Genomic DNA, 115,343 nt, shown 5'->3' on the forward strand with positions numbered 1-115,343 from the left:
TACGACACCATTTTGGCCATAAGCAGCACAGCTTACTAGTAGTAATAATACTATTAAGTTCTTCACAACAATGTTTTAGTTGTCAATAATAAATAATGGGCTTAGGAGATATTGGATACGGTGGTAATAAGGATTGATATTGGAGACAGAGTAAGCTACTGCAGAGTAATGGGAAAGTGTGGATAAAGTTAACCATTTAGTTGATAAACCGAAATAGTACGGCGAAAAATAAGTGTTTTTACTATGTTCGGGCCAGGGTCAATGGGTAAAAAAAGAGCTGTAAACCGCGTTTACAGCCCTTTTTATCATGTATTAAATAATCGTTATCCTACAAATTGCCGGCGAATAATATTCAGCGCGGCACCTGCCTTAAACCATTCGATTTGTTGTTCATTGTAGCTATGGTTAGCCAGAATGGTTTCAGAACTTCCATCCGCATGGTGTAAAACCAGTTGCAATGGCTGTCCGGGTGTGAAACTGGTTAACCCGATAATATCAATTGTATCGTTCTCCTGAATTTTATCGTAATCATTCTTGTCTGCAAAGGTCAATCCCAGCATCCCTTGTTTTTTCAGGTTGGTTTCGTGAATTCGGGCAAAACTTTTAACCAGAACGGCACGTACTCCAAGGTGACGGGGTTCCATAGCTGCATGTTCACGGCTGGATCCTTCTCCATAATTTTCATCACCAATAACTATTGTTCCGATGCCAGCGGCTTTATAGGCTCGTTGGGTAGCCGGAACCGGACCGTACTCGCCGGACAACTGATTTTTTACGGTATCGGTTTTTTCATTAAAGAAATTCACCGCACCAATCAGCAGATTATTACTGATATTATCAAGATGGCCGCGGAATTTCAACCATGGTCCTGCCATAGAGATATGATCTGTTGTACATTTTCCTTTTGCTTTGATGAGGAGTTTTAAGCCTTTCAGATCCGTTCCTTCCCAGGCCGGGAATGGATCCAATAACTGAAGACGTTTAGATGCTGGATCAACCAGTACCTGAACCCCGCTTCCATCTGCTGCAGGAGCCTGGTATCCGGCATCTTCCACTGCAAAACCGGTAGGAGGAAGCTCGTATCCTGTAGGCGGATCCAGTTTCACCTGTTCGCCTTTTTCATTGGTAAGCGTATCGGTAAGGGGGTTGAAGGTCAGATCACCTGCAATGGCCAATGCAGTTACCAGCTCCGGAGAAGCTACAAAGGCATACGTGTTGGGGTTCCCATCCGCTCTTTTCGCAAAATTCCGGTTAAAGGAATGAACGATGGTGTTTTTTTCCTGCTTTTCTGCACCCATCCGATCCCACATCCCGATACATGGACCACAGGCATTGGCAAAAACCTTGGCACCAATCTGGTCGAATGTACTCAGAAAACCATCGCGCTCAATCGTATATCGAACCAGTTCTGAACCTGGTGTAATCGTGAATTCTGCTTTGGTTTTCAACCCTTTTTCAGCAACCTGGCGAGCCAGGCTAACAGCGCGACTGATATCTTCATAGGAAGAGTTGGTACAGGAACCGATCAGGCCAACTTCCACTTTTGTGGGCCATCCGTTTTTGGCTGCCTCTTCCTTCATTTTGGAAATCGGTGTAGCCAGATCCGGTGTGAAAGGTCCGTTCAGATGCGGTTCCAATTCGCTCAGATTGATTTCAATTACCTGGTCAAAATATTGTTCGGGATTCGCATATACTTCGGGGTCAGCTGTGAGGTGTTCACGAATTCCGTCTGCCAGTGAAGCAACATCAGCCCGTCCGGTTGATTGCAGATAACGGCTCATGCTTTCATCATAGCCGAAAGTGGAAGTGGTGGCGCCTATTTCAGCACCCATATTACAAATGGTGCCTTTGCCGGTACAACTCATGCTGGTTGCGCCTTCGCCAAAATATTCAACAACAGCACCGGTACCGCCTTTAACGGTCAGAATGCCGGCAACTTTCAGGATTACATCCTTGGGGGCTGCCCATCCATTTAATTTACCGGTCAGTTTTACACCAATCAGTTTGGGCATTTTCAGTTCCCATGCCAGTCCGCTCATCACATCACAGGCATCAGCACCACCCACACCTATGGCAATCATACCAAGTCCACCGGCGTTTACGGTATGCGAGTCTGTTCCGATCATCATGCCACCGGGAAAGGCGTAGTTTTCAAGAACAACCTGATGTATGATACCAGCCCCTGGCTTCCAGAAGCCGATTCCATATTTATTGGAAACCGAAGCGAGAAAATCGTACACTTCCTTACTCTCATTTACAGCCCGTACCAGGTCCGTTTTGGAGTCGTCCTTTGCAACGATAAGGTGGTCACAGTGCACCGTTGAAGGAACAGCCACTTTATCACGGCCGGCCTGCATAAACTGCAGCAGTGCCATCTGAGCGGTGGCATCCTGCATGGCTACGCGGTCAGGTGCAAAGTCTACATAACTGTTTCCTCTTTCGAATGCCTGGGTAGCATCTCCCTGCCAGAGGTGGGCATATAAAATCTTTTCAGTAAGGGTGAGCGGACGACCAACCACCTGACGGGCAGCATTTACCCTGCCAGGAAACTGGGCGTACACTTTTTTAATCATCTCGAGGTCAAAAACCATAACTAAAGTATGTTTGAGGTTTGCTATTTCGGTTTCTCGGTGAAATCACCGCGAAATTACCGATAAAACCGATTTGTTTTTAACCTTTTACGAGTGTATTTGTCAGAATTTGCTAATTTGGTACTATGAAGAACTTCAAACACTTTATAGAATGGCATGTGTTTGGCGTTTGCTCCTATATAGGAGAAAAAATGGGGATCGCCCCTGCCACCATCCGTAAATACTTTATGTATATATCCCTGCTCACCATGGGATCTCCTATCATATTTTATACCATCGCAGCTTTCTGGATGAATATAAAACATTATATATACGACCGGAAACGGAACCCCCTGCGTTATTTCTGAGCTGATTTTCCTGCAAAGCGATAGGAGAGTCCCAGACCCAATTGTGCCATCCGGATAATCGGCAATTCATCGCCATTGGTAATACTAGTCAGGCCGTAAGTATAGGCGGCATCAATGGATAATCCGTTTCTAAACCCATAACCTATTTGGGCCATTGCATCAATATTAATCCGATTGTATTGTGTCATACCAAAACGCAGCGGTGATTTCTGGCCTTCTTTTGTGGTTGAACCTGTGATAGCACCACCAACAGACGGCCCGAAAGACGCAAAAAACCCCTGGTTCTTCTTAGTGAAATCCAGTTGAAGCAGGATCGGGAATTCAATATAATGCAGCCGATATTGAACGGCAGGGTCATTTTTGGAACCCGCTAATTCAAATCCATGTAGGCTGTATTGCACACGTGGACTAAAATACAATTGATTATCAAATTCTACTTTGATTCCTAGGGCCGTGGATAGTCCGTTCAGGTGGTTCGACGGTGATTTTTTGCTGCTTGATTTGTCGATGATTTGGGCTGAGCTGGTATGCCATCCCGTCCTGAAATTCCATTGAACAGGTTGGGCAAAGACAATAGAAGAAGCTAATAGCAAAAGAGCTATGGGTACGATACGAATAACCATAAAATAATTGTTTTAAAAGGGTATTTTATGGTTTCTCTATGGAACTGGACGGAATTGAACAGGATTGGATAAGACAAAATAAGTGGTAATATTTAGTTTATGCAAGTTCATCCGTGTTTTTGCGCCATTTTTTCGTTGAATGAACGCGATTCTCCTTTTGGTATGGAAAGTGACTGCCAATTGGCTTGTTTATACATTTTTGCTATTAATATGATTTGTCCCACATGGGAGGCATGATGGGCGAGCTGTCTGTTGATGGCATCCAGAGCACTGTGTGGTTCGGTTCGGATGGTTACGGTTTTAGTGAGATCATCGGGTTGAAGTGCATCCAGTGTGTTGAAAAGGCAGGTCCAGGCTTCATTCCATAATTGCAGGAGTTGGCTTGGGCGCATGGGCTGGTCCTCCGAAAATTCCTGGTCGCGCTGACGCCAGGGTTTTTCTCCGTCCTCCGTAAGAAAGTTGGTAAAACGACTCAACAGGTTGCCGTGCATATGCCGCACGATTATTGCAATGCTGTTGGAGCCCGGGGCAGGCGCAAGATTGAGTTCTTCTTCGCTTAATTGCGTGAAACAGTTGTCCCCTAAGGATTTGTAATTATTGAATTGTTTGCGGATGCTTTCGAGATAAAGCTGGGCTGCGTTCATGGTAGGTTTTTTGTTGGTTTTTGCTGATGCGATCTCAATATGCGAGTGCGGCATCATCACCACGTTTATCACCCACTGCTTCGAAGCTGCCATCCTCCTTGATCAGGATAAGTTCAGTTCGGCCAATGGGACCTCTTTTGCGAATGGTATAACCAATGTTTTCGAGTTTTTTGATCAGATCTTCAGAAAAACCTGGCTCGGTGTAAATGACATCGGGCAACCATTGCATATGAAATTTGGGTGCATTTACAGTCGTTGGTGCATCGAGATTGAATTCTAATATGTTCAGCAGGGTTTGATAAACCGAAGTTGTAATTGTGGTTCCACCCGGGGTTCCGGTAATGATGTAGGGCTTTCCTTTTTTCAGTACGATAGTGGGCGTCATGGAACTAAGCATTCTTTTGCCGGGCACGATGGCATTGGCTTCTCCGCCAACTGCGCCGTACATATTGGGTACTCCGGGTTTTACACTGAAATCGTCCATTTCATTATTGAGCAGGAAGCCAGCTCCGCCTACTACGGTACTGGATCCATATCCGCCGTTGAGGGTGGTGGTAACTGCTACGGCGTTTCCTTCTTTGTCGTAAACACTGAGATGCGTGGTCTCTTCGGATTCCTTCTGTACGGAGCCTTCTCCAATATCCTTGCTGTTCCCGGCTTTTCCGGGTTGGAACAAACGAAGGCGCTGCTGGATATAGTCCTTGCTCAGCAGTTGATTGACAGGCACTTTGAAATAATCGGGATCACCAAGGTACTTAGCGCGGTCTGCATACGCAAGCCGTTCGATTTCCGTCATGAGTTGAACGGCTTCGAGTGAATGAAATCCATATTGGCTGATTGGAAATTGTTCCGTCATCTGCAACATCATAGGCAACAAAACGCCACCGCTGCTCGGCAACGACATAGTAAGTATTTCAAATTCCTTGTATTTGGTAAAGCTGGGGGTGCGGTTTTTTGCCTGATAGTTTTTGAGGTCTTTTTTGCTGATGATGCCATTGCCGCGTTTCATTTCTGCGACAATAAGTCGGGCTGTTTTGCCTTTATAAAAACCGTTTCGTCCTTTATCACGGATACGGATAAGCGTAGCAGCGAGCTCTTTTTGAATAAGGGTATCGCCCGCTTTCCAGGGTTGGGATCGGATGAAAACGGTAGGTTGGGTATTATTGTTTTGAAAATCCTTTTGATTTGAATTTAGACTGGTAGCTTCTTCTTCTGTGAGTACAAATCCATTTGCCGCGAGTTCGATTGCCGGTTGAACGAGTGTGGGAAAGGGGAGCTTTCCGTATTGATGCGATTGCCATAAGCCGGCTACGGTTCCGGGTACACCGGCTGCCAGGTGCCCCTGTTGGCTCTTGGTAAGATTGGGACTGCCATCTTCATTCAGGTACATATCGCGGTGGGCTTTGGCCGGGGCTTTTTCTCTGTAATCAAGGGTGAGTTGTTGTCCGTTGGCAAGGTGCGCCACAAGGAAACCGCCTCCGCCGAGGTTGCCTGCACCCGGGTAAACGACAGCCAATGCCAGTTGTGTGGCGATGGCGGCATCAATTGCATTGCCCCCTTTTTGCAGGATCGATAGTCCCGCCTGGCTGGCCAGCGGATGCGCTGAAACAACTGCGCCGTTTTTGCCGGTAACTGTTTTCTGAATGCTGTATGAAAAGGGAGTTAAGGTCGTTTGCGCCTGTAGGGTGAGTGTTCCAATACATCCTGCGAAGACGCCTAATAATCTAATCTTCATCACCCGAAAATAGGAAATTCCTGCCACCCGACCGGTGCCACCGGTCGGGTGGCACCGGTCGGGTGAACCTTACTCCAATGAGAAGGCTTTGAACTGATGTGAATAGGATTCTGCTAAAAGCGAATGGTGGTGATTCATATAGTTTAAGCCGCCGAAAAAATCTAACATATAATCTGTTGTTAGAAATCCAGTCTGATTATTCTGATAATGTTTAAAAGAGGAATATGGGTAATCCTGCCAGTTTTCAGTGATTCCATGGTGTAAAGGATTTCTGTGTATATACCAGAATGCCCATGCTAATTGTGCATCATTATCAATTGCTATTCGATTGAATGGGCTTATAAATAAACTTCCTTTTCTAGAGTATTGATAATTGTAACGTTTTGCATGAATACTTTGGAGCTTATTAATTGCAAAACTAAACTGGTTAACTTCCATAGATTCTTTTGTTTTTACCAGCAAATGGTAATGATTACTCATCAAACAAAATGCATGTAAATCACTAACCGGAAGAATAATTCTTGACATATCTTCAAGCCAATTTTTATAATCTGAATGTTTTTGAAAAAGGAGTTCATTACCAACAGCTCTATTACAAATGTGATAAAATAAGCCAGGTTCAATAATTTTAGTATTTGTACTCATTTAACAAACTTCTACTATTCCATAGAGCAAGTAAAGGTGACGAACACCCAAAATTGACTGGTGTTTTCACCTTTTTCACCCGACCGGTGCCACCCGACCGGTGGCACCGGTCGGGTGAAGGAAGAATTTCTTAGCTTCGGAACTAAAATTGTACAACACATATATATGAGAAGAATAATTTGTTTGGTTGGATTTATCTTATTGGTAGCTGGCCTGCAGGCACAATTGAAATCGCCGGAACAGTTTTTAGGGTATAAGGTGGGTACGAAATATACCCCGCATTATAAAATTGTGCTGTATTTTCAGCACCTGGCAAAAGAAGCGTCACAACAAATGAAGCTGGAACAGTATGGTGAAACGAATGAAGGCCGGCCCTTGTTGCTGGCAACCATCGCCAGTGCAAAGAATTTGTCCAATATAGAAGCCATTCGAATGAATAACCTGCGCCTCGCCAATGCCACACGTGATCGTGCTGCACCAAATGAAACGGCTCCCGCAATTGTTTGGCTGAGCTATAATGTGCACGGGAATGAAACCTCCTCTTCTGAAGCCGCCATGCTAACCGCCTATGATCTGGTGAATCCGGCAAACACCAAAACTCAACAGTGGTTACAAAACACCGTGGTACTCATTGATCCCTGCCTGAATCCGGACGGCCGTGACCGTTATGTCAACTGGTATACCACTGTTATTGGGGAAACCATCAATCCGCAACCCCTGGCTCGTGAGCATCGCGAACCCTGGCCCGGTGGAAGAAGTAACCATTATAATTTTGATCTGAACCGTGACTGGGCCTGGCAAACACAGAAAGAAAGTCAGCACCGTATTAAAGTATACAATAACTGGCTGCCACAGGTGCATGTTGATTTTCATGAGCAGGGAATAAACGAACCGTATTATTTCGCACCTGCCGCGGAACCATTTCATGAAGTGATTACGCCCTGGCAGCGGGAATTCCAAACCATGATCGGTAAAAATCACGCCCGTTATTTCGATCAGGAAGGATGGTTGTACTTTACAAAAGAACGATTCGATTTGTTTTATCCCTCTTATGGGGATACTTATCCAACCTACAATGGTTCCATCGGGATGACCTATGAGCAGGGTGGGATCAGAGCCGGACTAGGCATAATCAACGAAGATGGCGATACACTTACGCTGGTAGATCGCGCGCTGCATCATTACACAACCGGATTAAGCACTGTAGAGATCACCGCAGCAAATGCAACCCGTGTAGTGAAAGAATTCAGATCTTATTTCAATAATGTAATCAATAAACCGGCTGGTGAATTTAAATCATGGGTTATTAAAAATGACGGTACGGATCGCGTTAGCCGGTTAACTCAATTGATGGATAAAAACCAGATTGACTGGGCTTACGCGGCTGCTGCCAACTTAAACGGACTCAATTATTTCACCGGTAAACAGGAGGGGTTCAAATCAGAACCAGGTGATATAGTGATCAATCTCAATCAGTCAAAAGGAAATCTGATCAAAGTATTATTTGAACGCAGTTCGACCATTACTGATTCTGCTACTTATGATATAACGGCCTGGTCCATGCCCTATGTATATGGATTAAAAACTTATGGTGTAGCAAACTTCATTACCAATACTACCAAAGCTGCTCCGGCTGAAACATCAGTAGCCGTTCTGCCTAACGCATATGCCTATGCGATCAAATGGGATGGATTACACAGTGCAAAATTCTTATCTGCGGCTTTACAAAAGGGATTGAAGGTTCGCTATACTGAACAAGCTTTTCAAATCGGTAATCAAACATTTGAAAAAGGATCATTGCTGATAACAAAAGCCGCCAATGCAGGCAAGTCGATCCAGCAGGAAGTGGAGAATATTGCAAAAGCAAGCGGTTCCAAAGTATATTCAGTTCCATCGGGTTTTGTTGATAAAGGCTATGATTTCGGATCAAGCAGTGTTCGAATTATCAATGAACCCAAGGTAGCTTTACTGGCAGGGGAAAATATATCGTCCCTAGGGTTTGGTGAACTATGGCATTTCTTCGATACACAATTGAAATACCCGGTTACAGTTATTAGTGCCAATGATTTTTTAAGAGAGGGTTTGAATAAATTTGATGTCCTTATTCTTCCGGATGGTAATCACGAATTTTTCCCCCGCAAAGAAACCAATGACGAACTAAAATCATGGGTTCGCAGAGGTGGAAAGATTATCGCTCTTGAAAATGCAGTTGCACAAATGGCCAAGAGTGATTGGGGAATCAAACTCAAAGAGGCCGATGAAAAAAAATCCGACAATAAATCCGATTATTCTGTGCTGAAAAAATACGAAAACAGGGAACGCGACTGGCTGGTGAACAGTATGCCGGGGTCCATTTTTCGGTTGGAACTGGATAATTCCCATCCACTTGGATTTGGATATCCCGCATTTTACTACAGCTTGAAACAGGACGGAAATATGTATGAGTTTTTCAAAGAGGATGGCTGGAATGTAGGTATTATCAAACGCGATAATTATATCAGCGGATTTGCTGGAAGTGAAATCCGTACCAAACTGAACGACGGACTTTTAATCGGGGCGCAGGATATGGGGCGCGGTCAGGTTATCTATTTTGCAGACAATCCGATTTTCCGCAGTTTCTGGGAAAATGGCAAACTTCTGTTAAGCAATGCCGTTTTTTTAACAGGACAATAAGAGTTTTACCGGTCGGGTGCCACCCGACCGGTGAAGTTTTGTATTTTCAATTTTCCACTGATGATATTATGATTAAACATTTACTCACCATTGTATGGTGTGGTTTTATTTCCCTTGCTGTTACAGCACAAAAACCAAAAACATTGTCCTCTGCGGATATTCTGCAGGGCATGCAAAAATTACGTGTGGTAGGTGCCGTATTGTATATCGCGGCTCATCCTGATGATGAAAATACCCGCCTGCTCGCTTATCTGGCAAATGAACGGAAACTGCGTACTGGTTATCTTTCACTAACGCGGGGTGATGGCGGACAAAACCTGATCGGTGAGGAGCAGGGTGTTTCCCTTGGATTGATTCGCACTCAGGAACTACTGGCTGCCCGGCGGATTGATGGTGCAGAACAATTTTTCACCCGGGCATTTGATTTCGGGTTTTCAAAATCCACCGATGAAGCACTTCGCACCTGGAACAAAGAAAAAATCCTGTCGGATGTGGTGTGGGTGATTCGTCGTTTCAAGCCGGATGTGATCATAACCCGTTTCCCTCCCGATAACCGGGCCGGACACGGTCATCATTCCGCTTCCGCCGCACTGGCTATCGAAGCGTTTAAAGCAGCTGCAGATCCCAAACGATTTCCGGAACAGTTTGTTTTAACTGAGCCCTGGCAGGTAAAACGAATTCTTTGGAATACCTATAATTTTGGATCGGTTAACACTCAACTGGAAGATCAGTATAAAATTGATGTCGGAAAATTTAATCCGTTGTTGGGAAAAGGGTATGGTGAAATTTCTGCTGAAAGCAGGAGCCAGCATAAAAGTCAGGGTTTTGGTGTTCCTGCGCAACGCGGCAAACAATTTGAATATTTTTCCCATACCGATGGTGTTCCACTCACCAATGATCTTTTTGATGGTGTAAGCACCGACTGGTCGCGGATTCAGGCAGCACATATTAATGTGGCAATTGATTCACTAATCCAGCAATTCAATTCCTTAAAACCCGATGCTTCCGTTCCTGGTCTGGTTAAATTATACAACCAGGTTGATTTAACTGTTCGCGATTATTACTGGAAGGATAAAAAGAAAACTGAAATCCAGGCGCTCCTCAATGCCTGTCTGGGTTTTTATGCAGAGGCGGTGGCCAATCAGCAGATTGCGGTAACCGGCGATTCTCTGCAGATCAATTTCAATATTATTAATACCAGTGCCTATCCTGTTAGCGATTTATCAATAGAGCTGGAAGATACCAGTTTTCAGATCGCAACACTTGCCTCCAATAACGAGTACCTCAATAAACGGATCACCCGTCTGGTTACTGAAGACTTTAATAAAACACAACCCTATTGGTTGCGCGAACAAATGGATACCGGAAGTTTTACTGTTAAACAACAGGAGCTCATCGGAAAAGCGGAATTAAAATGGGATGATATTGAACTCCGGTATAAAGTTGGTACAACCTTATTTCGTCAGCGAATTCCACTTCAATACAAACATACCGATCCGGTTAAAGGAGAGATCTATCAACCTGTTTTAGTGGTATCACCTATAGCTTTGGGTGTTTCGCCAGCCGTGGTTTTAAATAACCTTGTTCCGAAACATCCCCAATCACTGCATTTGTTTTATAAAAGCTATCGCCAGCGGGATACAGCCAACGGTCGTTTTGTATTTGATTTGATGACAGGTGATCGCAACAATCAGAAAAGTTTGTCCTATCGACTGCCATTGCAGAAAAACACCTTGCAATCTGTAGTGCTTCCTCTTGATACATTATTCAATGCAAAAGCGCCTGATAAAATTTATCCCTGGGTGGAATTAAGAGAACCGAATAAAAGTGTTCGGTATAATAATGGATTAAAACTGATTCAGTACGATCATATTCCAACTGCTCACTATTTTCTACCAACCAGTCTGGCTGTTATAAATGAAGAGATCAAAGTAGTGGGTAAAACGATTGGATATATACCCGGCTCGGGTGATGCTATTCCCGAAGCGCTGGAACAAATGGGCTATACTGTTGTACATCTGGATGAGGCTACTTTGGGCGGATACAATCTCAATAAGCTGGATGCCATCATAACCGGCGTGCGCGCCTATAATGTAATGGAATCGCTCTCCAATCATTATTCCAAACTGATGGCCTATGTGGAAGCTGGGGGAAATATGATTGTTCAATACAATACCTCGAATCAGCTGGGTTCCATAAAATCGAAAATCGGTCCGTATAATTTCAATATTTCACGTACTCGTATAACCGATGAAAATGCCCCTGTTAAATTTGTAAATCCAACACATGCAGTGTTGAATTTTCCGAATAAAATAACGTTAAAGGATTTTGAAGGCTGGAAACAGGAGCGAAGCATTTACCATGCGTCAGATTTTGACAGCCGGTTTGAAACTATTTTATCAATGAATGATCCGGATGAGAAATCAGAAGAGGGTAGCCTGATCATCGCAAAATTCGGCAAAGGTTATTTCACTTATACCGGACTCGTTTTTTTTCGTCAGTTGCCGGCTGGTGTTTCAGGTTCATATCGGCTTCTTGCCAACCTGATCGGGCTCAATCAGAAAAAACAATTTTAAGATGGCAGCAAATTCAAACAGCAGAAGAGATATCGGGATTGGGCTGGCCATCGCCATCGGCCTGATTATCGGCATTTTTATCAAACGTGTACATATCGGATTATTAATCGGTCTGGGTATTGGTCTGCTTAGTGCAGGCCTCATCTCCAGTCGCAAAAAATAACTTTCACCCGACCGGTGCCACCGGTCGGGTGAAAGAAGAAAAATGAGTCATATGGAAAAAATACCCGTGTTCAGGAGCTGGAAAGCCTGGTACATTTTTGTACTTGTCTTCCTTGCTGCACAGATTATAGCCTTTCACTTTTTTACCCGCTATTTTTCATGAGTACAATCGATTGGGCCATATTGATCGTGGTGCTTTGTGGGATCATTTTTTACGGTCTTTACCGAAGCGCCACCAGCAAAAATCTGGATGGATATTTTCTCAGCAACCGATCCCTGCCCTGGTATATGGTCTTGCTCAGCATAATGGGTACCCAGGCAAGTGCTGTTACCTTTATTTCAGCACCTGGCCAGGCATTCGATGATGGCATGCGGTTTGTTCAATATTATTTTGGACTGCCAATAGCAATGGTGGTAATTTCCATTTTTTTCGTTCCTATATTTCATCGGCTTAAAGTATATACCGCCTATGAATACCTGGAGCAGCGATTTGATAAAAAAACCCGAACCTTCACTTCTTTCCTCTTTTTAATTAGTCGCGGACTCTCCACAGGAATCAGTATATACGCACCTTCCATTATTCTATCCTCCCTTCTCGGATGGAATATTTATATGACCAATATTTTCATGGGCGGACTTCTCATTATCTATACCGTAACCGGAGGAGCAAAAGCGGTAGCATATACCCAACAATTGCAATTGATCATAATATTCTCAGGCATGTTTATCGCGGCCTATATGATGGTGCATCTCTTACCTGAGGGAATCGGATTTATTGATGCGTTGAAGGTGAGCGGACAAATGGGCAAATTGAATGTAATTACCAGCGGTCAGGGAGCCAATGGTTTTGACTGGTCTGATCGATATAATATCTGGAGTGGAACGATTGGAGGGTTCTTTCTGGCATTGTCGTATTTTGGTGCAGATCAGAGCCAGGTGGGGCGTTATCTTACCGCAAAAAGTTTAACCGAAAGCCGGATTGGGTTATTAATGAATGGAATTGTAAAAGTGCCCATGCAATTTGCGATTCTCCTCATTGGAGCCCTGCTGTTCACCTTTTACCAGTTTAATCAGGGACCCATTTTCTTCAATCAGGCCGTATCTACCCAGGTGGTGGATGCCAGTGCCAGGCAGGAATTGAATTCAATCGAATCTGCGTTCAATCAGACAGCTGCTCAGCAATCTGAATTGGTTACCCGATATATTAAAGAGCCTGAAAATCCGGCTATTGTGGAGGCATTCAAAGAGAATCAGCAGGATTTGCAGGAATATCGAAAAGAATATAAATCAACGCTAAAAAAGGCAGCTCCACTGGCTGATGTAAATGATACCAATTATGTATTTCTTCGATTTGTAGTGGATCATCTTCCCGAAGGGGTTGTGGGGCTTCTTATTGCCGTGATTTTTCTCGCTTCCTGGGGAAGTATTGCAGCGGCACTGAATTCACTTTCTTCCAGCACCGTAATTGATATCCATAAACAGTATTCTAAAAATGTTCAAACTCCTCTGGAAGAATACCGGATGTCAAAATGGTATACACTTGCCTGGGGGGTGTTTTCCATACTTACCGCCCAATTTGCCAATAATATGGGCAGTCTGATTGAAGCTGTAAATGTATTGGGATCACTTTTTTATGGGGTAATCCTGGGAATTTTTCTGGTAGCCTTTTTCTTCAAGTGGGTGGGTGGACATGCTACTTTCTGGAGTGCGGTAATTACAGAAGGGCTGGTTGTGCTATTATTCTGGAAAGGGAAAATGGCCTTTTTGTGGCTGAACCTGATCGGTGCGGTGGTATTAATCCTGCTGGCAATGCTGATTCATGCAACGCTCCCGAAAAAACCGTTGTCAAGGGGATAATAACCCGGCAGCATGAAAAAAATAAGCGTTATAGCAAGCCTCCTGGTAGCTGGCATTCTTGCTTCCTGCGGAAAAGAAAATGTTGGTAGCGGTCGGGAACTGATTGGTGCCTGGGTAGATGTTAATCATACTTCCGATACGTTGATATTTTTTAATAAAGGAGGGAGAGTTATTTTATTTGATAACTCACTAACCTACCGGACAATCAGGGCGAATGGAGGAGTGCTTTCTCCAGGCGCCAATCAATATGAAGTTATGCTGAGTGATGACCGGCTGTCTACACGTATGATAGAAATAAACCTACCTGGCCTGGAAGGATTTCAGTCCGGTAAATTTGAATGGATTACCCGAAATCGGGAGTTCAGTGTAGAACCTCATGGGTTCCGGTTGTACTTGAGCTGCGTTGGTTGTCCGCAGCAGTTCCGTAAAATCTATTAATCTTGGACGGTTAATAACAAGTGAGAAGTGAGAAGTGGGAAGTGGGAAGTGAGAAGTGGGAAGTGAAAAGAGGCCGCTGTTTAGCAGGCCTCTTTTTTTGTAATGTGAAGTTATTTCAATGTTGCCAGCAGTTTTTCATTCAGCGCTACATAATCATCATTCTTGGCTTCTTTAGCCAGTTGAATGGATTTGTTTGCTGCTGCAATTGCATCTGCTTTTTTACCCAATTTTGCAAGGCAATTAGCACGCTGGTGGTGGACCCAGAAAGCAGAAGGATTTTGCTCAGTTGCTTTGGTCAGCCAGCCCAGCGCTTTGTTCAGGTCTTTACCGTTTTCCATGTAGTACATAGCTGCAGGGAAATAAGGAAATTTATCTCCTTTTTCCAATTCACTGATCTGCGCCATGATCTTACCATCAATATTAGCTTTGATAGGTACAGTAACCACGGTTTTGTCCCACACAATATCCATATTCATGCTGGTAGCCTGAATATTGTCAAAACCAATCATAAAACTTTCCAGCGAAAAAGGCAGTGTTTCGGGACGAACCGTAACACGGGCTATATCCTGGTCCTGTTTATAAGCTGCGGGACTCGTAACATCCAGTTGTTTGGTAAGAATTACCACCCACTCAGAAGCACCCGGAATGGTTAGTAAACCATATTTGCCTGCGGCCACTTTTTTACCACCAAATTCAACATCTTCACCAAAGGTGATGGTGGTAGCGCCATTGGCACCGGTACGCCATACTTTACCATAAGGAACGAGATCTCCAAAAATCGACCGGTTACGAACTGCCGGGCGGGAATAGGATACTTCAACTGAAGACAAAGCAAATTCCTGTTTTATGTGAGCAGACGGACTCGGTTGAGGAGTCTTAAGCTGGGCCTGGGCTCCCTGCAACAGACAGAAAGCCACTGAAAGGGCAAGAACGAATTTTTTCATGATGAGCTGATTTAAAATGACAAATATAACGGGGTACGAAGCTAATTGTTTATGGTGGATTTATTTAAGTGATGAACGGAAGGCCGGATGAAACTCGTGAAGGGTACTTCGTAAAAACTCCCGGTCAAGATGCGTGTATATTTCTGTGGTGGTGATGCTTTCATGTCCCAGCATCTCCTGAACAGCCCGCAAATCAGCTCCTCCTTCTACCAAATGGGTTGCGAAAGAATGCCGAAAGGTATGTGGTGAAATCGATTTATTGATTCCCGCCTTCGCAGCAAGGTCTTTAATTAATAAAAAGATCATCACTCTGGATAGCTTGTTTCCTCTCCGGTTCAGGAATACAATGTCTTCTGAACCCGGTTTTATTTCCTGAAATGCCCGGATATGCCGCAAATAAAGCTGAATCTGTTTAATGGCTTTCTCTCCAATCGGAACCAGTCTTTCTTTATTGCCTTTGCCAATTACTCGAAGGAACCCACTGTCAAGATACAGACAGGAAATCTGCAAACTAACCAGTTCGCTCACCCGTAAGCCACAGCTGTACATGGTTTCAAGGATGGCTTTGTTTCGTTCTCCTTCATGTTTGCTTAAGTCAATAGCTGCAATCAGCAGCTCAATTTCTTCGAAACTGAGCGTATCGGGTAGAGCACGTTTTAATTTGGGTGCTTCCAATAGGGCCGTTGGATCCATACGGGTGACTTGTTCTAACAGGCAATACCTGTAAAAACTGCGTAAACCTGATAATATTCTGGCCTGAGAACTCTGCGTCATGCCCAACTCCGCTATCCAGCGAAGAAAGGCCTGCAATTGTACAGTTTCAACTTTATCAGGAGAAATTGCCAGATTTTGAAGCTGCAAAAACTGGGTGAGTAACTCAAGATCATGCAGGTAGGCAGCCACGGAATGATCCGCCAGTGATTTTTCCAGGCGCAGCCAGGCTTTAAATCCTTTTTTATAGGGTTCCCACATTTTTTAATTGCTCCGGTATAAGCAGCAAATTAACGCATTGAATCCTTTATATTGCGTTTTCTTAAATAAGCGAACGAATGGATCTGGTGACTAATCCCCGTACTGTTAACCTGCGACAGTTTAAAAAGCAGGTCGTTGAAAACAAACGTAAACTGAAAAGATTTCTAACAAAGCTGGAGAATGATCGACCCCGTGGATTGGATAAAATCACCCCCGTTATAGAACAGGAAGTCTGGACTGAAGTAGATTGCCTTACCTGTGCAAACTGCTGTAAAAAAATGAGTCCGACTTTTACCAAAACCGACCTGGTCCGCATATCTGCCCATCTGAATATGACCGTTGATGCTTTTAAGGAAAAATGGTTGTTTTTTGATAAAAAGGACAAGGACTGGATGAATGTAAAACAGCCCTGTCAATTTCTCGATATCAAAACCAATATGTGTGGTATCTATGAGGTACGTCCGGCTGATTGTGCCGGGTTTCCTCACCTGAGTAAAAAGAAAGCAGTCGATTACATGCATGTGCATAAACAGAATATTGAATATTGTCCGGCTACGTATAAAATGGTGGAAAAGATGAAAGCAGCCCTATCGCTTGTGCAGATCAGCCGGGCAGCGCGCTAGGAAATATCTTCAAAATACCGGATATCCGTATTGCCGCCTGATAAATCAATAGCTAGAATATCAAAACTGATTCGTTTCCATTGAGGATGGAGTTCAAGATATGCTGCGGCAGCCCGCTGCATGCTGTTCATTTTTTTATGATTCACGGCATTTTCAGGCAATCCATAAGCTTGTCCCATGCGGGTTTTGACTTCAGTAAAATGTAAAACCTGACCGAAGCAGGAAATGATATCAATTTCCCACCGACGGTATTTCCAGTTCAGATGAAGGATCTGATGGCCCAGCATTTCAAGGTGTAATACAGCCTGTTGTTCACCATATCTGCCTGTTCTGATATTTGCGTTTTCCACATTCTTAATTTAACTTATTTTCGGCCCCGCTATGGATATTCAAAATAAACTATTTGATCTGGAGGGCAAGGTGCAGCCCTATCAATGGGGTGGTTTCACCTATATTCCAACCTTATTATCACGTGAGCAAATGCCCGGGCAGCCATCAGCAGAGTATTGGCTGGGTGCGCATGTTCAGGCACCTTCCATGGTGAATGGTGAAAAGCCACTGAATGCATTGTTACAGGAACATCCTGAATTGTTGGGAGCGAAAGTGCAGTCCCAATTCGGCCGCCTGCCTTATCTGTTGAAGGTGCTTGATGTGAAAGATATGCTGAGCATTCAAGTACATCCAAGTATTGAGAATGCCAAAAAGGGATATACTGCGGAAAATGAAGCTGGCATTGCACTTACCGCTTCCAACCGAAATTATAAGGATGATAACCATAAACCAGAGCTGGCTTATGCACTTGGAGAATTCTGGTTGCTGCATGGTTTCAGAAATCCACAATTAATGAGGGAAACACTGGCTGCACGAAATGAGCTTGCTTTTCTGTTGCCGGTATTTGGAGAGGGTGATTATGCGAATCTGTATCGCACGGTAATGGAAATGCCTGATGCAGATGTGTTGCGACACCTGCAGCCCTTGCTGGTTCGAATTCTCCCATTGTATGAAGCCGGGGAACTGCCAAAATCCAATCCGGATTTCTGGGCTGCAAGAGCTGCGCTTACATATAATGAAAAAGGCCGGATTGATCGTGGAATTTTCAGCATTTATATGTTGAATCTGGTTGAAATGAAAAAAGGACAGGCAATTTTTCAGGATGCTGGTTTGTTGCATGCTTATCTGGAGGGGCAGAACGTGGAAATTATGGCCAATTCAGATAATGTTTTACGGGGGGGATTAACACCCAAATATGTGGATGTGCCAGAATTGTTGAAACATGTTCAATTCGAGGCCTGTATCCCGAATTTGCTGGATGGCACCAGCATCCAGCCACATGAAAAGGCGTTTCTAACACCTGCCGCTGATTTTGAACTGCATCTGATCGAGTTAACAAAAGGAGAGCAGATGGAATTGAAATCAGCTACAGTTGAAATTCTGCTGGTTTTGGAGGGGAGTCTGGCAATAACGGAGAGGAATTCCGGTTTTAAGCAGGTGGTGAACAAGGGGCAATCGGTTTTATTGACAGCGGGAGCAGAAATTGTTCTGGCCGCGCTGGCCGACAGTCAGGCATTCCGGGCTACTGTTCCCGGTGCTGCCAATTGAAAAACCCTTATTTTTGTAGCCGGTTCCTAACATAACAGTCTATTGAATTATGAAACTGAATAAATCACTAATAGTATCCTTTGTATTGCTGATCGTGGTAGCTGCTGTATATCGGATTATTCCTTCGCGTCCTTTCGGATTTGCACCGCAGATTGCTATGGCTCTCTTTGGTGGCGCATTGATTAAGGATCGGAAATGGGCATTTGCATTACCTATCTTTTCTATGTTCCTTAGTGATTTATTGTATCATGCATTGTATAAAGCAGGTATAACAACAACTGCCGGATTTTATAATGGTCAGTTGATGAATTATTTTCTTTTCGCCCTGATGGTGGTGATTGGATTCTATATAAAAAAGATCAACGTTTTACAGGTTGGATTGGCATCCCTGGTTGCCCCAACCGTATTTTTTTTGCTATCAAATTTTGGTGTATGGCTGTTTGGCGGAGGATGGGGACACCCAAAAACCTTCGAAGGACTGCTTCTAACCTACAAGGATGGAATTCCTTTTTTTCAGGGAGGTATTTATTCAACGCTTTTCTTCAGTTTGATTTTGTTTGGTGGTTATTATCTTTTGAACGGGAATAAAAAAATCGAATTCGCACACAGCTGATTCAATCCGCCAATTTTCCTTTGTTGATACTGAATTTACGAATGGTTCCACCTTCCCGGTCTTTCCAATTATTCAAATTGAAACGACCATTGCCTTTTTCGTTGCCTTTTATAATATAAGCCTGAATCGGTTTTGTTTTTCCTGACCAGTGCAGTGGTTCACCCGGTTCGCAAACGGTTGGTGTCCCTGGCTGGGTCCATACAAACCAGGCTTCGTTCGAGCCGAATACTGTAGCCCATCCTTTTTCGTCAATTGCTACAGCTGTTTTTTCATCCACCCCGATTCCTCTCACAGATTCTATAGCTTCTTCCTTCACCAAACGTGCCAGCCAGCTAAACTGCCGCCCCTGCCTCTTTCGCTGACTGTAATGAGAATCGGTTATGGTTGACTGTAAGATAGGGACTTGCAAAAAATCGGCTCTGCCAATTGCATTGCTGATGTGATAGGGGCTTTCCAATGCTTCGTTTGATTGAATGGTATTGTATTGTGCAGAGAAATAAAACTGACCAAGGATTGCACATCCTGCACTGGTTCCACCCACTGGAACTTTTTTTGTATTGATGAGATAGTTGATGGCTTCCTCAACCGGTGTATTACGCCAATAGTTTACATAATTCCACTGATCGCCGCCTGCGATGAATAACATTTCTGCGTTTCTGATTTTTTCAGCAACGATGGGAAGTTCTGCTTTTGTTTTACTGTTTATTAGTATGGTTTCTACTGAATTTACTTTGCCTAAATCGAACAGGTATTGGTTGTATCCATCTGCACCGGAGGAGCGAATGATGACCACATCTCCTCCACCACTGCGATTGAGCATCCAGCGCATGGCATTGGTATGATCTGTACTTCCACCTGCCAGCAGCAAACCAGGGCGGGTTGTGGTTTGTACATCAGTCGAATCTCCGGTGAGATAAATTTGAAGATGTTCTTCCTGCGGTTTGTCCTGCGCTTCAGTCGATAATGGTGCCAGGCTTATAAAAAAGGAAAGCAGAAGATGGTTCCTATTCACGATGAATATTTTGTGTGATTAAGTGAAAATTACCTGTTCAGGCCATTACAGCAATCAAATTCAGTGCTGGTATTGCAAATTCTTGATTGCCTGATATCTTTATACTATCCGGATGTGTTTTAAACAACTCTTCCGGCCGTATACCTTTTGTAAATAATTTCCAGGCGATGTTTGCTTCCAGTTTGAGTATGCTTTCTGGACTATCAGTTTTTTGTCTGTAAGCTTCCACCCGAAGGGTAACTCGTCGGGTAATTTTTGGAGGAACCAGGTCGCTCCGGCTTCTCCTGTGATGGTGAACTGGATAGTGGTTCCTGAAGCTGCAGCCAAATGGCGGTATTGATAAGGTAATCCTCTTACCATTGTTTGCAGGAAAGGATGGTATAGCTCTTGAGTTAACAGTGGATCCAGCGTGCCGATTGCTTCCCGGATCTGTGCCTGGTGGTGCCATTTTTCTGTATATTCCCTTGCCAGGTGAAACCAATTGGCAGAATTTTCTTCTCCTGCCCAGGCAACCGGAAACATGGAAGGCGCATGTGGCTCGAGTTGCTGATAATAAGCCGTTACGCCCGGACCTGTTATTTCCAACAAATAAATAAGAAGAGATGGACTCACTCTGCGGTAAGCGTTCACCCAATCGGCATTCAGTTCATTGAGCCAGTTTACCAAATCGGAATAGGATTCGATTGGTGGGGGATTTTCTCCAAAATACTGATCCCTGCCCATGGAAAGAGTGCGAAAATTTCCATCCAGGAGATGTGCAGCGATATCTTTTACTGACCATTTTTTTGCAAGGGTAGGTCGGTTCCAATCTTTGGTTGTGCATGACCTTAAACAGGAAATTAAAAGCAGATCGATTTTGTCAAATAGATGTGTAACTGTAATTGGAACCATGCGCTTCCTGCATTTGATGATTGCATAAAGCTCTGCTATTTCCGGCAGAGTTTCTCATCACCCGTTGGGTACCCGACGGGTGATGATAGGTTAGAGTATTTGATCAGGGTAGTTGACTGTTGGACCTATAGTCGGAGTATTAACCAGGTAGCGGTTTTTCCAGGCAACAAGTGCTGCAATCAATGCTAGAAAAAACACAAGACTTAGGCCTGTTGCCATGGTATATTTTTCAGCCAGTATTCCAATCAGGGAAGGTCCTGCAAGAAAGCCCAATAATCCGCCACTTGCCACGGCAGATAAACCGCTTACGGCGCTTACTCCCGGTACCTTGGTGGCTGTACTAAACAGTATGGGAACCACGCAGGAGAAACCTAGCCCAATAAGGGTGAATCCCGCAATGGAAACAGCAATGGAAGAAAAGCTGATGGCAAGCAAATAACCAAGAGCAGCAAGCAGACAACCACCGATGGCTACCCGCTTATTCCCGATCTTAGGAATCAGGGTATCGCCATTGAATCTGGAGAGGGCCATCGCGATTGAAAATCCGGCAAAACCGATTCCTGCAATTGCTTTTGAACCACCCAGTGATTCACGTAAATAAATCGCACTCCAGTCTGCCACACATCCTTCGCCCATAAAGGATACAAAACAGATAAAGGACAATCCGATTACACCCCCTTTTGGCAGACTTAAACTTCTTTCAGAATCGATGCGGTGCTGATGAGCCTGCAGATCGTTGCGAAGAAAAAATAAGCCGCCTGCCAAAGCGAGTGCTACCAGCAATATCTGCCAGATAGCAGGTACCTGCAAGAGATAGAACAGGGAGGCCAATCCGGCACTGATCCCGCCCCCCAAACTATACATGCCATGAGACGTGCTCATTAACCGGCGCTGCTGTTGTTGTTCCAGTTTATCCACCATGGCATTGGAGGAAACCCCATTGAGAAAACCAATCAATCCGGTTGCAAAAAGTGCACCCATCAATACCAGTATATGATTGGCGGAGACCTGGATAAAATAGGCCAGACAATAACAAAGTGAACCATAAAACATCCAGGTTCCTACTTTCAACTTTCGGAATACCCAGGGGGCAATGGCAACTCCGGTAAGAGCACCGACAGGAGCCAGTAAAAGGGTGAGTCCGAGGGTGGCATCCGTTAATCCCAATCGCTGTTTGGTTTGAGGTATGGCGGCTACCCATATGCCCAATAATATGCTGGATACAGCAAAAAGATACCCGATGCTTAAACTGGAACGGTGCCGCAGGTAAAGAAGGGTATTGGTAAACATGCCAAAGGGTTAAAGGGTTTTTATAAGGACCAATTGGTGCCTGCAGACAATGCCTTCTTCTATGATGGGGTCCGGATAGTGCATCGTGAAATAGTTCCAGCGGATATCTGTCAAATCAAATCCGGCTTGTTGATAGAGTTGGAAAGGTCGAATGCTTGAGTTTCCGGTGCATACCTGCAATTCTGTAAATCCAAGGCGTTTGGCTCTGATTCCGGCCTCCTGAAGCAATAATCGTCCGATTCCTTTTCTCCTATAACCCGGTGCCACTGCCAATACTTTTATCTCTGCCTTTTCTTTGCCTTCGGGAGAAAGCGCAAGAACACCAACAATAGATTCCTGATGACTGGCAACCAGTACCAGGCAATGGGGAAGATAATCGAGCACCTGCTGTTCATTTGGATCCGCCATTGAAATCAGTTCCATAGGAGGGGGGACTGAATCCGGCAGGGGTTTGATGCGTATATCCGTTGGTAGTTTGAGATCGCTCATATTTCAAATATCCAATAAATACCGGTTCCGCAATAAGAATGAAAGACCTATTTCTTTCATGGGTTCTCCGCCTCATAACCGGTATCAATCAGAAGGTTTTTGCTATCAGCAGCCGTTGTAGCCAGCAAATCACATCGATTATTAAACGGATTGTCAGCATGTCCTTTTACCCAATGAAAACGAATTTGGTGCTTTTGCGATAGTTCATAAAAGCGGGTCCATAAATCACGGTTCTTTTTTCCTCCTTTAAAATTCGTAGCGATCCAGTTTTTCAACCAGCCCTGTTCCACCGCTTTCACAACATACTGACTATCGCTGTAAACAGCTATTCGGAGTCCGTGTTTGTTCAATGCTTCGAGTCCCGCTATTACTGCCATCAACTCCATCCGGTTATTGGTTGTTTTCCGATAACCCTGGGCCAGTTCTTTTTCTTTGGACCCCCATTTTAAAATAGTTCCATAACCACCGGGACCAGGATTTCCTCTGCTGGCACCGTCAGTGTAAATTATAAGTTCACTCATAGGAGAAGTAAAAAGTAAAAAGTAAAAAGTAAAAAATAAAAAAAGCGTATATCCTTACTCAATTCAGGTCTGAAACACTCCAGTTTTCAGGGTGGCTAGATCAGGGTTGTTATTTGCTGCTTCAATTCCGGAAGCGATGACCTGTCTTGTTTGCAGCGGATCGATAATATCGTCTACCCATAACCGTGCGGCGGCATAATAAGGCGATGTTTGTTCATCGTATTTAGCCTTGATTGTTTGAAGTACCTGTTGTTCCTGTTCTGCCGTCACTTCCAAGCCCTTTGCTTTCAGGGAAGCAACCTGAATCTGCATCAGTGTTTTAGCAGCCTGATCACCACCCATAACTGCAATTTTTGCGGTTGGCCAGGCATAAATAAATCGGGGATCATAGGCCTTGCCACACATGGCGTAATTGCCGGCACCATAGGAGTTCCCAACAATGATCGTAATTTTTGGAACTATTGAATTGGCGACGGCATTCACCAGTTTGGCACCATCTTTAATGATGCCGGAGTGTTCGCTCCTGCTGCCAACCATGAATCCGGTCACATCCTGCAGGAATACAAGGGGTATTTTTTTCTGGTTGCAATTCAAAATAAAACGAGCCGCTTTGTCAGCACTGTCATTGTAGATAACGCCTCCCATTTGCATTTCTCCCTTTTTGCTCTTAACGATGAGTCGTTGATTGGCAACAATACCAACTGCCCAACCTTCAATTCTCGCATATCCACAGAGAATGGATTTCCCATATTCCGATTTGAATTCATCGAATACAGAATCATCTACCAGACAGCCAATCAATTCGCGCATATCATAGGGCTTGGTATTTCCTTCCGCCATAATCGAATACAATTCTTCCGGCGATTTTACAGGAGCTTTCGCAACAATGCGATTAAATCCTGCAGAAGCCGGTGCTCCCAGTTTCCCCATAATTTTTTTGATATGGTCCAGGCATTCCTTTTCAGTAGGGAATTTATAATCTGCAATACCCGATAATGCATTGTGCGTTTCAGCCCCACCCAGGGTTTCTGCATCAATATCTTCTCCGATAGCTGCTTTTACGAGATAGGGCCCAGCCAGAAAAATCGACCCATTCCCTTCCACCATCAGGGTTTCATCGCTCATTATCGGGAGATAAGCACCTCCTGCTACACAGGGGCCCATTACAGCTGCAATTTGGGTAATACCCATCGCACTCATACGGGCATTGTTGCGAAAAACCCGGCCGAAATGTTCTTTATCGGGAAAAATTTCGTCCTGCATGGGAAGAAATACCCCGGCGCTGTCAACGAGATAAATCACGGGCAGATGATTTTCCATAGCAATTTCCTGCATGCGAAGATTTTTCTTTCCCGTAATCGGAAACCAGGCGCCTGCTTTAACGGTTTGGTCATTTGCCAGAATCACACATTGCCGGCCGCTGACATACCCAATTCCGGCAACTGTTCCACCAGCCGGACAGCCACCCTGGTCTTCATAAAGACCATAGCCTGCAAAAGTTCCGATTTCAAGAAATTGCGATCCGGGATCAAGCAGGTAGCTAATACGTTCCCTCGGAGTCAGTTTGTTTTTTTCATGTTGTTTTTCGATGGCTTTTTTTCCACCGCCCAGCGCAATTTTTTCCTTGCGCTTTTTCCATTCACTGAGCAAAAGTTTCATCACATCTTCATTCCGGTTCTTTTCAATATTCATGGCAGGCTATTTTGAATTTTCTTTTTGCATTGAACATTCTATTATTGCTGATAGTTGTATCATTATGCAGGAAAGAACGGGGCAAAGATACCGGTATACGGGTTTATTCATTCTGGCAGGCATCGCTTTATTCATTAAAGTAGTATCTGCTTTTCCCGATATAGTGGAAAAATATTATTCTACGGGTATTTATCCACTGATTTCCCGGGTGCAGCGCTTTTTATTCGGATGGATGCCTTTCAGCTTTGGCGATCTGCTATATGCTATTGCCACCATCCTGTTAATTTATAGCATAATCAAGCTGATTCGCGCTATTGCACAGAAAAGGGTAACCAGCGCATGGTTGCTTCGGGTAGGGGTGCTGGTGATGCGGGTCTGGTTATGGGTATATATACTTTTCAATGGTTTATGGGGCATGAACTATAACAGAGTGGGGATTGTTCGGCAGGCCGGAATTCGCCCCAGTTCATACAGCACGGCAGAACTGGATACGCTGGTGTCGGTGCTGATTCAGCGGATGGATGCAGTACGACCTGTTTCGCTTACTGAAAGGCGGCCTTTGGAGCATAAAAAAACGCTGTTCACAAGAGCTTTCAGTGCCTACCAGCAACCGGGAACCAGATCGGTTTTTTTGAAATACGGTGGTCAATCCGTAAAGCCTTCCCTCTACAGCTACTTAGGAAATTACCTTGGATTCACCGGCTATTATAATCCGTTTACTGGCGAGGCACAGGTTAATACAACTGTTCCTGTTTTTGTTCAGCCTTTTACCACCTGCCATGAAATTGGCCATCAATTGGGCTATGCTAAAGAAAATGAAGCCAATCTCGCCGGATTTTTAACAGCAAGTAAAAGTGAGAGTCCGGCTTTTCGTTATTCTGCTTATTTTGATTTATACCTATATGCCATTCGCGACTTGTTCCTGCGTGATACTACACTCGGCCAGTTACGTTATAATCAGCTATCTCCGGGTGTTCGGGAAGATTTGGTAACACTTCGCAAATTCAATCAGGACCATGTGGGATTACTTGAACCACTTGTTCGCACCCTTTACTCACAATACCTGCGGGTGAATCAACAACCATCCGGAATGATGAGTTATAATCAGGTGGTTGCATTGGTTATTGCATATAATCGCAAATACGGGATTGATAAACTTTGATTTTGCATACCTGAAAAAGTAAATTCAGGTTATTTCATTAAAAAATTTACAGCCGAAATTCTTCCTATAAAAGAGGGCTAGTCCAACGCAATCGTTTGTGTGAAAGTTTAGCAGGACTTAACAATTATCGATTATTTGTTTAATTTCATTAAACATTCAACATTCATCGAATGATTTAATTATTCACCAAACAACTACTGTTTATGAGGTCTAAACAACCAATCGTAAAAGCAATTCTTTTTACGATATTGCTGGCTATTGCCTCTATCCAAGGGGTATACGCACAATCAGGCGTAAGAGGAACTGTCACAGACAACGAAAGCAAACCGCTATCGGATGTATCTGTTGTAATTAAAGGAACTAAATCGGGCACAACCACTGATGCAAGTGGTTCGTTCAGTATTTCTGCAGCTGGAAATGCAACTCTTGTAGTAACCAGAACCGGTTATGTTGCAAAGGAAATACCCGTCAATAACCAAACCGTGCTCAGTATACAATTGGAACTGAACAATGAGAATCTGGGAGAAGTAGTTGTAACTGCATTGGGTATTAAAAAAGATAAAAAAGCCCTTGGGTATTCCGTACAGGAAGTGAAAGGAACATCCCTTCAGAAAGCTATTGCGCCGAATGTTACAGAAGCATTAACTGGTAAGGTAGCAGGACTGACAATTACTAACAGCAGTGATTTCTTTTCTGATCCTGGAATTTTTTTACGCGGAGAACGGCCACTGATTGTTATTGATGGTGTACCCAATCCGGGTACGGATATGTGGAATATAAGTCCGGATGATATTGAAACCGTTTCTGTATTAAAAGGAGCGGCAGCTTCTGCATTGTATGGATCATTAGGATTGAATGGTGCCATTCAGATCACCTTAAAATCAGGCAGTAATGCTACCAAAGGAACAAGTATTTCCTATAATTCTTCCACTACATTCCAGGGTGGATTTATCCGTGTTCCGAAAATTCAGACACAGTATGGTCCGGGTGAAGCCGGCGTGTATGAATTTGGTACAGGCGCATCCGGTGGTGGCGGTAAAAATGATTTTGATTATTCGGTATGGGGACCCAAATTTGATGGCCGCCTATTGCCACAATTTGATTCGCCCATTGATCCGGTAACTGGTAAACCAACACCTACTCCCTGGGTTTCCAGAGGGCCGAATAACCTGCGCAATTTTATGGAAACCGGACTGGTAACATCGAATAATATTTCTATTCAAACCAGAACAGATAAAGGGGCTTTTGTAGTATCAAATACCTTCAAATATTCAAAAGCTTCCGTGCCTGGTGCCAAACTTAAAATAAATACATTCCGAATAAGCGGGTTTACCAATATCACGGATAAATTAACGGTAGAAGGATCATTGCAACATACCTATGAATATGCTTCCAATGTGCCGAGAAATACCTATGGTCCGCATTCGCCTATTTATAATCTGGCGATTTGGGGAGGTGCACATTTTGATATCCGGGATATGAAAAATTATTGGGTGCCTGGTAAGGAGGGACTCAAACAGCGTTTTCCTGAAAACTGGAGATATAATAATCCCTATATGCTGGCATATGAGTGGAGAAGACCTTATACCAAGAATGATGTGCTGGGTTTATTGAAAGCAAGTTATAAGATCAGCAAAAACATGGATTTCTTTTTGCGCACTAACTTAAGTACTTATTCACTGACCGATGAAGATCAGATTTCAGTTGATATCTATGATTATGATATCGCTGATCGTGGCGGACGTTACAGGATCAATGAATCTAAATTATTTGAATCCAATACAGACTTCCTCTTAAGCTACAGAAATGAGTTTGCCAATAAACTGTTCAGTGTAAAAGCTACCCTGGGCGGCAATCAGCGCTATTATTCCTATAATACCGTGAATGCAGCCACAACAAGGCTTGTTGTGCCCGGTATTTACAAGCTTTCCAATTCTGTGGATCGCGTTACACCAACAAGTTATAAAGAATCAAAAGGTGTTTACAGTGCCTATTCAACTGTGGATGTTTCGTACAAGGATCAGATTTTTTTGGGCCTGACCGGCAGGGTTGATAAGTCGTCTACCTTAACGGAGAAAAATCCGGCTTTTTTCTATCCATCTGTTTCACTAAGTGCGATCATAAGTGAAATGATTACGCTTCCTTCTGCAATAAATTATCTTAAACTGAGAGGAGCGTATGCAAAAGTTGGGGGCGATATGGATATATACACTGCTATCAACTCCTATACTACAGGCGGTCGGTATAGAAACCTGCCCACGGCCAGCTATCCGGCCATTCTGGATAATCCAAACCTTCGTCCGGAGTTTAATTCCACTTTTGAATATGGAATGGAAGCACGATTTTTCAACAGTCGACTTGGCTTTGATTTCTCCTACTATATAAACAAATACGGTCCACAGATCTTTACCCAGCGTTTTTCACAGACATCAGGTTATACCGGCACACGTCTGAATGGACGCACCACCAAACGCAGAGGATTTGATATGTCGGTAACAGGTGTTCCGGTAAGAACCAAAAACTTCAATTGGAATGTACTGGTAAATATGGATGCAAACAGGGAATTCCTTACCTCGCTTCCACCGCTTCCGGATGGTACAGCGCAAACAAAAGAGGGAAGGGTTAGTATCGGCGACAGACTGGGTGATTACTGGTATTCAGAATGGGAACGTTCTCCTGATGGACAGTTGATTATCAATGCAGATGGAAGGCCAAGGATTACTCCTTATTATAAGAATCAGGGAAATACACAGCCTAATTTCAACCTTAGTATGAATAACAGCCTGGCGTATAAAAACTGGTCTTTTTCCTTTTTGATTGACGGACGTTTTGGAGGTATTACCTATGACCGGTATGAGCGCGATTTGTGGAGATCAGGTTCACATCCCGATGCTATTCATCCGGAAAGAGATCTGTCCAATATTGCCTATGCCAATGGCGGTGATCCAAAAACCATGCTAATCAAAGGCGTGAAAATTGTGAGTGGTGCGGTGACCTATGATCCGGATGGAAATATTCTTTCCGATTCCAGGAAGTTTGCACCCAACGATTATAAAGTTTCTTACCAGGCCTGGGCTTCCAGCTATCAGGCAGCCTGGCAAAATCAATTGATTGAAAAAACATTTGCCAAGTTAAGGGAGGTAGTACTGACGTATAACCTGCCACCAGCCTTGTTGAAAAAATCCAATTTTTTGAAAGGGGCTTCCATTTCATTTGTGGGTCGTAACCTCTTTTATTGGACCAGGGATAAAGACACCTTTGGTGACCTGGATACCTATACCATGTCAACCGGAGATACGGATTTACAGCAACCTGCTCAGCGTACTTATGGATTCAATATCAATCTTAATTTTTAAACTCAGTATAGATGAAAACAGTAATCAAATTCACCTGCTTGTCCCTGTTGGCAGTTTCATTCAGCAGTTGTCTAAAATTTGATGAGCTCAGGGAGAATCCCAATAACCCGATCTCTGTTGCGCCAAGTTTGTTGTTTACTTCTACTGTTCCAACACCGGCCAGCGCATTTTCGGATTTATACAGAAATGCCCAGTACCATAATTTTATTGCGGCCGATCTGGGTGTTTCGCCACCGGTAAACTACCTGTATGGCAGTGCAGATTTTTCCTATGCGACCATTCGAAATGTAGATAAAATGGCAGCAGAGGCAGAGAAAGCCAATGCACAGGCTTATATTATTCTTGCGAAATTTTTCAAGGCCTATTATTATGTTCAGATGACTATGCAAATGGGCGATATACCACTTTCAGAAGCAATGAAAGGGGCAGAAATTCCCAGACCTAAGTACGATACCCAGAAAGAGGTATTTATTCAATGCCTTAACTGGCTCGATGAAGCCAATCTTGAATTGGATACTTATATCAATAGTACTCCGGGTGCAACAGTTGAAGGCGATGTTTATTTTGGTGGAAACCTGAGGCGCTGGCAAAAAGCGATCAATGCATTTACGCTTAGAACGTTGATTTCACTCAGTAAAAAGGAAAACGATGCAGAGTTGAATGTGAAGGGGCGTTTTCAAAAGGTAGTACAGGATCCGGCTAAATACCCCCTGATGGGAGGGTTGTTTGATAATATGCAGATCACGCACCGCGATGAGGATGGTTTCAGAGGTGCCTATAATCCAATTGAACAGATTGTAACAGGTGGTATCGTATATGCGGATACTTATATAGAACTGCTGAAGTCTTACCAGGATCCCAGATTGCAGAAAGTGGCCGATCCAACTCCAAAGGCATTGGCAGCCAATCCATCGAACGAAGCAGCCGTTCGGGCAGATTTTAATTCGTATGATGGTTCCGATATTTCCGTTGATCTGCAACAGAATAATGCCAGAAAAAGTAATGGTGATTTTTCATTTCCCAACAGAGCAAGGTTTCTGAATTTTGTGGGTCAGCCATCGATTTTAATTGGCTATGCCGAACAGGAATTAAATATTGCAGAGGCAGCAAATAGAGGATGGATAACTGCCGATGCGAAAACCCATTATGATAATGGCATAGTAGCTTCTATGGAGTTTTACGGAGCAAGTGTGGGCGATTATTTAACCAATAAAGCTCCTTATTTAAGCGGAGCTGCGGGATTGAAAAGAATTCATGAGCAAATGTTCCTGGCGCTCGCGGAAAATTCAGGATGGACCTCCTGGTTTATGACAAGAAGAACAGGTGTACCGGAATATAAATTCTCCACCGTTAATAATGTTACACAATTACCCGTACGCTGGGCATATCCGGTATCTGAATTAACGGATAATACCGTGAATTATAAAGCAGCGCTGGTTTCACAGTTTGGATCGGAAGTGGATGATCGGGATCAGGTGATGTGGTTGCTGAAATAAACTTTTATCATTGTGCAGTTCAGATGGCTAAATAGTAACTTTAAACAGGCTGCTATTTAGCCATTGCTTTGTATTTTAGGAACTGAGAGGTTATCAAAAATATAATGCAAAAGTTTAGTGCAATCTTAGAAATAATAGGAATCAACCCATTTGTATTTGTTCCGGATGAGATTCTGCGGCAATTGTTTGCCGATGCGAAAAAAGATAAAGGACCAATTCCGGTGTGTGGATCTGTCAACGGAAAAAAATATACCCAAACATTAGTTAAGTTTAAAGGTAGTTGGCGCCTGTATATTAATACGGTCATGCTGCCAAAATCTCCTGAAAGAATTGGAGAAAGAATATCAATTACCATTCAAGTAGATAAAGGCGACCGAACACTGGAAATACATCCGGGACTGCTTAAGGCACTTGATAAAAATAAAAAAGCCAAGGCGGTATTTGATAAACTGACACCTTCTCTGCAAAAGGAGGTGAATCGTTATATAAGCGCATTAAAAACGGAAGAAAGTATTGGCAGGAATATTGAATTAGCTATTGGATTCCTGCTTGGGAAAAATAGGTTTATAGGCAGGGAACCCCGCCTATAAAATCCATTCTTAAAAATTATTCTTCCACATCATGCTTTCGATGGGCTTATCCGGTTGTCCGCTGTATTTGGCGTTTTTCTTCTGGTTGTATTTTACCTCAATTTCACCATCTACCGGAAAATAAATCAATTGGCCGATTGGCATTCCCTTATACACTTTTACAGGTTGTTTAACGGAGATTTCCAGGGTCCAGTTGCCGCAGAAACCAACATCACCCTTCCCTGCCGTGGCATGTATATCAATGCCGAGTCTTCCGGTAGAGGATTTTCCTTCCAGAAAAGGAACATGGGCATGGGTTTCTGTGTATTCTGCTGTTACTCCCAGGTAGAATATATGCGGATAGAGCACGAATCCGTCTTCCGGAATTTCAAAATATTCGATCTGGTTGTGTTTTTTGGCGTCTAGGATATGTTCCTTATAGGTAGCCAGCCATTTTCCCAAGTGTACATCATAGGAGTTACTGCCTAAACATTCTCTATGATAAGGCTCAATTTTGATGGTGCCTTTTTCTATTTCTTCCAATATACGGGTATCCGACAAAATCATGTGCTTCTCTTAATTTATATTTGTTGGGTGGTACTGATTCAGTGACGCTGCAATGTTAGCTTCTTAATTTCAACCTTGGCCTTATTTTATCAACATAATATCAACCAAACGACCAGAATGGCGATTTGGCGGATTGAAGAACCGGAATCTTTTTTTCTGGAACGGGTTTCCCTGCATAAGGAGGTAACCCATCCGTACAAGCGCCTGCAGCATTTGGCCGGGAGGTATCTGTTAACGGTTCTTTTTGATGATTTTCCTCTGGCGGAGATTCTGGTGGCAGATACCCGGAAACCATATTTGCCGGGAGAAAAATACCATTTTTCGATCTCTCATTGCGGAAATTATGCGGCAGCCATCGCCAGCAGTACAAATCAGGTGGGAATAGATATTGAGCTCGTCACACCGCGGATTGAGCGGATATCGCCCAAGTTTTTGTCGGAAACGGAGAAGGCATTCCTGGCACAATGGGAGTTGTTTGATCAATTGCAGCTGGAACTGACCACGGTTATCTGGAGTGCCAAGGAGGCTGTTTATAAATGGCATGGACTGGGCGGATTGGATTTCAAATCCCACATGCAACTTAGTGGCCCCATTCAATATAAATCGAATGATTGGATGCAAATTCCCTTTCGTTTTAACCTGGGGGAGTCATTGGAAGTGGTATTGGAGGGGAAGATTTTTGAGCCACTGGTTATGGCGTATTTGGTGACCTGAGGGTTGCATATTTCGACAAATGTTTCTATCATTGGCGAAAATTGTTATCCTTTGAAAAAACATCTTCTATTAGCATTTTCTCTTTTTATTACATTCAATGGTTTTGCCCAATTACGTTTAATTGCGCAAGGGCCTGTTTTCCCGGAATTAGAGGGGGGCTTAGGTAAAGTACTTCTTTTGAAAGACGGAACAACCGCTTATCTGGCTGGGGTTAAGGATCAGTATGAACTGCGTATGTACGGGAAGGATCACAAAGAAACGCTGGTTAAAACGCTCCAACTGGATATTCCCAAAAAAGCCAATCTTGAGATCCTGTTTGAAAATGGAGGGGAACTGGTATTGATGGCCACAGCCATTCAAAATAAACAAAGCTCTCTGATCCGATATCGGATTAACCCAACAACAGGAGCAATGATTGAACAAAAGGTAGTAATGGAAATGCCAAAAGCACATTTAGGGGCTGCAATGGCAATTGGAATAGGTGGGCTGCCTACACCTGATTTCACTATCCGGGTGGACCCTGAAACCGATCATTATGCAATTGCAAAATTTAACACGTTTGAATCGGATCGGAGTAAACGGTTGGAAATTGTTCATTACAATCCGGGACACAAAGAGATTGCCCGGGCCTACTATCAATCTCCACAGGAAAAGTTTAAATACCTGCAATTTGTTGATTTAGTGGTGGTGGGAAGGGAGCAGGTATTTACACTGGTGTATGCATATAATACGAAGTCCAGCGGAGGCAAGGAATATGAGCTGTTGCTGGGCTCCTTTTCAATAGACAAGAAGAAAATAGAGATGACGAAAGTTGGGGGTGGTCAGGAATTGGGATTGGCAGGCGGCATATTGAAATTTAATCCGGTGACAAAAAAAATACTTCTAATGGCAAATTGTATGAGTGAAGACGGAAAGGGGTATATCCCCCTTCTAAAGTTTTTCGATGCAATTTCTGGAAAAGTTGAACAATCAGGCGTGGCTTACCCCGGCAATGCAGATGAAATCAATAAGGAGGTTTTTGGAAAAAAGAGTTCTTTTCGGGGTTTGCCTCAGAATGTTTACATCAACAACGATGGTAGCTTTTCCATTCTGTTTGAAGAAATTATGAATTATAGAAGCGAAAGAGCCTATTATTCAATACTTGGGGATGCTGCCGTTGTTTATTTTGATTTATTTGGTACCGCAATGGGAACCTATTACATTCCTAAATCACATTCCCATAATGCATCCGCGATGCAGGTATTTTACCTCGCAAACCGGGAACGGGAATTTACCCCTTTCTACCAGGGAAATCAGTTCCGGACACTGGCCTATCTTGATGGTACTACACAATCCTATTTGCTGATAAATGATGTGGAAGAAAATGTGGAATCATGGAAAAAGGGAAAACTGACAACAATCCGTTCGGTCGGTGGCGCGAAAGCTTATCAGTTTCAATTAGCGGCAAAGCAGGGTGTTCCGGACCGCTCACCTCTTTTTTCAGAGACAGGTGGAAAACGCTTTCATCAACTTGCCGTGATGGGTGTAAATGATTTTGACAGGAAACGGAATGTGTTTGTCACACTGAAACTGGAAAAAGAAGGCCGGGACAGTGGTGTGCGGCTGGTCTGGTTTCAGCCTTAAAATTCAGTCTCTTCATTTGGGGAGGTGATTTTTTCAATTCAGACATTGTTTATGTTGATTCGGTCAATAACTTTTGTTTAAGGCCCGAACACGGGGTAGTTTACACAATCCTTATCTAACATATAAGGAATAAATCTTATTTTGTAGTAAACCCCATTTACATGAAAAAAAATCTTGTTGGAATGATGGTGGTAGCAATGGCTGCCATCACAATGGATGCCTCTGCACAGCGAATTAAACTGGAATCCGGAGCTGTGGCTGTTTTAGCAGGTGAAAAGGAAATCAATACGGAGTTCGTTTATGATGGTATGTCGGTCGGTAAATTCAAAACAGAGGCTGAATATTTAGCGAAAAAAACAGAAGAATATAATAAAAAAGAGACTGGCAAGGGTGATAATTGGGCCAAAGCCTGGGTAGCTGATCGCCAGGGCAGATTTGAACCTGTATTCAATGAGCGATTTGGTTTAGTCAGCGGTTTGGCTAGCGGAACAGCGCCTGCTGCCAAATACACCATGATTGTTAAAACGCTTTCAACTGAACCTGGATATAATATCGGGATTTCCCGTGCGAATTCCAATATATATCTGGAAGTGCGCATAGTGGAGACGGCAGATAAGAGCAAAGAAATTGCGAAAATCAGGGTAGAGAAAGCAACCGGTGGGTCCTGGGTTGGATATGATTTTGATACAGGTCAACGAATCGGTGAAGCCTATGCCGAAGCCGGAACCGCCCTTGGTGCTTATATTAAAAAGAATACGAAATAATATTGTCACCCGACCTGTACCACCGGTCGGGTAAGCTGTAGAGATTCACCCGCTTGGGGTATTGGTTGGGGAAGAGATTGGTGGTAGTTTTAGGAATGATCTATTTCCTGACAGGTATATTTCTGACCCAGTTATTATATGTAATGGGGGCATTCCGGCAACCCCGGAATGTCCCCATTATGATTTATAGCGGATATATACTGCTTCAGCTGCTATTTGTTTTGGTTTTGCTGAGTTTTCCTGCAGGTGCCAATCAGCACAGGAACAATCTGCTTTTTATTGCTACGTTTACTTTTCATCTTTATTTTCTGCAGTCTTATTTGGAAGAGAAGCAATTCTTTTCTCTAAGACAGTCGGGGTTGATTAAAAAAGCGGGAATTACGTTGTTTCTTGCATCCCTGATCCCGTATTTAATAAGCGGATTAAGGGGGTCTTTTACTGCGTTACTGCTTATTCTTCTTATGACGGTCTGTATGGTGGGCTGGATCTATCTTCTGATCGGTGCCTGGCGTAAATCAGATCCGGCAAATCGTCCGGTTATACTGGGAGGAATGCTACTGGCAACAGCCTGTCAGATGCTGCTGGTTTTTCAAACGGCAGAACCATTTCAAAGTATTTATTTGCTGCTTGTTTTAAGTGAACTTTTTTTGTATCATCTTTCTTCCGCAAAAAACAGGGTGAAGGATGAATTGGAATTGGCGGTAACCCAGCAACAGGTAATCGAGCAGTTAAAAAAGAATGAAGAACTTGAATACAATCGTTTTTCAATCCGAAATAAAATTGCACGCGATCTGCATGATGAACTGGGGGCTACCCTCAGTGGGGTTGTGCTATTCAGCGAATTGAGTAAACGAACCATCGAACGAAATGAAACAGACCAGATGGTACCCTATTTACGCAGGATTTCTGATGCCTGCAGTACCATGAGCGAAAAAATCAATGATATCGTGTGGGCAGCGCATGAGGGTAGTGATAAATTGTATAAAGTAATGGATCGCCTGCAGGACTATATCAAACCAATCTGTGCAGGAAATAGTATTGAACTGGATTTTTATGCAGAGGATGAAGTGCTGGAGTTAAGTATGGAAATTGAAAAAAGCAACCAGCTTTATATGGTCTCCAAAGAAGCGCTGAACAATGCAATAAAATATGCAGCACCTGCCAATATCCGTTACAAGGCTGTGCGGGCTTCAAATGGCTGCAAGATTACCATAGTGGATGATGGAATTGGGTTTGATCCGGCAACAGTAAAATTAGGGAATGGTATCCGCTTTATGAAGCAGCGCTGTGAGGAATTGAAAGCGGTGTTTTTGCTGGAATCGAAACCTGGTAATGGCACCTTTATTCAACTTGAATTTTAGCAGCATGGTTAATCAATTATTGCTCATATTTCTTGGCGTGATGGTAGCCCAGTTTCTATATATGTGTATCCTTTGGATTCAGCATAAAAGAAAGGAATTTGCTTTTTATGTAGTACACTATATCATCCTCTTTTATTTTATGATTGGTGTAAGTTATACTTATTTTTTCCCTCTTGAAACCAGGATAGCTTATCATCATTTGTTTCGCCTGTTTGAATTTTATCCCTTTCATGTGTTTAATTTTTATTTGTATATAAAGTTTGCACAAAAATTTTTGGAGGCTGAAAAAAATCATATTTATCTAAACCATCAGGCGATTTACCTTATGCGGGGGATATGGACAGCATTGGCTTTTATACTGATCTGCTGGTTATATTATTTTGATGATCCAAATAGGTTCATTACAATTTATATGATCGTCTATATTATTTTGAAACTATGGGCTGTATGGGTGCTCTATGTGGTTTACCGGCAAAAAACCTGGCAAACAAGGGTAATCTTCTGGGCTACTGTTTTTTTAAGCGGTGGATTGGTTTGTATGTATAGTCTGATCATGTTGGTCAATATCGGAGCTCTTCCAAGAACGGCCTGGATTTTTGTTCCCTGTGTTATAGGGGTACTGGGTGAGATTTATGTGATTAATATTGGGCTGAACAGGAAAGCAGACGAACAACGCAAAGGATTATTGCTGTTTCAGGGGAAATGGATTGATCAGCTTGAACGAAACAAACAACTTCTTTTAAATCAATCCAATCTTCGTAAAGAACTGGCCCTGCAGGTTAACAAGGAAGTTGGTGTAACCCTCAATGCGATGACCCTCTATGCAGATCACAGTCTGAGCCAACTGGCACTCAGGACAAACAGTCATTTACTGCCTTATTTGAACCGTATGCTGCTGGATTCAAAAAACATGGTAGAATCAATGAGCGATTTTGTTTGGTTATTATCCACCTCCAATGATTCGCTGGAACAATTATGCTTCCGGATTCAATACCGTGGTTCAAAAATGTTACAGGAAAGCGGGGGCAGCTTTCGGTTATTTCATCAAAATACAATCGATGAAATAGTGATGAATATGGAGTTTCGGAGGCTGGTAAATTCTGATTTCAAAATTATTATGGAATGTCTTCAACAGTTACCTGAATTGCAGGTGGAAATGTGGGTGGACCATGGAAATGAATACCTTCGTCTAAAGTGGAAGGTGAATAGTGCCGATTTCCGTGCCGATCTTGTTGCTGAACTTACTCAATTGGATATTTCGGCAATGCTCCATTGGGAGGAAGCGTTGTACGGTTCGTTGAAAAATTTTGAAACCAGTTGGAATTGGGAGAAAGTATCACAACCCATCCATCAATAAAAGTATACCATGGGAAATGATTCAGAGTTGATAAAAGTTGCGGTTTTTGAAGATTCCAAACTTATAAGGGATGCTTATGAAGCTATTCTGAATGGTACCGAAGGGTTTATCTGCACAGGCGCCTATTCCGATTGCAGTTCAATTGATCTGGCCATCAGACGATCCAGTCCCGACCTGGTTCTGATGGATATAGAAATGCCTGGAATGGATGGTATTCAGGCAACCCGTTATATAAGAAAAAATTATCCGGCAGTGCGAATTCTTATTCAGACTGTATTTGAAGAAGATGAGAAAATATTTGCAGCAGTTTGTGCAGGTGCTTCGGGTTATATTCTTAAATCAAACGGATTGTCAAAATTGCTGGGAGCGGTAACCGAAGCCTATCACGGAGGAGCGCCAATGACACCCAGCGTGGCAAATCGGGTATTGAAATTATTTCAGCAGTTTGCTCCTGCAGGTTCGGAAGAAGAGCTCATCGAACTCAGTTCAAGAGAAAAAGAAATTCTTTTCCTGATGGTGGAAGGAAACGATTTTCGAACTGTGGGAGAGAAGCTCTTTATCAGTTATGAAACCGTGCGTACACACGTGAAGAAAATATATAAAAAACTTCATGTTGCTTCTGCTTCAGAAGCTGTGGTGAAAGCGATTAAACAACGAATTGTATGAATTTGGTTGGGGTATCCGAAAGTTGTATTTACCCTTTATTTTCACCCGCCTGAGGTATAGTTTAGGGTATTTGGCCTTGCTAGATTTGTTGAAGATTCATTTACACTTCAACAAGTTAATATGATAACAGGCATCCTTAAACGAATTACATTATTTGCGTATAGCTTCCTTTTCAGTTGTGCGCATTCCCTTGCGCAGGACAGCGAATTAAAACGTATTATACCCAAGGAATTCAGTATTCCTGCTTCACCTGTTTTCGATCTCATGGGTGTTACACCATCCCAGATAAATCGGACCAGTGATATCAGGGACTTTAAAGTGGACTGGTCTTTTAAATCGTGGAAGCTAAGTCCGAATCTGGCTATTCAATCCCAGCCGGTTTGGGAAATCCTGTATAATAAAAAAAAGATTGAAAAATACCAACAGGCGTCCGGATTCATGCGTAAGTTGGCTTCTCTTGATCTTTCAGTTGGATCTGTCCAGGATGAAAACAATGACCGCCGTATAGGGTTTGCAATTAAAATGAATCTGTACAAAGAGAAAGATCCGTTTATGGATAAGGAGTTGTTTGCGGGGGTAGAGGAACAGTTGACTGAGGAAGAAAATCGCCTTACTACAGAATTGGAAATACTGGTAAATCAGCTGGATACGATGAGCAACCTCCTGGAAAAAACAAATTTAAGGAGTCAGGTTACAGTCCTGCAAACAGAATTGCTTTCCATACCGGTTAAACGCAAAGAAGAATTGCAAAGAAGATCGCTGGTATTCATACAGGAACACTGGAATGCGTCGAGTGTGGATGTTTCCTTCGGTAAAATTTATTCGTATATCACTGACAGTGCAGGCAGTTTAAAAAGTCTTCGCTTGAATCGAAATACCGGATGGGGTGGATGGATCAATGGGAATATTGGAATTGGTAAACGATTGCTTTTGTCGGGTATGTTTCGTTCTACTTTCTATGATGAATTGCTGGAGTTTACACTTTCTGATGCAAGCACGGGGGAGGAAATTCCCGGTTCAGCTATTGCTAGTAACCAATTATTTGCGATGGGGATGAACCTTCGCTATGGCGGTTCCCTCTTTACTTTCTTTGCTGAATTTTTATACGAGCGCAAAAAAACAGCAACAGCTTTACAGGCATTAAATGATCGCTTTACGCCGCCTGAAGGGTTTGTTGTTAAAGAAGGTACACTAAAATGGGATGGCATATTTCCCAATGCTCTATCCGTAGGTGGTGACTGGAGGATCAGCCGGAATCTGATGATTAATTATGGCATGCGTTGCTCCTTCGATAAAAACTGGACATTTCGGGTATTCAGTCCAGTTGTAACGCTCAGCTGTATGATGCGCTAAGAATTACTCTTATTCTACACATTTAAATAAACAATCATGAAAAAGATTATTGTATTAGTCTTACTATGCCTCGGAATGGGGCACCTGGTGAATGCTCAGTTAACAAGAAAAACGATAACAAGTAATAAGTCGGCAGCATTGGACATGCGCACGATTAATTTGAGTACATTATCTATCGATCAATTGCGATCTGGCACCTACAAGTCACAGCCAACTTATAATAAAATGGCCATGTTAGCAAATATGCCAAACCGTTATAAACCAGGAATAGCCATAAATTCAAGTACGAAGCAGGGCACTTCCAAATCAGGAATTCGGTATTATGTTTCAAAAAACAATATCAACCTGCCTTCCAATTCAAATGGAACAGTTTCAAAATCCGGTCAGGGGCAAAACAACAATTTTCTCATTTGCGAATCTTCTTTTGTTGGTTTTGGCAAACAGTTTGTTAGTTCACTACTGGGAATTCCTTCTTCGCAGAGTGATGAATTCAATATGGTTTTTCCGGGGGCATTATTCCGGGATGAAGACATCGTAAACGGACGATTTATACCTGTTGCATTGCCCAGAAGGCCATCTACACTGGCTATTAATGTAACCAATGCTGCAAGTGTTACTGAATCGGTAAGTAATTTCAATGATAAAAATACGGTGAACCAGGCTAAGAGTTCCTTGCTTAGCCGTATTGGTAATTCAAATGCAAATACGGATCATTTTTCGGCCAGTTTCGAAGTGAAATCTGCAACTGAGTTGGCGCTGAATATGGAGACTTCTTTTAATGTGGATCTGGAAGCATTATTAGGTTTGCCAATCAGTTTAGGTTCCAACATTGGTGGAGGCGTATCTGTCAGTACTGAATTTAACACGGCTATTGCCTATATGCGAAATATCAATTACACATTGTCGGTTGGTGGAAATTCGGTAGCTGGCGGTCCTCAGGCAACTATTGAAGGGGCAATTCCTCCAAATGTTGTATGTGTGGGGGATGTATTGTACGGAAATGTTTCCTTTATTATAGTTCGAAACCTGAGTACCCGAGCTGAGGCCAGGTTGGTGGCAGAAGAATTATTGGAAGTTACTCAACTCGGAGCCGGAGGGCGAGAATTGTCTGCGTCAGCAAAACTGGCATTCAGTACGAGTGCAGTGAGTGTATTGGTTTATGGTGGTGCCGGTGCATCTACTGTTAATACAGTGCGTAATTTGGATCAGTTAAGAGCAGAACTGGCGAAAGGTAATAATTCGGTAACAGGAGTGAATGCCATGCCCTTGTATTATACACTTTATTATGCAGCGGATAATGCGCCTGCAAAAGTTGCAGCATTTACAAGTTTTACAAATACCACCTGCTATCGGGCATCTCAACTGGAAGTTAGTCTGGAGTCTTTCAAGCCTTTGGCGGTGGTTGATTTTGGGGATGAAGAGTTGTATGGAAATATTAAAATTATCACAGATGCTACCTCCCGTACCAACAGCGTTGATTTTTGGAACGTGGGTTCTTCGAATCCGGTTGTAGGGAAAGCTGGTAATCAAATTAGTGGATTGAGTACCAGCAGGCTTGTCTTTAATGTAAATCCTGCATTGGTTGACGCTGATCAATCTGTAATTACCATTAATATGGAAATCAAAGATAAAATTATGCCGGAGGAAGTCCTGGGTGCTTCCGATGTTGCAAGAAGAAACGGGTTTGTTTCCTATGGTCCGAAGAAATTTTCACTTGATATGCGGGAAGTACAGGAGGCTGGTCCAAATGGTATTCTAAAAACATATGTGGTAAGTGAAGGGAATGCCCGGATTGAAGCAAAGCTTCGATTTAAGTTAATTCGTTGATTTTTTAAGAGTGGTATATGAATAAGATACTAGTACTGTATTTGCTTACTCACCTGTTGTATTTAAGTTCATTTCCGCTAATGGTTTTGCATTCGGATCCCAAATTTTCAGTAATGGGTATTCAAACAAATATTCCGGTTATTGCAAAACAGGTGCGATATGGTATAAGCAATTATTATCTGACAGATAACCGGCCTGATTTGTATTGTAAAATTCCGGCATTAACAACTGTTTCTCCCCTGGGTAATGTGGATGTGACGGAGGGTGTGTATATGATTGTACATGTACCTACCGGGAAATTATTGGACGCTGGACAGGCATCTGCTACTACCAATGGAATGCAACCGGTGATTCACGAGGGTAAAATGATGCAGGATAATAAAGTGGAGATTTATCAGCGCTGGAAAGTGAATCGGGTTGGTGGTATTTCAGGTGGTTACACGATCGAGAATTTGCAGTCAGGCAAGGTATTGGAGTCAGACTACCTTTGTATGAATGAGAATGGTTGCAAAGTGACTGTTCGCGATCGGCTGGCATTATTCGTGCCGGATCGTCGTAACCAGGAATGGTATATTGAACGGATTGGAAAAGGTCTTGAATTTCGAATTCGGAATGTATTGAAAGCGGAGCAGGTGCTCGACCCTGGGGCCGCTTCTGCAAATGGTACCAAGGTGGGCACCAATAAGAGACGTGCAATAGCCAGCCAGCAATGGCGCTTTGTGAAAGTAAACTAAGTTTTTCACCCGACCGGTGGCACCGGTCGGGTGAATTTATTCCGGGAGGGAGAGGGGGTCATCTTCGAGTTCCAGATTGATGGAGTCGGAACCAGCGATACCTTCAATACTGCCTCGGATATGCGCAGCATTCAGCAATACTTTTTCCAGTTGTTTCTCGCGTGATTTCCACAGTTTTTCCATAGCATCCCGCTCTTTCTGGATGGAGAGTTTCATACTCATGAACCCTTCACGGATCGCTTTCCATTGTTCGGAAAATTCATTGCTCGTAAGGTAATCGTAGAGCATATGCATTTTATCGCCTTTGTTCTCCTGATTACGAACAGCATTAAATACTTTAATCAATGTTTCTCGCAGTACCTGTGCGAGTGGTCGTACTTCGGCAAAGGAACAGATCCAGATCCCGTTTTTCTCGCCGAACTGATCCATCTCATCCGGCATGGTTTGCGTAACCAGGATCGCGATATCCGCACCCTGGCTTCGCATATCTGCTTTCAGTTTTTCAATCCAGTCGCGGGTAAAGCCCTTCGTTCGTTTGCTTTCATAAATAATTTTTCCGCATTCCTGTCCAAATTGATTCCGAACTGTTTGAATCGTATCCGCCCCTCGTACTCCTTTACCCACTTCACTGATCAGGTCAAAGGGAAAAGTGCTTTTAAGCATTTCTTCGAGCGCCAGCTCCTGAACTTCCCCCTGCAACTGCATGCTGCCCTGCTCGGCTTTGCGTTTCATTTCTTCAGCCAGTTTTTTCTGGTCCTCCAATTGTTTTTCCAGCTCTTTCAACCGCATTTGAAATTCCGATTCCCGCGCAGCTGTTTTTTGCTCTTCAATTTTCCGAAGTTCTTCTGAAAGTTTGCCTCTTTCTTCCTGTAACTGGCGTTGCAAACTAATCTCCAACTCCGCTTCCTTCGTTTTCAACTCTTGTTCCTTACGTAAGAAATCAAGCTCCTTTAACCGGGCGGTTTTTAGTTTTTCTTCTATATCGCGATTATTATCCTTCAGCAGGGTTAACTGATTTTCATAATCAGCCTGCAGGTTCTGGCGAATAGTCAATTCCATCTGCTGGTTCTGTTTCTTCAGTTCCTGCTCCAGTTGCTGACGGAATCCCAGTTCCTGCTGCCGTTTGAATTGCTCAAAGGCTTCGTCTTTTTTCTTTAATTCTTCCTCTTTCTGCCGGCGATATTCCACCATTTTTTCCCTGAGTTCCTGCTTCTCTTTTTCGATCGCTTCTTTCAACTCATCGTTCAGCGCTTCTTCCAGCGGGAATTCATGTCCGCAATTCGGGCATTTAATATTCGTAGGCATACATCCACAATTTGGGGCAATTTAGGCCATCTTGCCTTTCCGACTGCCTTGTTTAGATTAAACTTTCAGAAATATTTGAAAATAAGAGAACTTGTAGTAGATTTGATGTATAAATCGATGGTATGAAAACATTGCATGGATTTATCATTTTATATGATGCCGATTGTCCCCTTTGCCGGGTTTATACGAATGATTTTGTTCAAACAGGTATGCTGGATATGGAGGGAAGACAATCGTACCAGGAAATGCCGGCAACATGTGCCGTACATGTAAATCAGCAAAAAGCCGTAAATGAAATCGCGCTGGTGAATCCGGTTACCGGAGAAGTGTATTATGGAATTGAAAGTTTGCTAAAGATACTTGGACATGCATGGCCGGTATTCCGTCCGCTTTTTTCCTGTGGGTTCTTTATTGGTGTGATGAAGATCCTGTATAGGCTCATTTCCTACAATCGGCGGGTATTCCTCCCGGTTGCAGTTGGAACAGAGTCAGAAGCAGCGCAACCAGGCTTTCATCGTGGCTATCGAGCAGCGTTTCTGGTTTTTTCCTGGCTCCTGGTTTCAATGATTTTGCATTGGTATGGAGCCGGAATGGAACCAGTTCTGACAATAGGAGAATGGTATCGGGAGCCGCTGATCTGCGGTGGACAACTCTTGTTTCAGGGATTAGTAGTTGGAGCAATTGCACCGCGTAAAATCTGGGATTATCTGGGTAATTTGATGGTGGTATCAATGTTGGGGGCAATTGCATTACTCTTCTCTGGACTGATTTTAAAAGCAGCGACAGCGGGTGCCATCTGGTATGCAGGAGCATTTTTACTTACGGTCGGCGCCATGTTACTGGAACATGCAAGACGCTGCAAATTATTGGAAATGGGTATCGGCTATTCTATCAGCTGGGTACTATACAGGATACTTTTAGTAGGAATTTTAATAAACGGATGGTTATGAAAAAAAAATCATTTTAGCAGGCGGACAGGGTTACCTGGGCAGGGTTTTAAGCCGGTTTTACGAAGCTGCCGGCGCAGATGTTGTGGTGCTGGGCAGAAAACCTGCAGCAGCAACCAGCAGGATTCGTACCCTCCAATGGGATGGCAAAATGCCGGGCAATTGGAAAGAAGAATTAGAGAACGCTGATTTGCTCGTCAACCTCTGCGGTAAAAATGTGAACTGCCGATAGACCGAAAAAAACAAAGCGAAGATTTTGCGTTCCAGATTGGAACCAACTCAATTATTGAATGATGTCCTTGTCCTATTGAAAAATCCGCCACCCTGCTGGATCAATATCAGTTCTGCCACTATATACCGGCATGCAGAAGATCGTGCCCAGGGCGATTATACCGGAGAAATCGGCTACGGCTTCTCCATTGAAGTTTGCAAAGCCTGGGAGGCGGTTTTTTTCAAAGAAGAAATTCCCGGTGTTCGAAAAGTGGCACTTCGGTTAGGCATCGTGTTAGGAAGAGAAGATGGCGCTTTTCCAAGGCTCCTGAACCTCACCCGATTTGGATTAGGCGGTAAATTAGGAAATGGACTCCAGTATATTTCCTGGATTCATGAACAGGACACTGCCAGAGCCATTGACTGGATTTGCCAGCATCCGGAATTCACAGGTCCAATTAATTGCACCGCCCCGCAACCGATACAGCAGGCTGATTTTATGCAATGCCTTAGAAATTCGCTGGGTGTACCAATCGGATTGCCTACTCCGGTATGGTTGCTTGAGATAGGGGCTTGGTTAATCGGAACCGAAACGGAATTACTCTTGAAGAGTCGGTGGGTGGTCCCGGAAAAGCTGCTGGAATCCGGTTTCCGTTTTCATTACTCCAAAATTGAAGCAGCTATTTCTGATCTCCTGGCCTTGCGTCAATAAAGATTGGGAAAGCATTGGCTGTCAGTATTTTGTTTAAATATACTAAATGGTATAAATTCGCAGAATATTTCATCATGACAAAAGCAGAACGCACCCGGCAATACATCATTGAAAAAGCAGCCGTCTTATTCAATACAAAGGGATATGCAGATACCTCTCTGAATGATATAGTTTCGATAACCGGTTTAACAAGAGGGGCGATCTATGGTAATTTCACCAATAAAGATGAATTGTCGATTGAAGTGTTCAGCTACCATTTCAATCTGTTAAGAAGAGCAGTGGGAAATGCGATGGACCAGGAATCAGGAGCAGTTGAAAAATTAAAAGCGATGACCGCCTTTTATCGTCAGCATTATGCGGCGATGGCAGCCCGTGGTGGTTGTGCTATCCTAAACGCAGCTACTGAAGCAGATGATAATTTCCCATTACTGCGTACCAAAGTGAGAGCCAGTATTAAATCCTGGCAGAAAGCACTGGTTAAAATTCTGGAAGATGGAAAATTAGCCAGACAGATTCAGCCTAAACTTGATTCTGTGCGTTTTTCAAGTTTACTGATCGCTATGATTGAAGGAGGGATCATGCTGGCTAAAATTCAGAAAGAGGAAGCTTCCCTGGTATTGGTACTGGATAAAATTGACCAGATCATCGATCAGGATGCCCGCATATAAATTTTTTTATCAAAAAAAATACCAAATGGTATATTTATGAAAATAGAATCTACTGTGGATCTTAACCAGCCGCTCTTAAAATTACAGGAATATATTGGCCAGCCTGCGCCAAAAGGTATTTCGCCGGTTTTTAACTGGCTGGCACCCCAACTCACCCATGCCGAAGCAGGTCATGTTCGGTTCGATTACACCATAAGTAAGGAATGGCTGAATCCAATGCAAACTCTGCATGGAGGGGTAATGGCTACGATCATGGATGATGCCATTGGCGTAGCCGTTTTTTCACTCGGATTACCCACTTATTTTACCACCATCAATTTATCGGTCGATTATTTTGTACCAGCGAATCCAGGTGAAAAGGTTAGTGCCAAAGCCGAGGTAATAAAAGCAGGTCGTCAGGTGATCCACGCCATCTGTGAAGTTCGCCACAGCGGAACAGGTAAGTTGTTGGCACGCGCAACCAGTAATCTTATGAAAACATCCAAAGAAAAATGAATAATATGAAACGAGTCGTAATAACCGGAATGGGCGTGATTTCTCCTCTGGGAAACAGCCTTCCGGAATTTAAGAAAGCCCTCTTTGAAGGAGTATCCGGTGCAGGTCCCATTACAAAATTTGATGCAGGCTTGTTTAAAACCCGTTTTGCAGCCGAAGTAAAGGGGTTTGATCCCCTTCAGTTTATGCAAAAGCAGGATGCCCGCAAATATGATTTGTTTACCCAGTATGCCCTTGCTGCAACGCAGGAAGCAGTAACACAAGCCGGGATTGATTTTGAACAACTCAACAGAAATCGCATCGGAGTCATCTGGGGTTCCGGAAACGGTGGTATTGAAACCTTGCAGAATGAGCTGCTTGAATTTGCCATAGGTGATGGTACCCCGCGTTTCAATCCTTTCCTGATTCCCAAAATGATCGTTGATATTGCATCTGGTATTATCTCCATTCGCTATGGTTTAAGGGGATTAAATTTCACTACGGTATCTGCCTGTGCCAGTTCAACGACTGCACTTATCGATGCCTTCAATTATATCCGTTGGGGCAAGGCTGATATGATCATTACCGGTGGATCGGAAGCTGCCATTACGGAAGTAGCTGTAGGCGGATTCAATGCTTCCCGGGCCCTGTCCACCAGAAATAAAGAGATGAGCACAGCTTCCCGCCCGTTTGATCCTACCCGCGATGGATTCGTAATTGGTGAAGGAGCGGGTGCATTGGTGGTAGAAAGTATGGAACATGCACAACAAAGAGGGGCTACCATATTAGGAGAAATCGTTGGTACCGGAATGGCTGCTGATGCCTGGCATTTAACCGGAACACATCCTGAAGGGGAAGGTGCATTTCTGGGTATGCAGGAAGCGCTGCAGGAAGCCGGCATCCGGGCAGATCAGCTGGATTACCTCAATGCACATGCCACTTCCACCCCACAGGGAGATACCAGTGAATTAACTGCCATTTCCAGAGTTTTTGCAGGTTCGAAAAACTTGAGTATTAGTGCTACCAAATCCATGACCGGACATTTACTTGGCGCCGCTGGTGCTGTTGAAGCGATTATATCCATTTTGGCCATTCAGCAAAACAAAGTACCTCCCACCATCAATACCGTCAATGTTGAAGGCGATTTTGCACAGCAGTTTCATTTACCGCTTGGGAAAGCCACTGAAAAAGAAATAAGGTACGCCATGACTAATACTTTTGGATTTGGCGGACATATTGCCACCGCATTGTTTAGAAAATGGAGCGGAACCTGATCGATTCGTATATTTATGCATGGCTAAGAACTACGATGCTATTGTGATTGGCTCCGGCATCAGCGGAGGTTGGGCAGCTAAAGAATTATGTGAAAAAGGGCTGAAAACCATCTTGTTGGAACGCGGTCCGGATGTAAGACATTTGAAAGATTATCCAACTGCAACTATGCATCCCTGGGAGTTTCCCCATCGCGATCAGTTAACTAAAAAATTCCTGGAAGAAAATCCGATTGCCAGTAAATGTTATGCGTTAGGTGAAAGCTCTGCGCATTTTTTTGTGAAGGATAACGAACATCCTTATACGCAGGAAAAACCCTTCGACTGGATTCGGGGCTATCAGGTAGGAGGGAAGTCCCTTTTATGGGCCCGTCAAACCCAACGCTGGAGTCGGTATGATTTTGAAGGTCCGGGTAGAGATGGATTTGCCGTAGACTGGCCTATCCGTTATGATGATATCGCCCCCTGGTACAGCCATGTAGAAAAATTTGTCGGCATCAGTGGAAACAAAGATGGATTGGAGACCCTGCCCGATGGTGAGTTTCTGCCGCCCTGGGAAATGAATTGCGCAGAGAAATCCATCACTGCTGCTATTAAAAAAAATTATTCCGATCGCTTTCCTGTAATTGGTCGATGTGCCCATTTAACACAACCTCAGCCTATTCATTTGGAACAAGGACGTGGCCAATGCCAGGCCAGGAGTTTATGTGAACGGGGTTGCCCTTTTGGTGGCTATTTCAGTTCCAATTCTTCCACCATTCCATGGGCAGCGAAAACGGGCAATCTTGAATTGCTTCCCAATTCAGTAGTGCATTCAATATTGTATGATGAACAAACGCAAAAGGCAACTGGTGTTTTGGTGGTGGATGCCATCACAAAAGAACAGCGGGAATATAAAGCAGCTGTCATTTTTGTAACAGCAGCAACGCTCAATACCAATCTGATTTTATTGAATTCTGTATCCAGGCGTTTTCCGGATGGATTGGGAAATGATACTGGTTTATTGGGAACACATATTGCATTTCATAATTACCGTGGATTAATTACTGGCTCCCTGAAAGGATTTGAATCGGATTATTACCGGGGGCGCCGCCCCTGTGCCGTTATGATGCCGAATTTTCGCAATGTGCAAAAACAGGAAATGGATTTTCAACGGGGCTATATGAGTTTTTTTAGTGCGTATCGTCCCGGTTACGGTAGAGGCGGAGATGGATTGGGTGCTGAATTAAAGGAGTCCTTATCAGAACCCGGCGACTGGAAAGTATTTATGATGATGCAGGGTGAAACCATTCCTAAAAAATCCAATCGTGTTCAGTTAGATCCGGAGGTGAAAGATGATTGGGGCATTCCGCGTTTATCCATCTCCGTTGATTATGATGAAAATGATGAAAAAATCCTGGCTGATTTTCTGCAACAGGGACAGGAAATGCTGGAGAAAGCGGGGGTGTATGACATAACGGTAAGTGATAGTAAACAGGCACCCGGACTGGATATCCACGAAATGGGTGGAGTTCGGATGGGGCATGATCCTGATTCATCTTTGTTGAATAAATGGAATCAATTGCATCACTGTAAAAATGTATTTGTAACGGATGGGGCTTGTATGACATCCACCGGAACGCAGAATCCTTCCCTTACCTTTATGGCAATTACAGCAAGGGCAGCCAATTATGCAGTGGATGAATTGAAAAAAATGAATCTCTAAATAGTTACGCGCAACATGAAAAAAATTAAAGTTTTGGTGGTGGGTTGTGGAAATATGGGTGCATCACATGCGCTTTCCTATCACCTGCTGGATGGATTTGAAATTTGCGGAATAGTATCACGTGGCGATAGCAAAAAAATCCTGAACGATAAATTGGGGGGCGATTATCTGTTGTATGATTCCTATGAAGCTGCCCTGGCAGAAGCGAAGCCGGATGCGGTTTGTATATCCACCTATCCCGATACCCATGAGTCTTATGCAATACAGGCATTTGAAGCCGGCGCGCATGTTTTTTTGGAGAAGCCGGTAGCGGATACTGTGGCAGGAGCAGAGCGGGTGGTGGCTAAAGCAAAAGAAACAAATCGTAAACTGGTGGTAGGTTATATATTACGACATCATCCCAGCTGGATTTATTTTATTGAACAGGCGCAACAACTGGGTAAACCTCTGGTAATGCGCATGAACCTGAATCAACAAAGTCATGGGTTGATGTGGCAGGTGCATCGAAACCTGATGAAGAGCCTGAGCCCGATTGTAGACTGTGGTGTGCATTATATTGATGTGATGTGCCAGATGGCCCGATCCAAACCGGTTCAGGTTTCGGCTATAGGTGCTCGTTTGACTGAAGAAATTCCTGCAGGTAATTACAATTACGGCCAGTTGCAGATTCGTTTTGAGGATGGATCGGTGGGCTGGTATGAAGCAGGGTGGGGGCCGATGATCAGTGAAACGGCTTTTTTTGTGAAGGATGTAATTGGTCCAAAGGGGTCGGTTTCCATTGTGGCAAAAGAAGCAAGCGGAACCGGACAATCGGATGATGTATCCTCACATACCAAAACGGAATCAATCCGAATTCATGCAGGCGAGCTGACAGCTGATGGACGTTTTGTTCATGCTGATAAATGGGTGGATCTCGAAGATGAACCCGATCATCAGGAATTATGCAACCGGGAACAACGCTATTTTTTAAAAACAATTTTGGAAGATATTGATTTGGGTGACCACATGGAAGATGCGGTGAATAGTTTGCGAATCGCTTTTGCCTGCGATGAATCGGTTCGAACCGGACAAGTTGTTCAGCTATAATTTAACCAGTATGAATACACGCTTTTGGATACTATGCTGCTTATTGATTTCTGGTGGCGGCCTCCTTGCACAGATTGCTGAACCAGGTGCAGCATTACCCGGCTGGAAGGAAGGCTATCTTGATTTGCATCATATCAATACAGGAAGAGGAAGTGCGGCCTTTTATATATTCCCCGATGGAACGAGTCTGCTGGTAGATGCAGGAGAAATGGATATTCACGATGGCCGTACTTTTACCCCTCGCAACAGCCAGCTCGTACCAAATGATAATAAGAAACCCTATGAATGGATCGCAGCATATATAAAGCGATTTCATCCTGCTGCCAAACCGGTATTGGATTATGCACTCATTACCCATTTTCATGATGATCATTTTGGCGCCTGGTATCCGGAAATGCCTATGACAAAAAACGGAGGGTATGGATTAACGGGAATAACGGGAGTAGCTGAACTGATTCCTGTTCGGATTTTACTTGACCGGGGCTATCCGTCCTACTCTTACCCGGTGGATAAAAAACGTTGGCTGGAACAGGTTGGTAAAAATGATACGCCTTATCGGAAAACGATGGAAAATTATTTTCGCTTTGTTGAATATGGAGTGAAAAATGGCATGCAGGCAGCAACTCTTAAAGCGGGCTCATCCAGCCAGATAAAATTGCAATATAAAGCCGCCTCCTACCCGCAGTTCAGCATACGAAATTTGAAATCAAATGGACTGATCTGGACTGGTCGGGATAGCAGTGCTGTAGATCATTTTCCGCCTGCCAATCCGGATCTGCCCTTTAGCTGGCCGGATGAGAACAGTATGAGTCTGGCTTTGCTGCTGCACTATGGGTCATTTAGATATTATACCGGTGGAGATAATCCGGGTATATTGTTTTATGGTAATCCTGTTTGGCGGGATGTTGAAACCCCCATGGCAAAAGTGACCGGGCGGGTGGATGTGGCTACCTTGGATCATCACGGCAACCGGGATGCGGTGAATGAGTTTCAGGTGAAGACCCTGCAGCCCCGGGTATGGATCGGGCAGAGCTGGTCGGCTGATCATCCCGGACATGAAGTGCTGGTGCGGATGGTGAGTCCCTATTTATATCCTGGTCCACGAGATCTGTTCGCTACTAATATGCTGGAAGCCAACCGGCATGTAATTGGTCCAATGATAGATCGTTCCTATAAAAGCCAGCAGGGACATATCCTGGTTCGCGTATTGCCGGGTGGTAATCATTATTATGTAATAATTCTGGACGACCAAACGGAAACGACCAGGATCAAGACCGTATTTGGGCCATATGAATCCTTGTCGAAATAATTCGAATCCTGACTTAAGCGGAAAATAAGGGGTTTCTACTATTGCCGGGATTAAATTAGGCTATTATTTTAGCTTGTTAATTAAAATCCGGCTATGCAAAAACCACCCCTGTTCCCTGCCTGGCTGCTTCTGTTGTGTTTACTTTTAACCCAAACAACAATGGCGCAGGCACCTGATGACTGGAAACGATTTGTTGCTTCCCAACATAAAAATTCCGTAGTACTTTCCTGGGAAACCTTTGCTGAATATGATTCCAAAGAATTTATGGTACAGCATAGTGTTGGGGGGACTGGTTGGACATCTATTGGTACAGTGGCTGCTGCCGGATCAAGTGGAACGGTTAATACCTATAAGTATACTCATACTACTCCAACAAATGGTATAAATTATTATAGAATTATGCTGGTGAATCAAAATGGGCGAAACCAGTTTACCAAAGTGATTCAGTTGGAGTTTGAAGAAAAAGTCCCCATTCGGATTTACCCAAACCCGGTTTTGAATGGGATTTTGAATGTTCAATTAGATCATGATGAGGATATTACCATATTTACAAGAAATGGAAAGGCATTGATGCATAAATTTTGCGCTGCAGGAAAATCGAAACTATATGTGAACGATCTTCCGGCAGGTTTGTACCAGTTTAAAGCGGGCGATGAAGTAAAACAGTTTTTTATCCGGTGAGTTGATTCGCCGGCTTTTTTGTCGCTGATGTTGTGTTTAAGAGTTTTCTCCTATTGCAGGATGGAGAAATTCAGTATACTTTTAACCCGGGCCAAAATTTGCCCGGTTTTTTATTGGTTTTATTCCAGTTTGAATATAAGTAGTGGTTCACTTACCAGAAGGTGAAACCCTGTCCCCCTTTCCGTTTGGTTAGGGGGATTTTATTTTAGTTGAAGTTCAATGTGTTTTATGTTTTTTCGGTCATACGTGTAGGTTATATGGATTGTTTCCTCACTGTCTTGAATAACCGCTGGATAACTGTATTCACCTCTTGGCTCGTTTTCAAGTTGGATCAGATCCTGCCAGTTATGTCCGTCTTTTGATAAGGCTACATGTAACTGGTTGCGGCCATTCCACCAGTCTTTCCCAGCGGACAGGGGATTATAGACCAGTAGTTGCCAGCCATTCTTAAGGCTAACAGCGTCTGATCCTGAATTAGGGTTGGGCAGGTTGGTTTTTGTTAAAGGTCCCCAGGTTTTTCCCTGATCCTTCGACCAGCATTCGATGATATAGTTCTGACGGCTTCTTGAAAGCAGTTGCAGATCACCGTTCGGATAGGTTAAAATGCTGGGTTGGATGACACCGAAAGTGTCGTTGTTGATGAAGATTTTTTGCCAGTTTTGGAAATTGGCATCTGATTTTTCTAAATGAATCTGCCAGACTTTTTCGTCGAGGCTTTCGGTGCTGGAAGGGTAGAGGAGGGATCCGTCTTCGAGTTGGATGGGTTTATTTTTGATGGGACCCAGAAATTCATCAGGTAGTTTTATTGCTGCTGTCCATGTGGCTCCATTATCGGCGGAAGTTTTGTATTCGCCCCACCATTCGCGAGGGTTAGGGCCGACTTTATAAAACAGGACGAGCTTGTTTTCATTGCTGCGGAATAAAACAGGATTCCAGGTAGGATAGCGAAGAGTATCGTTGATAATCCCATCTGCCACTTGTTGTGGTTTTGACCATTTTCCGTTTTTCAATTTGGCGATATAAATGACAACTTCCTTATGTGATTCATGTGGACCTGCAAACCAGGCAGCCATTAGTTGGTTTTCTGGCAGTTCAACGATAGTAGAGGCATGACAACTCGCAAAGGGCGGGGTGTCTACAATGAGGGTCTCTGATCTGATTTCCACTTTTGGCGAACTGGTTGCCTCCGGGAATGATGCGCTATTACATGAAATCATGGTTGTGAGGAACAGGAGCGCAATGGTTGAAAAAAACTGAAATCGCATCATCTTTCCGGAATTTGCAGGAAAGTTACTGGTTTTCGCTTTCACCCGACCGGTGCCACCCGACCGGTGGCACCGGTCGGGTGAAAGGGGAGGCGGGAAGACCGGAACGGTTGTACAGGTTGGGTTGTACGGGATTGTCGGAATGGGCATAGCGGATATAGGCAGGTACGGGAACCTCAGGGCACCAGGCAATCACGGAATTGCCATCCAGGCGAGTCTGCACCCAATAGAATTTTTTATCCTCCCCGGCGATGGCAAACTCAGCGGGCGGCTCTCCGTCAATTGTTATGAGCCCTTCTCCCAAATGATCAAATTCGATTAGTACCCGGGCAAGTCCATTCTCCTTGATACTATCCAACCGAACCGACCTTACTAACGGTCCTGAATAAACGATATCCTCTCCATATGCTAATTTCATGGCACCCAGTGCCAATCGTTCTCCAACCCCTTTTTTATTATCAGGATGAATATCATTCCATTCGCCCAGATCAAGGGCGATGGCCATCGCTGTATTCGGAACCTCCAATAATTGCGCCTGGGCCTCCCGCATCAGGGCCCAGTTTGATTCCGATGGCAGGTAATTATAATCCATAAATCCAGGTAACTGAACATACAAGAAGGGCAGCTCACCCTGTTTCCAGGCACTTCGCCATTGAGTTATCTGTTTTTTTGACAGTTCCAGGTATTCCTGCGGTTTTCCTGCATTGCTTTCCCCCTGATACCAACAAAATCCTTTGATGGTATAATTGGTAACCGGTGCTACCATTGCATTGTATAATGCGGATGCTTTGTTCTGGTCACTCCCTCCATATCCATAAGCAGAGGGAAGCGGAATATGCACTGCACCAACTTTGTATTCCCATGGTCCATACAACTCAACGGTGTCCTTATCCGAAAACAGGTAATAGGGTTTATCCGGCACAAAACCACCCTTGCCACTGTTATTGGTGATCCGTACCACCAATAGATTTTTCCCCGGCACCAAAACATCTGCAGGGATTGCATAACGGCGCTGTGGATAGAGATAGGTTGTTTGTCCGATTTTTTTACCATTGAGATAAACTTCTTCTGCATCCACAATCCTGCCCAAAAACATTCGGGCTGCTTTTCCCGTCATTGATGCTGGGACCGTGATTTCTTTCCGATACCAGATCACGCCATTAAAATCTTTCACTCCCTGATCTTCCCAATATCCTGGCACATAAATAGATCGCCATCCGATTGGTTTATAAATAGGATCATACCAATGCAGCGGACCACTCAACCCTTTATCAACAGGAGTTAAGGGGCGCGCTGGGATTACCGATAATTGAGTGCTGCCAGTATGCGCTGAATCACCCGGCGGGTGAGTTGATCCACCAGTCCACGCTTCGATAGGTGTACCACCTACGCTTGCATTAATAATGCCAATCGGAACACCATATTTTTCGAACAGTTTTTTCGCAAAAAAATAGGCCACAGCGGAAAAGGGACGGATATCTTCTCCCACGGCAGATTTCCAATAACCGGATGGCAAGTCTTCTGCAGCGCCATCCAGTTTAGTGCCCGTAGGAATCCAGAACTGCCGGATCTGCGGATTATTCGCCTGTGCAATTTCATTGGCATAGGTGACATCATGAATATTCAACTGGTGCACCATATTACTTTGCCCGCTGCAAAACCAGACATCACCAAAAAGAACCTCCTTCAATACAATTGTATTACTGCCTTTAAATGAAATGGTATAAGGTCCGCCTGCCCTTGTGGGGGGGAGTTCTATCATCCATCTGCCCTCAGCATTACCCAGTGTACGAATTATTTTTCGGTTAAAGCTTACCGTTATTTTTTCCTTTGGTGAAGACCAACCCCATATTCGGACGGGCTGGTCTCTTTGCAAAATCATGCTGTCTCTAATGATTTGAGGCAGACGAATTTCTGCCTGCAAACAATAGCTGAATAGAATCAGCAGGAAGGTGCAAAGCATATTTTTCATAACAGGAATGTTTTTTTTGAATAGGGATCAATAGTTTTTATAAACCCGTTTTCATCGTGGTGCAATTCGGCCATTTTTACTGATCGTAAATGGGTAACTCCTTCACTCAAACTGGAATCATGATAAAACAAATACCAGCGATCATTAAATGAACAGATTGAATGATGTGATGTCCAGCCAATTACCGGTTCCAATATTCTTCCAGCGTAGGTAAATGGTCCATAGGGAGAATGTCCAATAGCATAACAGATATAATGTGTATCACCGGTTGAATAGGAGAAATAATACCGGCCATTATAGGAATGCATCCAGCTTGCTTCAAAAAATCGCCTCTCTTTGTCGCCTTCCAATAAGGGTTGGCCGTTTTCATCCAAAATCAACAGATCACGTGGTGCTTCTGCAAAGGACAATAAATCCTCACTTAGCCTCACTACTTTGGGACAAAGTGCCGGTTCTGTATCCAGGGGTAAATGTGCAAAAGGTCCTTCGCCTTCCGCAACAAATTTACCGGTTCTCCAGCGCTGCAACTGTCCGCCCCAGATACCACCAAAGTACATATAATATTCTCCTTCTTTATCCTTATACACAGCGGGATCAATGGAAAAACTTCCCGCAATAGGCGCTGGTTGCGCTGTAAACGGGCCAACAGGAGAGTCGCTGACGGCCACCCCTATCCGAAACACTCCCGCCTTATCTTTAGCCGGAAAAAACAAATAGAACTTCCCCTCTTTTTCTGCTGCATCAGGTGCCCACAACTGTTGGGAAGCCCAGGGTACATCCGCTACAGATAATGCAACTCCATGATCCACTGCTGCCGCTCCCGGATGCTCCATCGATAATACATGATAATCCTGCATGGCAAAATGACTGCCTAAATCATCAAATGGAATATTCGATTCCACATCATGCGATGGATAAATATAGATTCGTCCATCAAATACATGGGCTGAAGGATCTGCCGTATAAATATGGTCCACCAATGGCTGGGAAATAGCTTTTCGTTTCAGTTTGTTGATATCCATAAAAAAGGTTAATTCGTTCTTCGCTGTTTCAAATCAAATTCAATCTGAGCTTCCATTTTTTTATTGATCTCGTAAAAGAACAATAAAACTATACCGATTAAAAATGGGATGGAAGGAAATACACTCACCAATAATTTGGTGCTGTTAATTGCAGTAGTTGTTTGTTCGGCATCACTATTAGGCTGGTAACCATAGATCCCAAGAATCCAGGCAACCAATGCACTGCCCATACTGAGTCCCACTTTTAATCCCACCATCATTGCGGAAAATATAATGGCAGTTGCTCTTCTATTGGTTTTCCATTCACTGTAATCTGCCACATCTGCAATCATAGCCCATAATAAAGGAATGGTGAGACCATAAAAGAACCCATGCAGCATCTGTGATAAAAATATCAACCCAATAGATCCGGGTGCGAAAAAATATAACAGACCTATAAACAGGGTGGATACAAACAAGGCCCAGCCAAAGACATCCCGTTTGCCGTATTTATCTGCCAGACCTTTTGATAAGGTAATACCAAGAATCATACACAAAATTCCCCCGGCATTAAACAAGCCAAATCCTGCAGAAACCGGATCCTCCCCAAAGAAATTAATACCCACAGACTGCAATGAATTCAATATAGGCTGAATAAAAATGGTCAGAGCATCCTTGTCTACATAGTTTTTGAAATAATACACATAGGAGCCGCCCTTCATCGCAAGTGTTATAAACACCAGAGTCGTCAGCACCAACATCAGCAACCAGGGTTTATTGTCAATAAGGTCGCGCAGGTCTTGCCGAACACTGGATTTTTGCTCCGGTTTGGGCACGATCCGTTCCCGGGTAGTCATAAACGTTATCAATAGTAACAAGATCCCAATAATCGCCAGCCAGGTCATCACGATTTCAATGCCGGCTGCTTTATTTCCATTACCAGCCGATTCAATTATCGGCAACATAAATACCTGCACAAAAAACTGTGCAAACATCACCGCCACAAAACGATAGGATGATAAACTGTTTCGTTGTTTCATGTCGCCGGTAATTACCCCGCTCAGGGCGGAATAGGGCAGGTTATTGGCTGCGTATAATAATAGCAGGAATGTATAGGTTATTACGGCATAAATCAACTTGCCTTTGTAGGAAAAATCCGGTGTACTGAAAGCGAGTAAGGACACCACTCCCAATGGCACAGCTGTCCACAAAATCCAGGGACGAAATTTTCCCCATCGCGATATTGTTCTGTCTGCAATAGCACCAATAATTGGATTAAACCCAAATGCTGCCAGCAATCCAACTGTTAATATTATAGCCGATGCATGTTGGGTTTCCAGGCCATAGATGTCGGTGTAGAAATATGCCAGATAAGTCATCAGAGTTTGAAATACCAGGTTGGCAGCGAGGTCACCCAAACTATAACCCAGTTTTTCGATTACGGATAACCGTTGTGTTGATCTGTTCATATTAAGGCTTATTTCTTTAATCCCATCACAGCATGATAGGCGGGTTTGGGTAAGAGTTGACGATCAAACAAAAGCGGGAAATTGGTCCGGCCTGGTACAGGCCATCCATTCAACCAGGATTGTCCATCATCCACACCCCAAAAAGTGACCCTTGTAATTTTATCTCGATGTTTTAAGAATAAGCGAAACAATTCCTCATAATCTTTTGCCTGTTGCGCGAGAATACTATCCGGAATTCCATTGGCATAGGGATTCAATGCCGGATTCGATGCCTGCCGCTGGTTCACATCCGCTCCCTGAAACTTCCTGGGCAATACCTCAATGTCTAGTTCGGTTATCATCACTTTTAATCCCAGTGCATGATAGGCCAGAATACTCTCTTCAATGGCTGCAAAAGGAACTTTTCCCAGATGCCAATGTCCCTGAATACCTACCCCATCAATACGTACACCGGCTGCCTGCACTTTTTTCACCAGCTCCAGACAACCCGCTCTTTTCAATGGCTGTTCATTATTGTAATCATTGTAATACAATTCGGTTTTGGGCGATGCTTTTTCCGCCAGGCGGAAGGCTTCCACGATATAATCCGGTCCCAGTTTATCAAGAAACACAGATTTACGCAGGGTGCCGTCTTCATTCAGTGCTTCATTTACCACATCCCAGGAAAAAATCTTCCCGCTGTACCGCGATGCCACTGTATTAATATGGGATTCAAAAAAGGTTCGGAAGGAGTCCACGCTCTGAATGCGGTGTGCAAATCGTGGAAGCTGACTGTGCCAGATCAGTGTATGTCCGTTTAATTTCATGTTATTTTTCTGACTATAGGCCATCAACTTATCAGGAAGTGTAAAATCATAGCGATCCCACTCGGGATGAATATGTTCAGCTTTCATACAATTCTCCGGCGTTACTGCATTGAACTGCTGGCGGATCAATTCGTTGCTTTTCAGATTGCGTTCTTCAATTTGTCCGGTATTCAGGGCTGTACCGATCAAAAAATCGGCTATATACGCATCTTTAAGTCCCTTGCTGCCGGATATGTTTTTTTTTTGAGCTGTACAGAACTGACAACTGATGAGCAGAAGGACCGAGGGAACCAACTGTTGCAGGATTTTTTTCATGATATTTTATTTGGCAATTTGTTGTTGTGTATTAATTCGGGTTTCAGGCGGACCTAAATACGATGGCTTCATTCCTCCAAAATCGAGTACCAGTTTTTGCAACACCACACCCGGACTCACCCTCCAGAATCGCACCCGGTGTTTACCCGGACCTGAAATAGTATGCCGGCTCGTTTTTATAATCACGTTTTCTGCTACCCAACGATTCCATATTCCGGATATGCTGTTTTTATCTTCTTTATTCAAGCTGATCAGCTGCGGCTTTTCATTGTCTATTGAAATCGCATATTGCAGGCCGTTATCTGTACCATAATAATTTAAAGAGGGAGAGAAATAACTAAAAATTGTACAGCTATCCTGGCTATATGTATGAATTTCGTATTCCAGAAATGGCCCGGAAGAAGTATCGGCAGTCACCGGAAAACTGGTAATCCCATCACCTGTTCTTCCGATATCTGGCAATACCACCCAATTGATGGCACCTGAAGTATATGCCTTCGTGAAATGTGCGGCTTCTATTGAAACCACTCCATTCAATTCAAAGAATGCAGTGCCAGTCATTTCTTTAGGATAGTTCGCTTTGCGGATCCGGATAATCGAATCTTCTGCCTTTTTATACGCTGATCCCTCTGCCGGTGTTTTAACTATGGGCATCTTATTCACTGGAGGCTGCTGCCAGTATGTATAACCAATATGCGTCTGGCTCATCATATGGTTCCATTTGCCTTTATTCAATTGATGATAAGCCAGTGTGATGAGTGAATCGCGCTTATACAATTCCGCCACTTTTTCTGCATTGCCCAACGCAACCTGATGATATAACTGATACAAATTCGCACTTGCTTCTATTGGATGCAGCACCAATTGAAAATAGGCGTCGTTATATATTGGATCCAATGCAGCTTGAATTTGTTTGGCGCGTTCCTGCAAGTTGCGGTATTCCCATACCACCCGATCCCACTCGTCATAATTAAAACTATAGGTGCGGTCGTCCAACAATTCAGGTTTCCGGCGTGCATTAAATTTCGCATAACCGCTTAGCAAAGATGCAATCTCTTCTGCATGTATCGGACCAAATTGTTGGGCAGCCCACTGTTTGGTATAGCTGAATATCAAATCTGCACCAATCCGGTCGGGATTCCAGGCATAATCAAGAAAGAAAGAAATGGGTAATTCCATCGGTTTTATATCACCTACATTCACGATCCAGATCTGTTTTACATCGTGTTCCCATGCCAGGTGCATTTGTTCCCAGATCCGTGGAAGCGGATTGGTATTTATCCATTTGTAATTCCGCGGACCGCCCACATAATCGAAATGATAATATATGCCGTAGCCACCGCTCCTTTTTTTAGAACCTGGCCGGGGCAGCATGCGCAGGTTACCCCAGTTGTCATCACAAAGCAGGAGTGTAACGTCATCGGGTACCCGCATTCCTTTTTTATAATAATCCTGCACTTCTTTGTAAAGGGCCCAGAGTTGCGGTGTTTTGGAAGCGGGCCGGCCTGTTACCTTCGATATTATTTTTCGCTGGTCGCCCACAATCCGCTCCAGCAGGGCCGTTGCTGTTTCCCTGCTCATTGGCTCATCGCCATCACCGCGCATTCCCACACTTACAATTTTTTCATTCCAGGCTCTCTTCATACCGTATGTCCAGAATTCCTGCAGTCCTTTTTTTGTACTATCATAATTCCACAATTGTTTCTTGCCATAGCGACGCCATTCATCGTGTGCACGCATCAGGGGTTCATGGTGTGATGTGCCGATTACTATCCCATAGTCATCAGCGGTTTTGATATTCAGTGAATCATCATCGTAAAAAGCATGGCCCCACATGGCCGGCCAGATATAATTGGCTTTTAACCGCAGCATTAATTCAAATACCCTGGCATAAAATTTCGAGTTGAATCCCCCGAATGTTTCCCTGCTCCAGTTGCTCAGTGCCGGAGCCTCATCATTGATAAAAATGCCCCGGTATTTTACTTTGGGAGCATCCACGATTACCGAATCAGCATCCATCCAAACCTGTGCTGATTTTTTCACCGGTACATCTGCCCACCAGTTCCAGGGAGACACCCCTATGCGTTTGCACAATTCCATTACACCATAAGCCGTACCACGCCGATCTGACCCAATTATCACCAATGCTTGTTTAATATCTTTAGCGGGATGGGCGACCGTCAGGATCTTATAGGCTTCCCATTCTCCATTAATCTCCCTTACAGAAATTCGGTGCTTTTTCACCAGCTGATTGATCAAAGAGGATTGATTCAGCGTGCCGATAATAATCGCGGTAGACGAAGCTTGCGACCATGCGGTTCCTACTCGGGATTCTTTAATTGTAACCGATTGCAAATCGCGGGCTAAAAAAAAGGCTGCTTTTTGCACCACAGTATAGTCGGATGAATCCACCAGAATGCTTGCCCCGGCTATATCGTAGCAGTTTGAGTTTGTCTTTGCAACAGGATTTTGTGCCAATGCAAACTGCAGATGGCATACAGCAAGAATCGTTACTCTGATTTTTCTACTCATAGCGAAGCGTTCGTCGTTTATACTTTTGTGTTAGTAGCTGCTGCTGTTTCCTCCGTCAACAGGTAAAACAACACCGGTTACATAGGAAGCGGCATCACTTGCCAGATACAAGGCCGCAGCTCCAATATCCTCCGGCTGTCCCATTTTTCCCATTGGGGTGCGGGCCATCACACGGGCTTTTCGATCAGGATCAGCATCCAGCGCTTTGGCAGTCATATCACTGTAAATAAAACCGGGAGCAATGGCATTGACACGGATTCCCAAAGGCGATAATTCCACTGACATCGCACGGGTCATGCCATCAATCGCTGCTTTGCTGGCCGTATAGGCAATTACTTTGGGCATGCCATAAATGGCCGCCATTGAACTGATATGGATGATGCATCCTTTACCGCGTTCCAGCATCTTCTTCACAACTTCCCGGCTCAATACAAATACCGCCGTTACATTCGTGTTGAGCAGGTGCGTAAACTCCTCCTCAGTTACTTCAGTAAATTCTTTTTTCAGGTTGATGCCGGCATTGTTCACCAGAATGTCAATAGGACCAATACCTGCCTCAATATCATTCACCAATTGCGGAAGGGCTGCAAAATGGGTGACATCGCAAACCCGATAGCTGCAAAGCGGTCCCAATGTAAAAGCAGCTTTCTCCAGTTTCTCCAGCTCCCTTCCTGCAATCACAGTCTGGATACCCGCTTCCGTAAAAGCTTTCGCGATGGCATAACCCAGTCCGGATCCACCCCCTGTGACCAATGCTGTCTTCGTTTCTGTTTTCATTATAGTTTTTCGGTTAATCTTGCTGGTTAGTTACCCGGCGCATAAGGAAAGCGCAGGGATTTATAATAGTCTAATGTGTGTGCTGGTTGTTCGTATTGCGCCGGTATGGGCTGGCGTGAAAATGTCTGGAAATACAATAAACAGGCATCTCTCCACCATTTTGCTTCGCGGTGCTGCAATGCGAGTAACTGCTTCACCTGATCAAAGCGTTGTTCATCTATTTTTTTCTCCAGTTTATTCCAGTTCTTCCGCATCATTGCTACACTATCCACCCCGGCATTATACCGATAACACAATTCCTCCCAGAGCGTTTTTCCGCTTTTCATTTTGTGGTTCCAGGATACATGATGAAACCATAAAAAATATTCTTCCGGACAATTCACCGGATCTTTCCAAACTGCTGCTGCCTGCGGATGGTATTGACTCAATGCGTTGGATCCGGTTGCCGTGCGATTAAATCCAATACCCACACTGTCTGCCCGGTGATAATAGGTCGGATTCCATTCCGGGCGATTCAGGTTTCCCACCCAGGGGCCTGGACCATAATGATGCCCGGTAGCCATGATATGATGCAATCCAATCGGATTCATATAATTGACCATGCTTTCGCGCGAGGACAGCATCAGTTGCGATAGCTCTTTTACAAGGGCCGCATCATTGGAAAAACTCTGCCTGATCCATTCTTCTGCAATGGTTTCAGCACTCAACTGGTGATCCCAGGCGAGTCGTCCGAGTGCATACCAGTTTGCCTGCCCAAATGGATGTCCTGTCCAGTTGATATCATTTCCAATATTTGCTACACCAGCCAAACCATTCAGTTCATGCTGATCCGCTGTTCCATCCACAATTTTTGCAACGGTGGTGCCCTTGCCTTTGGCATACGTATCACTGTCCAGACATTCCTTAAACAGCGGTGCCAGATAAACAAGATGTGTTCCTTGTCCCAGGTATTCCTGTGTTACCTGAAACTCCATCATCAGCGGGGTCTTCGGCATGGCACCAAATAACGGATGAAAAGGTTCACGCGGCATAAAATCAATGGCCCCGTTTTTTACCTGTACAAGTACATTTGAACGAAATGTGCCATCGAGCGGAACAAATTCGGTAAATGCCTGCTTATGTCGGTCATCCGGCAGTTCCGCACTGTACACAAATGCTCTCCAGATCACAATTCCCTTATGGGGCGCAATGGCTTCGGCCAGCATATTGGCTCCATCGGCATGGCTGCGTTTATAATCCTGCGGACCCGGTTGTCCCTCACTGTTAGCCTTCACAAGCAGACCGCCAAAATCAGGGATCAGTGTATAGATTTCATTCAGCTTTTTCTTCCACCAATCCTGTACCTGCGAATCTAATGGATCAGCCGTTTTTAAGCCGCCTATTTCTTTTGGTGCACTGAAGCGGGCGGTTAAATAAACTTTGATTCCATAGGGGCGAAAATTATCTGCCAGTGCTTTCACTTTTTGCAGATATGGAAGAGTTAATACGGTGGCATTTGCATTTACGTTGGTGAGAACGGTTCCGTTAATGCCAATCGATGCAGTTGCCCTGGCATAATCAATGTAACGCTGATCAATATAATCGGGCAGGGTATGCCAGTTCCAGATCGAAAATCCTGCATAGCCGCGCTCTACGGTACGATCCAGGTTATCCCAATGGTTAAGTAAACGCAACTTCATTTTGGGTGCAGAAACAATATTCAATTGCGCGATGGATTGCTGTGTTTGCAGGAGGCGTAAAAAATGAAATACTCCATACAGCAAACCACGGTCTGAATTTGCTGTAATTACAATCGGATTACCGCTGTAATGGGGGGTGCGAATCAGAAAACCTTCTTCTCCCAATTGCAATAAATCAGCAGCAGGAATCAGACGCGAAACTTTTTCAATCTGCAGGTTTGCGGAGGCAGATTGAGTGGAGAATTTTGGCTTTACACCTACTAATCCTTTTAATCCAATTTCTAATTCCTTTCTGGCTACCTGAATAACAGTTGAGTGTCCTGTAATAGATATCGAAGCAGTTTTTTGAAGGTAGGTGGCGAGCAATTTTTTATCGCTTATCCGGTCATAACGTAACCATAACCGATAGCCGTCTTCTGCCTGAACATCAGAAAAGAAAAGCAGGAGGGTCAAAAGTTGAAAAATTCTCATGGCAGCATAGTAGTTTATTTCCCTTTTTTTAGGGAGGATTGACGGATAATCAATTCGGATTTGGCTATAATGGTATTGGTTTGCCGGATATTCTGATCGCCTTTTAAATGTGCAATAAGATTACGCGCTGCAATCTCTCCGATATCGATTCCGGGATAATTAATCGTTGTCAGCTGGGGTTCAATAATTTTTCCGATAGCATCATTGTTGAAACCTACAATGGCGATGTCTTCCGGAATACGAATTCCTTTCTCCTTGAGGGTTTGCATACAAACCGCAGCGGAGAAATCATTGGTGATAAAAGCGGCATCCGGACGGTTTTTCATTTTCAGAATCTGCAGGGCAGCTTCGCGTCCGCATTTTTCACTCAGATCTTTGATAAGGACCAGGTTTTCATCAAACTTGATATTGTAATCGCGAAGGGCATCTTTATATCCTTTCAAACGCTGCGCATATACATTTCGGCTAAGATTGGCTGTTACAATCACAATGCGTTTGCAACCCTGTTCAATCAGGTGTTCGGTGGCCTGGTAACCCGATTTGTAGTTATCGATAATGACCTTGGTATTATCGGCTTTCTCCTCCACCCGGTCGAAGAAAATAACGGGGATATTTTTATCAAAAAAAGCCTGGTAATGATCCAGTCCCTTTGTGTCGAATGCAAGCGAGGCAATGAGACCGTCTACCCGTTTATGAAAGAGGTTGGCTGCATTGGCTGCTTCTTTTTTAAAGGATTCGGAAGAGTGGGCGATGAGCAGGTCATATCCTGCATCGGCTGTAATCTTTTCGATGCCGGCCAGTACGGAAGTGATAAAGTTACTGTTCAGTTCATGAACAATGATACCGATGGTATTGGTCTTCTGTTTGCGCAGGTTACTGGCGAAGGTATTTTGCTGGTACCCCATTGCTTTGGCGGCATCCTGAATTTTCTTTCGGGTATTTTTATTGATAACCGGATTGTTTTGCAAAGCGCGACTCACCGTTGCAGAGGATAGGTCCAGTTGTTGTGCGATATCGTAAATCGTAATTTCTTTTTTTTGCTTCATAATTGCAATCCGTTGCTCAAACTTCGGGAAAAATCCAAAGCCGCCCTCAGTTTTTTTAAAAAAGCCTTCATTTATTTATCGAAAAGCCAGGTTTATGTGTTATTAAATGCTTGTCTGTACTAAGTTTCAGACTGTATTTGCCCTATTGTAACCGAATGTCAGATCCAGTTGCGGGAGCTCCATTCGTACACCTATTCTCCTTCTCCTTTCTACTCTTTCCCCTCTTTATCTTTCTTAAAATTGCATATTTTAATGCAAACGGTTGCAATTTCTATTTTTTCCTCTATTTTCGCTGGATGGAAAAATTACTATTATACCCAGTATCTTTCCATACCATAGACAAAGCATCAACATGTATTTATTAGGAATAGACCTCGGCACATCTTCTGTTAAAGTATCCATAGTGGAAGCCGCCAATCAGACGATACTTGCAACGGCTTCTTATCCTGAAACGGAAGCGGATATTATTGCCGTAGAACCCGGCTGGGCCGAGCAATCACCCGATCAGTGGTGGGACTATGTACAGCAGGCTATCCTGAAATGCCATGCAACAAAAGCCTATGATCCAAAGGAAATCGGGGCTATCGGAATTGCTTATCAGATGCATGGACTGGTGCTGGTGGATAAAGACCAACAGGTATTGCGCAATTCCATTATCTGGTGCGATAGCCGGGCTGTGCAAATCGGAGAACAGGCTTATCAGCGCATCGGTTCCACCCGTAGTCTGGAGCATCTGCTCAATTCCCCCGGCAATTTCACGGCCAGCAAACTCGCCTGGGTTAAGGCGAATGAGCCCGCGGTGTATGAGAAAATTGATAAAGTTTTGCTACCCGGAGATTTCATCGCCCTGAAACTAACCGGAACCAGCACTACCACCGTATCGGCTTTGTCTGAAGGAGTCTTTTGGGATTTTAAAGAAAATCGGTTATCCGAGGATGTTATGAATGTCTTTGGATTCAGCAAAAACCTGATCCCGAATATTCATCCCTTATTCTCTTCGCATGGACAGCTAAAAAAATCCGTTGCAGACAGATTGCTGTTGAAAGAAGGTGTCCCTGTTTCCTATAAAGCCGGAGATCAGCCCAACAATGCCTTATCGCTGAATGTGCTGGAGCCCGGAGAAGTAGCCACAACAGCAGGAACTTCCGGTGTTATTTATGGAGTCAGTGATGTGCTGAGTTATGATCCTGAATCAAGAATCAACAGTTTTGCACATGTTAATTACAGTGAGGAATTAAGAAGAATCGGTGTATTGCTTTGTATTAATGGAACCGGCATCTTCAACAGATGGATAAAGACCATTGCGGGACAGGCGCTCTCTTATGCTGCGATGAACCAGCTGGCGGCACAGGTTCCTGCAGGAGCAAAGGGACTTCGTGCACTTCCTTTCGGAAACGGAGCAGAACGAATGCTGAATAATAAAATCATCGGTGCGCATATTCAACAGCTCGATTTCAATATCCATGGTACGCCGCATCTGGTGCGGGCGGTACAGGAAGGAATTGCCTGTTCTTTCCGGTATGGACTTGATATTATGCGGGAGAATGGCAGTCAGCCAAACGTGGTGCGTGCCGGCAAAGCCAATCTTTTTTTAAGTGATGTGTTTACGCGGGCCTTTGCCGATCTTAATCAGGTAACGGTGGAATTTTACGAAGGCGATGGAAGTTTCGGTGCGGCTATTGGAGCCGGTATCGGTGCACGTTATTATGCGAGTGCCAAAGAAGCGGGCAGTCATCGCCAGCCAATCGCTACCATCGAACCCGGAAAGCCGGATTTATACGAAGAAATTTATCAGGAATGGAAAAAGCTGTTGCTCGAACAGCTTGCCAGCTCACATTAATAACCAATCAACAAGCAACAATGGCAATTACAATTGGACAAAAAGAGTATTTCAAAGGCGTGCCTGAAATAAAATACGAGGGTAAGGAAAGTGATAATCCCTTTGCCTATCGCTGGTACGATGCCAATAAAGTAGTGGCAGGTAAAACCATGAAAGAACACCTGCGTTTTGCAGGCGCCTACTGGCATAGCTTCTGCGGAAATGGATCGGATCCTTTTGGAGAAGCAACCCATCTGTTCCCCTGGAATGAAAAAACAGATGCAGTGGAAAGAGCCAAAGACAAAGCAGATGCTGCCTTTGAGTTCCTGACCAAACTCGGACTCCCATTCTATTGCTTCCACGATGTGGATGTGGTGGATTATGGAACTGATATCGCTGAAAACGATCGTCGTCTGCAAACCCTGACTGCCTACCTGAAAGAAAAACAACAGGCCAGTGGAGTGCAATTATTATGGGGAACGGCCAATCTGTTTTCAAGTCGCCGTTATATGAACGGGGCTTCAACCAATCCCGATTTTCATGTGCTGGCACATGGAGCGGCGCAGGTAAAAGCAGCATTGGATGCAACCATCGCATTAGGCGGACAAAACTATGTATTCTGGGGTGGCCGTGAGGGTTATATGAGTCTGTTGAATACAGATATGAAACGGGAGAAAGAACACCTGGCTCGTTTCCTGCATGCATCCAAAGATTATGCGCGCAAGCAGGGATTCAAAGGGAAATTCTTTATTGAACCAAAGCCCTGTGAACCCAGCAAACATCAGTACGATTATGATTGCGAAACCGTAATCGGCTTCCTTCGTCAGCACGATTTACTGAACGATTTCAGTTTGAATATTGAAGTGAATCATGCAACACTGGCCGGACATACTTTCACGCACGAACTACAGGTGGCGGCTGATGCCGGATTACTGGGCAGCATCGATGCCAATCGCGGCGATTACCAGAATGGATGGGATACCGATCAGTTCCCAAATAACCTGAATGAACTGGCCGAAGCCATGCTTATCATTCTTGAAGCCGGTGGATTTGCAGGCGGCGGTATCAATTTCGATGCAAAAATCAGACGGAACAGTACCGACGCTGCCGATCTTTTCCACGCGCATATCGGAGGCATGGATACGTTTGCCCGTGCCCTGCTGATTGCAGATGCAGTATTACAGAAATCAGACTATAAAAAAATCCGCAAGGACCGCTATGCTTCCTTCGATTCCGGAAAAGGAAAAGAATTTGAAGAAGGTAAGTTAAGCTTGGAAGACCTGCGTGCCTATGCCATTGAAAATGGTGAACCAAAAGCAATAAGCGGTAAACAGGAATTGCTGGAGAATATGATCAATCGTTTTATTTAAGCAGAAGCCGATGTTGATGCATCAAACCATGCGCTGGTACGGCCCGCAGGATCCGGTGAGTCTTTCTGATATCCTGCAGGCGGGCTGTGCCGGCGTTGTTACAGCCCTGCACCAGATACCGGTTGGAGAGGTCTGGACTGCTTCGGCTATAGCTGAGCGTAAGGCAATAATCGAAGCAGCAGGACTCAGTTGGACCGTAGTGGAAAGTCTGCCGGTGAGTGACGATATCAAACGACAATCGGGCGATTATAAACTACATATTGAAAAGTATAAGGAGAGCCTGCAAAACCTTGGCGCTGCCGGCCTGCAGGTGATAACCTATAATTTTATGCCGGTGCTCGACTGGTTGCGCACCAATGTTTATTATCCGTTACCCGATGGCAGTACCATGTTATATTTCAACCGGCTCGATTACCTGGTATTTGATCTTTATCTGCTAGGGCGACCCGGTGCCGAGAAAGAATATACGTTTGATCAGGTATCCGCAGCCAGGGAGCGATATGAAAGCATGGATGAAGCCGCCCGTCGTTTTTTATTCAGCAATATGATGTTGGGATTGCCGGGCAGTGATGCCTCCTTTACAGCAGAACAGGTTTTAACGGAGTTGAAAAAATACGGAGCAATTGATGCGGCCAAACTGAAGGAGCATCTTTATTATTTTTTACGGGAAGTGGTTCCGGTGGCAGAAGCAGTTGGGCTCAAAATGGCCATTCATCCCGATGATCCGCCCTATCCTGTATTGGGTCTTCCGCGCATAATGAGCACAGAGCAGGATGCAGCTGATCTGCTGGAAGCCGTGCCCTCAGCAGCCAACGGCCTCTGTTTTTGTACTGGTTCATTCGGAGCAAGGGCTGATAATAACCTACCGGTCATGCTCCATCGCTTTGGCGATTCGGTGCATTTTTTGCACCTGAGAAATACCCGCAGAGATGCGGAGGGGAATTTTTATGAAGCCGATCATCTCGATGGCGATACCGATATGGTAGCCATCATTAAAGAAGTTTTAGCCATCCAAAAGCGCAGGGGCTTATCTTTGCCGATGCGACCCGATCATGGTCACCAGATGCTGGACGACCTGAAGAAAAAAACCTATCCGGGGTATTCTGCCATTGGTCGCCTGAAAGGTTTGGCAGAATTAAGGGGTGTGGAGTATGCACTCTACCGGACAAAGCAATTTTAAACCAAACCAAGACATGAAATTAGAACAATTGGAAGCAACCGTGGCGCAGGTACGCCGCGATATCGTGCGCATGGTGCACGGTTGCCAATCGGGCCACCCCGGTGGTTCCCTGGGTTGTGCCGACCTGGTAACTGCCCTGTATTTTCACGAAATGAAGATGGATGAAAGCCGCGGTGCGGATGGATACCTGAATTTTTCGCGCGAGGGCAGGGGGGAAGACCTGTTTTTTCTTTCTAACGGTCATATATCCCCGCTTTTTTATTCGGTGCTGGCCCGACGTGGTTATTTCGATATCAAAGAGATGGCTACTTTTCGCAAAATTAATTCGCGCCTGCAGGGGCATCCGGCGACGCATGAGCATCTGCCGGGGATCCGCATAGCATCGGGTTCATTGGGACAGGGATTATCTGTAGCAGCAGGTGCCGCACATGCAAAGAAATTACGCGGAGAAGATACTACGGTATTTGTGCTGATGGGTGATGGAGAACAGCAGGAGGGACAGATTTGGGAAGCAGCGCAATTTGCACCGCATTATAAACTGGATAACCTGATTGCTATAGTAGACTGGAATAAACAGCAGATTGACGGTCCGACTGACAAGGTGATGGATAACCGAGATATCAAAGCCAAATACGAGGCATTTGGATGGGTAACGGTTGATCTGGCCGATGGAAATAATATGCAGCAGGTATTGGATGCCATCGCGGCAGCAAAAGCCTTAAAAGGCAAGGGGCAGCCGATTGTTATTCTGATGAAATCAGAGATGGGTGCGGGTGTTGATTTTATGATGCATACCCATAAATGGCATGGCACGGCGCCGAATGATGAGCAACTGGCAACGGCATTGGCCCAATTACCAGAAACCCTGGGCGATTATTAATCCATCAAAAAACAATCATGAAGAAATATACTTTTTCGGAAAAGAAAGATACACGGTCCGGGTTTGGTGCCGGCATGGCGGAATTGGGCAAAACGCATCCAAATGTGATGGCGCTTTGTGCTGATCTGGTGGCTTCCTTGAAACTGGATCCCTTTATTAAAGAAAATCCGGAACGCTTTGTACAATGTGGCATTTCGGAAGCAAATATGATTGGAGTGGCAGCTGGACTGGCAATTGCCGGTTATGTGCCTTATGCCACTACGTTTGCGAATTTCGGATCGGGCCGGGTCTATGATCAGATTCGGCAAAGTGTGGCTTATTCCGGATCGAATGTAAAGATTGCAGTGTCGCATGCAGGATTAACCCTCGGTGAGGACGGAGCTACCCACCAGATTCTGGAAGACCTGGCGATGATGCGGGCTATGCCGGAGATGACGGTGATTAATCCATGTGATTATAACCAAACAAAGGCGGCAACAATTGCGCTGGCGGATCATGTTGGTCCGGCTTATCTGCGTTTTGGTCGTCCGGTTGTGCCGGTGTTTACGGATCCCAATCAGGAATTTGTGATTGGAAAGGCCTGGGTGGTGAATGAGGGGAAGGATGTGAGCATATTTGCAACGGGACATCTGGTATGGGAGTCGATTTTGGCGGGGGAGATCCTGGAGAAGGAAGGTATAGATGCCGAGATCATCAATATTCATACGATCAAACCGCTGGATGAAGCCGCGATTCTGGCATCGGTAGCGAAAACCGGTTGTGCCGTAACTGCCGAGGAGCACCAGCTCAATGGCGGTTTGGGAGATGCTGTTTGCCAGCTTTTAAGCCGCAATAAGCCCGCTCCCGTTGAAATGGTGGGCGTGAATAACTCTTTCGGCGAAAGTGGCACTCCAGCGCAGCTAATGGAGAAATACGGCCTCAATGCCGCCGCCATAGTGGAGAAGGTGAAAGCCGTGTTGAAAAGGAAATAATTTCGAACCACCCGACCGGTATATTTTCCGGTCGGGTTTTCCCGACAGGTAAATTTACCTCATGGACTCTCAGTACCGCAAAAACATTTATCCCGGGTTGGAGGTAGCCATCATCCTCAAAAAAGATCAGCGATCGGGGCGGTTGACTTATGGCATTGTACAAGATATTCTCACCTCTGCGGCCTTTCATTCCCGCGGCATTAAAGTGCGGCTGGAAGATGGGCAGGTGGGTCGTGTAGCCGAAACCGAGGTGGTGGATCCGGAAGGGGAATAGGGGGTAATCTATGTACCATCCATGTACCAAACAAGCCTGAACATTGCTTTATTTCACTAGTTTTCAATCGTTTAATACATTTACAGCACCTGTTTGGTACATGGATGGTACATGCTTTACGCGGTGGCGGTACATGGATTAGACATAGATTAGACATGGATAAAGCGAGGATTGTTATTTTTGAACCGGGATTTTAATTTGTAAATTCACCCATATGGACCAGCGCGAAACTCTTCCACCCAGGGCCAGCTTTTATGAGTTGGTGTTAAGCTTATACCAGCAGAAGCAAAAAGCCGCTTTGCTGTATGAGGACAAGGGTGTTACCCGCGCCAGTGGTCTCATCACATCTGTTTTCACCAAAGAGGGGCGTCACTATATGCAACTGGATAACCAGCTCGAAATTCCCATCGATCAGATTCATGCCATCAATGGCCTATTCTCCTCTGATTATTCGGAGTGTTGATTGCAATTACATATAAGCGATTATATCTATTGAGATTAAATGGATCCATGTTGTTGAGATTTCAGTTACCTGCATTTTCGACAGCTCAGTTTCGGAGCATGTTTTACATACTGAGAAAGATTCATTAACCTCATACGCAGAAGTATTTGTTTTTTGGCAGGTTCTGGTGGGTGCAAAATTATTTCTGTCTCTATCTAATACAGAATTTGCTAAATCTGAATTCTTCAAAAAATAAAAATGATTTCCAAACTAATGCTGTATTAAATAACGAGAGGCTTTTGCCATTTGTTTATAAGGGAGTTGATGTTGGTTCGAAAATTACCATGTATCAACAGTTGTATGTTTCTCATCCGGATGAAATAAAAATTTTCATCTATTTAGGCGGGAAGAAAATATATGGGAATGTCAATGCCGATGATTGTGGAGCTATTGCCGGTCCGGACAAGGTCCGGAATTTAAACTATGCGTATAATTCTCAGACAAAACTAAAAGCCTCACGTGGTCAGGTTGAAAAACTAATTTGCAGTTTACTGGATCAGTATGAGTAGTAGATGTAATTCCAAGCTATTCCTCAAATGGAACTTCATTATAATAAGCAATTTTCAGCCTTGATTTGTGTTCATGGTGGCTCATTCTGTACTCATCCTGTACTCATGGTGTACTCATGGTGTACTCATCCTGTACTCAAAGATGCAAATGAACTTATCTTGTGGGTTTTGATGTATTAAATAATAAATCAATATATTTTGATGTTTAATTTATCCCCCGTGAAGCTTGCACCTCTGCACCGGAATCTATATATTGACGCAGCTTTCCTTTGCCACAGTTATGTGACTCAGGTGGCGAAGCATTGTGGATGTTTTTAGTTTAGATTGAATATATGATAAGAGAGGATAGCTATATGGATTTGGACCTTGTTGGTACGAATTGAGAATCATCTTTTTAGAGCATGCACAAATCCGACAATAAAAGTAAGTTTAGTTAAATAGTATGATTTTTATGATCAAAATAAAATACTATGAGTTGGGACTTATTTTTATTTAATTCTAAGCAGAAAATTTCTACAATTGAAGAATTAGATGATTCCATTTTGGAACTTACAGATTTTGATTCATTGATTGTAAGGTATTTTAAGGAAATAAGTATTAATGACAATCATTGTATTATACATGGCGTTGATTCTTCAATAGAATACAATACTGACAAGTGTACCGTTAGAACTAAACTCCTTACCGTTTATGGCGAGAATGGGCTTTTCGATTTAGTAATTTTAGCCAAACAGCATAACTGGCAAATTTATGATACAGGAAATGGAAAAATGATTGACCTTGATAATCCGGGGAATAATGGATATCTGAATTTTCAGAAATACCGAGATTCTTTAATTAGAGTTAAGAGACTGTAATAAAGTGCTTATTTTATTTTCGGTGGATCAGGTCATTTACAATTTATAGCTGTTTCAATATTACCTCCCTTAATCTCTCTTCATATTCATCGCCCCAGTTTCCCATTGCTGAAATGATTGGGATCAGCGTTTGACCAAATTCAGTCAGACTGTACTCCACTTTTGGCGGTACCACCGGATAGATTTTTTTCTCCACCAGTTCATGTGCTTCCAATTCATTCAACTGAATATTCAATACCCTCCTGGATGCATCCGGTATTTTTCTTTGTAATTCACTTGGCCGTTTATATCCCTCATGGATAAACCATAACAGGCGCAGTTTCCATTTCCCGTACAATACTTCCCCTATCAAATCCAGACCACAATTCAGGTTTGGTAAAATCTTTCTTTCATACATTCTTCTAAATTACACCTATGTTCCAAATTGGACAATAGGGGAAAAATTTCTCCCTATGCCATTCCTGTTTCCGTACTTGTACAAACTGATCTTACTGAAGAAATTTGTACAAAATGAATGAAATGGAACAGGAATTTAATTATGCGAATGAACTATCAGGTAAAATTGCGCTGATAACAGGTGGCACAAAAGGGACCGGAAAAGCCATAGCTGAACGCTTAGAAAAAGCTGGTGCTATTGTACTTATTACCGCCCGAAATCAACCTGAAATGCAATCGGCAAAGATGGATTTTATTCAGGCAGATCTGAGTTTGGCGGACGGTACCCGGGAGCTTGCGGAAGAAGTACTATCAAAATACTAACGGCTCGAAATTCTTATCAATGCGCTGGGAGGATCGGAAACTAAGGGGGAGGTTTCGCTAATCTGACTGATGAGGATTGGGTGCAAACCCTTCCAACGAATCTGTTGGCTTCCGTTCGCCTGGACAGGGCATTCCTGCCGAAGATGCTTGCCCGAAAAGCTGGCGTAGTTATTCATATTGGCTCAATTCAGGGGCGCCTTCCCTTGTACGATTCTACCCTGCCGTATGCAGCTGCAAAAGCAGGATTAATCAATTACAGTAAAGGATTATCCAAAGAAGTTTCTCCCCAGGGGATTCGGGTTTTAACTGTTTCGCATGGTTGGATTATGATGGAATCTTCCGAAAGAATGATGGAACGAATTACTGATAGTTCCCGGATTTCTCTGGATCAGGCTACACAATCGGTTATGGATGCTTTGGGAGGGATTGATGGCGGAACCATTCCAACTATTTAAATCTTAAAAAACAAAAATATGAACTTACCTAAAGTGCTTGCAGATTTGGTTGCTGCACAGAATAATTTTGACAGTCATGCATATACGGATTGTTTTTCCGATACGGCAGTCGTATTTGATGAAGGAAAAACCCATACGGGTAAAACTGCCATAAAAAAATGGATAGAGCAGGCCAATAAAAAGTATCAGACTACTATGCATCCACTGGATTATTCGGTAAAGACAGAGCGATTGAAGGCCGAGATTTCAGGGAATTTTCCCGGGAGCCCGCTGGTGCTGAGTTATCAGTTTACGGTTAAAAATGGCCAAATTGAATCATTAGAAATAGTGTGAGTAGGGCTATTGCGGTATATAATGAGTCAGGGTAAAAAATGGCCTGTGAAAGAGCTTTCACAGGCCATTGGTTTTTTAGTTGCTATCAGCCTTCAAATTACCTGGAACAATTGGCTGTCCATGCTTCGCCATCTTTGGCATAGGCAATGGTTAACTGACTGGCGGTAATCCGGATCATTTTAGTTTCATCATTATCGATAGAAACGACGGCATTATCTCCATCATTCTGGAATTGAACTCCTTTCAAATCAGGAATACCATCAGAGAATACGAAGTTGTAATTGTTGCCAACCTTTACAACGGTAACTTTACCATTATTGGTTGATTTATTTTCACCTTCTTTCACAAAGCCGATACTGCCTTCATAAGATCCTACAAAGAGGTTATTATCGGTTGGATCGTCTTTTTTGCTGCAGGAAATAACAACTATACTCGCAAGCACCAGGATACTAAATAATTTCAGAAAGTTTCTCATGTTTTTTTGTTTTAGACTTTTAAAATAACCGTTCTATAATTGAGATTAGTTCTAAAACCGTGCCACCGGAACTGTAATTGTCCGGTTGGATTCATCCAAATTGTTAATTAACACCTGCCTTCAACACATTATTAAAAAGTATTAAGTATTTTAATGATTAGCTATATTCATTTGCATCTAGATATTGGATGACGTATTTAGAATAAGACAATCAATCAATTCCACTTTTAGTGAAATTGATGCTGGATTACCTGGTGGAGGAGAATGAAAGTAAATTTAAGTTGAAAAAAAAGCACTCTAAATAACAAATCAGCATATGAGAATACTATCAGGTTTCTTTTTTTTGCTCTTATTCGCTTCCTGTGGTGTGCGCTTGCCCGAAGGAAGAGCAAAGCCTGTTTATTTTGAAGCAGATGAATTGGTATTTGCCGATTCGCTGGACCCCAGGCCTATGTTGATGTATCATAAACCTCATTGGTTATATTCTCCCTGTACTGATATTGTTTACCTTGAGCGTGGAAAAAAGGTTAAAGCATTGGTTGTTGGTCCAACTATTTTTTGGATGAATCAGTATAGTTTTCTGGTTAATCCGAAGGATCGGATCAGGGTATCAACAGATCCTTCCAAAGATTTTACACCCAGCTTATCAACGCTAAATAATAAAAGCAGGAGGGATCGGGAGCTTCAGGTCCTGAAACATTTTGAACAGTTGGAAAAAGAGCCAAAAATTACCCGTTTGCTTGAATATGATTATAAAATGATTCAGGAGCTTGAATTTTCATTAAAAGCACAGGTTCATCCAGCGGAAAAAGCAGCTAAGCAGTTGTTCGATTCCCTAAGTAGAGCTTACCAGGTAAGCCGAAAATTTAAGCGATCTACACGAGATTATACTAAGAATCTGTATAATAAAACGCTTCTTAATCTTTATTGGCAGTACCGCGATACCCTGTTTGCCCGAAAGGTATATTATGACAAGGTAAAAGAGGGGCTTGTTTTAGCCAGTAATTCTGCTCCTCGCAATCGGCTGAATGGAAATATGGAGACGTTTATCAATTTACTGAATACATCCATCTATCCTTCTATGGGAATTAGTGCTATGGTTTATCAGGGTAGGTTCGACGAATGTTTTACTACGTTAAGTACCGTCTTCACCGGTTCTGCCAGAGATCTTTTGCTTTCTCGTTTAATGTACAATGCTGCTGTTCTTGGGTTCACCGTTCCTCCAAATTACGAAGAACTATATCGCAATTATTCAATTAATCCGGCCTATAGGAAAATTGTAAAAGGCTATCGTCGTTCCAGTGATACCGTTCAAATAATTCGACCAATATTGCCCAACGATTTGCTGCTACCTGATGGGAAAACAGTTTCCAGTTGGGATTCGGTACTTGCCAATAACAAAGGTAAGTATGTATTGATTGATTTTTGGGCAAGCTGGTGCACACCCTGCCTGGAAGATTTGCCAGAATTAGAACGGTTAAAAAAACAGTTCCCGGCGGAGAAGATCAGTTTTTTAAGTATGTCCCTGGATACGGATAAGGATCAATGGAAGAGCCGGCTCATTAAACTGAACAGTAATCCATCCACCAATTTCCTTTTTGTTCATCCAGGCAATGCAGCCATCCTGCAAAGCATGAAAATTAACGAAATTCCACGTTATCTGTTAATTGACCCGGCGGGTAAAATTATCAATGATTATTTACCTGGTCCAAGGGATCCCGAGTTAAAGCGATTGTTGGAACAAATAATTGAATGACATAAAAAAATAAAGAAAATGATTACACTAAAAATCTAAATATTACTGCTTACAGACTTGCAAAAGATATTGGTATTCCGCAAACAAGATTTTCTGAAATAATTAAGGGAAATCGCAGGATAACCGCAGATACTGCATTAAGATTCAGCAAATATTTTGGAAACTCAGCTAAATTATCCCTGCCCTCCATTCCTGTGGCGTTACTCCATATTCCTGTTTAAATACACGGGCGAAATAACCGGCATCTATATATCCACAATCCAGTGCAATGGATCCAATACTTTGCCTTGGATCGGCCAGCAATTCCTTCGCTTTTTGCAATCGTACCAGCCGGATGAATTTATTAGGCGTGCAATTGGTCAGGGCTTCCAGTTTACGGTGTAATTGGGAATGACTCATAAATACCTGCCGGCATAACTGTTCTACATTAAACTCATAATTGGAGAAATTGGCTTCCACCAATTCCCTTATTTTTTTTACAAACTCATGCTCTTTTATATTCGTTGATGCTACTGCCTCAACTGGCATTTCCGCAGCGGCCAACCCGATCTGTTTGCTGTAATATTGCTGCAGGTTTTTTCGCTGCTCAAGCAGTTTTCGGATACGCAATAACAACTCATCTTTATTAAACGGTTTTTCCAGATAAACATCAGCTCCTTTTTCCAATCCCTCCAACTTACTTTGTATATCTGCCTTCGCGGTTAGCATGATGATGGGAATATGACTGGTGCGTTCATCTTCCCGTAATTTCCGGCACATTTCAAAGCCATCAATATAGGGCATCATTACATCGGTGATAATTAAATCTGGTATGATATCAACGGCAATAGCATAGCCTTCCTGTCCGTCTTTTCCTACACTCAGTTTATAATCTGGCAAACAGGTGGCGGTATAGGCTACTACATCAATATTGTCTTCTACAAGTAACAATAAGGGTTTATTGCTTTCCTTTGTAGTATCCTTTTGTTTATTTGCCGTGGCTGGCAGACCAGCATCTTTCAATGGGAGGGAGGGCACTGTTTCCAGTAATTCCGATTGTGCCTTTTTAAATGGAATACTGATGGTAAACTCGGTTCCTCTGGTTGCACCAACAGGCGGACTTTTTACCGTTATTGTTCCGTCCATCAATTTCACCAGTTCCTGGGTAAGGGAGAGCCCAATGCCTGTACCTTCTGTTGTTCGGGTATGGCTATTGTCCACCTGATAAAATCGGTCAAAAATATGTTCCAGCTGATTTTCCGGTATGCCGATGCCCGTGTCTTTTACTTTTAGAACAAGAATGGTAGTATCCGGATCAGGATTGGCAAGCTGTGTTATTGATACATACACATTTCCTAATGCCGGTGTAAATTTTAAGGCATTGGACAGTAGGTTGGTTATTATCTGACTCAGTTTTTCCGGATCATAGGCTACCCGCATTTCATCGGTATCTGCCAGAAAATGAAATTGCTTTTGCTGACTCGCTGCCAGTGATTGAAAAGCTTCCACAATGTATCGCAGAAAGGCAACCAGGTCTCCGTTGATTTGGTGAAGACTCATCTTACCGTCTTCAAGTTTCGATAAATCCAGTAATTCATTTACCAGTTTCAGCAGATTGTTTCCATTGCGAACAATCATGTTAAGTCCGTCATGGAGATGTTTTTCCGGATCGCTTTTGATCTGATTTGCCATGCCCAGAATAACGGTTAGAGGTGTCCGAAATTCATGCGTAATGTTGGCATATAGCTGTGTTTTTACAGAATTTAATTCTTTGATTCGTTTGGCTTCTTTCTGCTCAAATTTTAGTTGTGTTTGGAGTCTGGCTTTGTTTACTTTGAATCTGAAATAGGAAATCGCGCCATAGCCAATCAAAAATGCATAAATCAGGTAGGCCCACCAACTCAGCCACCAGGGCGGCAGGCTGGTAATAATTAATTCAGCCACTTTGTTGCTCCAGATTCCCCGGCTATTGGAGCCCTGCACGCGGAAGGTATAGTTGCCTGAAGGAAGGTGAATATAATTGGCTCTTCGGCGGTTTCCACTTTCTACCCATTCTTTATCTATGCCTGCCAATTGATAGCGGTATTTATTCTGATCCGGAGCCCTGAAATCAAGTGAGGAGAATTCAATGGTTAGCTGATCCTGCTCATGGTGGAGGGTGATGGCCGGAGTAAATTCAATCGCTTCTTTCAATAGTCCGCTTCCGTCGTTGGGCTTAATCTCTTTGTTATTGATCAATAATCGGGTGATGAATATATTTGGTGCAAATGTGTCGATCAGTATTTCTTTGGGATTAAAAACATTCATGCCGTTGATGCCACCGAAGGCGAGCTGACCGTTTGGAAATTTCGCAAAAGCACCCGTATTGAATTCGGCTGCCTGCAGGCCTGCTACTTCCGTAAAATGCCGGATATCGAATGTGCTATTCTTAGTAGCCGTAATACAAAAGAGCCCGTTATTGGTACTGCCCCATATATTCCCCATTTCATCTGAGAGGATGCCATAGACGACATCATTGCAGAGCCCCTCTGCTGTGGTAATGTGACTGAATTTGCCGGTTGCTTTCTCCATCCGGTTCAGTCCGCCTCCCTTGGTACTGATCCATAAAGTACCGGGGTCTGAGGGGTCGTCCAGAAAAGAAGAAATATGTCCGTTGTTTAAGGAATTCCTGTTTTTCAGATTGGTTTGAAACCAGGTTATTTTGGGTGAAATCGCAGCCTGGTTTTCAATTTTTGCAAATCCTTTTTCAGTGCCCATCCATATAATGCCACTTCCATCCTGGTAGATGGTGGTGATTTGCGTATTTTTATCCAATTGAATGGTTGAATCATTGGAAAGCGTGTATTCTTTTGCCTTTCCGGTGGCGGGATTAAATACGGTAAAGCTTCCGCCTAATCCGCCTATCCAGAAATGACCTTCATTGTCTTCCAGCATCCGTTGATCATCGCCATAATTGCCTTTGAGGTCAACCGGATAAATGCTGCTTTTTTTAGTGGTAAGATTTATTTGTTCCAGTTCCAGCAGTTTGGGGGAGGTGCGGGCTTTTCTTTTGGTGAGCCATAAATCGCCTTTACGGTTGATGAAGTAATCAAAGATGGTATGTTTTTTTTCCACCCAGTTATTATTGACCAAACTACCATCTGGCTGAACAATTTTGTCGGCGGCCCAACTTTGTACAAAAATTTCACCCTGGTTCGTGCGGATGATTTTTTTGACACTGAAGCCCCTTGCTTTGTGGTTGAATTTTTCTGATTCAAAAGAATATTTCCGGATGCCATGCCCATTTAATCCAAGCCAGATAAGGCCGGTTTTGTCTTTATATAGCTTCATACTGCCCACGAGGGTATCGCTGGCAATCAGGCAGTCATCCGGATTCAGGGGTTTATTTCGCTGCCATTTGCTTAGATCATAGACCCGCAACAGGTTAAGATTGGAAATAGCAATCCAGAGCCGGTTATTGGTTTCCTTCAGAAAAAAGCTGCCCTGGCCATTCAATATGTTTTTGGAAAAACTAGGGTAGGCGATGAGGTTGTCGATTTCGCTGATGCGTTCATCGTTTATCCAGAGTCCGTCTGGCGAATTGAAAATAGTGTTGAAATGAAGCTTGAAATCTGTCTCCAAAACAAAGCTGTTTTTGTCCGGATGAAAGCGGAACTGTTTGCCATTGCAGTTGAACCAGGTTATTTTTTTTGAGTCGGTGTAAAGAATCTGGTTGTAACAATCCATTGGTTTGGGAATCTGTTCGAAAATTGGAGGGGTGGATTTTTCGAAAAAATCAGTGGGTAGTGTGATGATATCAAACCTGGTTTCGGTGGAATTGATTAAAAAACGACCATCTGCCAATTCGGTTATCTGGTGGTTGATTCGATTGCCGGAAAGACTATTGGGATCCTTCGGTTTGTGCAGGATTCTGTGAAAACGCTCTTTTTTCTTATCAAAAACATTGATGCCATTGTCTTCGGTTCCAATCCAGATCCGGTCTTTGCTGTCTTCATAGAGATGCAGGGTGGCATTGCTGCTGATAGTGGTTGAATCGTAGGCATTATAGGCGTACACTTTAAAATTATAGCCATCGTACCGGTTGAGTCCGGCTTTGGTAGTAAACCAGAGAAATCCGTTTTTGTCCTGCAGAATGTCCCAGATATAGCCCTGCGATAATCCTTTGGAGGTGGAGATGGATTCGTAGGAGAGGGGAGATTGGGAAAGAATTTTTTCATGCCAAAGCATACCCATTAGGCAACAGAAAATGGTAGTTAGATGCCGGTGGATATGCATGGTTCTTCTAATTTAAGTTATTAAAGGCTTAGATGGCGTGCGGTGCTATGCAATTGGAGCGAAAGCGGAAAAAATGGTGAAATTATCCTGATGGGATAAAATTTGTCCGGTTGAAAGATGGATTTGACCGATTCTATTGTGGCTTTGTCCTAGCAGAAAATGGAGGGCGGGAGGAACTTTATGGTTCACCCTAAATCAATTTAAAATGAAGAAGCAATTCAGCTTAAAACAGATGCTGGTTTATAGTCTGCTACTATTACCGGTACTAGTTTCTGCACAGGCAAAAAATCTGCTATCCACACACCGGGTATTTCCAAAAATGGAAAAGATTGCGGAGTTTGAAAAAGCATTGGCCGCGCATGCACAAAAATACCATACGGGAGATGTGCATTGGCGGGTGTTTTTTATACAATCCGGTCCGGATGCAGGGGGCTATCATATTACCGAGGGGCCAACCAGTTGGGAGGCAGAGGATGCGAGGGGTGATCTTGGTCCGGAGCATACGGCCGACTGGAACAAAAATGTATCGGTTCATTTGACAGACCGGCAATCTTCGGGATATTCGGTTTATCTGGATTCGCTGAGTACGATTGCGGTGGGCGATTTTACGGATAAGATTAATATCTCGCATGTTTATCCCAAGGTTGCTCAGGGAGATGAGGTAGTTAAACTGATCAAAAAGCTAAAGAAAACCTGGACAGCTTCCGGCGTAACGGTGGCAGTGTATGCAGCCAGTTCATCCGGTAAGGCACAATATGTATTGGTAACCAGGTACAAACAGGGGTTAAAAGAACGAGAAAACGGATTTAGGAAGCCATTCAAAGAAGTATATGAGTCGATACATGGAGAAGGATCCCATGCCCATTACCTGAAGGATGTGGCGGAGTTTGTAGAGGAGAGTTGGAGTGAGTTGTTATTTCTCCGCAAGGACTTAAGCTCCAAATAAATTAACAGCCATGCAACTCACCCCATCTTTTGCAATAAGCGGGAGTAGGCGACTGCCTGCAATGGCAGACAGTACAGGGCTTCGTTATTTCAATTTTATTGCCTTGTATTTTGCGCAGGGGATTCCGGAGGGTATGCTAACCTTCGGAATCCCTGCATGGCTGGCGATGAACGGAAAATCGCCGGGAGAGATCGCTGCTTTTACTAATATGGCGGTGCTGCCCTGGAGTTTTAAATTTATTGTGGCGCCCATAATGGATCGATATACCTATTTGCCGATGGGGCGCAAGCGACCCTGGGTATTAGTGGGACAGGCCGGATTGGTACTGAGTTGTATTCTTATGGCCTATGAGCCGGATCCTCTGAATAATTTGAACCGGTTGATGTTGCTGGCTTTTGTTGTAGCAAGTTTTGGAGCCTTGCAGGATGTGGCAACAGATGGAATGGCAGTGGATATTATTCCCGCACATCAGCAGGCGAGAGCCAATGGGTTGATGTGGGGATCGAAGATTGTGGGAATGTCCGTTTCGCTGGCCATTGGAAGCTGGTTGTTGAGCAGCTATGGATTTAAAGCAGCGATATGGATGATGGCGATTGTAATTGGTACTACTATGCTGGTACCTGCTTTTTTGAGAGAAAAGCAGGGAGAGCGGATAGCACCCTGGACAAAGGGGCAGGCATCTCCTGAAAATCTGAAGTGGCAGCTGACTAACTGGAGACAGATTTTTCAATCGTTGTACCGCGTTTTTACTTTACGTAATTCTATTTTGATTGCTTTGGTTTTATTTGTTTGTCAGGGTGGGTTTAAATATATGTCCACCATAATGCCCATTTTTACCGTAATGGAATTGGGATGGACCAATGTAGACTATTCGCAATATTATGCCACAGCTAAGCTGGCAGGCGGACTAGCGGGCATGTTGTTAGGCGGCATCCTGATCGACAAATTTGGTAAGAAGCGGATGTTGAACAGTTATTTGCTTGGGATGATTGTCTGTGTATCAATACTTGCTTTTTCAACCAGGTATTGGAATGACCGTAGTTTTATTTTCGCCTTTATGCTGGCGTATAATTTGTTGTACACTTTTTCCTGTATTGCGGTTTTTGCCATCGCTATGCAGTGTTGCTGGAAAAAAGTTTCTGCCAGCCAGTTTACCTTGTATATGACGGTGGCCAATTTGGGGCAGATTGTCTTTTCGGGATTTATTGGTCCCATTAAATCAGTTTTCGGGTGGGAGCTCTCGCTCTTTGCCTTCGCGTTAATTATTGGCATTGCCTGGCTGATTCTGCAATTTGTAGATATTGATAAGCAGATTAGCCGGGTGGTTGATTTGGAAACAAAGGATGTGTAAGCGTTTCGTTTGCGCAGTTCCCTCAGAATTGATATATTGATGCATGATTCGATTTGCATTTTTACTCGTTTTCCCAGCTATATTATCTTATTCATGTAATAATAATCAACCAACTATTGAACAGGAGGCTGAAAGCAAATCCGACTCCAGTGCAGTTATAAATGATGCTACTTCCAAAATTAATTTTCAGACAAGCAATTTTGTGGAAATTGACAGCTCAGGAATTCTTTTATTTCCTCTTTCTGGAGGGGAATCAAAAAGAGAAAATGGTGAATTTTATTATAAGGAAATGCCGAATAATAATTATTGGAATATATTATTTCATAATACAAAGTCGAATACTACTCATTTATTAAGTGAAAAGAAAATTTTAATTCAAAGCTTTCATCCGGAGAACGGCCGATTCGCAAATCAGGAGACGAATCAATTTAATCAATATATATATTACGAGGCAATTTCGCATGACTATAATCGTGATAAGAAATTGTCCAATAGTGATCCAGTTTATTTGTTTATTTCGGATAAGCTAGGAGGTGAGTTCAGACAAATTTCCCCATCAAATGGTTCTGTTATCAATTGGAAGTTTGTACATTCAAGTAAGAAAATAATAATGACTGTCAAAAAGGATAGCGATAAGAATTTTGTATTTGATGAAGGTGACGAGACAGCAGCCTATGAATATAACCCAGGAAACGAATCAGGAGCTGTTGAGATATTCTCCACCGAGTTGAAGAATAAGCTGAAGAGTTTGTATAATCGGGATTGGAAAATAAAATGATGTATTATGAAGTACCTTATCATTATTTTTTTTGTTTTTTCCACCTCTGTTTTAATCGCTCAGGAAAAGACACCGGAAGATTTTGGGTTTCGACATCTTCAAATGCCCTATCAGGGAACTGTTGTGGATATTTTAGTCAAGAGCCAGCCGGGAGAGGAATCTAAAGAAAAGCCCTTGTTTTTATTTTGTCAGGGAAGTTTGCCTCAACCCCTGATTAAATATGATGAAAAAGGGAAATTTGGGGTTTTTCCTTTTAATCCGGATAGTTTGGGGATGGATTATCATTTGGTAATTATCAGCAAACCATTCATACCTGTTATTGCGCATGTTTCGCAATTGAACGCGGATTATTCATATAAAGATAGTACCGGTAATTTCCCTCAGGGTTATACAACCCATAATTACCTTGATTATTATGTGAACAGAAACATAGATGTGCTGCGGTATTTGCAAAAACAGGACTGGGTTTCTTCAAAAAAATTAGTAGTAGCCGGACATTCTGAAGGCAGCACGATTGCGGCAAAAATGGCAACCATTTATCATAAAATTACGCACCTGATTTATTCCGGTGGAAATCCATTGGGAAGAATTTTAACGGTAATTGAGCAGGAAAGAGCAATGGAGACCTCTTCCACCACACCCATTGCGGAAGAGCAATTTGGTTTTTGGAAAGATATAGTGGCCAATCCCAATAATAATGTTTCAACAGGGGATACCTATCGCTCCATGTATAGTTTTTCGATTCCCCCGATTCAGTACCTGGAAAAACTGAAGATACCGGTCCTTGTTTGCTATGGCACCAAAGATGCGGCGGGTACCTACAATGATTATTTGCGTATTGAAACCATTCGTAACAGGAAGGATAATTTTACATTTAAAGCCTATATCGGAACGGAGCACAATTATTTTCCGGTAAAATCGAATGGTGAAATTGATTACGAAACCTACAACTGGGACAAGGTAGCCGGTGATTGGCGGGACTGGTTATAAATCTAAAAAAAGTTTGAGTTTATTTTGTGAAACCGAAAGGTTGCATATATATTTGCAACCAATTAGTTTCATAACCTAAAATCAATGAAAATGCGAAAACTAAAATTACAGGTACAGATTTCAGTGGATGGATTCATTTCAGGGCAAAATGGAGAAATGGACTGGCTGGTATTTAATTGGTCCGACGATATCAAAGAATATGTGGATGAAATAACCAGGCCGGTAGATACAATACTGCTTGGCAGGAACCTGGCTACCGGATTTATACCCTATTGGGCAGCGGTAGCTGCAGATCAGAATAACCCGGAGCAGGAAGCAGGAATAAAATATTCCGAAACGAAGAAGATTGTATTCAGTAGAACCCTTACTAAATCGGAATGGGATAATACAGAGGTGGAGAATGGGGATTTTGTAGAAAAAATTAAGTACTTAAAGCAACAACCGGGAAAAGATTTGATTGTTTATGGTGGGGCCGGATTTGTGTCCTCTCTGATTAAAGAACAATTGATTGATGAACTGCATCTGTTTGTGAATCCGGCCATATTAGGGAAGGGTATGCCTGTATTTCAGGAGGTTGAAACCATGCAAAAACTACAAGTAGCCTTCTCCAGGCAGTTTGATTGTGGTATTATGCTGCTTGTATACAAACCAGAATAACTATGCGAAGAGATATATTTCAAGCCATTGCTGATCCGACGAGACGGGCCATCCTTGTATTAATAGCACTGCAGGCAATGACACCCAATGCTATTGCAGAACATTTTGATTCAACGAGACAAGCGGTATCAAAACACCTGCGAATATTAACTGAATGCGAGTTGGTTAGGCAGGAACAAAAAGGCCGTGAAATATACTACCAGCTTGAAGTGGAGAAGATGAAAGAAATTGACCAATGGTTAGATCAATTCAGAAAAATTTGGGAAGTTCGGTTTAATCAGCTGGATGATTTATTAGTTTCCATTAAAACAAAACAAAAAAAATGAACCCCAACTTATTATATGACTTTATTGCTGATAAGGCGACCAGCCAATTAACTTTAAAGCGCGAGTTTTTAGCAGATCGGCAAATGGTTTGGAATTGTTATACACAGAGTGAACTACTAAACCAATGGTTTGCACCAAAGCCAATGACCACCCGAACCAAATCTATGAAGTTTAGAGATGGCGGGCATTGGCATTATGCAATGATTGATCCGGATGGAAAAGAATATTGGGGATATACCGAGTATATCACCATTCAGCCAATTGATTATTACACGGCACTAGATGCATTCAGTAATGAAATGGGAGAAGTGAATAAGGAACTTCCCCGGGCAAAATGGAAGGTTTTATTTTTAGATAAGGGTGAAAAAACACTTGTTGAGACGACTGTTCAATACAGTTCTTTATCTGATTTGGAAACAGTGATTCAGATGGGAATGGAGCAGGGAATGAAGCTAACCCTTGAAAAACTTGATGAATTATTACTAAAATTGCAGGAAGGTGCTAAAATGCAATAAAATTAATGAGCAGAAGAAAGTTTATACAACATGCAGGTTTGCTGGCTGGCGGACTGGTTTTGAATAACCAACTTGTGCACGCAATTGGCAATTCCACCAACTATGCCAAAATTAAAGTGGGTGTTATTGGTTGCGGAGATCGTGGTCGCGGGCTAATGATGGTAATGAAGCAATTGCCTGAGCTGTTTGAAATAAGAGCTATATGCGATGTGCTGGATTTTCAATTGGAAAACGCCGGAAAAATTGTGAAGGATCAACCTGTAAAATCATTTAAAGATTACCGGAGTTTGCTCGATGATTCATCCATTCAGGCGATCGTGATTGCCACTCCGCTACATCTGCATTATGTAATGTCAGTTGCTGCCCTGGCTGCGGGTAAACATGTGTTTCAGGAAAAGACAATGACCTATTCGATAGAAGAGGCACTGGACCTGGTAAGCAAGGTGAAATTGCATCCCCGCCAGATTTTTCAGGTGGGACATCAGTATCGATATGTTCCGCTATACTACAGGGTAAAGGAAATGATTGATAAGGGATATCTGGGAAAAGTAACCCAGATTGATTGCCGCTGGGATCGCAATGCAAGCTGGCGCAGACCTGTTCCACCGGGTTATTCAGACCGCCAGATCAACTGGAGGATGTATAAGGAATACTCAGGCGGACTGGTAGCCGAATTATTATCGCATCAGATTGATTTTATCAATTGGGCATTTAATACGCATCCGGATGAGGTGTTGGGAACCGGGGGAATTGATTTTTATAAAGATGGTCGGGAGACGTATGACAATGTACAGGTACTGCTGCGATACAATAAAGCCGGAATGATTGGGAATTTTGGTGCCACCTGTGCGAATTCGAGGGAGGGGTATATTTTTAAAATTAAAGGAACCAAAGGAACGGTGGAGTTATTGGTTAATGAAGGTGTTTTTTATCCTGAACCCGCCACGCGCAAAGAATTGGGTGTGGTGGATGGGGTTACATCTGCCAGTAAAATCGAGTGGAATAAGGATGGAGGGATTCCGATTTTGAAAGAGAAAATGAAGGATGGAACCATGTTTGCGCTGCAGGATTTTCATAAGAGCATTACGCAACAAGTGCCACCTGCTTCCAATGTGCAAACCGGTGCAACCACGGCCATTTCGGTGCATATGAGTAATTCGGCTATTTATAATAATCGAATGGAGGAATGGAAGGAGGAGTACGATGTTTAATTTTTTTTCGAAATGAATAGTCAATACAACGATTTTTTAATTTCTACTGACAAGTCAAAACTTGATATCGATTCCATTCATACATTTTTATCTGCCAAAGCCTATTGGTCCTTACATATTCCAATAGAGCGGGTTCAAAAGGCCATTGAAAATTCACTATGTTTTGGTGTATATCAGAAAGAATTGCAGATTGGTTTTGCAAGGGTGATATCTGATTATTCAACCATTGCCTATCTGGGTGATGTTTATATTTTGGAAGCGTTTCGCGGGCAGGGCTTATCTAAATGGTTGATGGAAACCATCATGAGTCACCCGGATTTACAGGGTTTGAGAAGGTGGATCTTACTAACGGGTGACGCCCATGGTTTATATGAGCAATTTGGCTGGACGGCAATTGCTGATCCTTCCAAATGGATGGAGCTTCACAATAAAAACGTGTATTCCAATCTTTAATAGTTGATAAAAGGCATCGAATCAGTATGGAAATGAAAACCGAAGATCCGTTATGATTCATGCGCAAACAGTTCGGGAAGATCAGTTGGACTCTATGAAGCAGCTTGAAATAATTCCATCATTCTTTTCCATGCATACATTTTATTGGGGCGATTGGCATCGCGATGAGATATTGGGAAAGGAAAGAGCCTATCGCATTTCACCTACCGGGAGTGCATTGAAACGCAATATGATTTTTACTGAGCACCATGATGCTCCGGTAGCCAAACCGGATGCTATTCGCTTATTACACAGCACGGTGAATAGGGTTAGCAGAAGCGGAGATATTATTGGTCCTGATCAGCGGGTATCGGCTTATCAGGCGCTTAAATCAATTACTAATTGGGCCGCATACGCAGCATTTGAAGAAAATTTAAAGGGTACGATTCGTGTGGGTAAACTGGCCGACTTTGTATTGCTGGATAAAAATCCGCTTAAAATTGCAACTATGGAAATTGGCAATCTGAAAGTGATAGCAACCATTAAAGAAGGGAAAACGATTTACAGTAATAAATAAAAAATCAAAGTCCCGACAATGTCGGGACTTTTCTCATTTGTGTGTACGCGTGTCAATTCAACGAGCGTTTCGCCAAATACCAGTCGACCATTTCCAGCTTGCTGTTTTTTCTTTCCAGAAGTGCTTCCACTGTTTTTGGAGCAGGAACAATTACTTTATCGCCCGGTTGCCAGTTTAAGGGCATGGCGCATTTGTTGGTATCGGAGGTTTGAAGTGCCAGTAAGGTTCGTTTGATTTCTTCCATATTACGTCCAATATTCAGCGGGTAGTACATGATTAGTCGAACTTTTCCTTCCGGATCGATTATGAAAACGGCGCGAACGGCAGCTGTTTCACTTTCTCCAGGTTGTAACATTCCATAAAGTTTTGAAATTGCCATATCGATATCAGCAATTATGGGAAATTCAAATAGGACGCCGGTTTTTTCCTGCACGGCATTCACCCAGGCAATATGTGAATGGATGCTGTCTATGCTGAGACCTATTAGTTTGGTGTTATTCTTTGCAAAAAAATCCTTTTCCTGGGCAAATCCGCTTAATTCGGTTGTACATACCGGAGTGAAATCAGCAGGATGGGAGAAGAGTATGACCCAGGAACCTTTGTTGTAATCTGAAAATTTTAGTTTGCCGGTAGTGGTTACTGCCTCAAAATCCAGTGCTTTATCGCCAATTCTGGGCATGCTTGTAAGTTGTTCCATGATCTGTATTTTCTTTTGAATTATATTTTTTGTCCGGTTAGTCTTAATACAGCTGCCTTTCCTGAATGAAATTCTCCTTCTTTTAATCGGAGTTCTTTTTGTTCACAGTTCAGGAGGTGCAGAAATTTGAAATCATTACAAAGAGTAGGTGCATTATAGAGAAGTGCTTCATCTTTGGGCCCTCCTGAATCAAATTCTATTTGTTCTTTAGCAAATGCTTCCAATAATAGAAAACCGCCTGGTTTAATTGATCGGATTAATTCCTGGTGAAATGTTTTCCTTAGAGCGGGTGGCAGATGCACATAGATGCTTGCTACCAGATCATATTGCTGGTTGGCTTTAAATGTTTTAAAATCAAAAGCATGTACCGTCCAGCCTTTTTTAGCAGCGTAAAGGGCATTACGGCCTTCACCTTCTGCAGGAAGTAAAACAGTTCCTGGTTTATGCAAATCGATAAACAGCTTAAAGAAGGCGTTTGGTTCCTTTCCATAGACGGTTTCATTTGTAGCATACCGCTGATTCCAGAATTCTTTTACCATTCAATGTCATTATTAGGTGCAAATTACAGGAGACGGGTGATGCTGAATGTGACAGGGGTCACAGAATGGAGTCGCCAAATCAATGGTTTATTTTTATATTCATCTTTCAATGAATACCTCAATAGAAATTGGAGATGCCCGAACTGAAGAATTTCAGGCCATTGCTGAATGTGGGTGATCTTTTGCAGAAACCTGAAACGGCACTGATAGTTGCCGTTAATACGAAAGAACAGCTACTGGACGCAGTTGTCTACTTTGGCGGTGGAACCTTTAGCAAGAGGAAAAGGAATTGGTCAGTCACTAACCCAGGAATGCATTCGTCGTGCACGCGAGAAAGCGAAGAATCAACTTATCCTGCATACTACCAGGGCCATGCAGGTTGCCTGGAAAATTGCCTGTATTTGGATTTCGTTTGAAATTGATTTAACAGGATTAAACAAGGAAAATGAAACATAAAAAGGAAAATAGCGATGTACTGCTGCTGGGTTCAGGAGAAGGCAGAGTGTATGCATGCGGAACTATGACCGCGGTATTTAAGGCAGATGAAAATGAAACGAATGAGCGATACAGTGTATCTGAATGGATTTTAGAACCAAATTCTGATGGTCCGGGTGCCCACCAGCACGAGGAAAACGATGAAGTCTTTTATATGCTGGAAGGAGTTCTTTCCTTTTTGGTTGGAGATAAGTGGGTGTCTGCAGATAAAGGGACATTTTTGCGGATTCCTGCTAAAACAATGTATGATTTTAAAAATGAATCTGCTGCCAAAGCGGTTGTATTGAATTTTTTTATTCCGGGTGGTTTTGAAAGAAATATGCCTGCCATTGTTAACTGGTTTGAGGAAAAGTAGAAGGTTATTGTCGGTAGTTTAAAATTAGTAATCCAGTCAGCAATGCAATTCCCATACTGAGTAAGGTGCCAATAACCAGGTATTCGGTTTTGGCTTCCGGCCGTTCTTTTTCATTAAAACGGATAATACCCTTTGCTGCAATTAATAACCCGATTGCCTGAAAATCGTTCTGCAAAATCAGACTCAGCACAATGATTCGTTCTATGATTCCTATCCATTTACCGGCATTGGCAAGACTTGTTGAACTGTTTTCCAGAATAGTGGCCGGACTGCTGATACGTAGCTGGATTTCCAGTTTATCGCGCCATTTGCGTGTTAGTTTGCCAATGATGATTCCGGCGGGAAATGTTATGAATATATATCCGGAAAGTGTAATCCAGAAACTGGTATTCTGCCATATGTTTTGCCAGATTTGTATGGTTATTTCCAGAGCAATGAATTTTTGGTGCCAGCAGATTAGAATTACTGCTAAATGGGCTAATTGGTCAATAAGGAAGGATCTTACATCATCCTTATAATAGGATTTGACACCATCAATTATGAAATGTGACACCAGAATAATTAGCGCTATTCCCCAATATTGCCATCCAATCAGCGCCCAGGCTACAACTGCTGTGATCAAAACATGCCACCATAGTTTGGTGGATTTGAAATGATTTTTCTGGCGGTCCGCCACCCATGATTCCGGTTGGAGAATAAAATCTGTAATTAGATGCGCCAACAAGAGTTTGGTAAGCCAGAGTAATTCACTAGTCATTTGATCTCATTTATCAGGTTCTTGTACATCAGGAGGATCCATTCAATTTCCGACCATTTTGCGGTATTCGCCAGTTGTGATATGGTGCTTTTGGATTTTTTCAGTGTTTTCACGGTTTCTGTTTGTGATTTACCACGTAATAATTGGTAAATAACCTCCGCCTGTTTCGTGGTTATATTGTGGAAAATGGAATCTGTATAAGCTGAAATTAGTTCAAATCCATGGCGTAACGCGTTTGGTTGCCCGTTTTCAATTGAAATTACCAGGTGTGCCTGGCTCTTACTTAAACTATCCAATCCGCGGCCTGATAATAAAAAAGCTTCCCCTTTTGCAGAAGCCAGTTTTTTTACCGTTCCTGAAATGGTTCCTATGCCAATACTTGTTCGAAGATCGCAGGGGGTGGCAGGATCTTCAGCAGGTGTTTTAATTGCAGCAGTTCTGCATAGGAGCGCAATCTGCAGTGATTCGATCAGCTCTTTTGGTTTTAGGTAAACCTGAAAACTGTCGCCCCTGTAAAATTCATAGGTATAGGGTTCCAGCAATTTATTCAGGGTGGAAAGCAATACTTTTTCCGTAGCTCTGTTTAATTTCGTGGAATTCACTATGTCACATGTCAGAACAGCGTGTTGTCCCATTTATACGTATTGAGTTCGGTAAAATATACGAATATTTATAAAGTTCGGTAAAAATACCGAATTATTAGAAAGTTCGGTAAAAAAGCCGAATTATTAAAAAGTTCGGTATTTTTACCGAACTAGATATTTTGAATATGGCAAAGGAAATTATTGAGCAATTTTATCCAACCTGTCAGGAGGAATGGCGTAACTGGCTGATTGAAAACCATCAGACCAAAAAGGCTGTTTGGTTGTTTTGTTATAAAAAAAATACTGGAAAGCCATCCATTGCCTGGGGAGATGCTGTAGAGGAAGCACTTTGTTTTGGCTGGATTGACAGTGTACGTAAATCAGTAGATGAGTTCAGTTATATTCAATTTTACAGCCCCCGAAAAGCGATCAGTATTTGGTCGAGGATCAATAAAGAGAAGATTGAAAAACTCATTAGAGAGGGAAAGATGATGCAGGCCGGTTTGGATAGTATTGAACGGGCCAGGAAAAATGGTTCCTGGGCAAGAATAGATGAAGTTGAGGATTTGTCACTTCCAAAGGAACTGGCGAAAGTATTCAGGAGAAATAAAGGTTCACTTGCTTTTTTTTCCAGTTTAAGTAAATCGACCCGTAAAGCCATGTTACAATGGGTAGTAATGGCAAAACGGCCGGAAACACGGGAAAAACGAATGCAGGAAATTGCCCAACTGGCAGCATTGAAGCAAAAGCCAAAGCAGTTTTAGAATTGATCTGCAGCCGGTAATCAACTGCTATTGCCGTTTGGCTTTTTCTTTAATGAATTCAACATCTTTGATTCGATTTGTATTCCTGTTTTTAATAAATTATAGAGTGAAGGTGCAGCTGGATTTCCTTTGAAAATAGCATCTGTTAAATCATCGATTTGATAGTTTTTCTGTTTCATTTTATTTGTTCAGGCTTAAATTTAGAAAAGCATAGGAATAAATTTTATGTTTTATCCTAAAATTTAGCACAATGAAAGTAACTCCCGAACATAATGAACGTATAGCAAAAATGAGTTTTGCTTCTGTATTTCCGCATTATATTACCAAAGTGGAAAGTAAAGGCCGGACTAAGGAGGAATTATACCAGGTGATTGAGTGGCTGACTGGTTTTGATAAGCAAAAACTGGATGAACTTATTGTTGAGAAAGTGACTTTTGAAACCTTTTTCAAAAGGGCAAAATTGAATCCTAATGCGCATCTTATTACGGGTGTTATTTGCGGATACCGGATTGAGGAAATCGACAATGAACTGACAAGAATGACCAGGTATCTGGACAAGCTGGTGGATGAACTGGCCAAGGGTAAAAAAATGGAAAAAATAATACGTGTTCCTGTTAAATAAAAAAAATGAAGTATAAATTTATTAAAATTCTATTGGTTGTTGTTATTAGTGTTGTTGGTTTTTTTTCTTACGGTCAGTCGTCAGACTGTGATTGTCGCGCTAATCTAGATACCTTAATTGTTAAAACAGAAGAAAATTATGCAGGGTATCCTGCAAAAGTAAATCCAGGAACGGAGCGTAATTATCAAAAACTTATTACGGATTTACGCAGTAAAGCATTGGCAGAGGTAAATCCAAAAAAATGTTATTATCTGTTATCTTCTTATGTTCGGTTTTTTAAAGACAAGCATTTTATTGTTGCCTTTATGGCAAATAAAGATATTGACAGTGTAGTGGTTCCCGTAAAGGAAGAAAATGTAAAAAGCTATCTGAATAAAAAGAAACGGGATCGGTTGGAAGGAATCTGGTTAAGTGCTGATTCATCTTCCAGGATTGCTATAATAAAGAACAAGGCAGGGGAATACCAGGGCATTCGGCTGGCTTCTTCCACAGATCAGTTTCCGGTTGGTTTCGTTTATTTCACTATCCGTCAAAATGGAGAAAAAATTCATGTCAAAACCTATGATCGATTCATGAGTACGGATGTGCCGGTAAAGTTGTATGGTAATCTGCTTCAATTTTGGAATGGGGCCATTTATGGTAGGGTTTTTCCGGAAAATCAGCATACAAAAGAGCGGGAAGAATTGACCCAATGGCGACAGAATAATGGGCTGTTTTACTCTGAATTAGCTCCTGATGTGGCCTATTTGAAAATCGCCTCATTCGGAAATAATGAACAGCAAATTGCAGAACTTGTACAGGCAAATGATAAAAGCATCAGGCAACATCCCTTCCTGATTATTGATTTACGGGGAAATAGTGGAGGGAGTACCGGCTGGGTGTCATTGCTTCCTTATTTGATGACGAATCCAATAGATCAACCATCCTCTTACGTTCACACATCGCCGGATAATGTAAAGATGAAGCTGTCAGAATTGGCGATATTTGCAACTAATCCTATTCCGGCAGAGTACAGTAAGTATTTTCCTGAAGAAATAGTTGCGCAATATAAAAAGGCCTATCAGGAATTACCAACTACCAAATTGTCATTTTATCCTTTGCCGAGCGTTCGGTTTCCCCTGGATTCAGTACTTGTCCAGCCGCGAAAAGTTGCGCTGGTAGTTGATGACCGGTGTGGAAGTTCAGCAGAGTATTTTTTCTATTTAGCAAAGCAATCCAAAAAGACGATCAGTTATGGTAGCAATACTGTGGGCATGATGGATTATGAAGGTATGTCGATTCCCACAAAAATGCCTTTTGATCGTTTTATTGTTACAATACCCGGGGTGAAATCCAATTGGACAGATAATGCACCAATTGATCAAACAGGATTTCAACCGGATATTGTCTTGAAACAGCCCTATGAGGACTGGATTTCAATTATCATTGCCGATTTGAGAAAATAGATTGTATGTATTTCATGCACATTGCGTTCTTCCAAATGAATACGCCATCCGGTAAAAATGCTGCGATTAATTCCTTGTACTGTTGATCCATTTTGCATTTTCTTAGACCGCAAAATTCACCAACAAAAAAACCTTGAAAGTATAAACTTTCAAGGTTTTTATCTGTGCCCGGGACTGGATTCGAACCAGCACGCCGTTTCCAGCACCACCACCTCAAGGTGGCTTGTCTACCAGTTTCAACACCCGGGCTCGCTTTTGAAGCGGCTGCAAATGTACGGATTTCAGGGAATTGCCCCCAAGAATTCGGGTGATTTTATTTGCGGATCATCATCTCCCTGGGTAAAACGATCCGAAAAGTGGTGCCCTTACCCGGTTCCGAGTTTTTTACATAAAGCTCCCCCTGATGGTATTGTTCAATTATCCGTTTGGAGAGAGAGAGGCCCAAGCCCCAGCCGCGTTTTTTTGTGGTAAATCCCGGTTCAAAAACCCGCGACAAATTGTTGCCTGGTATGCCTTTTCCCGTATCACTCACATCAATGGTTACCTGCTTTTCATTTTCCTGTATCTGAACGCTGATCTGTCCTTCACCTTCCATGGCATCCAGCGCGTTTTTCAGTAGATTTTCCATTACCCAGTCGAACAGTGTGGCAGAGAGTGGAATTAGGAGTCTGCCCGCTTCCGGCGATTGAAAATCAAACCGGATTTTACCTGAGGCCCGGCGTTTGATATAATCCAGCATGGCATCTACCTGGCTTACCAGATCGGTTGGTTCAAGTTGAGGAATGCTTCCAATTTTACTGAAGCGATCACTTACAAGCTTTAATCGGTTTACATCTTTTTCCAATTCTCTGGTGATGTTTTCCTGTCCGCCGCTTTCTTTCAACATTTCCACCCATCCCTGCAACGAGGAGAGCGGGGTACCCAGTTGATGTGCCGTTTCCTTTGCCATACCTGCCCAAAGCTGGTTCTGTGTGGAGCGATGACGGGTATTCAGGAGCAGAATCAAAAGTATGATCAGTAATCCCACTATGACCAATTGAATCAGCGGATAATATTTCACTTCTTTCAACAGGCGGGTATTGCCATAATAATATTTATTCGCCATATAAGGATTCTGGCTCAATACCAATACAAAGGGGTCGTTGTTGCGTTTGAATTCTCTTAGTTTGCCGGAAAGATAAGCGGGGTCTGAGCCGGCTTTGATGCTATCGAGGTTAATATAATTAACGATGCTGTCCCGTTCGTTGGTTTCGATTATAGGAATATTGGTTTGCTCATTGCGAATCATATTCGGCAGGGTGAGGGGCATATCCGGATTATCAAAAATTGCTTTACTGGCATTTACCCAGAGTTCCACTTTATCGCGTTCTTCCTGTGCAATTTTGGTGGCCAGGTAGCGCGAATAAAAAATGGTGCCGATTACGATGGAAAGTGCCAGGAGAGCCAGCCAGCTGCGCCAATTAGTTAGTATAGAAAACATAGGTTACAGCGAATTGAAAATAGTTAGTTCGGCCATTTTTTCGATTGGACTCATCATGTACGTAAGCAGACTGTTATCGGGCAGGATTTCCACCACACGAAAACCCCGGTAACCAACGCCCCAGCTGCCGCCGAAATGACCGTCGAAAAGGAAGGGGATGGAGCCGAACATTTTTACGCCATCTTCCTGATGGTCGTGCCCGTTGAAGGCTGCACGGATGTTTTTATGCTGTTTGAGTAGTTGCTGAAAATTCGTTGCATCCACGGCGTGTTCCGTCCATTTAATGGGAGTTATATGAAAGAAAAGAAAGATGTTTTTAGCACTGCTGTATTTTTTTAGTTGTGTTTCGAACCAGGCTGTATCGGGGGATAGATAGGTGCCTTTTTCATTGGAAGTGGTGCCCAGAAGAAGCACATTGTCCCCCAACTCTACAGCGTGATTGACGTCCTGGTTCCAGATTTCTTTCCATCTTGCATCGGTTACCCGATCGTGGTTGCCCTTGGTAACATATAAGGGCGTGCTGATTGGTTTCAGTGCTTTTGCGGAGGCTTCCAGAAAGTTGGGGTTATCGTGAATCAGATCGCCATTTGCTACGGTAAATTTCAAGGGTGCCTGCTGGTTGAAGGTATTTATGGCCGAACATATTTGCCTGTAATACTCGTCAAACGGGGTGTTTGGTTGTCCGTAGTGCCCGTCGGAAGTAATGGCAAAGCGGAATCGTTCGGGTGTCTGGGAAGGAAGTAGTCCAGCTGCCTGAATGGGTTTGATCGCGCCATTGGCCATGAGCAGGAAGGCCGAGCAGGAGAGATCCCGCAGAAATTTTCTTCTTTGCATAGGCTTTGTTTGGAGATTGAAAGCTAACTAATTAAGCTGAATAGTTTTGAACCTGTATTTTTGCCCACTAATTTAATTTTCAAGCCCTTGCAACCACTTGTAGCAGTTGTTATCCTGAATTGGAATGGCCGGAAGCACCTGGAGAATTTTCTTCCATCGGTGCTGGAGCATGCCTGTGCGGGTATGGAGCTGGTAGTGGCGGATAATGCGTCTACGGATGATTCGGTAAGCTGGTTGGTAGCGAATCATCCTTCCGTGCGGGTGGTGCAGTTGGAGCAAAATTTTGGATTTGCGAAGGGCTATAATGAGGCGTTGAAAAAGGTGGAAGCGCGGTATTATGTGTTATTGAATAGTGATGTGGAAGTAACAGCCGGTTGGTTGGATCCTATTTTGCGATTGATGGAAGCGAATCCGGGTATTGGTGCCTGTCAGCCGAAAATCAATATGTACCACGATAAAAATTCCTTTGAATATGCTGGTGCGGCAGGTGGCTGGCTGGATGCCCTGGGTTATCCCTTTGCACGCGGACGTGTTTTTGATTATTGCGAAGAGGATATGGGGCAGTATGACGATACGGCCGAGGTTTTTTGGGCAAGTGGGGCGGCTTTGGTGGTTCGGGCAGAATTATACCATCGGTTAGGCGGACTGGATGAGTTCTTTTTTGCGCACCAGGAGGAGATTGATTTTTGCTGGAGAATGCAACTGGCCGGGTATCGGGTACTTGTTTGTCCGGCTAGTGTGGTGTATCATGTGGGTGGAGGTACGCTTCCCAAGGGCAATGAGTGGAAGGTATTTTTGAATTTCCGGAATAATCTGGTGATGCTGGCGAAGAACCTGCCCTGGTATGAGTTGATCTGGAAGATTCCGGTTCGGTTCCTGCTGGATGCAGTTTCGGCCTGGAAGAGTTTATTTGAAGGGCAGGGGATTTATTTCAAGGCAATATTGGAAGCACATATAGGGTTTATGGGCTGGGTACTGATTCGTCATCGACGTTCGGTGTTTCCTATTAGTAAAAAAGGTAAAGTGAGGGGCTGGTATAAAGGATCTGTGGTATGGGATCATTTTGTGAGAGGTCGCCGATATTTTTCAGAAATAGTCGGAACTAAAGAATGATTTTTTGGGTTGAACCGTTATTTTTGCACAGCATTTAAATAAAAGATATGGCTCATAATCAGGCACATGAATTAGAAAATCCGCTGGAAAAAGATTTTAAACACAATTGGGTGAACTCTTCCAGTTTTCTTTTTTATCTCCAGGTATTTTGTATTCTGGCTTTTGTTTTAGGGGGATGTTTTGGTTTGTATTCGAATCGCTACAAGGGAAAAGGCAAGGTTACGGTGCCTGAAAGCACGCAGTACACGCCGAAATACAAATAAAAATTTCGAGAAAAATTTGGCAGAAAGTTGGGAGTTCTTATCTTTGCCATCCCAATTGAAAAACAGCTCTTTAGATATACTATCTGGTCGATTATTCAGGTTCAATTGGAAGCCAGTCAGATAGTTTTTTTGCGGAAGTAGCTCATTTGGTAGAGCACGACCTTGCCAAGGTCGGGGTGGCCGGTTCGAGCCCGGTCTTCCGCTCCAAAAGATTCCAAACCCACCGTTTGGAATTTTTTTTTGGAGGATGTCATTAGCCTTTACCAGAGGCAGCCCCCCTTATGCCCGGGTGGTGGAACTGGTAGACACGCAGGACTTAAAATCCTGTTCGCCGAAAAAGCGAGTACGGGTTCGATTCCCGTCCCGGGCACGGAAAAAAAATTCCTGATAGCGTTGCTATCAGGAATTTTTTTTAGTGAAAGGTGAGACGTGAAAGGTGAAAGGGGAGAGGTGAAAGTAGCCACCATGATTTTAGTTGCATTCTCTTTAAGTTTTAAATGCTTTCTCAGCTCGCCGTGAGCAGATGAGCTTGATTTTTATAGTTTCGACAATAGGTGCTAAGGAGAACAGGCCGTAATTTCCCCAGCAATCCCGGACTTATCCCGGACTTATACCGCACCTGTGCCGGACCTGCACCGGACCCAGCAATCATATAGTTGATTCTCCCGGCGTCGAAGTTTGATCCGCAGGTATACCTTCTAAAATCAAAATAATTCAATAACCCAGCCGGTAAAAATGCAGCGATTAATTCCTTGGACTGTTGATCCAATTTGCCTTGCTTTTTGACCGCAAAAATCAACCTTTAAAAACATCCCCCAAGAATTTAGCATGATCCGTAAAAGAAGAGAGGTGCAGTATTTTAGTTAAATTGTACTATATCTTTCGAAACTCAATCATTCGCCAATGAAACGCAGAAATTTCCTTTATGCATCTGGTCTGTTTCCTTTTTTCTCAGGTGAGTTACTGCAGCAATTTTCTGTTTCGTCCGTAGAAGAGAGTCTCATGGGATCTTCCGGAAAGGCGGAACAACAACCTTCAGAGCGCCCCTTTTTTTACAAGCCCGAAAATGCCTGGGCGGCTGATTTTATTCCGCTGTTTGCGGAAGGAAAATTTCAGCTCTTTTATTTGCTTGATTGGAGAAATGCGCAAAAGTTTGGAGAAGGAACACCCTGGTACCGACTGAGCACTACTGACTTTGTACATTTTACGGAACATGGGGAAGTGATTCCAAGAGGTAGTAAAGAAGAACAGGATCTGTATATTTTTACCGGCTGCTGTTGGTTGTTTTGATGTGGTATCCGGTGGTAAAATGCCTGCAACCTGCCGTATACAGTCCAGTATCCGTTTTAAGAAAGCAACCCGTGATCTTGGTTTGCTGCTTCGCTGCAGCGATGATTTTGAGAAATCTTATTTTATCCGATTGGAGCCTTCCCGAAACCGATTGGTATTTGATATGTGGCCACGACCGGTTAATGAAACCTATCATCAGGTGGAATTGGAACGAATGGTGGATTTAGCAGCCGGCACACTGGTTACCCTGGAAGTATTTATGGATGGCAACATGGGCGTTGTGTATGTTAACAATAAGGTGGCTATGAATTTTCGGGCCTATAATCTGATAGAAGGCAACTGGGGCTTTTTTGTTACAGATGGAGAAGCACGGTTCAGTGAAACCGTGCTTCAGGTACTGCCTTCAACTTAGATGACTATAACCGATTCTGTTCTTCATTTGCCTGTTCCAGATTGCGGCTCTTTTTGGGGAGTGATTTTTTGCCAAATGAGTAGGTGAAAGCCAACCCGAAACGTTGTGTGTCTGCAAAGAGTTGCTGATTAATTTGTAATTGATCCAATCCAAAGGAACGGTTCCGATATACCCAGCTTCTGAAGATATCTTCAATAGTTAATCGAATACTGCCCTTGGAGTTAAGGATCTTTTTCTGAATACTGCCATAACATTGAAAAATGGATTTCGTGTAGGATTGTACATTGATATCCCTGCTGGCATAATAGCCACCGAATTCTCCCTGCCAGGTTTTGGTGAAATTGAAATCATTCCGTAAATCAATCCGTAACATTGTTGCTCCGGCATCTATGGATGGATGTCCTTCTTTGCCCTCCAGCCAGGCATGTAAAAATCGAACCGCAGTTTGCAGGTTCCACCATTTGTTGACCCGTTGCGTAATCAGGTTATTCATGGTTACCATTTGTCCGCGTGCCACGTTTTCACTACGTCTGATTACTACCGAATCCTTCACCCGTGCAACCGGAAAAATTACACCATTGAAATTGCTATAGGCAATTGCTGTCTGCAACCATTGTTTACGCATGTATTTGATTTCATACCGCTCCATGGTCTGTGCTTTCAGCAATGGGTTGCCCTGATTGTAATTATATCGGTCTGTATAAAGTATATAAGGGTTCATCAATTGGTAATTGGGTCGGTGGATTCGCCTGTTTGCCATTAAAGCAAGTGTGTTATGACCTGCGCTATCCAATTGGTAACTAATGTGCAGTGAGGGGAATAATTTCAAATAATCAGTACTGAATTTTTCGTTTTCGCCGGATCCGCCGGTTACAGTTAAACCTGCTCCTTTGTTGGATGTATATTCTGCCCGCAGGCCCAATTGAATTCCGAATCGCTTCCATTTTTGTTGTGCGCTTATATAGGCTGCCTGGATGGCTTCCTGAAATTTAAATGGATAGGTTTCTTTTTCGCCCATGCCCGGCTGCCGGGGTTCAATTGGCGTATAATCGTACCTGTTTGTGCTGTTCACAAAACTCGATTTGTATCCCGCTTCGATTTTTGCTTTTTTCCCCAAAGGGTGACTATAATCTGTATTGAAGGTGAGCACCTGCATGGTGGATGGTACTTGGAGGTTGAAATCATTCATCTCCTGATCCTGCTTCGATTGATAATGCATGTAATTGAACTCGCCCGACCATTCTCTTCCATTCGGATTGAGTTTGGTAAGAAAATTCATGTTTAAGGCTGCATTCCGACGATCCTGCTGCTGATGGAATAAGGATGGGATTTTATCGAGCTGGAAATTAATCCGGTCTCTATTGGTTCCGTAATTGTATCGGGCCAGCATTCCCACAGTTGTTTTTGCACTAAGGGTATAATCAATTCCGGACTGAATTCCGTAGGTATTGCGTTTGAATATGGTTTTGTTCTCCATTAGTTGAACACTGATCGGCTGCATGGTTTCATCCAGATAGGTTCTTTCTGAACGATCGCGGGAAAACGTGGTTTCTGTATTATAACCAAGATTATTATACCAGCGCAGACGGGGCGTGTAATAAGTGAGGTTGAGGCCCTGGTTTGATCTCGGGTAATTCCCCTGACTATATCCACTTGACAGCTGGCCACTGATGCCCAAAACCGATGAACGTTTCAATTGCAGATTGATAATGGCAGATCCGCTTGCATCATATCGGGCAGGCGGATGATCGATCAGTTCAATTTTATCAATAGAGGAGCCCGGCAAACTTCGCAGGTAAGCTGCCAGATCCTGTGCCGATAAATAAGTTGGTCGGTTATTAATTAGTACCTGTACACCGCTTCTGCTGTTCAGTGAAATGGCACTGTTCTGGTCAACGGTTACTCCGGGTGTTTTATCCAGTACTTCCAGTGCATTGCTGGATGCGGCACTGATCATGGCATCCACATTCACAATGGTGCGATCAATGGCCTGGGTCAGGAGTGGTTTACGATGGGTGACTATCACTTCTTTCAGAAGGGTGTCTTTTTTCAGAATGGTATCCTGAATTGGAACCGGTTCCGGTGTTTGTGCAGCAAGTGCTGCAGGAAACAGGAGGAGGATAAGGTGTTGCTTTTTCATATCACAAAAATTAGTCAGGAGGAGAGGGTGGGAAAATAAAAGGGTCGTATCTTATGGATTAGGTGTTGAATAGTAGCTGCAGCAGGACGAATGAATTCATCCGGATAATTGGAGGATTCGACCTGTTATCCCCCCGATTCAACATAAAAAAGCGGTGGATTCTATTGCTGCCTTCATCTTTGTGAAATGCGTCAACAATCAGTACAAACAGAACGGATCCGGTTTTTCGGGAGGTGGCAGAACCTGGCATTTGCTTTTATTCTGGGAATTCCATTATGGATTATCGCCAATACGTTTACGCATCAGTGGCAGGTTCCGGAAGATGAATCCATGGCAACAGCATTGGTTATAATGTTTACACTGGCCATGTTTGCAGGGCGTTATCTGGCAATTATCTGGCAACAGAAAGCACATCAGCAAATGCAAACCTTATTATTATTGCTGACTGTTTTAATTGCAGCACCCACCATAACAATTTTTATTTTATTTGATTTTCCATCCAACTCCCTTAGAGGAATTAAGCTTTCGCTTTTACTGATCTGTTTTATCCTGATTGGAGGAAGTGGGGGGATGCTGATAAAGTTTTTCCGGACATTCCAAGAGAAACAATTGCGGGATGCACGGCTTTCGGCAGATAAAAGTCAGGCTGAGCTGCGGGCCCTGCAGGCGCAACTCAGTCCGCATTTTCTGTTTAATACCTTGAATAATTTATACGGGTTGTCCATTGCCCAGCCCGATAAACTGCCTCCCTTATTATTGAAATTATCGGATCTGTTGCGCTATTCGGTTTATGGTGCAAAGGAAGTGCTTGTTCCTTTACATGAAGAACTGGCCTATATCCAGCATTATATCGATTTTGAGCGGATCCGGATGGATGACCGCCTTCTTTTGCATTGTAATCTTTCAGAGGGGTTGAAATCTACCATCGGAATTGCGCCTTTATTATTTATAGTGCTTGTTGAAAATGCCTTTAAACATGCGCGAAATACCAGTGCGGATAGCATTTTTATTGATATTCGCCTGAGTATTCAGTTGGGGGAATTGGTTTTTTATGTGGAGAATTCCTGTTCGGAGGAAATTCCTGCGGCGGGCATAATTGATCGTAACAGTGGGTTTGGCCTGGAGAATTTGAAAGAACGACTGGAGTTTCTGTATCCCGCGAAACATATATTGACGATTCAGCGTTTCAATGGCCGGTTTAGGGCGGAGATTCGTTTAAAAAGTAATGCGGTATGATGTTATTGAATTGCCTGATTGTGGATGATGAGCCGATTGCAAGAGCAATTCTGGTACGTTATTGTCAGCAACTTTCCTATTTGAAGGTGGTGGCTGAAGCAGGCAATGCTCTGGAGGCAAAAGCATTGCTGCAAAAAGGGGAACCGGTTGATTTGATTTTTCTGGATATTAATATGCCGGTATTGGATGGATTGTCTTTTCTTAAAACCTTGCGCCAGCCGCCTGAAGTTATTTTTACCACAGCCTACCGGGAGTATGCGCTGGATGCATTTGATCTGGCTGCAACTGATTATTTATTAAAGCCAATTTCATTGGAGCGTTTTATTGTTGCAGTTGATAAGGTGCTGGCTAAAAGACAACAGGTTTCTGTACAGGATGGAGCAGAAGCAGGAGGTGAAAATTATTTGTTTATTAAATCGGACGGTAAAATATTCAGGATTCTGTTTGATGAAATCCTGTATGCGGAAGCGAGTGGCAATTATACGCGGATTGCAATGGTTTCGCAAACTTTACTGCCGTCAATGGCATTTTCTGCTTTTGAAGAACTATTGCCGGTAACGCAGTTTATACGGGTGCATCGTTCCTTTATTGTCAACAAATCAAAAATCCAACACATTGAAGGAAACCGGGTGTTTGTAGGGGAGAAAGAAATTCCTATTGGATTGAATTATAAGGAGGAGTTTTTGAAGAAGCTGGGAATGAGGTGAAAGGTGAAAGGTGAAAGGTGAAAGGTGAAAAAAAGGTGAAAAGAGTAAGGTGAATGAGGTGAATTAAGTGAATAAGGTGAATAAGGTGAATAGTCAATGGTGAATGGTGAATCAATTGACCTTATTCAATCTTTTCAATACGTTCACCTTATTTACTTAATTCACCTCATTCACTATTGACCATTGACTATTCACCATTGACTATTGACCATTGACTTAATTCACCTTATTCACTATTCACTATTGACTATTCTCCGTTCACTTTCTTTCCAAGAAGGGTAATGATCTTATGAAAGAGCTCTGTGTTTTCGTAGATGCCGGTGAATAGCTCAGCACCGGGTCCCCAGGCATAAACCGGAACCAGCACGCCGGAATGACCGCCGGTTGAAAATTTACCACTTACCCGACCGGTGGATATGTCTCCATCAAGGAGGGTGAGGCCGCCGGTTTCGTGATCGGCCGTTACAATTACCAGGGTTTCGCCGTCAGCTGCCGCCCATTTCAACACCCTGCCAATAGTCTGATCAAAGTCCAGCACTTCTTCCACAACACCCGGCAGGTTGTTCATATGCCCCATGTCATCAATCCGGGATCCTTCCAGAAGGGCAAAAAAGCCTTTTTTCCGGGCCTTCAGCAGGTTCAGGGTATGAATGGATGCTTCCTGAAAAACAGGTCCGCGTTTGGGCGCAATATCAAGCTGGCCATTTTCCACCACAGCCAGAATTTTGGACTGACTGGAATTCAGAAAATCTGTTGAGGAAGTAATTACTTCATATCCCTTATCCTCCATTTCCTTCAGCAGATCGCGCTGATCTTTGCGTCGGTTGAAAAAACGTCGGCCTCCTCCAAACAGAATATCAACCTTACTTTCTAAAAAATCTGTAGCAATTTCTTCCTCTTCTTCGCGATCGATATTATTGGCTGCGAAAGATGCCGGCGTAGCATCTGTTAAGGAGCAGGCAACAACAATTCCGGTTGCCAGTCCTTTTTTGTGCGCGATATCGGTGAGTGTGGCCAGATCCCGTCCAACGGTATCAACACCTACTGCATGATAAATTGTTTTTTGTCCGGATGCCATCGCTGTTGCGCCTGCACCTGAATCCGTAATCAATTTATTGGCAGCCGTTGTTTTGGATAAACCGGTATGTGTAAACTGTTCGAAATACAATTGTCCGCGATTGGCAATCCAGGCAGCCGAAACCTGTGTGAGACCCATACCATCACCAATCATCAGCACCACATTTTTAATGCGGGCTTTTTTAGGGGAGCTACTGATTTTTTCAACCGGATAAGGAACCTGCAGTGTGTACTGCAGGTTATCCTTTACCGTTTGATCCGCCTGTGCCATCACAGAAGCGGGGAAATATAAACTGATTACTGCTACTAAAACGCTTGTTCGGTTAAACCCCATGCTCTTTATTTCGTGCTGTTATAGATATCCAATACCTCGGCTTCTGTCAGTGCTTTTTCATAAAACACTACGCCACTGAATTTGGATCCCAGCCTTGGTGAATAGGAACCTGTGCCATCCTGGTTGATTTTTACGGTATTTCCATTGTTGATATCCATTGGAATAGCCGGACCGGTAGCCGTCATCACACCGTCAACAAAAATAGACAGACTGCTGTTTCGGTTAAAGGAGACGGTTACAAAATGCCAGTCGTCACCGATCATGCTGCCGCTGGTTTCGCGCACATCATTTTTCAGACCGGCACCATCACAGGTAACTACGCGCAGGCGACCATTCAGCCAGGCGATCACCCAACCTTTGTTATTGGAACTGTTCCAGTCCTGCGTTCCCATTATGGCCGGATCACTGATGTCCTGATTCGACTGGATCCAGAAACTTACAGAAAAGTTTTTGGATGTGCCAAACTGCAGAAGCGGGGAGTTTTCGATGTCCAGATAAGAAATCGCGCCTGGTTTAAATGTAGCAACCACACCGCGTTTTGCATCTTCCGTGAAGCCCTGAATATTATAATCAGTGGTTTTTAGCTCTGTGGTTGTTCCTGCAGCATTCATAAAATTCACAATGGAAGGAATTTCGCTGATCACATTGAATGTATAGGATTTCATAGAGGGATAACTGAATCCATCCTTACCCTCATCTTTGAAATAAACGTGGAAAAACAGCGAAGCTCTTTGTCCGAATGGGATGTCCAGGTCTTCCACCGGAACGGAAAAATTGGCGGTGGTGCCACTGGTAGTAAGTGTTGTCAATATCGATTGTGTAACCGAATTTACAATATCAATTTTGTCAATTTCCAGGGAAGATTCGAGGCTGATTTCAACCTGGTCTTCTTTTCTGTAATAATCACTGAATGCATTGGTTTTTGTTTCGCCGGTTTTTGGATCTTTATGATTGAATGAAAGTTCAAGACCCAGTAAGCGACCATCCGGTTTGGATGATTCATCCTTGGAGCAGGCTCCGGCCAGTATCAATACACCTAGAAGAATACTTGCTATTAACTGTTTCATTTTTTTACTTTTTAATAACCAAGATTTTGTTTCAGGTTCTGGCTTTTTGCAATTTCATTGTTCGGAATGGGGAATACATGATGAACAGCCGGATTGAAATTGCGTGCAGGCCATACTACGATTTCTTCGAGACCGGCAACGGTTGTTCCGGATAAGGTTACTTTATATCCGTGAAGTGGTTTTGAATAAACTTCCTGCGCATCACCCCAGCGAACCAGGTCAAGATGACGGAATACACCAAATTCCAGAACGAATTCGCAGCGACGTTCATTCTTCAGGTCTTCTTTTGTTGCATTGGTTTTTGGTTGCAAACCGGCACGGGTTCTAACCAGATTCAGGGGGGCATCACCATTGCGTCCGGTCCAGATCAGTGCTTCGGCTTTCATCAGCAACACATCCGCATAGCGAACCAGTGGTATATTCAGATCAGTGGTACCATTGTCACTGTTGGGGTTGACGGTATTACCAACTGCATCCGCTTCACGAAAAGGAGCAAGGTATTTGGAAATGGTCATTGCAGTTGGACTTGATACGGAGGAAGGATTTACAGCCCAGATAATTTGATTACCTACGAAGGAAAGGGTATCTCCCGGAATAGCGATGCTTGCTTTTCTGCGGGTATCATCCGGTTCAAAGGCTTTCAACAATTCAACAGTAGGTTGAAAATATCCCCAGGTATTGTAAATGCCGAATCCGCCATTTTGAAAAATTACACCCGGAAGTTTAGAGCCATCAATTTCAGTACTGGTGGCACTCATGATGTATTCAGGGCTCCAGTTGTGGTCAATTTCAAATACATCGGCGTAGTTGGGAACAAGGCTGTGTTTACCTGAGTTGATTACCCGGTCAGCATACTCAATTACTTTGTCGTAATAAGCGTTGTCATATTGTGCTGCATACAGGGCTGCTCTTGCCATTAAGGACCAGGCAGCAGTTTTGTGCATCAGTCCCTTTTCTGCTTCAGGGATCTCATCAAACCAGGGAAGTAAATCAGCCGCTTTTTCCAGGTCTTCGATGATCATATCATAGTTTTCCAAAACGGATGCCGGACGGGGAACATCAATCTGATCGATGGTGGTGGCTTCCGTTACAATCGGGATACCGCCATTTGGTCCGTCGTCGCCATACCAGGGTGCGAGCCACAGGTAAGCGAATCCGCGCATGAAATAGGCATGTCCCAATACGCTGTTGCGTACTTTTTCCGAAAGCTTGGTTGCTCCGGGTGCTGAACGGATCAGGTTATTGGAATAATTAATGGTCTGGTACATTTGCGGCCAGTTATCGCGCACATCCCGGCTGCTTGAACCTTCGTCAACAAAGTTTTTGATATTCTGCGCTTCTGCCTGTGTACGACCGGTTACAAAGTTGTCGCTGCAGTTTTCAAACCACATGAACCCGCGACCCAGTGTCCCTTCCCTGTATTGCCAGTAGAATAAGGAATAAACTGCCTGCATGGCTTGTGCATCCGTCAGGTTATTTAATTCGGATGGTTGTCCGTAGGGTTGTAATTCCAGATATTTCTTGCAGGAGCTAAAGCATCCTGCGGCTATAAAAAGTGCTATTGCAATGATTTTCGTCTTCATGATGGAATAGTTTAAAATGATACATTCATACCTACACTAAACATTCTGGAAACAGGGAAACGTCCTGCGTCAATTCCAAGGTTGCCAACTTCCGGATCAAATCCTTTATAGTCAGTAATGGTGAACAGGTTTTCTGCATTCGCATAAATTCGAACAGTAGAATTATTCAGGAACCCTGTTTGTTGAAGTATACGGGAAGGCAGGCTGTATGCCAGGTTAAGATTTTTAAGACGCAGGTAATCGGCTTTATCCAGGAAATAGCTGGATACTTTTGAGAAGTTGCCATTTGGATCTTCTACTACTGCCAGATTTGGAATGTTTGAGTTCGGATTATAATTGTAGGAGTTTAATACATCGGTACTCATATTCCAACCTTTGGATCCTGTATAGGTCATCGCTTTCACCCCGTTGAAAACATTGACTCCTGATACTCCTTGTGCAAAAATGGACAAAGAGAATCCTTTCCAGTTAACACCGAGATTTAAACCATAGAAAAAATCCGGCATGTCGTAGGCTCCCATATAAACCCGGTCGCCATCATTTATGAGACCATCATTGTTGGCATCACGAAATTTAAGGTCACCCGGACGTGCATTGGGTTGGATTTTATTGGTAACTCCGGCACCATTGGTATAGGTGTAGGCATCAATTTCACGTTGATCGCGAAAAATACCTTCTGCATCAATCAGGAAGAAAGAATGCCAGGGCATTCCGGCTGTTGAACGAAGCGGATTCATGGAGTTAACGCCATTTCCGTGTGCAATGAAGGCTGTTTGGCCAATGCTGATTACTTTATTGTCATAGGTTCCAATATTTCCACCAATATTGAATTCAACTGTGTTGATTTTTTTAGTGTAATTCAGACTGAATTCCCAACCTTTATTTTCTACCTGACCAATATTAAATTCGGGAGGAGATGCAACACCGGCTACAGATGGGGTTGGCATTGCTTCAATCAGATCTTTTGTTTTTTTAACGAAATAATCAGCTGAAGCGGTGAGGGAATTGTTAAACAGGCTTACATCAAATCCTATGTTGAGCTGTTCGGTAGTTTCCCATTTCAGGTTGGGGTTTGGAATAGTTGGCTGAAAAATTCCAAAAGCCTGGTTTTCTCCATTCGGGCCTAGGAAAAGTGGCCAGGAGGTAACCTGGTAAGGAGGTGCATAAATAAAGCGGCGAACAGAACCTACACTGCCCACCTGTCCCCAACTTGCACGAAGTTTCAACAGGTTTAGTTTGTCGAACCGGCTCATGAATTTTTCTGATGAAATTTTCCAGGACGCAGAAACTGCCGGGAATTGATCTGCATTATTTTTTGGGCTTAATTTGGAGGAGGCATCCTTGCGATAACTTGCAGTAACAAAATACCGATCGTCGTATGAGTAGGAAGCTCTTCCAAGTACACTCACTGTATTTTGTTCCCATATATCTTCTGACGGACGAATAGACCAGTCAGTGCCATTGTTGAATATGGTCTGGTAGGGATCTTCAAAAGCATATCCACGAACTTCAGCCCAATTGTAGCGGCTTTTTTCGGAAGTAACAAGGAATCCTCCCAGCAGGGTTAAGTCGTGCAGGTTGAACTTTTTGTTAAAGGTGGCGATATTATCCCAGACCATCCAGGACCGCAAGGTGTTGGAGATTGCGCGGTAGTTCTGGTCAATTGTGCGACCCGGTTCCAGAAAGCGTTGTTGAAATGATTCATTGCGGTTACTGGTAATATCCATCGAAAGGTCTGATCGGATTTGTAGTCCGGGCAGAGGTTTGATACGTAAAGAAGTTTTAGAGAAAAATTTATTGGATGGGTTGTGTTGGATTACTTTTTCCAACATGGCAACCGGGTTACGTAAATCTGCTTCCACACTAAATCCTTCGGCAAGTGCCCAGCGAGGAACTGTGCCACCATAGAGAAGTTCACCGTCAGGCCCATATTCCCGTACGGTACTAAAACGCGGATAGGCCATTGCACCAAAAATGGAACCGGTATGACCATCCCCAACTGCACTTTGCCCCTTGTTGAAATCGTATAAAATATGTTGTCCAACTTCAATCCATTTAGCCAGATTGAAGTCTACATTCAAACGCGCAGTTAGTTTTTTATTATAGGTGTTGATCAGTGTTCCTTCCACATCATCATAGCTTATTGATGCCAGTGCTTTTATGTTGTTGGAACCACCCCGAATGCTCATGTCATAGTGTTGCATGCGTCCGGTACGGAAGATTTCATCTACCCAATCTGTGCGGGTTACATTTCCGTATGGAAATGTGATCGGGTTGTAGGTTTTCGGAACTGTTCTTCCGGCAGCTTCAGAGGCATCTTTCCAAACCATATTGAATTGCTCAGCGGTTAGCACACCGGGCGTTCTCCAGGCTTGTTGAGTTCCCTGCCAAACATTGGCTTCTACTGTCATTTTACCTGACTTTGCCTGTTTGGTAGTAATCAGGATTACACCACCTGAGCCGGCAAATGCCCCGTAAATGGAAGCAGAAGCTGCATCTTTTAGAACCGTAATGGATTCTATATCAGCTGGGTTGAAAGGAGCACCCACTACTCCGTCTACAACATAAAGTGGTGCATCACCATTTCTGTTTCCTTTACCCCGGATATCAACCGAACCGCTTGAAGTGGGATCGCCGCTTTGTGTAACGCGTACCCCTGGTATCTGCCCCTGCAGCATATTTCCAAGTGAAGCAGGGCGGCCTTTAAAATTATCTGTTACTTTGAGTGTAGAAACTGCGCCCGCCAAATCCTGTTTTCTGGAACTGCCATATCCTATATATACAACTTCATCTAAAACAGAACCTGATAACTCCAGTATAATATCGATGGTAGATGAGTTTCCGATGGCTCGCTCAGTTGTTTGCATTCCAACAGCCGAAATGACCAGTGTTTTAACGCCGGCCGGAACGGTAAAAGCGTATTTTCCATTGTTGTCTGTTGTAGTTCCGGCTGAGGTTCCTTTAGCCTGAATGGACACCCCGGATAATGCACTTCCATCTTTGCCGGAAGTTACAGTACCGGTAATCTTCTGCTGGGCATTTGCGGCCATGGCAAGCCCCAGCAGGAATAGCAAAATGCCTGCGAATTGTTTCATACCAGTTGATTTCGTTTAATAAATATGTGGGTTAAAAAAAGCTGATTGTGGAGGATGTTATGTTTTGGTTAATAAACATATAGTTTAGCAGTATTGAACATAAAGGTAGGGGCATCATTAAGCTACTTTATGTTGATTTGCGTATAATAGACTTCAAAATGCGAAGGAAATAATTTTTTAATCTGCACCTGTATGTACGGTCATAACGTATATAACTATGCGCATAAAAAAATGCCGGTTCTGAAACCTGTTCAGAACCGGCTGATTGTAACCAGGGCCTACCGTTATATTTTATTTGTACCGGGTTTTATGTCGAATGTATCATTTCCTCCGGGCCAACTTAGTTTCAATTTTAAAGGCAAATTTGATTGAATGGTAAGGGATGGTTTTTGTTTTTCGTTTGTTCTTGCTGCGGCCTGCAAAGAAAGAATTCCTTCCTTGCCGATGGGGTACCGATCGATACCATGCTCTTCGAGTACACGAACATCCCAATTGATGGTATTTGTTTGAATGCTAGATTTGATACCAAAGATTCCTTCAAATAAAATCGAGATGGGAACGAGACCTGTCCAGCCAACAAAATCTGGTCTTGCCAACAAACCTGGAGCAGTTGTTTCTGGTGCATAATATTCCCAAAAAGTACCGGTATCCTTAAAGACCTGCAGCACCTGCTGGTGATGTTTTTTTGCGAGTTCAAACGCCTGTTGATGAAAATTGTTTTGACGTAATCCGGCGATCACCATAAAGTTGGTTGGTGCCCAGACACCGCCCTGCCAATAACGCCCATCGGGCTGATATTTTTCATGATTGGCCGGCATGGAAGGGATCGGATGTTTTCTTGCAAATGTTTGCGGGTCGTTCAGGTGCGCTACAAATTTTTTAAGTTCATCCGGTTCCAAAATATCTGCCCAAAGTGCCCAATATGCACCAATTGATTTGAAATCCCCAATGGAGCCATCTGCGTATCGATCGTATAGGAAATTTGTTTTAGGATCCCACAATTTTTCTTTGATGTATTTTTTGAGTGCTTTTGTTTCAGATTCGATGTCTTCAATTTCCTGCCAGCGTTCGACATAAAATCCAAATTCTACCAGAATTTTTCCAATGTATAATTGTTGCAGGCAGGTATCGAGCCAGGTCATATGACCATGAGAGAAAATCGGATTGTATTCTTTGTGAACACGGGGTTGGTTATCCATACCGGTTCCCCAGCCACTGGACCAGTAGGAGCCGTCCTGCCAGGTGCGATTGAGCCGCAGCCATTGATAATAGGCACATAAAACCGGGAAGATTTTATGAAGGCGGGTCAGGTCTCCAAATTGACGGTAATATTCCAGTTCACTCCAGGGAATCAGGTTGGGGCCTGTGCTGGTTGGATCATAGCGATGGAAGCAATCTTTGCCGGTGAGTCCCCAGATTTCGCGACAGATAAATCCATCCGGGTGTTGTTTTCCGTAAAAATTATCCAGTGTTTGTTGAAAAGGGTAGGCCCTTGAACCATAGCGGGCAAACATGGTAATAAAAGTGGAATCCCACATGAATATATTACCATTATAGGCGGTGTCGATATAAGATGCAATGAATCCTGATTTCGGCGCCGGATCCTTGATGTTTTTGAATGCTATTTCCCATGCTTTCCAATACATATCAAGGGCTGCCTGGTTACCTTTCCAGGTTGGAACAGGCAGAATTTCTTTTGCCTGCGCAAAGGATGGTGCCGCTACGATGGCTGGTTTCGCATTGCGAAATTCATTCTCTGTAACAAAAATATTTTTTACATACGTGTTCTTAAAATCATTTTGTAACTCGATGTCTGTATCGGGGGAAGGTGTTGGTTTTTCACCAGCCAGTAATCCGGGTGTTGGGATTGCGGCGGATCCGGCCAGTAAAAAGGAGTTTCTGATAAATTTTCGTCTTGAATCCATGCGCAGTCATTTTGAGAAAAGTACCAATAAATTAGCAATAAACGTGAACGAAGCTTAAAGTTAACCTTGCCGAAAATCAATGAATTCGATAATTGCGAATAATAATCTTCAAAATGCGTATTTATTCCGGGTGACATGCAAGATTTGGTTAACTTGTTAAGAAGC

At 43.3% G+C, this 115,343-nt stretch carries 108 protein-coding genes, 3 tRNA genes and 1 pseudogene (1 of these 112 cut by a window edge); 69 read left to right on the forward strand and 43 right to left on the reverse strand.

All coding sequences use genetic code 11. The features are described 5' to 3' along the window. Positions 1-66, reverse strand: the start of a protein-coding gene (locus tag B2746_RS04610; RefSeq protein ID WP_290791437.1) for a heparin lyase I family protein. The gene continues 2,745 nt to the left of window position 1, outside the view; 66 of the gene's 2,811 nt are visible here — the first part of the coding sequence; the start codon lies at positions 64-66; its stop codon lies beyond the left edge, outside the window. Positions 67-323: 257 nt separating this feature from the next. Further along, positions 324-2,591: an aconitate hydratase gene (locus B2746_RS04615; protein WP_290791438.1), complete on the reverse strand. Its 2,268-nt coding sequence runs from the start codon at positions 2,589-2,591 to the stop codon at positions 324-326. Positions 2,592-2,716: 125 nt separating this feature from the next. Here B2746_RS04615 and B2746_RS04620 point away from each other — a divergent pair, with 125 nt between their 5' ends. Next, positions 2,717-2,938, forward strand: a complete 222-nt coding sequence (locus B2746_RS04620) for a PspC domain-containing protein (protein WP_290791440.1) — start codon at positions 2,717-2,719, stop codon at positions 2,936-2,938. Here the strand turns inward: B2746_RS04620 and B2746_RS04625 are convergent. The 4 genes from B2746_RS04625 to B2746_RS04640 form a co-directional block, all read right to left on the reverse strand. After that, positions 2,929-3,561, reverse strand: coding sequence for a porin family protein (locus B2746_RS04625; protein ID WP_290791442.1), 633 nt, complete (start codon positions 3,559-3,561; stop codon positions 2,929-2,931). The genes B2746_RS04620 and B2746_RS04625 overlap by 10 nt on opposite strands. A gap of 107 nt (positions 3,562-3,668) precedes the next feature. Beyond that, positions 3,669-4,205 carry a DUF1572 family protein gene (locus tag B2746_RS04630; RefSeq protein ID WP_290791444.1) on the reverse strand — a complete coding sequence of 179 codons (537 nt, stop codon included), beginning with the start codon at positions 4,203-4,205 and terminating at the stop codon, positions 3,669-3,671. A 34-nt stretch (positions 4,206-4,239) separates the two neighbouring features. Further along, positions 4,240-5,940: a gamma-glutamyltransferase gene (ggt, locus tag B2746_RS04635; RefSeq protein WP_290791446.1), complete on the reverse strand. Its 1,701-nt coding sequence runs from the start codon at positions 5,938-5,940 to the stop codon at positions 4,240-4,242. 69 nt (positions 5,941-6,009) lie between these two features. Further along, positions 6,010-6,585 (reverse strand): transposase, encoded by a 576-nt coding sequence (locus B2746_RS04640; protein ID WP_290791448.1) that lies wholly within the window; start codon positions 6,583-6,585, stop codon positions 6,010-6,012. A 165-nt stretch (positions 6,586-6,750) separates the two neighbouring features. Here B2746_RS04640 and B2746_RS04645 point away from each other — a divergent pair, with 165 nt between their 5' ends. The 5 genes from B2746_RS04645 to B2746_RS04665 all read left to right on the forward strand — a co-directional run bounded on the left by B2746_RS04645 (position 6,751) and on the right by B2746_RS04665 (position 14,291). Beyond that, the gene (locus B2746_RS04645) at positions 6,751-9,258 is read left to right on the forward strand and encodes a M14 metallopeptidase family protein (RefSeq protein ID WP_290791450.1); all 2,508 of its coding nucleotides are present in this window, start codon (positions 6,751-6,753) and stop codon (positions 9,256-9,258) included. Positions 9,259-9,326: 68 nt separating this feature from the next. Further along, entirely contained in the window at positions 9,327-11,834 is a 2,508-nt protein-coding gene (locus B2746_RS04650; RefSeq protein WP_290791452.1) for a PIG-L family deacetylase, read from the forward strand. A 1-nt stretch (position 11,835) separates the two neighbouring features. Further along, positions 11,836-11,997 (forward strand): hypothetical protein, encoded by a 162-nt coding sequence (locus B2746_RS04655; RefSeq protein WP_290791454.1) that lies wholly within the window; start codon positions 11,836-11,838, stop codon positions 11,995-11,997. Between the two features lie 158 nt (positions 11,998-12,155). Continuing rightward, the gene (locus B2746_RS04660) at positions 12,156-13,853 is read left to right on the forward strand and encodes a sodium:solute symporter family transporter (protein ID WP_290791456.1); all 1,698 of its coding nucleotides are present in this window, start codon (positions 12,156-12,158) and stop codon (positions 13,851-13,853) included. A gap of 12 nt (positions 13,854-13,865) precedes the next feature. Continuing rightward, complete coding sequence (locus B2746_RS04665) at positions 13,866-14,291, forward strand: hypothetical protein (protein WP_290791458.1); 426 nt, start codon at positions 13,866-13,868, stop codon at positions 14,289-14,291. 110 nt (positions 14,292-14,401) lie between these two features. Here the strand turns inward: B2746_RS04665 and B2746_RS04670 are convergent, their stop codons facing one another. Then, complete coding sequence (locus B2746_RS04670; RefSeq protein ID WP_290791460.1) at positions 14,402-15,235, reverse strand: DUF2911 domain-containing protein; 834 nt, start codon at positions 15,233-15,235, stop codon at positions 14,402-14,404. 60 nt (positions 15,236-15,295) lie between these two features. Continuing rightward, a complete protein-coding gene (gene xerD, locus B2746_RS04675; RefSeq protein WP_290791462.1) occupies positions 15,296-16,207 on the reverse strand; it encodes a site-specific tyrosine recombinase XerD in 912 nt (303 codons plus the stop codon). A 77-nt stretch (positions 16,208-16,284) separates the two neighbouring features. Here xerD and B2746_RS04680 point away from each other — a divergent pair, with 77 nt between their 5' ends. After that, a complete protein-coding gene (locus tag B2746_RS04680; RefSeq protein WP_290791464.1) occupies positions 16,285-16,830 on the forward strand; it encodes a YkgJ family cysteine cluster protein in 546 nt (181 codons plus the stop codon). Here B2746_RS04680 and B2746_RS04685 read toward each other — a convergent pair. Beyond that, a complete protein-coding gene (locus tag B2746_RS04685) occupies positions 16,827-17,180 on the reverse strand; it encodes a YraN family protein (protein WP_290791466.1) in 354 nt (117 codons plus the stop codon). The two genes, B2746_RS04680 and B2746_RS04685, sit on opposite strands and share 4 nt — an antisense overlap. A gap of 31 nt (positions 17,181-17,211) precedes the next feature. Here B2746_RS04685 and manA point away from each other — a divergent pair, with 31 nt between their 5' ends. Both manA and B2746_RS04695 read left to right on the forward strand, forming a co-directional pair. After that, a complete protein-coding gene (gene manA / locus B2746_RS04690; RefSeq protein ID WP_290791490.1) occupies positions 17,212-18,429 on the forward strand; it encodes a mannose-6-phosphate isomerase, class I in 1,218 nt (405 codons plus the stop codon). A gap of 49 nt (positions 18,430-18,478) precedes the next feature. Next, entirely contained in the window at positions 18,479-19,042 is a 564-nt protein-coding gene (locus B2746_RS04695) for a DUF6580 family putative transport protein (protein ID WP_290791492.1), read from the forward strand. A 1-nt stretch (position 19,043) separates the two neighbouring features. Here B2746_RS04695 and B2746_RS04700 read toward each other — a convergent pair whose 3' ends face one another. The 6 genes from B2746_RS04700 to B2746_RS04725 form a co-directional block, all read right to left on the reverse strand. Beyond that, a complete protein-coding gene (locus B2746_RS04700; RefSeq protein ID WP_290791494.1) occupies positions 19,044-20,054 on the reverse strand; it encodes a cyanophycinase in 1,011 nt (336 codons plus the stop codon). Between the two features lie 99 nt (positions 20,055-20,153). After that, a complete protein-coding gene (locus B2746_RS04705) occupies positions 20,154-20,945 on the reverse strand; it encodes a maleylpyruvate isomerase N-terminal domain-containing protein (protein WP_290791496.1) in 792 nt (263 codons plus the stop codon). A 90-nt stretch (positions 20,946-21,035) separates the two neighbouring features. Next, a complete protein-coding gene (locus tag B2746_RS04710) occupies positions 21,036-22,235 on the reverse strand; it encodes an MFS transporter (RefSeq protein WP_290791498.1) in 1,200 nt (399 codons plus the stop codon). A gap of 9 nt (positions 22,236-22,244) precedes the next feature. Continuing rightward, positions 22,245-22,724 carry a GNAT family N-acetyltransferase gene (locus tag B2746_RS04715; RefSeq protein WP_290791500.1) on the reverse strand — a complete coding sequence of 160 codons (480 nt, stop codon included), beginning with the start codon at positions 22,722-22,724 and terminating at the stop codon, positions 22,245-22,247. Positions 22,725-22,780: 56 nt separating this feature from the next. Further along, on the reverse strand, positions 22,781-23,245 hold the full coding sequence (rnhA, locus tag B2746_RS04720; RefSeq protein ID WP_290791502.1) for a ribonuclease HI: 465 nt from the start codon (positions 23,243-23,245) through the stop codon (positions 22,781-22,783). A 63-nt stretch (positions 23,246-23,308) separates the two neighbouring features. After that, a complete protein-coding gene (locus B2746_RS04725; RefSeq protein WP_290791504.1) occupies positions 23,309-24,937 on the reverse strand; it encodes an acyl-CoA carboxylase subunit beta in 1,629 nt (542 codons plus the stop codon). Positions 24,938-25,001: 64 nt separating this feature from the next. On the opposite strand from B2746_RS04725, the gene B2746_RS04730 reads away from it, so the two are divergent. The 4 genes from B2746_RS04730 (at position 25,002) to B2746_RS04745 (ending at position 31,541) form a co-directional block, all read left to right on the forward strand. Continuing rightward, complete coding sequence (locus B2746_RS04730; protein WP_290791506.1) at positions 25,002-26,099, forward strand: DUF3810 domain-containing protein; 1,098 nt, start codon at positions 25,002-25,004, stop codon at positions 26,097-26,099. Between the two features lie 203 nt (positions 26,100-26,302). Further along, positions 26,303-29,455 carry a SusC/RagA family TonB-linked outer membrane protein gene (locus tag B2746_RS04735; RefSeq protein WP_290791508.1) on the forward strand — a complete coding sequence of 1,051 codons (3,153 nt, stop codon included), beginning with the start codon at positions 26,303-26,305 and terminating at the stop codon, positions 29,453-29,455. Between the two features lie 11 nt (positions 29,456-29,466). Then, on the forward strand, positions 29,467-30,951 hold the full coding sequence (locus tag B2746_RS04740; RefSeq protein WP_290791510.1) for a SusD/RagB family nutrient-binding outer membrane lipoprotein: 1,485 nt from the start codon (positions 29,467-29,469) through the stop codon (positions 30,949-30,951). A gap of 104 nt (positions 30,952-31,055) precedes the next feature. Next, positions 31,056-31,541: a YdeI/OmpD-associated family protein gene (locus B2746_RS04745; protein ID WP_290791512.1), complete on the forward strand. Its 486-nt coding sequence runs from the start codon at positions 31,056-31,058 to the stop codon at positions 31,539-31,541. Between the two features lie 9 nt (positions 31,542-31,550). On the opposite strand, the gene dcd is transcribed toward B2746_RS04745, so the two are convergent. Continuing rightward, positions 31,551-32,087 (reverse strand): dCTP deaminase, encoded by a 537-nt coding sequence (dcd, locus tag B2746_RS04750; RefSeq protein ID WP_290791514.1) that lies wholly within the window; start codon positions 32,085-32,087, stop codon positions 31,551-31,553. Positions 32,088-32,204: 117 nt separating this feature from the next. On the opposite strand from dcd, the gene B2746_RS04755 reads away from it, so the two are divergent. The 9 genes from B2746_RS04755 to B2746_RS04795 all read left to right on the forward strand — a co-directional run bounded on the left by B2746_RS04755 (position 32,205) and on the right by B2746_RS04795 (position 42,486). Further along, positions 32,205-32,801, forward strand: coding sequence for a 4'-phosphopantetheinyl transferase family protein (locus B2746_RS04755; protein WP_290791516.1), 597 nt, complete (start codon positions 32,205-32,207; stop codon positions 32,799-32,801). Between the two features lie 51 nt (positions 32,802-32,852). Beyond that, positions 32,853-34,424, forward strand: coding sequence for a hypothetical protein (locus tag B2746_RS04760; RefSeq protein ID WP_290791518.1), 1,572 nt, complete (start codon positions 32,853-32,855; stop codon positions 34,422-34,424). A 161-nt stretch (positions 34,425-34,585) separates the two neighbouring features. Continuing rightward, complete coding sequence (locus tag B2746_RS04765) at positions 34,586-35,188, forward strand: hypothetical protein (protein ID WP_290791520.1); 603 nt, start codon at positions 34,586-34,588, stop codon at positions 35,186-35,188. A 95-nt stretch (positions 35,189-35,283) separates the two neighbouring features. Continuing rightward, positions 35,284-36,549 carry a sensor histidine kinase gene (locus B2746_RS04770; RefSeq protein ID WP_290791522.1) on the forward strand — a complete coding sequence of 422 codons (1,266 nt, stop codon included), beginning with the start codon at positions 35,284-35,286 and terminating at the stop codon, positions 36,547-36,549. A 4-nt stretch (positions 36,550-36,553) separates the two neighbouring features. Next, complete coding sequence (locus tag B2746_RS04775) at positions 36,554-37,906, forward strand: 7TM diverse intracellular signaling domain-containing protein (RefSeq protein WP_290791524.1); 1,353 nt, start codon at positions 36,554-36,556, stop codon at positions 37,904-37,906. Between the two features lie 9 nt (positions 37,907-37,915). Continuing rightward, positions 37,916-38,572 carry a response regulator transcription factor gene (locus B2746_RS04780; protein ID WP_290791526.1) on the forward strand — a complete coding sequence of 219 codons (657 nt, stop codon included), beginning with the start codon at positions 37,916-37,918 and terminating at the stop codon, positions 38,570-38,572. Between the two features lie 120 nt (positions 38,573-38,692). Beyond that, the gene (locus B2746_RS04785) at positions 38,693-39,925 is read left to right on the forward strand and encodes a hypothetical protein (protein WP_290791528.1); all 1,233 of its coding nucleotides are present in this window, start codon (positions 38,693-38,695) and stop codon (positions 39,923-39,925) included. Positions 39,926-39,961: 36 nt separating this feature from the next. Then, positions 39,962-41,752, forward strand: coding sequence for a thiol-activated cytolysin family protein (locus B2746_RS04790; protein ID WP_290791530.1), 1,791 nt, complete (start codon positions 39,962-39,964; stop codon positions 41,750-41,752). A gap of 113 nt (positions 41,753-41,865) precedes the next feature. Continuing rightward, the gene (locus tag B2746_RS04795; protein ID WP_290791532.1) at positions 41,866-42,486 is read left to right on the forward strand and encodes an RICIN domain-containing protein; all 621 of its coding nucleotides are present in this window, start codon (positions 41,866-41,868) and stop codon (positions 42,484-42,486) included. Positions 42,487-42,522: 36 nt separating this feature from the next. Here the strand turns inward: B2746_RS04795 and B2746_RS04800 are convergent, their stop codons facing one another. Further along, entirely contained in the window at positions 42,523-43,791 is a 1,269-nt protein-coding gene (locus B2746_RS04800; protein WP_290791534.1) for a DUF2130 domain-containing protein, read from the reverse strand. Positions 43,792-43,913: 122 nt separating this feature from the next. Between B2746_RS04800 and B2746_RS04805 the strand changes: the two genes are divergently transcribed. The 10 genes from B2746_RS04805 (at position 43,914) to B2746_RS04845 (ending at position 52,854) form a co-directional block, all read left to right on the forward strand. Further along, the gene (locus tag B2746_RS04805; RefSeq protein WP_290791536.1) at positions 43,914-44,741 is read left to right on the forward strand and encodes a DCC1-like thiol-disulfide oxidoreductase family protein; all 828 of its coding nucleotides are present in this window, start codon (positions 43,914-43,916) and stop codon (positions 44,739-44,741) included. Positions 44,742-44,751: 10 nt separating this feature from the next. Beyond that, positions 44,752-44,970: a hypothetical protein gene (locus B2746_RS22805; protein ID WP_414655279.1), complete on the forward strand. Its 219-nt coding sequence runs from the start codon at positions 44,752-44,754 to the stop codon at positions 44,968-44,970. A 24-nt stretch (positions 44,971-44,994) separates the two neighbouring features. Then, positions 44,995-45,660, forward strand: coding sequence for a DUF1731 domain-containing protein (locus B2746_RS04810; RefSeq protein WP_290791538.1), 666 nt, complete (start codon positions 44,995-44,997; stop codon positions 45,658-45,660). A gap of 74 nt (positions 45,661-45,734) precedes the next feature. Continuing rightward, a complete protein-coding gene (locus B2746_RS04815) occupies positions 45,735-46,328 on the forward strand; it encodes a TetR/AcrR family transcriptional regulator (protein ID WP_290791540.1) in 594 nt (197 codons plus the stop codon). A gap of 36 nt (positions 46,329-46,364) precedes the next feature. After that, positions 46,365-46,823, forward strand: a complete 459-nt coding sequence (locus B2746_RS04820; protein WP_290791542.1) for a PaaI family thioesterase — start codon at positions 46,365-46,367, stop codon at positions 46,821-46,823. 5 nt (positions 46,824-46,828) lie between these two features. After that, entirely contained in the window at positions 46,829-48,076 is a 1,248-nt protein-coding gene (fabF, locus tag B2746_RS04825) for a beta-ketoacyl-ACP synthase II (RefSeq protein ID WP_290791544.1), read from the forward strand. Positions 48,077-48,095: 19 nt separating this feature from the next. Continuing rightward, positions 48,096-49,778 carry a GMC oxidoreductase gene (locus B2746_RS04830; protein WP_290791546.1) on the forward strand — a complete coding sequence of 561 codons (1,683 nt, stop codon included), beginning with the start codon at positions 48,096-48,098 and terminating at the stop codon, positions 49,776-49,778. A gap of 15 nt (positions 49,779-49,793) precedes the next feature. Beyond that, on the forward strand, positions 49,794-50,864 hold the full coding sequence (locus B2746_RS04835) for a Gfo/Idh/MocA family protein (protein WP_290791548.1): 1,071 nt from the start codon (positions 49,794-49,796) through the stop codon (positions 50,862-50,864). 10 nt (positions 50,865-50,874) lie between these two features. Beyond that, positions 50,875-52,173 (forward strand): hypothetical protein, encoded by a 1,299-nt coding sequence (locus B2746_RS04840; protein WP_290791550.1) that lies wholly within the window; start codon positions 50,875-50,877, stop codon positions 52,171-52,173. A 93-nt stretch (positions 52,174-52,266) separates the two neighbouring features. Then, on the forward strand, positions 52,267-52,854 hold the full coding sequence (locus B2746_RS04845; protein ID WP_290791552.1) for a T9SS type A sorting domain-containing protein: 588 nt from the start codon (positions 52,267-52,269) through the stop codon (positions 52,852-52,854). 200 nt (positions 52,855-53,054) lie between these two features. Here the strand turns inward: B2746_RS04845 and B2746_RS04850 are convergent, their stop codons facing one another. The 9 genes from B2746_RS04850 to B2746_RS04890 are packed head-to-tail and all read right to left on the reverse strand — an operon-like array spanning position 53,055 to position 66,187. Further along, positions 53,055-54,122 carry a sialidase family protein gene (locus tag B2746_RS04850; protein WP_290791554.1) on the reverse strand — a complete coding sequence of 356 codons (1,068 nt, stop codon included), beginning with the start codon at positions 54,120-54,122 and terminating at the stop codon, positions 53,055-53,057. A gap of 22 nt (positions 54,123-54,144) precedes the next feature. Continuing rightward, the gene (locus B2746_RS04855) at positions 54,145-56,091 is read right to left on the reverse strand and encodes a sialate O-acetylesterase (RefSeq protein ID WP_290791556.1); all 1,947 of its coding nucleotides are present in this window, start codon (positions 56,089-56,091) and stop codon (positions 54,145-54,147) included. Continuing rightward, positions 56,088-57,113 (reverse strand): glycoside hydrolase family 43 protein, encoded by a 1,026-nt coding sequence (locus B2746_RS04860; RefSeq protein ID WP_290791558.1) that lies wholly within the window; start codon positions 57,111-57,113, stop codon positions 56,088-56,090. The genes B2746_RS04855 and B2746_RS04860 overlap by 4 nt, the downstream gene beginning before the upstream one ends. Before the next feature lie 8 nt (positions 57,114-57,121). Continuing rightward, the gene (locus tag B2746_RS04865) at positions 57,122-58,561 is read right to left on the reverse strand and encodes an MFS transporter (RefSeq protein WP_290791560.1); all 1,440 of its coding nucleotides are present in this window, start codon (positions 58,559-58,561) and stop codon (positions 57,122-57,124) included. Positions 58,562-58,569: 8 nt separating this feature from the next. Beyond that, entirely contained in the window at positions 58,570-59,682 is a 1,113-nt protein-coding gene (locus B2746_RS04870) for an endo-1,4-beta-xylanase (RefSeq protein ID WP_290791562.1), read from the reverse strand. A 6-nt stretch (positions 59,683-59,688) separates the two neighbouring features. Then, positions 59,689-62,214, reverse strand: a complete 2,526-nt coding sequence (locus tag B2746_RS04875) for a glycosyl hydrolase 115 family protein (RefSeq protein ID WP_290791564.1) — start codon at positions 62,212-62,214, stop codon at positions 59,689-59,691. Positions 62,215-62,244: 30 nt separating this feature from the next. Continuing rightward, on the reverse strand, positions 62,245-62,991 hold the full coding sequence (locus tag B2746_RS04880; RefSeq protein ID WP_290791566.1) for an SDR family NAD(P)-dependent oxidoreductase: 747 nt from the start codon (positions 62,989-62,991) through the stop codon (positions 62,245-62,247). A gap of 26 nt (positions 62,992-63,017) precedes the next feature. Beyond that, the gene (locus B2746_RS04885; RefSeq protein WP_290791568.1) at positions 63,018-65,141 is read right to left on the reverse strand and encodes an alpha-glucuronidase family glycosyl hydrolase; all 2,124 of its coding nucleotides are present in this window, start codon (positions 65,139-65,141) and stop codon (positions 63,018-63,020) included. A 14-nt stretch (positions 65,142-65,155) separates the two neighbouring features. Continuing rightward, on the reverse strand, positions 65,156-66,187 hold the full coding sequence (locus B2746_RS04890) for a LacI family DNA-binding transcriptional regulator (protein WP_290791570.1): 1,032 nt from the start codon (positions 66,185-66,187) through the stop codon (positions 65,156-65,158). A 352-nt stretch (positions 66,188-66,539) separates the two neighbouring features. On the opposite strand from B2746_RS04890, the gene B2746_RS04895 reads away from it, so the two are divergent. The 9 genes from B2746_RS04895 (at position 66,540) to B2746_RS04935 (ending at position 74,549) form a co-directional block, all read left to right on the forward strand. Then, positions 66,540-68,027, forward strand: a complete 1,488-nt coding sequence (locus B2746_RS04895) for a xylulokinase (protein ID WP_290791572.1) — start codon at positions 66,540-66,542, stop codon at positions 68,025-68,027. Between the two features lie 20 nt (positions 68,028-68,047). Beyond that, a complete protein-coding gene (xylA, locus tag B2746_RS04900; RefSeq protein WP_290791574.1) occupies positions 68,048-69,376 on the forward strand; it encodes a xylose isomerase in 1,329 nt (442 codons plus the stop codon). 10 nt (positions 69,377-69,386) lie between these two features. Then, positions 69,387-70,556, forward strand: coding sequence for a mannonate dehydratase (uxuA, locus tag B2746_RS04905; protein WP_349680604.1), 1,170 nt, complete (start codon positions 69,387-69,389; stop codon positions 70,554-70,556). A 13-nt stretch (positions 70,557-70,569) separates the two neighbouring features. Beyond that, a complete protein-coding gene (locus B2746_RS04910; RefSeq protein WP_290791576.1) occupies positions 70,570-71,436 on the forward strand; it encodes a transketolase in 867 nt (288 codons plus the stop codon). 17 nt (positions 71,437-71,453) lie between these two features. Then, positions 71,454-72,407, forward strand: a complete 954-nt coding sequence (locus B2746_RS04915; RefSeq protein WP_290791578.1) for a transketolase family protein — start codon at positions 71,454-71,456, stop codon at positions 72,405-72,407. Positions 72,408-72,468: 61 nt separating this feature from the next. Continuing rightward, positions 72,469-72,681, forward strand: coding sequence for a YwbE family protein (locus B2746_RS04920; RefSeq protein WP_290791580.1), 213 nt, complete (start codon positions 72,469-72,471; stop codon positions 72,679-72,681). Between the two features lie 214 nt (positions 72,682-72,895). Continuing rightward, positions 72,896-73,144 (forward strand): hypothetical protein, encoded by a 249-nt coding sequence (locus B2746_RS04925; RefSeq protein WP_290791582.1) that lies wholly within the window; start codon positions 72,896-72,898, stop codon positions 73,142-73,144. 278 nt (positions 73,145-73,422) lie between these two features. Further along, positions 73,423-73,692: a hypothetical protein gene (locus B2746_RS04930; protein WP_290791584.1), complete on the forward strand. Its 270-nt coding sequence runs from the start codon at positions 73,423-73,425 to the stop codon at positions 73,690-73,692. Between the two features lie 470 nt (positions 73,693-74,162). After that, a complete protein-coding gene (locus B2746_RS04935; RefSeq protein WP_290791586.1) occupies positions 74,163-74,549 on the forward strand; it encodes a hypothetical protein in 387 nt (128 codons plus the stop codon). A 43-nt stretch (positions 74,550-74,592) separates the two neighbouring features. Here the strand turns inward: B2746_RS04935 and B2746_RS04940 are convergent, their stop codons facing one another. Beyond that, positions 74,593-74,946 carry a winged helix-turn-helix transcriptional regulator gene (locus B2746_RS04940; RefSeq protein ID WP_290791588.1) on the reverse strand — a complete coding sequence of 118 codons (354 nt, stop codon included), beginning with the start codon at positions 74,944-74,946 and terminating at the stop codon, positions 74,593-74,595. Between the two features lie 122 nt (positions 74,947-75,068). Between B2746_RS04940 and B2746_RS04945 the strand changes: the two genes are divergently transcribed. The 3 genes from B2746_RS04945 to B2746_RS04955 all read left to right on the forward strand — a co-directional run bounded on the left by B2746_RS04945 (position 75,069) and on the right by B2746_RS04955 (position 76,096). After that, a complete protein-coding gene (locus B2746_RS04945; protein ID WP_290791590.1) occupies positions 75,069-75,308 on the forward strand; it encodes an SDR family NAD(P)-dependent oxidoreductase in 240 nt (79 codons plus the stop codon). A gap of 80 nt (positions 75,309-75,388) precedes the next feature. Beyond that, positions 75,389-75,763 (forward strand): SDR family NAD(P)-dependent oxidoreductase, encoded by a 375-nt coding sequence (locus B2746_RS04950; RefSeq protein ID WP_290791592.1) that lies wholly within the window; start codon positions 75,389-75,391, stop codon positions 75,761-75,763. A gap of 18 nt (positions 75,764-75,781) precedes the next feature. Beyond that, the gene (locus B2746_RS04955) at positions 75,782-76,096 is read left to right on the forward strand and encodes a nuclear transport factor 2 family protein (protein ID WP_290791594.1); all 315 of its coding nucleotides are present in this window, start codon (positions 75,782-75,784) and stop codon (positions 76,094-76,096) included. 97 nt (positions 76,097-76,193) lie between these two features. On the opposite strand, the gene B2746_RS04960 is transcribed toward B2746_RS04955, so the two are convergent. After that, positions 76,194-76,571, reverse strand: a complete 378-nt coding sequence (locus tag B2746_RS04960; protein WP_290791596.1) for a hypothetical protein — start codon at positions 76,569-76,571, stop codon at positions 76,194-76,196. Between the two features lie 316 nt (positions 76,572-76,887). Here B2746_RS04960 and B2746_RS04965 point away from each other — a divergent pair, with 316 nt between their 5' ends. Together B2746_RS04965 and B2746_RS22810 are read left to right on the forward strand one after the other, a co-directional pair. Continuing rightward, a complete protein-coding gene (locus B2746_RS04965) occupies positions 76,888-78,327 on the forward strand; it encodes a TlpA family protein disulfide reductase (RefSeq protein WP_290791598.1) in 1,440 nt (479 codons plus the stop codon). Positions 78,328-78,368: 41 nt separating this feature from the next. Beyond that, positions 78,369-78,548 (forward strand): helix-turn-helix transcriptional regulator, encoded by a 180-nt coding sequence (locus B2746_RS22810; RefSeq protein ID WP_414655280.1) that lies wholly within the window; start codon positions 78,369-78,371, stop codon positions 78,546-78,548. Here the strand turns inward: B2746_RS22810 and B2746_RS04970 are convergent. Next, positions 78,496-82,581, reverse strand: a complete 4,086-nt coding sequence (locus B2746_RS04970) for a hybrid sensor histidine kinase/response regulator transcription factor (RefSeq protein ID WP_290791600.1) — start codon at positions 82,579-82,581, stop codon at positions 78,496-78,498. The genes B2746_RS22810 and B2746_RS04970 overlap by 53 nt on opposite strands. Before the next feature lie 205 nt (positions 82,582-82,786). On the opposite strand from B2746_RS04970, the gene B2746_RS04975 reads away from it, so the two are divergent. From B2746_RS04975 to B2746_RS05020, 10 genes and pseudogenes are all read left to right on the forward strand, one after another. Beyond that, on the forward strand, positions 82,787-83,527 hold the full coding sequence (locus tag B2746_RS04975) for a hypothetical protein (RefSeq protein ID WP_290791602.1): 741 nt from the start codon (positions 82,787-82,789) through the stop codon (positions 83,525-83,527). 10 nt (positions 83,528-83,537) lie between these two features. Beyond that, a complete protein-coding gene (locus tag B2746_RS04980) occupies positions 83,538-84,878 on the forward strand; it encodes an MFS transporter (RefSeq protein ID WP_290791604.1) in 1,341 nt (446 codons plus the stop codon). 43 nt (positions 84,879-84,921) lie between these two features. Beyond that, positions 84,922-85,656, forward strand: coding sequence for a hypothetical protein (locus tag B2746_RS04985; RefSeq protein WP_290791606.1), 735 nt, complete (start codon positions 84,922-84,924; stop codon positions 85,654-85,656). 6 nt (positions 85,657-85,662) lie between these two features. Further along, positions 85,663-86,646 carry an alpha/beta hydrolase family protein gene (locus B2746_RS04990; RefSeq protein WP_290791608.1) on the forward strand — a complete coding sequence of 328 codons (984 nt, stop codon included), beginning with the start codon at positions 85,663-85,665 and terminating at the stop codon, positions 86,644-86,646. 90 nt (positions 86,647-86,736) lie between these two features. Next, positions 86,737-87,303 (forward strand): dihydrofolate reductase family protein, encoded by a 567-nt coding sequence (locus B2746_RS04995; RefSeq protein WP_290791610.1) that lies wholly within the window; start codon positions 86,737-86,739, stop codon positions 87,301-87,303. A 2-nt stretch (positions 87,304-87,305) separates the two neighbouring features. Then, positions 87,306-87,629, forward strand: coding sequence for an ArsR/SmtB family transcription factor (locus B2746_RS05000; RefSeq protein WP_290791612.1), 324 nt, complete (start codon positions 87,306-87,308; stop codon positions 87,627-87,629). Next, positions 87,626-88,144 carry an SRPBCC family protein gene (locus B2746_RS05005; protein ID WP_290791614.1) on the forward strand — a complete coding sequence of 173 codons (519 nt, stop codon included), beginning with the start codon at positions 87,626-87,628 and terminating at the stop codon, positions 88,142-88,144. Before B2746_RS05000 ends, B2746_RS05005 begins: the two co-directional genes overlap by 4 nt. A gap of 5 nt (positions 88,145-88,149) precedes the next feature. After that, positions 88,150-89,355 carry a Gfo/Idh/MocA family protein gene (locus tag B2746_RS05010; RefSeq protein WP_290791616.1) on the forward strand — a complete coding sequence of 402 codons (1,206 nt, stop codon included), beginning with the start codon at positions 88,150-88,152 and terminating at the stop codon, positions 89,353-89,355. 12 nt (positions 89,356-89,367) lie between these two features. After that, positions 89,368-89,808, forward strand: coding sequence for a GNAT family N-acetyltransferase (locus B2746_RS05015; RefSeq protein ID WP_290791618.1), 441 nt, complete (start codon positions 89,368-89,370; stop codon positions 89,806-89,808). Between the two features lie 28 nt (positions 89,809-89,836). Continuing rightward, positions 89,837-90,364: pseudogene (locus B2746_RS05020) on the forward strand (amidohydrolase family protein); the annotation flags it as partial. Positions 90,365-90,416: 52 nt separating this feature from the next. On the opposite strand, the gene B2746_RS05025 reads toward B2746_RS05020, so the two are convergent. Beyond that, positions 90,417-91,061, reverse strand: coding sequence for a peroxiredoxin (locus B2746_RS05025; RefSeq protein WP_290791620.1), 645 nt, complete (start codon positions 91,059-91,061; stop codon positions 90,417-90,419). A gap of 20 nt (positions 91,062-91,081) precedes the next feature. After that, a complete protein-coding gene (locus tag B2746_RS05030; protein WP_290791622.1) occupies positions 91,082-91,600 on the reverse strand; it encodes a class I SAM-dependent methyltransferase in 519 nt (172 codons plus the stop codon). Positions 91,601-91,810: 210 nt separating this feature from the next. Here B2746_RS05030 and B2746_RS05035 point away from each other — a divergent pair, with 210 nt between their 5' ends. Both B2746_RS05035 and B2746_RS05040 read left to right on the forward strand, forming a co-directional pair. After that, positions 91,811-92,056: a GNAT family N-acetyltransferase gene (locus B2746_RS05035; protein WP_290791624.1), complete on the forward strand. Its 246-nt coding sequence runs from the start codon at positions 91,811-91,813 to the stop codon at positions 92,054-92,056. After that, complete coding sequence (locus B2746_RS05040) at positions 92,046-92,450, forward strand: cupin domain-containing protein (protein ID WP_290791626.1); 405 nt, start codon at positions 92,046-92,048, stop codon at positions 92,448-92,450. Before B2746_RS05035 ends, B2746_RS05040 begins: the two co-directional genes overlap by 11 nt. Before the next feature lie 4 nt (positions 92,451-92,454). Here B2746_RS05040 and B2746_RS05045 read toward each other — a convergent pair whose 3' ends face one another. Continuing rightward, a complete protein-coding gene (locus tag B2746_RS05045) occupies positions 92,455-93,207 on the reverse strand; it encodes a DUF3307 domain-containing protein (RefSeq protein ID WP_290791628.1) in 753 nt (250 codons plus the stop codon). Continuing rightward, positions 93,204-93,809: a hypothetical protein gene (locus tag B2746_RS05050; protein WP_290791631.1), complete on the reverse strand. Its 606-nt coding sequence runs from the start codon at positions 93,807-93,809 to the stop codon at positions 93,204-93,206. The genes B2746_RS05045 and B2746_RS05050 overlap by 4 nt, the downstream gene beginning before the upstream one ends. Positions 93,810-93,976: 167 nt before the next feature. On the opposite strand from B2746_RS05050, the gene B2746_RS05055 reads away from it, so the two are divergent. After that, positions 93,977-94,555 carry a YdeI/OmpD-associated family protein gene (locus B2746_RS05055; RefSeq protein ID WP_290791633.1) on the forward strand — a complete coding sequence of 193 codons (579 nt, stop codon included), beginning with the start codon at positions 93,977-93,979 and terminating at the stop codon, positions 94,553-94,555. Between the two features lie 20 nt (positions 94,556-94,575). On the opposite strand, the gene B2746_RS05060 is transcribed toward B2746_RS05055, so the two are convergent. Continuing rightward, positions 94,576-94,734, reverse strand: a complete 159-nt coding sequence (locus B2746_RS05060) for a hypothetical protein (protein ID WP_290791635.1) — start codon at positions 94,732-94,734, stop codon at positions 94,576-94,578. 71 nt (positions 94,735-94,805) lie between these two features. Between B2746_RS05060 and B2746_RS05065 the strand changes: the two genes are divergently transcribed. Next, positions 94,806-95,177 carry a DUF2200 domain-containing protein gene (locus B2746_RS05065; RefSeq protein ID WP_290791637.1) on the forward strand — a complete coding sequence of 124 codons (372 nt, stop codon included), beginning with the start codon at positions 94,806-94,808 and terminating at the stop codon, positions 95,175-95,177. A 5-nt stretch (positions 95,178-95,182) separates the two neighbouring features. Beyond that, complete coding sequence (locus B2746_RS05070) at positions 95,183-96,622, forward strand: S41 family peptidase (protein WP_290791639.1); 1,440 nt, start codon at positions 95,183-95,185, stop codon at positions 96,620-96,622. Positions 96,623-96,787: 165 nt separating this feature from the next. Here the strand turns inward: B2746_RS05070 and B2746_RS05075 are convergent. From B2746_RS05075 to B2746_RS05085, 3 genes are all read right to left on the reverse strand, one after another. Further along, positions 96,788-96,871: transfer RNA gene (locus B2746_RS05075), tRNA-Leu, on the reverse strand. Between the two features lie 64 nt (positions 96,872-96,935). Continuing rightward, positions 96,936-98,102, reverse strand: a complete 1,167-nt coding sequence (locus B2746_RS05080) for a sensor histidine kinase (RefSeq protein WP_290791641.1) — start codon at positions 98,100-98,102, stop codon at positions 96,936-96,938. Between the two features lie 3 nt (positions 98,103-98,105). After that, the gene (locus B2746_RS05085) at positions 98,106-98,936 is read right to left on the reverse strand and encodes a metallophosphoesterase family protein (protein ID WP_290791643.1); all 831 of its coding nucleotides are present in this window, start codon (positions 98,934-98,936) and stop codon (positions 98,106-98,108) included. Between the two features lie 87 nt (positions 98,937-99,023). Here B2746_RS05085 and B2746_RS05090 point away from each other — a divergent pair, with 87 nt between their 5' ends. The 6 genes from B2746_RS05090 to B2746_RS05115 all read left to right on the forward strand — a co-directional run bounded on the left by B2746_RS05090 (position 99,024) and on the right by B2746_RS05115 (position 102,014). Then, on the forward strand, positions 99,024-100,049 hold the full coding sequence (locus tag B2746_RS05090) for a glycosyltransferase family 2 protein (RefSeq protein WP_290791645.1): 1,026 nt from the start codon (positions 99,024-99,026) through the stop codon (positions 100,047-100,049). A gap of 47 nt (positions 100,050-100,096) precedes the next feature. Next, on the forward strand, positions 100,097-100,312 hold the full coding sequence (locus B2746_RS05095) for a hypothetical protein (protein WP_290708907.1): 216 nt from the start codon (positions 100,097-100,099) through the stop codon (positions 100,310-100,312). 131 nt (positions 100,313-100,443) lie between these two features. Continuing rightward, positions 100,444-100,519, forward strand: a tRNA-Gly gene (locus B2746_RS05100). A 76-nt stretch (positions 100,520-100,595) separates the two neighbouring features. Next, a tRNA-Leu gene (locus tag B2746_RS05105) sits at positions 100,596-100,682 on the forward strand. 533 nt (positions 100,683-101,215) lie between these two features. After that, on the forward strand, positions 101,216-101,602 hold the full coding sequence (locus B2746_RS05110; RefSeq protein ID WP_290791647.1) for a hypothetical protein: 387 nt from the start codon (positions 101,216-101,218) through the stop codon (positions 101,600-101,602). A gap of 19 nt (positions 101,603-101,621) precedes the next feature. Further along, positions 101,622-102,014: a GH32 C-terminal domain-containing protein gene (locus B2746_RS05115; RefSeq protein WP_290791649.1), complete on the forward strand. Its 393-nt coding sequence runs from the start codon at positions 101,622-101,624 to the stop codon at positions 102,012-102,014. 4 nt (positions 102,015-102,018) lie between these two features. Here B2746_RS05115 and B2746_RS05120 read toward each other — a convergent pair whose 3' ends face one another. Further along, positions 102,019-104,154, reverse strand: a complete 2,136-nt coding sequence (locus B2746_RS05120; protein ID WP_290791651.1) for an outer membrane beta-barrel protein — start codon at positions 104,152-104,154, stop codon at positions 102,019-102,021. A 186-nt stretch (positions 104,155-104,340) separates the two neighbouring features. On the opposite strand from B2746_RS05120, the gene B2746_RS05125 reads away from it, so the two are divergent. Then, on the forward strand, positions 104,341-105,390 hold the full coding sequence (locus tag B2746_RS05125; protein WP_290791653.1) for a sensor histidine kinase: 1,050 nt from the start codon (positions 104,341-104,343) through the stop codon (positions 105,388-105,390). Further along, on the forward strand, positions 105,387-106,097 hold the full coding sequence (locus B2746_RS05130; protein ID WP_290791655.1) for a LytR/AlgR family response regulator transcription factor: 711 nt from the start codon (positions 105,387-105,389) through the stop codon (positions 106,095-106,097). Before B2746_RS05125 ends, B2746_RS05130 begins: the two co-directional genes overlap by 4 nt. A gap of 247 nt (positions 106,098-106,344) precedes the next feature. Here B2746_RS05130 and B2746_RS05135 read toward each other — a convergent pair whose 3' ends face one another. The 5 genes from B2746_RS05135 to B2746_RS05155 form a co-directional block, all read right to left on the reverse strand. Beyond that, positions 106,345-107,508, reverse strand: coding sequence for an alkaline phosphatase (locus B2746_RS05135; protein WP_290791657.1), 1,164 nt, complete (start codon positions 107,506-107,508; stop codon positions 106,345-106,347). Positions 107,509-107,513: 5 nt separating this feature from the next. Further along, the gene (locus B2746_RS05140; protein WP_290791660.1) at positions 107,514-108,575 is read right to left on the reverse strand and encodes a LamG-like jellyroll fold domain-containing protein; all 1,062 of its coding nucleotides are present in this window, start codon (positions 108,573-108,575) and stop codon (positions 107,514-107,516) included. An 11-nt stretch (positions 108,576-108,586) separates the two neighbouring features. Continuing rightward, complete coding sequence (locus B2746_RS05145; protein WP_290791662.1) at positions 108,587-110,158, reverse strand: RagB/SusD family nutrient uptake outer membrane protein; 1,572 nt, start codon at positions 110,156-110,158, stop codon at positions 108,587-108,589. An 11-nt stretch (positions 110,159-110,169) separates the two neighbouring features. Next, positions 110,170-113,253: a SusC/RagA family TonB-linked outer membrane protein gene (locus B2746_RS05150; RefSeq protein ID WP_290791664.1), complete on the reverse strand. Its 3,084-nt coding sequence runs from the start codon at positions 113,251-113,253 to the stop codon at positions 110,170-110,172. Between the two features lie 284 nt (positions 113,254-113,537). Then, positions 113,538-115,178 carry an MGH1-like glycoside hydrolase domain-containing protein gene (locus tag B2746_RS05155; protein ID WP_290791666.1) on the reverse strand — a complete coding sequence of 547 codons (1,641 nt, stop codon included), beginning with the start codon at positions 115,176-115,178 and terminating at the stop codon, positions 113,538-113,540. Between the last annotated feature and the right edge of the window lie 165 nt (positions 115,179-115,343).

This window comes from Flavihumibacter sp. UBA7668 (genome assembly GCF_002483205.1).
Lineage (GTDB): Bacteria > Bacteroidota > Bacteroidia > Chitinophagales > Chitinophagaceae > Flavihumibacter.

Bases quoted from the DNA above. Each gene is read 5' to 3' on its own strand.
- B2746_RS04615 (WP_290791438.1), bottom strand. From the start codon at position 2,591: ATGGTTTTTGACCTCGAGATGATTAAAAAAGTGTACGCCCAGTTTCCT.
- B2746_RS04620 (WP_290791440.1), top strand. From the start codon at position 2,717: ATGAAGAACTTCAAACACTTTATAGAATGGCATGTGTTTGGCGTTTGC.
- B2746_RS04625 (WP_290791442.1), bottom strand. From the start codon at position 3,561: ATGGTTATTCGTATCGTACCCATAGCTCTTTTGCTATTAGCTTCTTCT.
- B2746_RS04630 (WP_290791444.1), bottom strand. From the start codon at position 4,205: ATGAACGCAGCCCAGCTTTATCTCGAAAGCATCCGCAAACAATTCAAT.
- ggt (WP_290791446.1), bottom strand. From the start codon at position 5,940: ATGAAGATTAGATTATTAGGCGTCTTCGCAGGATGTATTGGAACACTC.
- B2746_RS04640 (WP_290791448.1), bottom strand. From the start codon at position 6,585: ATGAGTACAAATACTAAAATTATTGAACCTGGCTTATTTTATCACATT.
- B2746_RS04645 (WP_290791450.1), top strand. From the start codon at position 6,751: ATGAGAAGAATAATTTGTTTGGTTGGATTTATCTTATTGGTAGCTGGC.
- B2746_RS04650 (WP_290791452.1), top strand. From the start codon at position 9,327: ATGATTAAACATTTACTCACCATTGTATGGTGTGGTTTTATTTCCCTT.
- B2746_RS04655 (WP_290791454.1), top strand. From the start codon at position 11,836: ATGGCAGCAAATTCAAACAGCAGAAGAGATATCGGGATTGGGCTGGCC.
- B2746_RS04660 (WP_290791456.1), top strand. From the start codon at position 12,156: ATGAGTACAATCGATTGGGCCATATTGATCGTGGTGCTTTGTGGGATC.
- B2746_RS04665 (WP_290791458.1), top strand. From the start codon at position 13,866: ATGAAAAAAATAAGCGTTATAGCAAGCCTCCTGGTAGCTGGCATTCTT.
- B2746_RS04670 (WP_290791460.1), bottom strand. From the start codon at position 15,235: ATGAAAAAATTCGTTCTTGCCCTTTCAGTGGCTTTCTGTCTGTTGCAG.
- xerD (WP_290791462.1), bottom strand. From the start codon at position 16,207: ATGTGGGAACCCTATAAAAAAGGATTTAAAGCCTGGCTGCGCCTGGAA.
- B2746_RS04680 (WP_290791464.1), top strand. From the start codon at position 16,285: ATGGATCTGGTGACTAATCCCCGTACTGTTAACCTGCGACAGTTTAAA.
- manA (WP_290791490.1), top strand. From the start codon at position 17,212: ATGGATATTCAAAATAAACTATTTGATCTGGAGGGCAAGGTGCAGCCC.
- B2746_RS04695 (WP_290791492.1), top strand. From the start codon at position 18,479: ATGAAACTGAATAAATCACTAATAGTATCCTTTGTATTGCTGATCGTG.
- B2746_RS04705 (WP_290791496.1), bottom strand. From the start codon at position 20,945: ATGGTTCCAATTACAGTTACACATCTATTTGACAAAATCGATCTGCTT.
- B2746_RS04710 (WP_290791498.1), bottom strand. From the start codon at position 22,235: ATGTTTACCAATACCCTTCTTTACCTGCGGCACCGTTCCAGTTTAAGC.
- B2746_RS04715 (WP_290791500.1), bottom strand. From the start codon at position 22,724: ATGAGCGATCTCAAACTACCAACGGATATACGCATCAAACCCCTGCCG.
- rnhA (WP_290791502.1), bottom strand. From the start codon at position 23,245: ATGAGTGAACTTATAATTTACACTGACGGTGCCAGCAGAGGAAATCCT.
- B2746_RS04725 (WP_290791504.1), bottom strand. From the start codon at position 24,937: ATGAATATTGAAAAGAACCGGAATGAAGATGTGATGAAACTTTTGCTC.
- B2746_RS04730 (WP_290791506.1), top strand. From the start codon at position 25,002: ATGCAGGAAAGAACGGGGCAAAGATACCGGTATACGGGTTTATTCATT.
- B2746_RS04735 (WP_290791508.1), top strand. From the start codon at position 26,303: ATGAGGTCTAAACAACCAATCGTAAAAGCAATTCTTTTTACGATATTG.
- B2746_RS04740 (WP_290791510.1), top strand. From the start codon at position 29,467: ATGAAAACAGTAATCAAATTCACCTGCTTGTCCCTGTTGGCAGTTTCA.
- B2746_RS04745 (WP_290791512.1), top strand. From the start codon at position 31,056: ATGCAAAAGTTTAGTGCAATCTTAGAAATAATAGGAATCAACCCATTT.
- dcd (WP_290791514.1), bottom strand. From the start codon at position 32,087: ATGATTTTGTCGGATACCCGTATATTGGAAGAAATAGAAAAAGGCACC.
- B2746_RS04755 (WP_290791516.1), top strand. From the start codon at position 32,205: ATGGCGATTTGGCGGATTGAAGAACCGGAATCTTTTTTTCTGGAACGG.
- B2746_RS04765 (WP_290791520.1), top strand. From the start codon at position 34,586: ATGAAAAAAAATCTTGTTGGAATGATGGTGGTAGCAATGGCTGCCATC.
- B2746_RS04770 (WP_290791522.1), top strand. From the start codon at position 35,284: ATGATCTATTTCCTGACAGGTATATTTCTGACCCAGTTATTATATGTA.
- B2746_RS04775 (WP_290791524.1), top strand. From the start codon at position 36,554: ATGGTTAATCAATTATTGCTCATATTTCTTGGCGTGATGGTAGCCCAG.
- B2746_RS04780 (WP_290791526.1), top strand. From the start codon at position 37,916: ATGGGAAATGATTCAGAGTTGATAAAAGTTGCGGTTTTTGAAGATTCC.
- B2746_RS04785 (WP_290791528.1), top strand. From the start codon at position 38,693: ATGATAACAGGCATCCTTAAACGAATTACATTATTTGCGTATAGCTTC.
- B2746_RS04790 (WP_290791530.1), top strand. From the start codon at position 39,962: ATGAAAAAGATTATTGTATTAGTCTTACTATGCCTCGGAATGGGGCAC.
- B2746_RS04795 (WP_290791532.1), top strand. From the start codon at position 41,866: ATGGGTATTCAAACAAATATTCCGGTTATTGCAAAACAGGTGCGATAT.
- B2746_RS04800 (WP_290791534.1), bottom strand. From the start codon at position 43,791: ATGCCTACGAATATTAAATGCCCGAATTGCGGACATGAATTCCCGCTG.
- B2746_RS04805 (WP_290791536.1), top strand. From the start codon at position 43,914: ATGAAAACATTGCATGGATTTATCATTTTATATGATGCCGATTGTCCC.
- B2746_RS04815 (WP_290791540.1), top strand. From the start codon at position 45,735: ATGACAAAAGCAGAACGCACCCGGCAATACATCATTGAAAAAGCAGCC.
- B2746_RS04820 (WP_290791542.1), top strand. From the start codon at position 46,365: ATGAAAATAGAATCTACTGTGGATCTTAACCAGCCGCTCTTAAAATTA.
- fabF (WP_290791544.1), top strand. From the start codon at position 46,829: ATGAAACGAGTCGTAATAACCGGAATGGGCGTGATTTCTCCTCTGGGA.
- B2746_RS04830 (WP_290791546.1), top strand. From the start codon at position 48,096: ATGGCTAAGAACTACGATGCTATTGTGATTGGCTCCGGCATCAGCGGA.
- B2746_RS04835 (WP_290791548.1), top strand. From the start codon at position 49,794: ATGAAAAAAATTAAAGTTTTGGTGGTGGGTTGTGGAAATATGGGTGCA.
- B2746_RS04840 (WP_290791550.1), top strand. From the start codon at position 50,875: ATGAATACACGCTTTTGGATACTATGCTGCTTATTGATTTCTGGTGGC.
- B2746_RS04845 (WP_290791552.1), top strand. From the start codon at position 52,267: ATGCAAAAACCACCCCTGTTCCCTGCCTGGCTGCTTCTGTTGTGTTTA.
- B2746_RS04850 (WP_290791554.1), bottom strand. From the start codon at position 54,122: ATGATGCGATTTCAGTTTTTTTCAACCATTGCGCTCCTGTTCCTCACA.
- B2746_RS04855 (WP_290791556.1), bottom strand. From the start codon at position 56,091: ATGAAAAATATGCTTTGCACCTTCCTGCTGATTCTATTCAGCTATTGT.
- B2746_RS04860 (WP_290791558.1), bottom strand. From the start codon at position 57,113: ATGGATATCAACAAACTGAAACGAAAAGCTATTTCCCAGCCATTGGTG.
- B2746_RS04865 (WP_290791560.1), bottom strand. From the start codon at position 58,561: ATGAACAGATCAACACAACGGTTATCCGTAATCGAAAAACTGGGTTAT.
- B2746_RS04870 (WP_290791562.1), bottom strand. From the start codon at position 59,682: ATGAAAAAAATCCTGCAACAGTTGGTTCCCTCGGTCCTTCTGCTCATC.
- B2746_RS04875 (WP_290791564.1), bottom strand. From the start codon at position 62,214: ATGAGTAGAAAAATCAGAGTAACGATTCTTGCTGTATGCCATCTGCAG.
- B2746_RS04880 (WP_290791566.1), bottom strand. From the start codon at position 62,991: ATGAAAACAGAAACGAAGACAGCATTGGTCACAGGGGGTGGATCCGGA.
- B2746_RS04885 (WP_290791568.1), bottom strand. From the start codon at position 65,141: ATGAGAATTTTTCAACTTTTGACCCTCCTGCTTTTCTTTTCTGATGTT.
- B2746_RS04890 (WP_290791570.1), bottom strand. From the start codon at position 66,187: ATGAAGCAAAAAAAAGAAATTACGATTTACGATATCGCACAACAACTG.
- B2746_RS04895 (WP_290791572.1), top strand. From the start codon at position 66,540: ATGTATTTATTAGGAATAGACCTCGGCACATCTTCTGTTAAAGTATCC.
- xylA (WP_290791574.1), top strand. From the start codon at position 68,048: ATGGCAATTACAATTGGACAAAAAGAGTATTTCAAAGGCGTGCCTGAA.
- uxuA (WP_349680604.1), top strand. From the start codon at position 69,387: ATGTTGATGCATCAAACCATGCGCTGGTACGGCCCGCAGGATCCGGTG.
- B2746_RS04910 (WP_290791576.1), top strand. From the start codon at position 70,570: ATGAAATTAGAACAATTGGAAGCAACCGTGGCGCAGGTACGCCGCGAT.
- B2746_RS04915 (WP_290791578.1), top strand. From the start codon at position 71,454: ATGAAGAAATATACTTTTTCGGAAAAGAAAGATACACGGTCCGGGTTT.
- B2746_RS04920 (WP_290791580.1), top strand. From the start codon at position 72,469: ATGGACTCTCAGTACCGCAAAAACATTTATCCCGGGTTGGAGGTAGCC.
- B2746_RS04925 (WP_290791582.1), top strand. From the start codon at position 72,896: ATGGACCAGCGCGAAACTCTTCCACCCAGGGCCAGCTTTTATGAGTTG.
- B2746_RS04935 (WP_290791586.1), top strand. From the start codon at position 74,163: ATGAGTTGGGACTTATTTTTATTTAATTCTAAGCAGAAAATTTCTACA.
- B2746_RS04940 (WP_290791588.1), bottom strand. From the start codon at position 74,946: ATGTATGAAAGAAAGATTTTACCAAACCTGAATTGTGGTCTGGATTTG.
- B2746_RS04945 (WP_290791590.1), top strand. From the start codon at position 75,069: ATGGAACAGGAATTTAATTATGCGAATGAACTATCAGGTAAAATTGCG.
- B2746_RS04955 (WP_290791594.1), top strand. From the start codon at position 75,782: ATGAACTTACCTAAAGTGCTTGCAGATTTGGTTGCTGCACAGAATAAT.
- B2746_RS04960 (WP_290791596.1), bottom strand. From the start codon at position 76,571: ATGAGAAACTTTCTGAAATTATTTAGTATCCTGGTGCTTGCGAGTATA.
- B2746_RS04965 (WP_290791598.1), top strand. From the start codon at position 76,888: ATGAGAATACTATCAGGTTTCTTTTTTTTGCTCTTATTCGCTTCCTGT.
- B2746_RS04970 (WP_290791600.1), bottom strand. From the start codon at position 82,581: ATGCATATCCACCGGCATCTAACTACCATTTTCTGTTGCCTAATGGGT.
- B2746_RS04975 (WP_290791602.1), top strand. From the start codon at position 82,787: ATGAAGAAGCAATTCAGCTTAAAACAGATGCTGGTTTATAGTCTGCTA.
- B2746_RS04980 (WP_290791604.1), top strand. From the start codon at position 83,538: ATGCAACTCACCCCATCTTTTGCAATAAGCGGGAGTAGGCGACTGCCT.
- B2746_RS04985 (WP_290791606.1), top strand. From the start codon at position 84,922: ATGATTCGATTTGCATTTTTACTCGTTTTCCCAGCTATATTATCTTAT.
- B2746_RS04990 (WP_290791608.1), top strand. From the start codon at position 85,663: ATGAAGTACCTTATCATTATTTTTTTTGTTTTTTCCACCTCTGTTTTA.
- B2746_RS04995 (WP_290791610.1), top strand. From the start codon at position 86,737: ATGCGAAAACTAAAATTACAGGTACAGATTTCAGTGGATGGATTCATT.
- B2746_RS05000 (WP_290791612.1), top strand. From the start codon at position 87,306: ATGCGAAGAGATATATTTCAAGCCATTGCTGATCCGACGAGACGGGCC.
- B2746_RS05005 (WP_290791614.1), top strand. From the start codon at position 87,626: ATGAACCCCAACTTATTATATGACTTTATTGCTGATAAGGCGACCAGC.
- B2746_RS05010 (WP_290791616.1), top strand. From the start codon at position 88,150: ATGAGCAGAAGAAAGTTTATACAACATGCAGGTTTGCTGGCTGGCGGA.
- B2746_RS05015 (WP_290791618.1), top strand. From the start codon at position 89,368: ATGAATAGTCAATACAACGATTTTTTAATTTCTACTGACAAGTCAAAA.
- B2746_RS05025 (WP_290791620.1), bottom strand. From the start codon at position 91,061: ATGGAACAACTTACAAGCATGCCCAGAATTGGCGATAAAGCACTGGAT.
- B2746_RS05030 (WP_290791622.1), bottom strand. From the start codon at position 91,600: ATGGTAAAAGAATTCTGGAATCAGCGGTATGCTACAAATGAAACCGTC.
- B2746_RS05040 (WP_290791626.1), top strand. From the start codon at position 92,046: ATGAAACATAAAAAGGAAAATAGCGATGTACTGCTGCTGGGTTCAGGA.
- B2746_RS05045 (WP_290791628.1), bottom strand. From the start codon at position 93,207: ATGACTAGTGAATTACTCTGGCTTACCAAACTCTTGTTGGCGCATCTA.
- B2746_RS05055 (WP_290791633.1), top strand. From the start codon at position 93,977: ATGGCAAAGGAAATTATTGAGCAATTTTATCCAACCTGTCAGGAGGAA.
- B2746_RS05060 (WP_290791635.1), bottom strand. From the start codon at position 94,734: ATGAAACAGAAAAACTATCAAATCGATGATTTAACAGATGCTATTTTC.
- B2746_RS05065 (WP_290791637.1), top strand. From the start codon at position 94,806: ATGAAAGTAACTCCCGAACATAATGAACGTATAGCAAAAATGAGTTTT.
- B2746_RS05070 (WP_290791639.1), top strand. From the start codon at position 95,183: ATGAAGTATAAATTTATTAAAATTCTATTGGTTGTTGTTATTAGTGTT.
- B2746_RS05080 (WP_290791641.1), bottom strand. From the start codon at position 98,102: ATGTTTTCTATACTAACTAATTGGCGCAGCTGGCTGGCTCTCCTGGCA.
- B2746_RS05085 (WP_290791643.1), bottom strand. From the start codon at position 98,936: ATGCAAAGAAGAAAATTTCTGCGGGATCTCTCCTGCTCGGCCTTCCTG.
- B2746_RS05095 (WP_290708907.1), top strand. From the start codon at position 100,097: ATGGCTCATAATCAGGCACATGAATTAGAAAATCCGCTGGAAAAAGAT.
- B2746_RS05110 (WP_290791647.1), top strand. From the start codon at position 101,216: ATGAAACGCAGAAATTTCCTTTATGCATCTGGTCTGTTTCCTTTTTTC.
- B2746_RS05115 (WP_290791649.1), top strand. From the start codon at position 101,622: ATGCCTGCAACCTGCCGTATACAGTCCAGTATCCGTTTTAAGAAAGCA.
- B2746_RS05120 (WP_290791651.1), bottom strand. From the start codon at position 104,154: ATGAAAAAGCAACACCTTATCCTCCTCCTGTTTCCTGCAGCACTTGCT.
- B2746_RS05125 (WP_290791653.1), top strand. From the start codon at position 104,341: ATGCGTCAACAATCAGTACAAACAGAACGGATCCGGTTTTTCGGGAGG.
- B2746_RS05130 (WP_290791655.1), top strand. From the start codon at position 105,387: ATGATGTTATTGAATTGCCTGATTGTGGATGATGAGCCGATTGCAAGA.
- B2746_RS05135 (WP_290791657.1), bottom strand. From the start codon at position 107,508: ATGGGGTTTAACCGAACAAGCGTTTTAGTAGCAGTAATCAGTTTATAT.
- B2746_RS05140 (WP_290791660.1), bottom strand. From the start codon at position 108,575: ATGAAACAGTTAATAGCAAGTATTCTTCTAGGTGTATTGATACTGGCC.
- B2746_RS05145 (WP_290791662.1), bottom strand. From the start codon at position 110,158: ATGAAGACGAAAATCATTGCAATAGCACTTTTTATAGCCGCAGGATGC.
- B2746_RS05150 (WP_290791664.1), bottom strand. From the start codon at position 113,253: ATGAAACAATTCGCAGGCATTTTGCTATTCCTGCTGGGGCTTGCCATG.
- B2746_RS05155 (WP_290791666.1), bottom strand. From the start codon at position 115,178: ATGGATTCAAGACGAAAATTTATCAGAAACTCCTTTTTACTGGCCGGA.